99 protein-coding genes and 7 tRNA genes (1 of these 106 cut by a window edge) are annotated in these 111,586 nt (G+C 70.4%); 40 read left to right on the top strand and 66 right to left on the bottom strand.

The genetic code is table 11. The annotated features are described in order from the left end of the window. From frr to rpsB, 4 genes are all read right to left on the bottom strand, one after another. Positions 1–404 carry the 5' portion of a ribosome recycling factor gene (gene frr, locus ACE3UN_RS03605; RefSeq protein ID WP_374673545.1) on the bottom strand. 157 nt of this gene lie to the left of the window's left edge, so only the first 404 of its 561 coding nucleotides appear in the window; the start codon lies at positions 402–404; its stop codon lies beyond the left edge, outside the window. A gap of 16 nt (positions 405–420) precedes the next feature. Further along, positions 421–1,131 carry a UMP kinase gene (gene pyrH, locus ACE3UN_RS03600; RefSeq protein WP_374673544.1) on the bottom strand — a complete coding sequence of 237 codons (711 nt, stop codon included), beginning with the start codon at positions 1,129–1,131 and terminating at the stop codon, positions 421–423. 96 nt (positions 1,132–1,227) lie between these two features. Further along, positions 1,228–2,124, bottom strand: a complete 897-nt coding sequence (tsf, locus tag ACE3UN_RS03595; RefSeq protein ID WP_374673543.1) for a translation elongation factor Ts — start codon at positions 2,122–2,124, stop codon at positions 1,228–1,230. A 172-nt stretch (positions 2,125–2,296) separates the two neighbouring features. Continuing rightward, positions 2,297–3,043 (bottom strand): 30S ribosomal protein S2, encoded by a 747-nt coding sequence (rpsB, locus tag ACE3UN_RS03590; protein ID WP_374673542.1) that lies wholly within the window; start codon positions 3,041–3,043, stop codon positions 2,297–2,299. A gap of 279 nt (positions 3,044–3,322) precedes the next feature. Between rpsB and ACE3UN_RS03585 the strand changes: the two genes are divergently transcribed. Together ACE3UN_RS03585 and ACE3UN_RS03580 are read left to right on the top strand one after the other, a co-directional pair. Next, entirely contained in the window at positions 3,323–4,624 is a 1,302-nt protein-coding gene (locus ACE3UN_RS03585) for an NAD(P)/FAD-dependent oxidoreductase (RefSeq protein ID WP_374673541.1), read from the top strand. 39 nt (positions 4,625–4,663) lie between these two features. After that, positions 4,664–6,217: an NAD(P)H-hydrate dehydratase gene (locus tag ACE3UN_RS03580; protein ID WP_374673540.1), complete on the top strand. Its 1,554-nt coding sequence runs from the start codon at positions 4,664–4,666 to the stop codon at positions 6,215–6,217. Positions 6,218–6,272: 55 nt separating this feature from the next. Here the strand turns inward: ACE3UN_RS03580 and rnr are convergent, their stop codons facing one another. Beyond that, positions 6,273–8,546: a ribonuclease R gene (rnr, locus tag ACE3UN_RS03575; protein ID WP_374673685.1), complete on the bottom strand. Its 2,274-nt coding sequence runs from the start codon at positions 8,544–8,546 to the stop codon at positions 6,273–6,275. 109 nt (positions 8,547–8,655) lie between these two features. Between rnr and ACE3UN_RS03570 the strand changes: the two genes are divergently transcribed. Continuing rightward, positions 8,656–8,740: transfer RNA gene (locus ACE3UN_RS03570), tRNA-Leu, on the top strand. Positions 8,741–8,937: 197 nt separating this feature from the next. On the opposite strand, the gene ACE3UN_RS03565 is transcribed toward ACE3UN_RS03570, so the two are convergent. The 20 genes from ACE3UN_RS03565 to ACE3UN_RS03470 all read right to left on the bottom strand — a co-directional run bounded on the left by ACE3UN_RS03565 (position 8,938) and on the right by ACE3UN_RS03470 (position 29,867). Then, positions 8,938–9,462 (bottom strand): phosphoribosyltransferase, encoded by a 525-nt coding sequence (locus ACE3UN_RS03565; protein ID WP_374673539.1) that lies wholly within the window; start codon positions 9,460–9,462, stop codon positions 8,938–8,940. A gap of 15 nt (positions 9,463–9,477) precedes the next feature. Beyond that, a complete protein-coding gene (locus tag ACE3UN_RS03560; RefSeq protein ID WP_374673538.1) occupies positions 9,478–10,827 on the bottom strand; it encodes an adenylosuccinate synthase in 1,350 nt (449 codons plus the stop codon). Positions 10,828–10,865: 38 nt separating this feature from the next. Next, positions 10,866–12,032 carry an ATP phosphoribosyltransferase regulatory subunit gene (locus tag ACE3UN_RS03555; RefSeq protein ID WP_374673537.1) on the bottom strand — a complete coding sequence of 389 codons (1,167 nt, stop codon included), beginning with the start codon at positions 12,030–12,032 and terminating at the stop codon, positions 10,866–10,868. Between the two features lie 61 nt (positions 12,033–12,093). After that, entirely contained in the window at positions 12,094–12,285 is a 192-nt protein-coding gene (locus ACE3UN_RS03550) for a DUF2065 domain-containing protein (RefSeq protein ID WP_374673536.1), read from the bottom strand. A gap of 51 nt (positions 12,286–12,336) precedes the next feature. Next, a complete protein-coding gene (hflC, locus tag ACE3UN_RS03545; protein WP_374673535.1) occupies positions 12,337–13,215 on the bottom strand; it encodes a protease modulator HflC in 879 nt (292 codons plus the stop codon). Between the two features lie 24 nt (positions 13,216–13,239). Then, a complete protein-coding gene (hflK, locus tag ACE3UN_RS03540; protein WP_374673684.1) occupies positions 13,240–14,418 on the bottom strand; it encodes an FtsH protease activity modulator HflK in 1,179 nt (392 codons plus the stop codon). 123 nt (positions 14,419–14,541) lie between these two features. Next, positions 14,542–15,750: a GTPase HflX gene (hflX, locus tag ACE3UN_RS03535; RefSeq protein ID WP_374673534.1), complete on the bottom strand. Its 1,209-nt coding sequence runs from the start codon at positions 15,748–15,750 to the stop codon at positions 14,542–14,544. Positions 15,751–15,796: 46 nt separating this feature from the next. Further along, a complete protein-coding gene (hfq, locus tag ACE3UN_RS03530; RefSeq protein WP_374673533.1) occupies positions 15,797–16,039 on the bottom strand; it encodes an RNA chaperone Hfq in 243 nt (80 codons plus the stop codon). A gap of 73 nt (positions 16,040–16,112) precedes the next feature. Then, positions 16,113–17,450: a ribosome biogenesis GTPase Der gene (gene der / locus ACE3UN_RS03525; RefSeq protein WP_374673532.1), complete on the bottom strand. Its 1,338-nt coding sequence runs from the start codon at positions 17,448–17,450 to the stop codon at positions 16,113–16,115. A gap of 1 nt (position 17,451) precedes the next feature. Continuing rightward, complete coding sequence (bamB, locus tag ACE3UN_RS03520; protein WP_374673531.1) at positions 17,452–18,579, bottom strand: outer membrane protein assembly factor BamB; 1,128 nt, start codon at positions 18,577–18,579, stop codon at positions 17,452–17,454. After that, positions 18,576–19,262 (bottom strand): YfgM family protein, encoded by a 687-nt coding sequence (locus ACE3UN_RS03515; protein ID WP_374673530.1) that lies wholly within the window; start codon positions 19,260–19,262, stop codon positions 18,576–18,578. The genes bamB and ACE3UN_RS03515 overlap by 4 nt, the downstream gene beginning before the upstream one ends. Positions 19,263–19,345: 83 nt before the next feature. Further along, positions 19,346–20,668: a histidine--tRNA ligase gene (hisS, locus tag ACE3UN_RS03510; RefSeq protein WP_374673529.1), complete on the bottom strand. Its 1,323-nt coding sequence runs from the start codon at positions 20,666–20,668 to the stop codon at positions 19,346–19,348. 106 nt (positions 20,669–20,774) lie between these two features. Then, entirely contained in the window at positions 20,775–22,073 is a 1,299-nt protein-coding gene (gene ispG / locus ACE3UN_RS03505) for a flavodoxin-dependent (E)-4-hydroxy-3-methylbut-2-enyl-diphosphate synthase (RefSeq protein WP_374673528.1), read from the bottom strand. Positions 22,074–22,080: 7 nt separating this feature from the next. After that, the gene (locus ACE3UN_RS03500) at positions 22,081–23,013 is read right to left on the bottom strand and encodes a helix-turn-helix domain-containing protein (protein WP_374673527.1); all 933 of its coding nucleotides are present in this window, start codon (positions 23,011–23,013) and stop codon (positions 22,081–22,083) included. Next, positions 23,010–23,828, bottom strand: a complete 819-nt coding sequence (gene pilW, locus ACE3UN_RS03495) for a type IV pilus biogenesis/stability protein PilW (RefSeq protein WP_374673526.1) — start codon at positions 23,826–23,828, stop codon at positions 23,010–23,012. The genes ACE3UN_RS03500 and pilW overlap by 4 nt, the downstream gene beginning before the upstream one ends. A gap of 40 nt (positions 23,829–23,868) precedes the next feature. Continuing rightward, positions 23,869–25,029 carry a 23S rRNA (adenine(2503)-C(2))-methyltransferase RlmN gene (gene rlmN, locus ACE3UN_RS03490; RefSeq protein WP_374673525.1) on the bottom strand — a complete coding sequence of 387 codons (1,161 nt, stop codon included), beginning with the start codon at positions 25,027–25,029 and terminating at the stop codon, positions 23,869–23,871. A gap of 33 nt (positions 25,030–25,062) precedes the next feature. Beyond that, positions 25,063–25,488 (bottom strand): nucleoside-diphosphate kinase, encoded by a 426-nt coding sequence (gene ndk, locus ACE3UN_RS03485; RefSeq protein WP_374673524.1) that lies wholly within the window; start codon positions 25,486–25,488, stop codon positions 25,063–25,065. Positions 25,489–25,581: 93 nt separating this feature from the next. Beyond that, positions 25,582–27,648, bottom strand: coding sequence for a pseudouridine synthase (locus ACE3UN_RS03480; RefSeq protein ID WP_374673523.1), 2,067 nt, complete (start codon positions 27,646–27,648; stop codon positions 25,582–25,584). Beyond that, a complete protein-coding gene (gene scpB / locus ACE3UN_RS03475; RefSeq protein WP_374673522.1) occupies positions 27,645–28,490 on the bottom strand; it encodes an SMC-Scp complex subunit ScpB in 846 nt (281 codons plus the stop codon). Before scpB ends, ACE3UN_RS03480 begins: the two co-directional genes overlap by 4 nt. A gap of 363 nt (positions 28,491–28,853) precedes the next feature. Further along, entirely contained in the window at positions 28,854–29,867 is a 1,014-nt protein-coding gene (locus ACE3UN_RS03470) for an RluA family pseudouridine synthase (RefSeq protein WP_374673521.1), read from the bottom strand. A gap of 73 nt (positions 29,868–29,940) precedes the next feature. Between ACE3UN_RS03470 and ACE3UN_RS03465 the strand changes: the two genes are divergently transcribed. Continuing rightward, positions 29,941–30,765 carry an outer membrane protein assembly factor BamD gene (locus tag ACE3UN_RS03465; protein WP_374673520.1) on the top strand — a complete coding sequence of 275 codons (825 nt, stop codon included), beginning with the start codon at positions 29,941–29,943 and terminating at the stop codon, positions 30,763–30,765. A gap of 45 nt (positions 30,766–30,810) precedes the next feature. On the opposite strand, the gene ACE3UN_RS03460 is transcribed toward ACE3UN_RS03465, so the two are convergent. Together ACE3UN_RS03460 and ACE3UN_RS03455 are read right to left on the bottom strand one after the other, a co-directional pair. Continuing rightward, a complete protein-coding gene (locus ACE3UN_RS03460) occupies positions 30,811–32,781 on the bottom strand; it encodes an ATP-dependent DNA helicase (protein ID WP_374673519.1) in 1,971 nt (656 codons plus the stop codon). Next, positions 32,781–33,029, bottom strand: a complete 249-nt coding sequence (locus ACE3UN_RS03455) for a YdcH family protein (RefSeq protein ID WP_374673518.1) — start codon at positions 33,027–33,029, stop codon at positions 32,781–32,783. The genes ACE3UN_RS03460 and ACE3UN_RS03455 overlap by 1 nt, the downstream gene beginning before the upstream one ends. A gap of 1 nt (position 33,030) precedes the next feature. Between ACE3UN_RS03455 and ACE3UN_RS03450 the strand changes: the two genes are divergently transcribed. Continuing rightward, positions 33,031–33,798, top strand: a complete 768-nt coding sequence (locus ACE3UN_RS03450) for a PP2C family serine/threonine-protein phosphatase (protein WP_374673517.1) — start codon at positions 33,031–33,033, stop codon at positions 33,796–33,798. 10 nt (positions 33,799–33,808) lie between these two features. On the opposite strand, the gene zapE is transcribed toward ACE3UN_RS03450, so the two are convergent. From zapE to ACE3UN_RS03430, 4 genes are read right to left on the bottom strand one after another with little or no spacing between them, the layout of a single operon-like run. After that, the gene (gene zapE / locus ACE3UN_RS03445) at positions 33,809–34,906 is read right to left on the bottom strand and encodes a cell division protein ZapE (RefSeq protein ID WP_374673516.1); all 1,098 of its coding nucleotides are present in this window, start codon (positions 34,904–34,906) and stop codon (positions 33,809–33,811) included. Between the two features lie 7 nt (positions 34,907–34,913). Then, a complete protein-coding gene (gene lpdA, locus ACE3UN_RS03440; RefSeq protein WP_374673515.1) occupies positions 34,914–36,344 on the bottom strand; it encodes a dihydrolipoyl dehydrogenase in 1,431 nt (476 codons plus the stop codon). Positions 36,345–36,359: 15 nt separating this feature from the next. Next, positions 36,360–37,613 carry a 2-oxoglutarate dehydrogenase complex dihydrolipoyllysine-residue succinyltransferase gene (gene odhB, locus ACE3UN_RS03435; RefSeq protein WP_374673514.1) on the bottom strand — a complete coding sequence of 418 codons (1,254 nt, stop codon included), beginning with the start codon at positions 37,611–37,613 and terminating at the stop codon, positions 36,360–36,362. A gap of 19 nt (positions 37,614–37,632) precedes the next feature. Next, positions 37,633–40,491, bottom strand: coding sequence for a 2-oxoglutarate dehydrogenase E1 component (locus tag ACE3UN_RS03430; protein ID WP_374673513.1), 2,859 nt, complete (start codon positions 40,489–40,491; stop codon positions 37,633–37,635). A 253-nt stretch (positions 40,492–40,744) separates the two neighbouring features. Between ACE3UN_RS03430 and ACE3UN_RS03425 the strand changes: the two genes are divergently transcribed. Further along, on the top strand, positions 40,745–41,080 hold the full coding sequence (locus ACE3UN_RS03425) for a hypothetical protein (RefSeq protein ID WP_374673512.1): 336 nt from the start codon (positions 40,745–40,747) through the stop codon (positions 41,078–41,080). A 13-nt stretch (positions 41,081–41,093) separates the two neighbouring features. On the opposite strand, the gene ACE3UN_RS03420 is transcribed toward ACE3UN_RS03425, so the two are convergent. The 4 genes from ACE3UN_RS03420 to ACE3UN_RS03405 all read right to left on the bottom strand — a co-directional run bounded on the left by ACE3UN_RS03420 (position 41,094) and on the right by ACE3UN_RS03405 (position 45,615). Further along, positions 41,094–42,044 carry an NAD(P)H-dependent flavin oxidoreductase gene (locus tag ACE3UN_RS03420; protein ID WP_374673511.1) on the bottom strand — a complete coding sequence of 317 codons (951 nt, stop codon included), beginning with the start codon at positions 42,042–42,044 and terminating at the stop codon, positions 41,094–41,096. Continuing rightward, positions 42,044–43,834, bottom strand: a complete 1,791-nt coding sequence (locus tag ACE3UN_RS03415; RefSeq protein ID WP_374673510.1) for an acyl-CoA dehydrogenase — start codon at positions 43,832–43,834, stop codon at positions 42,044–42,046. Before ACE3UN_RS03415 ends, ACE3UN_RS03420 begins: the two co-directional genes overlap by 1 nt. A gap of 91 nt (positions 43,835–43,925) precedes the next feature. Beyond that, the gene (locus ACE3UN_RS03410; RefSeq protein WP_374673509.1) at positions 43,926–44,858 is read right to left on the bottom strand and encodes an electron transfer flavoprotein subunit alpha/FixB family protein; all 933 of its coding nucleotides are present in this window, start codon (positions 44,856–44,858) and stop codon (positions 43,926–43,928) included. A 1-nt stretch (position 44,859) separates the two neighbouring features. Next, positions 44,860–45,615 carry an electron transfer flavoprotein subunit beta/FixA family protein gene (locus ACE3UN_RS03405; RefSeq protein ID WP_374673508.1) on the bottom strand — a complete coding sequence of 252 codons (756 nt, stop codon included), beginning with the start codon at positions 45,613–45,615 and terminating at the stop codon, positions 44,860–44,862. A gap of 247 nt (positions 45,616–45,862) precedes the next feature. On the opposite strand from ACE3UN_RS03405, the gene murI reads away from it, so the two are divergent. Further along, on the top strand, positions 45,863–46,732 hold the full coding sequence (murI, locus tag ACE3UN_RS03400; RefSeq protein WP_374673507.1) for a glutamate racemase: 870 nt from the start codon (positions 45,863–45,865) through the stop codon (positions 46,730–46,732). Positions 46,733–46,767: 35 nt separating this feature from the next. On the opposite strand, the gene ACE3UN_RS03395 is transcribed toward murI, so the two are convergent. The 11 genes from ACE3UN_RS03395 to ACE3UN_RS03345 form a co-directional block, all read right to left on the bottom strand. Beyond that, a tRNA-Leu gene (locus tag ACE3UN_RS03395) sits at positions 46,768–46,856 on the bottom strand. Between the two features lie 102 nt (positions 46,857–46,958). Continuing rightward, positions 46,959–47,034 (bottom strand) — tRNA-Gly (locus ACE3UN_RS03390). Positions 47,035–47,060: 26 nt separating this feature from the next. Next, positions 47,061–47,134, bottom strand: a tRNA-Cys gene (locus ACE3UN_RS03385). Positions 47,135–47,263: 129 nt separating this feature from the next. Then, a tRNA-Gly gene (locus ACE3UN_RS03380) sits at positions 47,264–47,339 on the bottom strand. Positions 47,340–47,505: 166 nt separating this feature from the next. Beyond that, entirely contained in the window at positions 47,506–49,947 is a 2,442-nt protein-coding gene (gene lon, locus ACE3UN_RS03375) for an endopeptidase La (protein WP_374673506.1), read from the bottom strand. Positions 49,948–50,061: 114 nt separating this feature from the next. Further along, positions 50,062–51,330, bottom strand: a complete 1,269-nt coding sequence (clpX, locus tag ACE3UN_RS03370) for an ATP-dependent Clp protease ATP-binding subunit ClpX (protein ID WP_374673505.1) — start codon at positions 51,328–51,330, stop codon at positions 50,062–50,064. Positions 51,331–51,428: 98 nt separating this feature from the next. Beyond that, positions 51,429–52,037, bottom strand: a complete 609-nt coding sequence (gene clpP, locus ACE3UN_RS03365) for an ATP-dependent Clp endopeptidase proteolytic subunit ClpP (RefSeq protein WP_374673504.1) — start codon at positions 52,035–52,037, stop codon at positions 51,429–51,431. 130 nt (positions 52,038–52,167) lie between these two features. Further along, positions 52,168–53,475 carry a trigger factor gene (gene tig, locus ACE3UN_RS03360; RefSeq protein WP_374673503.1) on the bottom strand — a complete coding sequence of 436 codons (1,308 nt, stop codon included), beginning with the start codon at positions 53,473–53,475 and terminating at the stop codon, positions 52,168–52,170. 31 nt (positions 53,476–53,506) lie between these two features. After that, positions 53,507–53,593: transfer RNA gene (locus ACE3UN_RS03355), tRNA-Leu, on the bottom strand. 240 nt (positions 53,594–53,833) lie between these two features. Further along, positions 53,834–56,947 (bottom strand): efflux RND transporter permease subunit, encoded by a 3,114-nt coding sequence (locus ACE3UN_RS03350; RefSeq protein ID WP_374673502.1) that lies wholly within the window; start codon positions 56,945–56,947, stop codon positions 53,834–53,836. 37 nt (positions 56,948–56,984) lie between these two features. Beyond that, positions 56,985–58,121 carry an efflux RND transporter periplasmic adaptor subunit gene (locus tag ACE3UN_RS03345; RefSeq protein WP_374673501.1) on the bottom strand — a complete coding sequence of 379 codons (1,137 nt, stop codon included), beginning with the start codon at positions 58,119–58,121 and terminating at the stop codon, positions 56,985–56,987. Between the two features lie 159 nt (positions 58,122–58,280). On the opposite strand from ACE3UN_RS03345, the gene hpnC reads away from it, so the two are divergent. The 4 genes from hpnC (at position 58,281) to ACE3UN_RS03325 (ending at position 62,103) form a co-directional block, all read left to right on the top strand. Next, positions 58,281–59,126 carry a squalene synthase HpnC gene (gene hpnC, locus ACE3UN_RS03340; protein ID WP_374673500.1) on the top strand — a complete coding sequence of 282 codons (846 nt, stop codon included), beginning with the start codon at positions 58,281–58,283 and terminating at the stop codon, positions 59,124–59,126. After that, positions 59,123–59,992: a presqualene diphosphate synthase HpnD gene (gene hpnD / locus ACE3UN_RS03335; protein ID WP_374673499.1), complete on the top strand. Its 870-nt coding sequence runs from the start codon at positions 59,123–59,125 to the stop codon at positions 59,990–59,992. The genes hpnC and hpnD overlap by 4 nt, the downstream gene beginning before the upstream one ends. Further along, positions 59,976–61,274 carry a hydroxysqualene dehydroxylase HpnE gene (gene hpnE, locus ACE3UN_RS03330; RefSeq protein ID WP_374673498.1) on the top strand — a complete coding sequence of 433 codons (1,299 nt, stop codon included), beginning with the start codon at positions 59,976–59,978 and terminating at the stop codon, positions 61,272–61,274. The genes hpnD and hpnE overlap by 17 nt, the downstream gene beginning before the upstream one ends. Positions 61,275–61,335: 61 nt before the next feature. Then, positions 61,336–62,103 (top strand): IclR family transcriptional regulator, encoded by a 768-nt coding sequence (locus ACE3UN_RS03325; protein ID WP_374673497.1) that lies wholly within the window; start codon positions 61,336–61,338, stop codon positions 62,101–62,103. A 72-nt stretch (positions 62,104–62,175) separates the two neighbouring features. Here the strand turns inward: ACE3UN_RS03325 and pbpG are convergent, their stop codons facing one another. The 6 genes from pbpG to ACE3UN_RS03295 all read right to left on the bottom strand — a co-directional run bounded on the left by pbpG (position 62,176) and on the right by ACE3UN_RS03295 (position 69,689). Continuing rightward, a complete protein-coding gene (pbpG, locus tag ACE3UN_RS03320) occupies positions 62,176–63,354 on the bottom strand; it encodes a D-alanyl-D-alanine endopeptidase (RefSeq protein ID WP_374673496.1) in 1,179 nt (392 codons plus the stop codon). A 115-nt stretch (positions 63,355–63,469) separates the two neighbouring features. Next, a complete protein-coding gene (locus ACE3UN_RS03315) occupies positions 63,470–65,011 on the bottom strand; it encodes a 2-isopropylmalate synthase (protein WP_374673495.1) in 1,542 nt (513 codons plus the stop codon). A gap of 222 nt (positions 65,012–65,233) precedes the next feature. Then, a complete protein-coding gene (pssA, locus tag ACE3UN_RS03310; protein ID WP_374673494.1) occupies positions 65,234–66,079 on the bottom strand; it encodes a CDP-diacylglycerol--serine O-phosphatidyltransferase in 846 nt (281 codons plus the stop codon). 96 nt (positions 66,080–66,175) lie between these two features. Next, complete coding sequence (gene ilvC, locus ACE3UN_RS03305) at positions 66,176–67,192, bottom strand: ketol-acid reductoisomerase (protein WP_374673493.1); 1,017 nt, start codon at positions 67,190–67,192, stop codon at positions 66,176–66,178. A gap of 54 nt (positions 67,193–67,246) precedes the next feature. Then, positions 67,247–67,738 carry an acetolactate synthase small subunit gene (ilvN, locus tag ACE3UN_RS03300; protein WP_374673492.1) on the bottom strand — a complete coding sequence of 164 codons (492 nt, stop codon included), beginning with the start codon at positions 67,736–67,738 and terminating at the stop codon, positions 67,247–67,249. 163 nt (positions 67,739–67,901) lie between these two features. Further along, positions 67,902–69,689 carry an acetolactate synthase 3 catalytic subunit gene (locus tag ACE3UN_RS03295; RefSeq protein WP_374673491.1) on the bottom strand — a complete coding sequence of 596 codons (1,788 nt, stop codon included), beginning with the start codon at positions 69,687–69,689 and terminating at the stop codon, positions 67,902–67,904. 258 nt (positions 69,690–69,947) lie between these two features. On the opposite strand from ACE3UN_RS03295, the gene ACE3UN_RS03290 reads away from it, so the two are divergent. Genes ACE3UN_RS03290 through ACE3UN_RS03270 form a run of 5 tightly spaced genes read left to right on the top strand, consistent with a single transcriptional unit; the run spans position 69,948 to position 72,904 of the window. Next, positions 69,948–70,514, top strand: a complete 567-nt coding sequence (locus ACE3UN_RS03290) for an RNA polymerase sigma factor (RefSeq protein WP_374673490.1) — start codon at positions 69,948–69,950, stop codon at positions 70,512–70,514. Then, entirely contained in the window at positions 70,511–70,951 is a 441-nt protein-coding gene (locus ACE3UN_RS03285; RefSeq protein WP_374673489.1) for a DUF3619 family protein, read from the top strand. Before ACE3UN_RS03290 ends, ACE3UN_RS03285 begins: the two co-directional genes overlap by 4 nt. A 38-nt stretch (positions 70,952–70,989) precedes the next feature. Continuing rightward, the gene (locus tag ACE3UN_RS03280) at positions 70,990–71,754 is read left to right on the top strand and encodes a DUF3106 domain-containing protein (protein ID WP_374673488.1); all 765 of its coding nucleotides are present in this window, start codon (positions 70,990–70,992) and stop codon (positions 71,752–71,754) included. Next, positions 71,751–72,314, top strand: a complete 564-nt coding sequence (locus ACE3UN_RS03275; protein WP_374673487.1) for an RDD family protein — start codon at positions 71,751–71,753, stop codon at positions 72,312–72,314. Before ACE3UN_RS03280 ends, ACE3UN_RS03275 begins: the two co-directional genes overlap by 4 nt. Beyond that, positions 72,311–72,904 carry a TIGR00730 family Rossman fold protein gene (locus ACE3UN_RS03270; RefSeq protein WP_374673486.1) on the top strand — a complete coding sequence of 198 codons (594 nt, stop codon included), beginning with the start codon at positions 72,311–72,313 and terminating at the stop codon, positions 72,902–72,904. The genes ACE3UN_RS03275 and ACE3UN_RS03270 overlap by 4 nt, the downstream gene beginning before the upstream one ends. Positions 72,905–72,939: 35 nt before the next feature. On the opposite strand, the gene ACE3UN_RS03265 is transcribed toward ACE3UN_RS03270, so the two are convergent. Further along, complete coding sequence (locus ACE3UN_RS03265; protein ID WP_374564339.1) at positions 72,940–73,278, bottom strand: P-II family nitrogen regulator; 339 nt, start codon at positions 73,276–73,278, stop codon at positions 72,940–72,942. A gap of 42 nt (positions 73,279–73,320) precedes the next feature. Then, the gene (locus ACE3UN_RS03260) at positions 73,321–75,000 is read right to left on the bottom strand and encodes an NAD+ synthase (RefSeq protein WP_374673485.1); all 1,680 of its coding nucleotides are present in this window, start codon (positions 74,998–75,000) and stop codon (positions 73,321–73,323) included. 31 nt (positions 75,001–75,031) lie between these two features. Here ACE3UN_RS03260 and ACE3UN_RS03255 point away from each other — a divergent pair, with 31 nt between their 5' ends. Beyond that, positions 75,032–76,237, top strand: coding sequence for a GNAT family N-acetyltransferase (locus ACE3UN_RS03255; RefSeq protein WP_374673484.1), 1,206 nt, complete (start codon positions 75,032–75,034; stop codon positions 76,235–76,237). Here the strand turns inward: ACE3UN_RS03255 and ACE3UN_RS03250 are convergent. Together ACE3UN_RS03250 and ppa are read right to left on the bottom strand one after the other, a co-directional pair. Then, entirely contained in the window at positions 76,224–79,016 is a 2,793-nt protein-coding gene (locus tag ACE3UN_RS03250) for a M16 family metallopeptidase (RefSeq protein WP_374673483.1), read from the bottom strand. The genes ACE3UN_RS03255 and ACE3UN_RS03250 overlap by 14 nt on opposite strands. 161 nt (positions 79,017–79,177) lie before the next feature. Further along, on the bottom strand, positions 79,178–79,714 hold the full coding sequence (gene ppa / locus ACE3UN_RS03245) for an inorganic diphosphatase (protein ID WP_374673482.1): 537 nt from the start codon (positions 79,712–79,714) through the stop codon (positions 79,178–79,180). A gap of 232 nt (positions 79,715–79,946) precedes the next feature. On the opposite strand from ppa, the gene ACE3UN_RS03240 reads away from it, so the two are divergent. The 5 genes from ACE3UN_RS03240 to ACE3UN_RS03220 all read left to right on the top strand — a co-directional run bounded on the left by ACE3UN_RS03240 (position 79,947) and on the right by ACE3UN_RS03220 (position 85,650). Further along, a complete protein-coding gene (locus ACE3UN_RS03240; protein WP_374673481.1) occupies positions 79,947–82,151 on the top strand; it encodes a sodium-translocating pyrophosphatase in 2,205 nt (734 codons plus the stop codon). Between the two features lie 112 nt (positions 82,152–82,263). After that, entirely contained in the window at positions 82,264–83,034 is a 771-nt protein-coding gene (gene aat, locus ACE3UN_RS03235) for a leucyl/phenylalanyl-tRNA--protein transferase (protein ID WP_374673480.1), read from the top strand. Then, positions 83,031–83,789, top strand: a complete 759-nt coding sequence (locus ACE3UN_RS03230) for an arginyltransferase (protein WP_374673479.1) — start codon at positions 83,031–83,033, stop codon at positions 83,787–83,789. Before aat ends, ACE3UN_RS03230 begins: the two co-directional genes overlap by 4 nt. A gap of 141 nt (positions 83,790–83,930) precedes the next feature. Continuing rightward, the gene (locus tag ACE3UN_RS03225; RefSeq protein ID WP_374673478.1) at positions 83,931–84,722 is read left to right on the top strand and encodes a head GIN domain-containing protein; all 792 of its coding nucleotides are present in this window, start codon (positions 83,931–83,933) and stop codon (positions 84,720–84,722) included. Positions 84,723–84,807: 85 nt separating this feature from the next. After that, the gene (locus ACE3UN_RS03220; protein WP_374673477.1) at positions 84,808–85,650 is read left to right on the top strand and encodes an HDOD domain-containing protein; all 843 of its coding nucleotides are present in this window, start codon (positions 84,808–84,810) and stop codon (positions 85,648–85,650) included. A 111-nt stretch (positions 85,651–85,761) separates the two neighbouring features. Here ACE3UN_RS03220 and ACE3UN_RS03215 read toward each other — a convergent pair. The 3 genes from ACE3UN_RS03215 to lgt form a co-directional block, all read right to left on the bottom strand. Further along, a tRNA-Val gene (locus tag ACE3UN_RS03215) sits at positions 85,762–85,836 on the bottom strand. A gap of 53 nt (positions 85,837–85,889) precedes the next feature. Beyond that, positions 85,890–86,594 (bottom strand): DNA polymerase III subunit epsilon, encoded by a 705-nt coding sequence (dnaQ, locus tag ACE3UN_RS03210; protein WP_374673476.1) that lies wholly within the window; start codon positions 86,592–86,594, stop codon positions 85,890–85,892. After that, the gene (gene lgt, locus ACE3UN_RS03205) at positions 86,591–87,424 is read right to left on the bottom strand and encodes a prolipoprotein diacylglyceryl transferase (protein ID WP_374673475.1); all 834 of its coding nucleotides are present in this window, start codon (positions 87,422–87,424) and stop codon (positions 86,591–86,593) included. Before lgt ends, dnaQ begins: the two co-directional genes overlap by 4 nt. A gap of 89 nt (positions 87,425–87,513) precedes the next feature. Between lgt and ilvD the strand changes: the two genes are divergently transcribed. Then, positions 87,514–89,196 carry a dihydroxy-acid dehydratase gene (ilvD, locus tag ACE3UN_RS03200; RefSeq protein WP_374673474.1) on the top strand — a complete coding sequence of 561 codons (1,683 nt, stop codon included), beginning with the start codon at positions 87,514–87,516 and terminating at the stop codon, positions 89,194–89,196. Between the two features lie 39 nt (positions 89,197–89,235). Here ilvD and ACE3UN_RS03195 read toward each other — a convergent pair whose 3' ends face one another. Further along, entirely contained in the window at positions 89,236–89,517 is a 282-nt protein-coding gene (locus tag ACE3UN_RS03195) for a TIGR04438 family Trp-rich protein (RefSeq protein ID WP_374673473.1), read from the bottom strand. A 143-nt stretch (positions 89,518–89,660) separates the two neighbouring features. Here ACE3UN_RS03195 and ACE3UN_RS03190 point away from each other — a divergent pair, with 143 nt between their 5' ends. Then, positions 89,661–89,957, top strand: a complete 297-nt coding sequence (locus ACE3UN_RS03190) for a c-type cytochrome (RefSeq protein ID WP_374673472.1) — start codon at positions 89,661–89,663, stop codon at positions 89,955–89,957. A 92-nt stretch (positions 89,958–90,049) separates the two neighbouring features. Here the strand turns inward: ACE3UN_RS03190 and acs are convergent, their stop codons facing one another. Further along, the gene (gene acs, locus ACE3UN_RS03185; RefSeq protein WP_374673471.1) at positions 90,050–92,014 is read right to left on the bottom strand and encodes an acetate--CoA ligase; all 1,965 of its coding nucleotides are present in this window, start codon (positions 92,012–92,014) and stop codon (positions 90,050–90,052) included. A 169-nt stretch (positions 92,015–92,183) separates the two neighbouring features. Here acs and ACE3UN_RS03180 point away from each other — a divergent pair, with 169 nt between their 5' ends. Then, positions 92,184–92,822 carry a TIGR00645 family protein gene (locus tag ACE3UN_RS03180; RefSeq protein WP_374673470.1) on the top strand — a complete coding sequence of 213 codons (639 nt, stop codon included), beginning with the start codon at positions 92,184–92,186 and terminating at the stop codon, positions 92,820–92,822. Between the two features lie 48 nt (positions 92,823–92,870). Here the strand turns inward: ACE3UN_RS03180 and ACE3UN_RS03175 are convergent, their stop codons facing one another. Continuing rightward, entirely contained in the window at positions 92,871–93,410 is a 540-nt protein-coding gene (locus ACE3UN_RS03175; protein ID WP_374673469.1) for a hypothetical protein, read from the bottom strand. Between the two features lie 199 nt (positions 93,411–93,609). On the opposite strand from ACE3UN_RS03175, the gene ACE3UN_RS03170 reads away from it, so the two are divergent. Next, positions 93,610–95,133: a fumarate hydratase gene (locus tag ACE3UN_RS03170; protein ID WP_374673468.1), complete on the top strand. Its 1,524-nt coding sequence runs from the start codon at positions 93,610–93,612 to the stop codon at positions 95,131–95,133. Between the two features lie 16 nt (positions 95,134–95,149). On the opposite strand, the gene ACE3UN_RS03165 is transcribed toward ACE3UN_RS03170, so the two are convergent. Next, positions 95,150–96,415: a mechanosensitive ion channel family protein gene (locus ACE3UN_RS03165; RefSeq protein WP_374673467.1), complete on the bottom strand. Its 1,266-nt coding sequence runs from the start codon at positions 96,413–96,415 to the stop codon at positions 95,150–95,152. A gap of 38 nt (positions 96,416–96,453) precedes the next feature. Continuing rightward, positions 96,454–97,389, bottom strand: coding sequence for a histone deacetylase family protein (locus ACE3UN_RS03160; protein WP_374673466.1), 936 nt, complete (start codon positions 97,387–97,389; stop codon positions 96,454–96,456). A gap of 54 nt (positions 97,390–97,443) precedes the next feature. On the opposite strand from ACE3UN_RS03160, the gene ACE3UN_RS03155 reads away from it, so the two are divergent. The 4 genes from ACE3UN_RS03155 to mltB are packed head-to-tail and all read left to right on the top strand — an operon-like array spanning position 97,444 to position 102,572. Beyond that, a complete protein-coding gene (locus tag ACE3UN_RS03155; RefSeq protein WP_374673465.1) occupies positions 97,444–98,370 on the top strand; it encodes an AAA family ATPase in 927 nt (308 codons plus the stop codon). A 13-nt stretch (positions 98,371–98,383) separates the two neighbouring features. Next, positions 98,384–99,349 carry a DUF58 domain-containing protein gene (locus ACE3UN_RS03150; RefSeq protein WP_374673464.1) on the top strand — a complete coding sequence of 322 codons (966 nt, stop codon included), beginning with the start codon at positions 98,384–98,386 and terminating at the stop codon, positions 99,347–99,349. A 2-nt stretch (positions 99,350–99,351) separates the two neighbouring features. Then, a complete protein-coding gene (locus ACE3UN_RS03145) occupies positions 99,352–101,409 on the top strand; it encodes a transglutaminaseTgpA domain-containing protein (protein ID WP_374673463.1) in 2,058 nt (685 codons plus the stop codon). Continuing rightward, positions 101,406–102,572 carry a lytic murein transglycosylase B gene (gene mltB / locus ACE3UN_RS03140; protein WP_374673462.1) on the top strand — a complete coding sequence of 389 codons (1,167 nt, stop codon included), beginning with the start codon at positions 101,406–101,408 and terminating at the stop codon, positions 102,570–102,572. Before ACE3UN_RS03145 ends, mltB begins: the two co-directional genes overlap by 4 nt. Here mltB and ACE3UN_RS03135 read toward each other — a convergent pair. After that, positions 102,524–103,273, bottom strand: coding sequence for an ABC transporter ATP-binding protein (locus tag ACE3UN_RS03135; RefSeq protein WP_374673461.1), 750 nt, complete (start codon positions 103,271–103,273; stop codon positions 102,524–102,526). The genes mltB and ACE3UN_RS03135 overlap by 49 nt on opposite strands. Continuing rightward, positions 103,270–104,214, bottom strand: coding sequence for a FecCD family ABC transporter permease (locus ACE3UN_RS03130; protein WP_374673460.1), 945 nt, complete (start codon positions 104,212–104,214; stop codon positions 103,270–103,272). The genes ACE3UN_RS03135 and ACE3UN_RS03130 overlap by 4 nt, the downstream gene beginning before the upstream one ends. 94 nt (positions 104,215–104,308) lie before the next feature. On the opposite strand from ACE3UN_RS03130, the gene ACE3UN_RS03125 reads away from it, so the two are divergent. The 10 genes from ACE3UN_RS03125 to ACE3UN_RS03080 all read left to right on the top strand — a co-directional run bounded on the left by ACE3UN_RS03125 (position 104,309) and on the right by ACE3UN_RS03080 (position 111,511). Beyond that, complete coding sequence (locus ACE3UN_RS03125; RefSeq protein WP_374673459.1) at positions 104,309–104,527, top strand: DUF904 domain-containing protein; 219 nt, start codon at positions 104,309–104,311, stop codon at positions 104,525–104,527. Next, positions 104,524–104,868: a cell division protein ZapA gene (locus ACE3UN_RS03120; protein ID WP_374673458.1), complete on the top strand. Its 345-nt coding sequence runs from the start codon at positions 104,524–104,526 to the stop codon at positions 104,866–104,868. Before ACE3UN_RS03125 ends, ACE3UN_RS03120 begins: the two co-directional genes overlap by 4 nt. Positions 104,869–105,183: 315 nt before the next feature. Then, a complete protein-coding gene (locus tag ACE3UN_RS03115) occupies positions 105,184–105,651 on the top strand; it encodes an EVE domain-containing protein (protein ID WP_374673457.1) in 468 nt (155 codons plus the stop codon). A 10-nt stretch (positions 105,652–105,661) separates the two neighbouring features. Continuing rightward, positions 105,662–106,489 carry a sulfite exporter TauE/SafE family protein gene (locus ACE3UN_RS03110; protein WP_374673456.1) on the top strand — a complete coding sequence of 276 codons (828 nt, stop codon included), beginning with the start codon at positions 105,662–105,664 and terminating at the stop codon, positions 106,487–106,489. 13 nt (positions 106,490–106,502) lie between these two features. Beyond that, complete coding sequence (locus ACE3UN_RS03105) at positions 106,503–107,756, top strand: NAD(P)/FAD-dependent oxidoreductase (RefSeq protein WP_374673455.1); 1,254 nt, start codon at positions 106,503–106,505, stop codon at positions 107,754–107,756. Positions 107,757–107,889: 133 nt separating this feature from the next. Beyond that, complete coding sequence (gene rpsU, locus ACE3UN_RS03100; RefSeq protein ID WP_009551973.1) at positions 107,890–108,102, top strand: 30S ribosomal protein S21; 213 nt, start codon at positions 107,890–107,892, stop codon at positions 108,100–108,102. Between the two features lie 124 nt (positions 108,103–108,226). Then, complete coding sequence (locus ACE3UN_RS03095; protein WP_374673454.1) at positions 108,227–108,673, top strand: GatB/YqeY domain-containing protein; 447 nt, start codon at positions 108,227–108,229, stop codon at positions 108,671–108,673. Positions 108,674–108,678: 5 nt separating this feature from the next. After that, the gene (locus ACE3UN_RS03090) at positions 108,679–109,026 is read left to right on the top strand and encodes a TIGR01244 family sulfur transferase (protein ID WP_374673453.1); all 348 of its coding nucleotides are present in this window, start codon (positions 108,679–108,681) and stop codon (positions 109,024–109,026) included. A 116-nt stretch (positions 109,027–109,142) separates the two neighbouring features. Continuing rightward, positions 109,143–109,757: a TRAP transporter small permease subunit gene (locus ACE3UN_RS03085; protein ID WP_374673452.1), complete on the top strand. Its 615-nt coding sequence runs from the start codon at positions 109,143–109,145 to the stop codon at positions 109,755–109,757. Continuing rightward, positions 109,754–111,511 (top strand): TRAP transporter large permease subunit, encoded by a 1,758-nt coding sequence (locus ACE3UN_RS03080; protein ID WP_374673451.1) that lies wholly within the window; start codon positions 109,754–109,756, stop codon positions 111,509–111,511. The genes ACE3UN_RS03085 and ACE3UN_RS03080 overlap by 4 nt, the downstream gene beginning before the upstream one ends. Positions 111,512–111,586 lie beyond the last annotated feature (75 nt).

Below are 111,586 nucleotides of genomic sequence, written 5' to 3'. Positions count from 1 at the left end.
TCACGGCGCAGGTTGCGCACGGCGACCTTGGCGTTCTCGCCTTCGTGCCGCACCACCTTGGTCAGCTCCTTGCGGCGCTCCTCGGTGAGCGCGGGCATGGGCACGCGGATCAGGTCGCCCTGCGACGAGGGGTTCAGGCCGAGGTCCGACTCGCGGATGGCCTTCTCGATCTTGCCGCCCATGCCCTTTTCCCAGGGCTGCACGCTGATCGTGCGAGCGTCGAGCAGGCTCACGTTGGCCACCTGGCTGATGGGCACCATCGATCCGTAGTACTCCACGTGCACCTGGTCCAGGATGCCCGGGTGCGCGCGGCCGGTGCGCACCTTCTGCAGGTCGTTCTTCAGTGCCTCGATGGACTTGGCCATCTTGGCCTCGGCCGTCTTCTTGATGTCTGCAATCGTCATGATGGGTCCACTCTCCTCACACATGCACCAGGGTGCCCTCGTCTTCGCCCTGGACCACCCGCTTCAGGGCGCCCGGCTTGAAGATCGAGAACACCTTGATGGGCAGCTTCTGGTCGCGGCACAGCGCGAACGCGGTCGCATCCATCACCTGCAGGTTGCGGGCGATGGCCTCGTCGAAGGTGATGTTGGCGTAGCGCGTGGCGGTCGGGTCCTTGGCCGGATCGGCCGTGTAGACGCCATCCACCTTGGTGGCCTTGAGCACCACCTCGGCACCGATCTCGGCACCACGCAATGCCGCGGCCGTGTCGGTGGTGAAGAAGGGGTTGCCCGTGCCGGCCGCGAAGACCACGACCTTGCCTTCTTCCATGTACTGCAGCGCCTTGGGCCGCACATACGGCTCGACCACCTGCTCGATGCTGATGGCGGACATGACACGCGCGGTCATGCCCTCCTGGCGCATGGTGTCGGCCAGCGCCAGCGAGTTCATCACGGTGGCCAGCATGCCCATGTAGTCGGCCGTGGCACGGTCCATGCCTACGGAGCCGCCCGCCACGCCGCGGAAGATGTTGCCGCCTCCGATGACCACGGCGACCTCGCAGCCCAGCTGCGTCACTTCCTGGATCTCCCGGACCATGCGCACGATGGTGGCGCGGTTGATGCCGTAGGCATCGTCGCCCATGAGGGCTTCACCGGACAGTTTCAACAGGATGCGTCGGTACGCCGGCATGCAGGGCTCTCCCACGGTCTGGCAGTGATCTCGTGAATCGTTCAAGTGTACGCGGCAGCCTGGATCACAGGCCGCCGCGCACAGGGGGGCGGGGGCTTACTGGCCCTTCGCGGCGGCGACCTGGGCGGCCACCTCGGCAGCGAAGTCGTCCACCTTCTTCTCGATGCCTTCGCCGACCACGTACAGGGTGAAGCCCTTCAAGGTGGTGGCCTTGTCCTTCAGCATCTGGCCGACGGTCTGCTTGCCGTCGGCAGCCTTCACGAAGACCTGGTCCAGCAGGGAGACTTCCTTCAGGAACTTCTGCACCGAGCCCTCGACCATCTTGGCGACGATCTCGGCCGGCTTGCCGGATTCGGCCGCCTTCTCGGCAGCGATCTTGCGCTCCTTCTCCACCAGCTCGGCGGGCACGTCGGCACCCGACAGCGCAGCCGGCTTCATGGCGGCGATGTGCATGGCCACGTCCTTGGCCGCGACATCGTCACCGTCGTACTCCACGACCACGCCGATGCGGGTGCCGTGCAGGTAGCTGGCGAGCTTGCCGCCGCCGGCGTAGCGCTTGAACCGGCGAATCGCCATGTTCTCGCCGATCTTGCCGATCAGGCCCTTGCGCACGTCCTCGACGGTGGGGCCGAAGCCGTCCTGCGACAGCGGCAGGGCGGACAGCGCGGCGATGTCGGCCGGGTTCTGCTCGGCCACCAGCTGCGCGCAGGACTTGGTGAAAGCCAGGAAGGAGTCGTTCTTGGAGACGAAATCGGTCTCGCAGTTGACCTCCAGCAGCGCGCCGGTGGCGCCGGCCACCGAGGCGGACACCACACCCTCGGCCGTGACGCGCGAAGCGGCCTTGCCCGCCTTGCTGCCCAGCTTGACGCGCAGGATCTCCTCCGCGCGGGCCATGTCGCCGTCGGCTTCGGTCAGCGCCTTCTTGCACTCCATCATCGGGGCGTCGGTCTTGGCGCGCAGTTCGGCCACCATGCTGGCGGTAATAGCAGGCATCTTGATCTCTCCGTTGCTGTGGGCGTCAGGCCGGGCCCGACGCCGGAAGTTCCCCTGCGGGCAGGCGCCCGGGGCATGAAAGGGGCGAATGAAGGGGGTACGAAAAAAGGGGCTGTGACAGCCCCTCCTGGTCGCCGGCGCGTGAGTGACACGCGCCCGGGCGTGGGGCCCGTCAGGCGTTCTCGTTGACCTCGACGAACTCGTCGCCGTCGGCCGTCACGGCCTGCACCAGGTCGCTGGCGGCGTTGGCCTTGCCTTCGAGGACGGCATCGGCCATCGCACGGGCGTACAGCGCCACGGCCTTGGCCGAGTCGTCGTTGCCGGGGATGACGTAGTCCACGCCGTCAGGCGAGTGGTTCGTGTCCACGACGCCGATCACCGGGATGCCCAGCTTCTGGGCTTCGGCCACGGCGATCTTGTGGAAGCCCACGTCGATCACGAACAGGGCATCGGGCAGCGCGTTCATGTCCTGGATGCCGCCGATGTCCTTCTCCAGCTTGGCCAGTTCGCGGTCGAACAGCAGCGCTTCCTTCTTGATGCGCATCTCGGCGCCGGAGTCCTTCTGCGCCTGCATGTCCTTCAGCTTCTTCAGCGAGCCCTTGACCGTCTTGAAGTTGGTCAGCATGCCGCCGAGCCAGCGCTGGTCGACGAAGGGCATGCCGGCGCGCTGGGCTTCCATGGCCACGACTTCACGCGCCTGGCGCTTGGTGCCCACGAAGAGGATGTTGCCGCGCTTGGACGACAGCTGGCGCGCGAACTTGAGCGCTTCCTCGAACTTGGGAAGCGTCTTCTCCAGGTTGATGATGTGGATCTTGTTGCGATGGCCGTAGATGAAGGGGGCCATCTTGGGATTCCAGAAGCGGGTCTGGTGTCCGAAATGGACGCCGGCTTCCAGCATTTCACGCATCGACACGGGCATGGGGAACTCCAAAGGTTGGATCTAGAATCCCGGCACACATCGCAGCACCGGTTGCCACTGGCAACATAGCCTGCAGCAACCGCGAGCCGCGACACCTTGTATTGCCGGGTTCGCGAGCTTCAGAGGGTGTCCCCGAGAACCCGACAGACGCCGAAAAGCCGGGTCTGGCGGGACGGTCACGGTGGTTCACCCCCCGGTCTGCCCCGGCCTCCGCAAAAGGTGGCCAAGAGCAAAACCCAAGGAGTATAGCAGGGCCGCCGCGCCGGCCCTGTGTCCCCGATGCGCATCGCAGTGATCGGCGCCGGCCTGACCGGCGTCACGACGGCCTTCGAGCTGTCCAACCGCGGCCATGAGGTCGTGGTCTTCGAACGCCGCAGCGGCATCGCTGCCGAAGGCAGCCACGCCCTGCCAGGAGTGGCCGCCCGGGGGCTCTGGCTGGCGCATGCGGCGGTGGGGTCCCCCACCGGGCTGCCCGCCCCCGTCGGTCGGGGCCAGTGGCTGTGGCAGTGGCGCCGTCGCCGGGCCGCGCAGCACCCGGCCCTGGCGCAGCGTCTGGCCGCGCAGGAAGCGCTGGACACCGTCGGTGCGGCGCGGCGTGCCACCTGGCAGGCTGCCTGTGAGCTGACCTACGACCGCCACACCGGCGTCGTGGCCGTGCTGCGGCGGCCGGCCGATGCCGAGCGTGCGCGCGCGCTGCTCGACGCGCACGGGGATCGGCTGCGGGGGGCCCGCTGGGTCGACGCCGCCGCTCTGGCCACGGCGGACCCGGGCCTGGCGCCTGCGGTCGACGTCCAGGGCGCCCTGCACTGGCCCGCAGGCGAGGCAGCCAATGGCCGGCAGTTCGCCCATGCCGTCAAGTCCGCGGCACAGGGCCTGGGGGCGCGATTCGCCTGCCAGATGGACGTCACCGCCCTGGCGCCCACGGGCACCGGTGGCTGGCGCGTGACGCGCCAGCGCCTGGCAGACGAGGCGGACAGCGGCCTGGCGTCGCGCCAGCCGCTGACGGCACTGCCCGACGAGGACGAGGACGACTCCCTGCCTTTTGACGCCGTGGTGCTGTGCAGCCGAGCCGCCGTGTCCCGCCTCGTGCCGGGCGGTCGCGCCAGCGGAGCATGGGCGGCCGCCAGCCAGGCCACCGTCACCGTGCCGCTGCGTGACGTACAGCATGCATCGGAGGCGGTCGGCCCCCACGGGGCGTGGATGGACCCGCTGACCCGCGTCACCCTGCACCGCATGGGCGACCGCGTGCGTGCGGCGGGGCCCTGGCAGCTCGGTGCCACGCGCGGCGCCCGCCCCGATGCGGACGCCGTGCAGCCCTTGTTCGCTGCCCTCGAGCAGGCGTACCCCGGCGCCACGCGCACCGCGCGTGCGCAGCTCTGGCTGGGGTCGACCATGCTGCCGGTGGACGGCCTGCCGGTGGTCGGTCCTGGCCCCCAGGCGGGCCTGTGGCTGCACCACGGCCTCGGGGAGCGCGCCTGGTCGTGGTCGCCTGCCACCAGTGCCGCCATGGCCGATCTGCTCGAGGGGCGCCCGGCCGACGGCATCGACGTGGCGCTGCTCGCGCCGGAACGACTGCGCTAAGCTGACGGTCATTGCCTGCCCGGCGCACCGCGGCCCGCCATGCCGAACTCGCCATCCGGCCCCGTCCCCCTGCTGCAGAACGACGCTGCCACCTGGCTGCATGACAGCGAGGCCAGCCGTGCCATCGAGGCCCAGGCGCTCGCGTGCCGGCCCGCCCATGCGCTCATCGAGGCGGCTGGCCTGGCGGTGGCCCGCTGGGCCCTGGCCCAGGCACCTCATGCGCGACACATGTGGGTGGCCGCCGGCCCCGGCAACAACGGTGGCGACGGGCTGGTCGCTGCGCGATGGCTCGCCGAGCACGGGCGCCAGGTCCACGTGACCTGGCATGGCCAGCCGGACGCCGCGCCGGCCGATGCGGCCCATGCCCGGGCCGCCGCCCTGGCCGCCGGCATCGTGCTGCACCCGCCAGGTGCCCCGCCGCCCACCCCCCCTGACCTCGTGATCGATGCGCTGCTGGGCCTCGGACAGCGCCGGCCGCTTGGTGGGGCGCTGGCCGCCGCGGTGAACGACATGGCAGCCTGCGCCCGGCGTGGCAGCCGCGTGCTCGCGGTGGACGTGCCCACGGGCCTGTGCGCCGACACCGGGCGGCGCCTGGGTGAGCCGTGCGTGCAGGCACACGCCACGCTCTGCCTGTTGACCGCCAAGCCGGGCCTGTTCACGGCCCACGGCCGCGACGCCGCGGGCGACATCTGGTTCGACGATCTGGGTGTCGCTGCGGCGGGCGGCAGCGCCCGGCTGGCCTGCGCGGCCGACGCACGCGCCGCACTCGCCGGCCGGCGGCTGGCCGCCCATGCCAGCCACAAGGGCCGTTTCGGTGATGTGCTGGTGGTGGGCGGCGCCCCGGGCATGGAAGGCGCAGCGCAGCTGGCGGCCACCGCGGCGCTGCGCGCCGGCGCCGGCCGGGTCTATGTCTGTGCCGTCGCAGGCGCGGCGGTGCCGCCGCACGCCGCCTGGCCTGAACTCATGCACCGCCCATGGTCCGCCGTGCAGGCCAGCGCCCTGCCCGGCTCGGCCACGGTGGTGTGCGGCTGCGGCGGCGGCGATGCGCTGGGCGAGTCGCTGCCGTGTCTGCTGGCCCAGGCACCCCGTCTGGTCCTCGACGCGGACGGACTCAACGCCGTGGCGGCGGACGCAGCCCTCGCCCGCGCGCTGGCCGGCCGCGCCGCCCGGGGCCACACCACCGTGCTGACTCCCCACCCGCTGGAGGCCGCTCGCCTGCTGGGGGTGGCGAGCACCGAGGTACAGGACGACCGGTGGGCCGCGGCCCGGGAACTGGCGCGGCGCTTCGCAGCGGTGGTGGTGCTCAAGGGCGCTGGCACCGTGATCGCCAGCCCGGATGCCACCGCTGTCGTCAACCGCACCGGCAGCGCCCGCCTGGCAAGCGCCGGCACCGGGGACGTGCTGGCCGGTTGGATAGGCGGTTGCTGGAGCGCGCAGGGCACGGCGGTGTCCGGGGCCCTTTCTGCGGCCACAGGCAGTGTGTGGCTGCATGGCCGCGCGGTCGCCGCCGACGCCGGCTTGCCACTGCCCGCCAGCCGCCTCGCCGAGGCCATGGCTGTCCGGGCCGAGGCCCTCGGCACGCCCGACGGCTGACGCGTGCGGCGCGACGGCCAGGCGCCCGGGCCGTCGGCGGCGGGCGGGCCGGGTGTCAGCCCGACCGCCGCGTCCGCGACGACTTCGCCGCCGAGGACGTGCGCCCCCCCGTCGACGACTGGCGTGCCGTGCCCCCCGGCTCCGCCGCTGACGCCTTGCGGGGTTTCGTCGCCTTGCCCCCCCGGGACGTGGAGGCCTTGGCGGCCTTCGCGGCACGCTTGTGCCCGCGGTCCTCTGCCTGCACCGCCGCCAGGGCGTCGCTGGCGGAAGGGGAAGTGCCTTCGCGCCTGCCGGCGCGGCCTCGCGCCAGCAGACGCTCGCCTTCGCCTTCCCTGACCATGCGGAAATCGATGCGTCGGCCATCCAGGTCGACCCGACTGACCTGCACCCGCACGCGCGCCCCGATGGTGTAGCGGATGCCGGTGCGTTCCCCGCGCAGTTCCTGGCGGGCTTCGTCGAAGCGGTAGTACTCGCCGCCCAGTTCGGTGATGTGCACCAGGCCCTCGACGTAGAGCGCATCGAGCGTCACGAAAAGGCCGAAGCTCGTCACGGCGCTGACCGTGCCACTGAACTCCTCGCCCAGGTGCTCGCGCATGTAGCGGCACTTGAGCCACGCCTCCACGTCGCGCGAGGCTTCGTCGGCGCGCCGCTCGTTGGTGCTGCAGTGGACGCCGGCCGCGTCCCAGTGCTCCTGCTCCTGCACCTGCGACTTGGCCAGGCGGCCGCCCTTGCGCACGCGCGCCACGGGCTCCGCCAGCTCGCCGCTGGCCAGGTGGAAGCGCTTGCGCCCGAGGATCGCCTTGATGACCCGGTGCACCAGCAGGTCGGGGTAGCGGCGGATGGGGCTCGTGAAGTGGGTGTACGCCGCATAGGCCAGGCCGAAGTGGCCCGAGTTCTGAGGCGTGTAGATCGCCTGCTGCATGGAGCGCAGCAGCATCATGTGGATCTGCGCCGCGTCCGGACGGTCCTTCGTGGTCTCCGCGAGCGCCTGGAACTCTCCCGGGGTCGGCTCGTCGCTGACCGACTGCGCCACGCCGAGGCTGCGCAGGTAGTTCTGCAGCGTGGTGCGTTTTTCCGGCGTGGGGCCTTCATGCACGCGGTAGAGCGACGGGTGTTCCGCCTGGGCGATGAACTCGGCGGCACACACGTTGGCCGCCAGCATCGCCTCCTCGATCAGCCGGTGCGCGTCGGTGCGGACCCGGGGCACGATCTTCTCGATACGGCCGTTCTCGTCGCACACGATCTGGGTTTCGGTGGTCTCGAAGTCGATGGCGCCACGCCGCTGCCTGGCCTTCAGCAGGGCGCGGTACGCCTCGTGCAGGTGCAGCAGGTGCGGCATCACCGCCTCGCGCCGCGCCGCTTCCGGCCCGCGCGTGTTGGACAGCGCGGCCGCCACCTCGGTGTAGGTGAGTCGCGCATGGGAGCAGATCACGGCCGGGTAGAACTGGTAGGCCTGCACCTCGCCGTCACTGGCGACGAGCATGTCGCACACCAGCGTGAGGCGGTCGACATCGGGGTTCAGCGAGCACAGGCCGTTGGACAGCTTCTCCGGCAGCATCGGAATGACGCGGCGCGGGAAGTACACCGACGTGGCGCGCTCGTAGGCATCCTGGTCGAGTGGCTCGCCCGGCTTGACGTAGTGGCTGACGTCCGCGATGGCCACCAGCAGCCGCCACCCGACGAACGCGGACTTGCCACGGCCGCTCCTGTGCGGCTCGCAGTACACCGCATCGTCGAAGTCGCGGGCATCTTCGCCGTCGATCGTCACCAGCGGCACGTCGCGCAGGTCGATGCGGTGCTTGAGGTCGGCCGAGCGAAGCTTGTCGGGCAGGGCCGCGGCTTGGGCCAGCGTGTCCGGGGAGAAGCGGTGTGGCACCTCGTACTTGCGCACCGCGATCTCGATCTCCATGCCGGGGTCGTCGATGTCGCCCAGCACCTCCGTCACACGACCGACCGGCTGCGAGTACATCGAGGGCGGCTCCGTGAGCTCCACGGCGACCACCTGGCCCGCGGCGGCGCTCGCCGTGGCGTTCTTGGGCACCAGGATGTCCTGCCCGTAGCGGCGGTCCTCCGGGGCCACCAGCCACATGCCGTTCTCGTGGAGCAGGCGCCCGATGATCGGCGCCTTGCGACGCTCCAGGATCTCGATGACGCGGCCCTCGGGCCGCCCCTTGCGGTCGTAGCGGATGATGCGCACCCGCACGCGATCCCGGTGCAGCACGGCCCGCATCTCCTGCGGCGACAGGTACACGTCGGGCTCGCCGTCGCTGCGCTGAACGAAGCCGTGGCCGTCGCGGTGGCCCAGCACGATGCCCTCGAGTTCGCTCAGCAGTGCACTGTGCGCGACGGGGGGGCTTGCAATCTGTTTTGTTTTGATGGTATAGTCCTATCTTTCGTTGACGAGCTCAAGCTTAACAACGAAAACAAAATCCTGAAATGCCCAGGTGGCGGAATTGGTAGACGCACTAGTTTCAGGTACTAGCGGGTAACTCCGTGGAGGTTCGAGTCCTCTCCTGGGCACCATCTTAGAAGGGCCGTCACGCAAGTGACGGCCCTTTTGCTTTTCCGGCGCGACTCTTCGCCACTTCAGTTCTTCCCGGTTCTTCGGGCTGTCATTCACGCTGTCCTTCGGGCTGTCGCGCGACAGCGACCACCAGCGATGGGCAATCGGCAATCGCCCTGCCCGCGCGCCGCGCGCGCCGGCAGGGCCGCGCAGCCCCTCAGGGGCCGGCCAGCTTGCGCGCCAGCGCCTCGGGACGCAGCTGGTCGTAGTCCTCGAACGGCTGGTGGATCCACGGGCTGGTCGCCAGCATGTCCACGTAGTAGTCGGGCGTGTAGCTGGAAGCGGCCTTTGTCCAGATGACGGCAGAGCGCAGTTCGGCGATCGAAGGCAGCCCGCGCAGCCGGTCCACCACGGCGTGCAGCGTCACGCCGGAGTCCGCCAGGTCATCCACCAGCAGCACCCGCCCGGCGAGCTCACCCTTGGGCATGGTGATGTACTTGGCCATGTCCAGCCGGCCCTGGATGGTGCCGGCCTCGGCGCGGTAGGAGCTGGTGGACATGATGGCCAGCGGCTTGTCGAAGATGCGCGACAGCACATCGCCCGGCCGCATGCCGCCGCGCGCCAGGCAAAGGATCTGGTCGAACTGCCAGCCGGACTCGTGCACCTTGAGCGCCAGCCGCTCGATGAGCAGGTGGTACTCGTCCCAGGAAACATAGAGATGTTTGCCGTCGTCGGTGAGCATCGTGTCTTCCTCTCGTCAGGCCGACTGGTAGGGGTGGCGCAGCAGGATGGTGTGGTCGCGGTCGGGGCCGGTCGAGACCATGTCGATCGGCGCGCCGATGAAGGCCTGCAGCCGCTCCAGGTAGCGGCGCGCGTTCAGCGGCAGCTGGTCCCACTCGGTCAGGCCGGCGGTCGAGCCTTCCCAGCCCGGCACGGTCTCGTACACCGGCTCGCACGCGGCGATCTCGTCGGCGTCCAGCGGCAGGATGTCGAGCGACTGGCCGCCCAGCTTGTAGCCCACGCCCAGGCGGATCTCCTTCAGGCCGTCGAGCACGTCGAGCTTGGTGATGCACAGGCCCGACACGCCGTTGATGATCATCGAGCGCTTCAGGGCGGCCGCATCGAGCCAGCCGCAGCGACGCGCCCGGCCGGTCACGGTGCCGCGCTCCTGGCCCACCGTCGACAGGTGGTGGCCCACGGTGCCCGCCTGGTCGATGGGCAGCTCGGTGGGGAATGGGCCGGAGCCCACGCGCGTCGTGTACGCCTTGGTGATGCCCAGGATGTAGTGCAACATCTCGGGGCCCACGCCGGCGCCCGCCGCGGCATTGCCCGCCACGCAGTTGCTGGAGGTGACGTACGGGTAGGTGCCGTGGTCGATGTCCAGCAGGGTACCCTGCGCCCCTTCGAAGAGGTGGTTGTCCCCGGCGCGGCTGGCCTGGTGGATGCGGTAGCCGACATCGGCCATCATCGGTCGAAGCGCCTCGGCCATCTTCATGGCCTGGTCGAAGATCGGTCCGTACTCCAGCGGCTGGCTCTTCAGGTAGCCGCCCAGGGCGAAGTTGTGCAGCTCCAGCAGCTCGCGCAGCCGGTCGCCGAAGCGCTGGGGATGCTTCAGGTCCTGCACGCGCAGGGCGCGGCGCGCGACCTTGTCCTCGTAGGCCGGCCCGATACCCTTGCCGGTGGTGCCGATCTTGCCCGCGCCACTGGTTTCCCGCAGTGCCTCGCGCGCCTTGTCCACCTCCACGTGGAAGGGCAGGATCAGCGGGCAGGACTCGCTCAGGAACAGGCGCGAGCGCACGTCGAGGCCGATCTTCTCGAGCCGCTCGATCTCGAGCAGCAGGTGGGACGGGTCCACGACCACGCCGTTGCCGATGTAGCAGGCGACGCCATCGCGCATGATGCCCGACGGGATCAGCTGCAGCGCCGTCTTGACGCCCTTGATCACCAGCGTGTGGCCGGCGTTGTGGCCCCCCTGGAAGCGCACCACGCCTTGCGCGTGGTCCGTCAGCCAGTCGACGACCTTGCCCTTGCCCTCGTCACCCCATTGGGTGCCGACGACGACGACGTTGCGGCCACGCAGGGCGGCCTTCGGGTTGCTCTGTTGCATGAGATGACTCGTGTCAGTGTTGGGCGACGCGCCGGCCGTCAGGCCAGCGCGCGCACGACCCACAGGCCGTCGACGGCGACCAGCTCGCGGTCACAGTCGAATTCCTGCGTCTGGTGTTCATGGCCTGGCAGGATGCAGACCACCGTGTCGCCGGCGTCGCGCAGGCGCCGGATGGCCGTGCGCAGCCCGGCGTCCTCGGCCCAGGGGGCACGGATGGCGGGCCGCGGCGCGGCCACCGGGGCCACGGCCGCCAGGCTCTTGAGGTCGAGGCTGCAGCCGACGGCGGGGCGGTTGCGGCCGAACACCGCCCCCACCTCGTCGTACCGGCCGCCCCGCACCAGGGCGTTGGACGAGCCCAGGCCGTAGACGGCAAAGCGCACGCCACTGTAGTAGGCGTAGCCGGACATGTCGGACAGATCGAAGCCCACCCGCACCTCGGGGTTCGACTGCGCCAGGTGGCCGGTCAGCCAGGCGAGGTCGTCCAGGGCCGCGGCGATGGAGGCGCGGGCCGGCAGCCGGCGCCGCGCCTCGGCCAGCACCTCCTGCCCGCCATACAGATCCAGGAGCGCCGCCAGGCCGTCGCGCGTGTCCACCGGGCAGCGGCGGGCCAGGTCCTGCACGGCGCTGGCGTCCTTGGCCGTCAGGGCCGCCACCAGTTCCGTCAACGCATCGGCATCCAGCGGCACGCCCGCCAGCACCGACCGCACCAGGCGCGCATCGCCCAGGTCGATGGTGAGCTCGCGCGCACCGATGGCGGACAGGCCGTCGAGTGCCAGCTCCTGCACCTCCAGGTCGGCCTCCAGGCCGGCGTGGCCGAAGATCTCGGCACCGAACTGCAGCTGCTCCCGGCTGGTATGCAGGCCGCTCGGCCGCGTGTGCAGCACCGGCCCGCAGTAGCACAGGCGGGTCACGCCTTCACGGTTGAGCAGGTGCGCATCGACGCGCGCCACCTGGGGGGTGGTGTCGGCCCGCAGGCCCAGCGTGCGGCCCGAGAGCTGGTCCACCAGCTTGAAAGTCTTCAGGTCCAGCTCACGTCCGGTGCCCGACAGCAGCGAATCGAGGTACTCGAGCAGCGGCGGCATGACGAGTTCGAAGCCGTAGCCGCGCGCCCGGTCCAGCCATTGCCGCCGCAGTTCCTCGATGCGCCTGGCCTCGGCGGGCAGGACATCGGCAATGTGCTCTGGCAGCAGCCAAGCAGAGGACATGAAAACGCACCGGGGTTAAAACCGGCATTGTACAGGCCACCCCCCTGGCGGGAGGCTGACGTCAGGACCCGCCGAAGAGCACCAGCAGCCCCATGCCGATGAGCATGCTGGTCAGCCCGATGAAGCGGATCTGGCCGTCGCTCATCTGGGTGGCGCGCAGGAACACCTCGCGCCACTGGCGCGGGCTGATGAAGGGCAACAGGCCCTCGATGACGAGCATCAGGGCCAGGGCGGGCCACAGCCAGTCGCTCATCCGGGCGCCCTCACCGCCACCGCGCGGGGCGGGTGCCGAGTGCGATCGGCCTCACTTGCCGCCGGCCCCGCTGCCGCGCATGGCCTTGAAGAAGTCGGACGACGGGTCGACGACCATCACGTCGGACTTGTTCCGGAAGCTCGAGCGGTAGGCCTCCAGGCTCCGGTAGAACTGGGCAAACTGGGCGTCGCGGCCGAAGGCCGATGCGTACAGCGCGGAGGCCTTGGCGTCGCCCTCGCCCTTGATCTTCTGTGCGTCCCGGTACGCCTCGGCCACGATCACCTCACGCTGGCGGTCGGCATCGGCGCGGATGCGCTCGCCTTCGGCCTGGCCCGTGGAGCGCAGCGCGTTGGCCACCTGCTGGCGTTCCGACTGCATGCGCCGGTAGACGGAGTCGGTGATGCTGGCCACGAAGTCCACCCGCTTGATGCGCACGTCGATGATCTCGACACCGAAGGACTTCGCCGTATCGGCCAGCCGGGCACGCACGTCGTTCATGACCTTCTCTCGCTCGCTGGCGAGCACGGCGCCGACCGTCCGCTTGGTGATCTCTTCGTTGAACGCGGCCTGCACCACGGGGCTCAGGCGGTTCTCCAGGTTGCGGATGTCCACCCCGTTGTTGCGGATGAACTGACGCGGGTCGGTGATGCGCCACTTCACCAGCCAGTCAATGGCCAGCGTCTTCTTCTCGGCGGTGAAGATGGGGCGGGCCTCCGGGCTGTCCAGCGTCTGGATGCGGCGGTCGAGGAACACCACGTTCTGCAGCGGCGGCGGCAGCTTGACCTTCAGGCCCGGCTCGGTGACCACCTCCTTGATCTCGCCCAGGGCATAGACCACGGCCACCTGGCGTTGGTCGACGACGAACAGCGTCGAGGCGGCGACGACCAGCAGCACCAGCACGCTGCCAACGATGACGGCAAATCGGTTCATGGAAAGCTCTCTTCGTCAGGCAGGTCAGCGGGCCTCGCGCTCGCGGCTGCGCAGGTCGCGCGTGCCGCGGTCGGTCGAGGCGGCGTCCGTGGGAGGCGTCGGTGTGTTCACCGGCACGGTGCCGGAAGCAGGGGCGGGCGCGCCCGCCTGCTGCATCAGCTTGTCCAGAGGCAGGTACAGCAGGTTGGACCCGTTGCGACTGTCCACCATCACCTTGCTGACGTTCGTGTACACCTCGCGCATCGTGTCCGTGTAGAGACGGTCGCGGGTGACGCCGGGCGCCTTCTGGTACTCCGCATACACCGCATTGAACCGCTCCGCATCACCTTCGGCGGTGGCAACGATGCGCGACTTGTAGCCCTCGGCCTCGGCACGCAGGCGGGAGGCGGTGCCTTGCGCCTTGGGGATGACGTCGCTGGCGTAGGCCTGGCCTTCGTTCTTGAAGCGATCGCGGTCGGCACCTGCCTTCACCGCGTCGTCGAAGGCGGCCTGCACCTGTTCGGGCACCTGCACGTTCTGCAGGTTGACGTTCTGGATCGTCACCCCGGCATTGAGACGATCGAGCTGGGCCTGGATGGAGCGCGCCAGGTCGGCGGCAATGGCGTCCCGCCGCTCATACAGCACGGAGTCCACGTTGCTGCGTCCCACGATCTCGCGCACCGCCGACTCGCTGGCCTGCACAACCGCCTGGTCGGTGTCCCGGTTCTCGAAGAGAAAGGCACGTGCATCCTTCAGCACGTACTGCACGATGAACCGGATGTCGACGATGTTCTCGTCCTGCGTGAGCATGGAGGAGTCTCGCAGGGCCGTCGCCTGGCTGACCGTGTTGCGACCGACCTCGACCGAGCGCAGCTGCGTCACGGGAACGGTCTCGTGCGCCTGGAACGGGTACGGCAGCCGGTACTGCATGCCGGCCGAGACCGTGCTGCTGTACTTGCCGAAGGTGGTCACCACGGCCTGATGGCCTTCCTGCACGATGAACAGGCCGCTGCCCAGCCAGACCAGCAGCACCAGGCCACCGATGAGGCCGGCGCCAATGCCCGCGCCCTTCAGGTTGGGCGGCTGGAAGCCGGCGTCGTCACCGCCATTGCGGGGCGGCTGGCCACCGCCGCCCTTGCCGCCGAACAGCCCGGACAGCTTGCGGTTGAAGTCGCGCCACAGCTCGTCCAGGTCGGGCGGGCCGTCGTTGCGGCCGTTGTGCATCACCAGGGCGCGGGCCGCGCGGGCCAGCGCGCCCAAGCGGGCACGAAGGCGCAGGGGCGTCGTGCCGGCGGAGAGGTCGGGTTGCATGCTCATGCCGTGGGGGGCGATGGGTTGAAGGGGGGATCAGCCGGCCGCCGGGGGCGCGGTGCTGCCGTCAGGCAAGATGGTGGCAGAAGGTCCGGAACTCAAGGCCTGGACCACCGCCTGTTCGGCGATCAAGGCACGCAGCTCGGGCAGGCCCTCGCCGCTCAGGGCACTGACGAACACGCGGGGCACGCGGTCGCCGGGGCCCCGCTCGATGTCGTCCCGCAGCTGGCGCGGCCGCGCGGCCGGATCCAGGCGGTCCAGCTTGTTGTAGACGAGGATCTGCGGAATGCGTTCCGCGCCGATCTCGGCCAGCACGCGCTCCACCTCCTCCTGCTGTTCCAGCAGCAGCGGGCTGCTCGCGTCCACCACATGCAGCAGCAGGTCGGCGTCGGCCGCCTCCTGCAAGGTGGCCTGGAACGCCTCGACCAGCTTGTGCGGCAGGTCGCGGATGAAGCCGACGGTGTCCGAGAGCGAGACCGAGCGACCCGCCTCGCCGAGATAGAGCGAGCGCGTGGTGGTGTCGAGCGTGGCGAAGAGCTGGTCGGCCGCGTAGGTGCGCGCCTTGACCAGGGCGTTGAACAGCGTCGACTTGCCGGCGTTGGTGTAGCCCACCAGCGAAACCCGGAAGGTGCCACTGCGTTCGCGCGCCCGGCGCTGGGTGCCGCGCTGGCGCTTGACCTTCTCCAGACGTTCCTTCACCGCCTTGATGCGGTCGCCGATCATGCGGCGGTCCAGTTCGATTTGCGCCTCGCCGGGCCCGCCGCGCGTGCCGATGCCGCCGCGCTGCCGCTCCAGGTGGCTCCAGCGACGCACCAGGCGGGTCGACAGATACTGCAGCCTGGCCAGTTCGACCTGGAGCTTGCCTTCGTGGCTCTTGGCGCGCGCGGCGAAGATCTCGAGGATCAGCGCCGTGCGGTCGGCCACGGGCACGCCGAGGTGGCGTTCGAGGTTGCGTTGCTGGGCAGGCGACAGGGCCTGGTCGAAGATCACGCCGTGCGCCTGGTGCGCCTGCACCAGCAGCTTGATCTCGTCGGCCTTGCCGGAGCCGACGAACAGCGCGGGGTCGGGCGACTTGCGCTTGGCCAGCACCCGGGCGACGGGTTCATCACCGGCGGATTCCGCCAGCAGGGCCAGTTCGTCCAGCGACGGGTCGAAGGAGGACCCGGGGCCGAGGTCCACCCCGACCAGCACGGCCCGCGCGGTGTCGTGGTCCGCGGGGTCGGGCGGCGGGGTGTGTGGGTTCAAGGTGGGAGCGACCCGGTCGCCGGTGAGGGCGACGCGGGATGCAGGATCAGGCCTGGTCGGCCGGATCGTTGACGTGGAAGTTCACCGCCCGGCCAGGAACGACCGTGGAGATGGCGTGCTTGTAGACCATCTGGGTGACGGTGTTGCGCAGCAGCACGACGTACTGGTCGAAGGACTCGATGTGGCCCTGGAGCTTGATGCCGTTGACCAGGTAGATGGAAACCGGAACGTGCTCCTTGCGCAGCAGGTTCAGGAAGGGGTCTTGTAGGAGTTGCCCTTTGTTGCTCACGATATGCTCCGTGTTGGAAGTGTGTTGGAGCGGGCACGTTAACACAGGCCCACCCCCGCCACCGCGTAGGGATTCAGCGTTCGCCGTCGGTGAACGGGTTGCGGGACGACTTGGTGTCGATGCGCAGCGGTGTGCCCACCAGCTTGAAGTGCTGGCGGAAGCGTCCTTCCAGGTAGCGCTTGTACGAATCGGTCAGGTGCTCGAGCGAGTTGCCGTGGATCACGATGATGGGCGGGTTCATGCCGCCCTGGTGGGCATAGCGCAGCTTGGGACGGAAGGCCCCGGCGCGCTTGGGCGCCTGGTGCTCCACCGCCTCGTGGAGCAGGCGGGTCAGCACCGGCGTGGGCAGCTTGGCGGTGGCCGAGGCATGCGCGTCGGCGATCGCTTGCCACAGCGGGCCCAGGCCCTGGCGCTTGAGCGCCGAGATGTGCACGAGCGGCGCGAACTTCAGGAACGCGAGGCGCTGCTCGATCGATCGCTCCAGCATCTCCCGCTGGTAGCTGTCGATCGCGTCCCACTTGTTCACGGCGATCACCACCGCCCGGCCGGAGTCCAGGATGTAGCCCGCGATGTGGGCGTCCTGGTCGCTCACGCCCTGCGTCGCGTCGATCATCAGCACGACGACGTGGGCGTCGGCGATGGCCTGCAGCGTCTTCACGACCGAGAACTTCTCGATCGCCTCGAAGACACGCCCCTTGCGACGCAGGCCGGCCGTGTCGATCAGCTCGTAGCGGCGGCCAGCCCGCTCCAGCGGCACGCGGATCGCGTCGCGGGTGGTGCCGGGCATGTCGAAGGCGATCAGGCGCTCCTCGCCCAGCCAGGTGTTGATGAGCGTCGACTTGCCCACGTTGGGGCGGCCTGCCACGGCCAGCCGCACCGGCGTGTCGGCGCCCTCTTCCTCCGCGGCGGCCTCCTCCTCGGGGAAATCGGCCAGCGCAGCCTCGATCAGGCTGCGGATGCCCTGGCCGTGGGCGGCAGAGACGGGATGGGGCTCACCCATGCCGAGTTCGTGGAACTCGGCCAGCAAGGGGGATTCGCTCATCCCCTCGGCCTTGTTCACGGCCAGCAGCACGCGCTTGTTGGCCTGGCGCAGGTACCGGGCGATGTCCTGGTCCTGGCCGGACAGGCCCGTGCGCACGTCGGTCACGAACACGACGACGTCGGCCTCGGCCACGGCCTGCCGCGTCTGGCGGGCCATCTCCTTGACGATGCCGGTGGAGCTGTCGGGCTCGAAGCCCCCCGTGTCGATGACGATGAACTCGCGTTGCCCCAGCCGGCCATCGCCGTAGTGGCGGTCGCGCGTCAAGCCGGCGAAATCCGCCACGATGGCGTCGCGGCTCTTCGTCATGCGGTTGAACAGCGTGGACTTGCCCACGTTGGGGCGGCCCACCAGGGCGATGACAGGTTTCACCTTACTCCGGGCGGAAAGCGTAGAGGCCGCCGCCGCGCGTGGCGACCAGCAGCGTGTTGTTGTCGGCCAGCACAGGCGGCGCGGCGATGCGGGAGCCGTCGGTGGGCAGCCGCAGCACCGGCTTGCCGGTGGTCTGGTCCAGGAAGTGCAAGTGGCCCTCGAAATCGCCGAAGACGACGGCCGTGCCCACGGCGGCAGGTGCGCTCAGCGCCCGGTTGAGCAGCAGTTCGCTGGTCCAGGCGAGCTCGCCGCTGCCCCGGCGGCGGGCGCTGATCCGGTCGCTGCCATCGGCGGCGAACAGCAGCTGCTCGCTGCCGCCGACAGCCTCGGTGCCCCCGAGGTTCTGCACCCACTTCAGGGTGCCGCGCTCGGCATCGATGCAGCCGACCGCACTCTGGAAGGCGCGCATGCAGAACACGCTGCCCTGGCGCACCGGCGGGCCGACGAGATCGGCCAGGCGCTCGACTTCGTTGGTGCCGCGCGGCGTGGTCAGGGCGGTGTCCCAGCGGACCGTGCCGCGCAGAGGGTCCAGACCGACCAGCCGCGTGCCCTGCCCCACCAGCAGTGTGTCCTGGTGGGCGGCGAGCACCCCCGACTGGGCCAGCGTGAGGGCGTCGCCCGGCCGCTTGAAGACCCAGAGGTAGCGGCCGTCCAGCACGTCGTAGGCATGGACGACCCGGTCCACGCCGAGCACGAACACGCGCTCGCCGGCCACGAGCGGCGCCGTCGCCACCGGGGCATCGAGCTTCTTGCGCCACACCACCTTGCCGGCGTCCATGACCACCAGTTCCTGGGCGCGCGTCACCACGGCGGCGTAGCGCCCGTCGCTGCCCACGCCGGCGGCCAGGCGGCCACCGGCGTCGCCCCGCCAGGCTTCGCGGCCGGACGCGACGTCGAGCGCGAGCACCGTGCCGTCGTCGCCGGCCACATGCACCCGGCCCTGGCGCACCGCCAGGCTCAAGGGGAAGGTGACGCCACCGACACGTGCGCTCCACACCTGGCGGCCGGCGATGGGCGATTCCACCACCGGCAGCGGCGCGGGCTTTGGCCGGTCGCTGGCGCAGCCAACCAGTGCCGCCACGCACACGGCGGCCAGCAGCGGGCGCGTCAGGCGGGTCCGGCGCGTCATCGGGCCACCCCGCTGGCCGCCGAGGCCGCAGCCGCCGACTCGTCGGGCGCCGCACCCAGCGCGGTGAGCTTCGCCTCCACGACGCGACGGTAGTCGCTGGTGGCCGGCAGCGCCTGCCACGACGAGCGGAACGCCTGGACCGCGTCGGCCGTCTTGCCCGCCGCCAACAGCACATCGCCGCGCCGGTCACTGGCCAGCGCGGCGAACTCGGGCGCCTTGATGGCGTCGAGCTGCTTGAGGGCCTCGTCGTGGGATTTCTTGTCCAGCAGCAGGCCCGCCAGCTGCAGCTGCGCGAGTGCGCGCACCTCGTCCTCGCCGGCACGTTCCGCGACCCAGCCCAGCGTGGCCTGGGCAGCGTCGGCCTGCCCCTTGTCGGCCTGGAGGTTGGCCGTGAGCAGGCCGGCCTGCGCCGCGTAGGCGGTGCGGCCATGGCGCTCCTTCAGGTCGCCGAACACCCGCGCCGCCTGCTCCACGTTGCCCGCCTGCACGGCACGGTCGAGCTCGTCGTACATGGCGGCCGCTTTGGCGCCCTGTTCACGCTGCCACCAGTTCCAGCCATTGAAAGCGGCCAGGCCGGCCAGCGCGAGCGTGAGCGTCCAGGTGATGAGGTTGCCGTATTGCTTCCAGAACGCTTTCAGCTCGTCGAGCTGTTCCTGTTCCTGCAGGTCGAGATTGCTTGCCATGGGCCAGATGGCCCGCCACTCTCATGGCGGGCCGAAGAGGTCGGTGAACCCGCGGGCACAGGCCGCGCGGGCGAAAACGGCGATTATGCGTCGGGGCCGCGGCGGCGCAGCGATGGGGCCCACGCGGCCACGTCAGCCAGCGGTCGCTCGCTTTGCTCGGCGGCCGGGTCGCGCAGCGACTTGACCCCCACGACGCCGCGGGCCAGCTCGTCGCCACCAAAGACCAGGGCGAACCGCGCACCGCTGGCGTCGGCCTTCTTGAACTGCGACTTCATGCTGCCGCCGCCCGCATGCATCTGCACCGCCACGCCAGCGGCGCGCAGCCCCTCGAGCACGGCCATCGCCTGCGGCAGACCGGCCGGCTCCGCGATGATCGCGTAAGCGTCGGGAGCGGCGTCCGGCACCGGCAGGCCCAGCTCCTGGATGAGCAGCAACAGGCGTTCGATACCCAGGCCGAAGCCGACCGCCGGCGTGGGGCGCCCGCCCAGCTGGGCAAACAGGCCGTCGTAGCGGCCGCCGCCACACACCGTGCCCTGCGAGCCGAGCTGGTCGGTCACCCACTCGAACACGGTGAGGTTGTAGTAGTCCATGCCGCGCACCAGGCGCGTGTTCACGCGGTAGGGCAGCCCGGCGGCGTCCAGCATGGCCCGCAGGGCGTCGAAGTGCGCCAGCGACTCCGGCCCGAGGAAATCGATCAGCCTGGGCGCCGCTTCCACCAGCGACTGCATCGCCGGGTTCTTGGTGTCCAGGATGCGCAGCGGGTTGCTGTGCAGCCGCCGGCGGGCGTCCTCGTCGAGCTCGGCGACATGGTCCTGGAAGTGCGCCACCAGGGCCGCCCGGTGGGCCGCGCGCTCGGCCGGCTGGCCCAGGCTGTTGATCTCCAGGCGCACATGCTCGCCCTCGACCAGCCCCAGCTCCTTCCACAGCCGGCGCACCATGAGGATCAACTCCGCATCGACGTCGGGACCGGCGAAGCCCAGCGCTTCCACGTCGAGCTGGTGGAACTGCCGGTAGCGGCCCTTCTGTGGCCGCTCGTGGCGGAACATGGGCCCCATCGTCCACAGGCGCAGGGGACCGTTGTAGAGGGCGTTGTGCTCCACCATGGCGCGCACGATGCCGGCGGTCGCTTCCGGACGCAGCGTGAGGTGATCGCCGTTCATGGCGTCGTGCCAGGAGTACATCTCCTTCTCGACGATGTCGGTGACCTCGCCCAGTCCCCGCACGAACAGCGCCGTGGGCTCGACGATGGGCGTCAGCAGGTACTGGTAGCCGTAACGGCCGAGCACGGAACGCACCGTGGTCTCGAACCACTGCCACAGCGCGGAGTCGGGCAGCTTGTCCTTGCGCGGGACGCTGCCCGGCAGGATGTCGTTCATGCCCTTGATGGCTTTCAGGGTGTCACTCATGGGAAGGCAGGCGGGACGGATGCAGTGGCGCGCGCCGGCCGGTCGGCAGACGCACGAAGGGGTCAGGCCGCAGGTCGCGCGGCCAGGGGGCGAGTCGGCGCCGGCGTCAATGCGCCGCGTTCACCGTGCCGAAGCGCCGCTCGATGTACTGCTCGACGATGGTCTGGAACTCGCGGGCGATGCCCTCGCCGCGCAGCGTCATCGCCTTCTCGCCGTCGATGAACACGGGCGCGGCAGGCGCCTCGCCGGTGCCGGGCAGGCTGATGCCGATGTCGGCGTGCTTGCTTTCGCCGGGCCCGTTGACGATGCAGCCCATGACGGCCACCTTCATCTGCTCGACGCCGGGATAGCGGCTGCGCCAGACGGGCATCTGTGCGCGCAGGAAATCGTCGATCTGCTTGGCCAGCTCCTGGAAGGTGGTGCTGGTGGTGCGGCCGCAGCCCGGGCAGGCGGTGACGCTCGGGTTGAAGCTGCGCAGGCCCAGCGCCTGCAGGATCTCGAGCGCGACGACCACCTCCTGCGTGCGGGCTTCGCCGGGCTGGGGCGTGAGGGACACGCGGATGGTGTCGCCGATGCCTTCCTGCAGCAGCACGGACAGCGCCGCCGCCGAGGCCACCGTGCCCTTGGTGCCCATGCCGGCCTCGGTGAGCCCCAGGTGCAACGCGTAGTCGCACCGCTGGCTGAGGGCGCGGTAGACCGAGATCAGGTCCTGCACGCCGCTGACCTTGCAGCTGATGATGATCTGGTTGGGATCCAGGCCCACGTCACGGGCCGCCTCGGCCGACTGCAGGGCCGACTGCACCAGCGCCTGGTACATCACCTGCTTGGCATCCCAGGGCTGCGCACGAGAGGCGTTGGCGTCCATCAGCGACGCGAGCAGTTCCTGGTCGAGCGAGCCCCAGTTCACGCCGATCCGGATGGCCTTGCCGAGCCGGCAGGCGGCCTCGACCATCTGGGCGAACTGGCGGTCCCGCTTGTCGCCCTTGCCCACGTTGCCGGGGTTGATGCGGTACTTCGAGAGCGCCTCCGCGCACGCCGGGTGCTCGGCCAGCAGGCGGTGGCCGTTGTAGTGGAAGTCACCCACCAGCGGCACATCGATGCCCATGCGGTCGAGCTGGTCGCGGATGTGCGGCACCGCGGCGGCGGCCTCCGGGGTGTTCACCGTCAGCCGCACCATCTCGGAGCCGGCGATGGCGAGCTCCTTGACCTGGATCGCCGTCTCGATGACGTCCACCGTGTCGGTGTTCGTCATGGACTGCACCCGCACGGGGGCGTCACCGCCCACCGTGACGATGCGGCTGCCCCATGCGACACGGGCCTGGCGCGATCGGCGCGGCGCCGGCGCGGCGGCGGTGATGGGCAGCTCGTCCGAGGTGGAAGAGCACGGCAGGGGCAGGTCGCTCATGCGGCGGTCATTTCAGTTCGAGCCGGACGACGTTGTCACCGTTGTCGTCCACGAGGGCCACGGGTTGGCCGCGGAAGTGCATCTCGGTCCCCGCGGCATTGCCGATCTTCACACGCAGCGGCAAGACCCCGTCCAGGCCGGCGGTTTCACCCGCGGACAGCGTGCGGCCGAAGACCTGCTGGCCGCGGCCATCCACCACCTCGATCCACGAGGCCTGCCGCGCCCGCAGCTGCAGGGAGGCTGCACCGGTGCCGGTGGTTGCAGGTGAAGGCGCCGCGGTGGCGGATGCGCTGGGCGGGGTGGCGGCGGGCGACGGCGTCGGCACCGCCGGTGCGGCGGCCGGCACCCGCACTGCGCCTGCGCTGGCCGCGGCGCTTGGGGCCGACGCCGGGAGCGTCGGCGCGGCTCCGGGCAGGGCCGAAGGCGCCGGCCCGCCCGAGGCGAGCGGCGCCGGCAAGGACACGGGCTCCACCACGGTGGAGTCCGCGGGGCGGTCCGCGGACGAACCGCCCGCACGACCGCCTGGCCAGGGCTGCCAGCCGGCAGGCCACAGCAGGAACGCCAGCGCCCCCAGCAACAGCAGCAGCACGCCGCCCACAACCGGGTTCGCCCAGCGGCTGATCTCCGCGGTGTCGTGCGGCCCGTTGCGCTCACGGAACGGGGTGTTCAGGCCCCGCTCCAGCTGGCTGAGCGTGCCCGAGTCCTGCTCGGGCAGGCGTTCCAGCACGGGGCCGGGATCCACCTTCAGCGCCCGGCAGGCGGCCTGGGCCAGGGCCCTCACGAAGGTGGCGCCTTGCAGGTCGTCGTAGCGGTCGGCCTCGAGCGCCTCCAGCTTGCGCGGAGGCACCTTCAGCATGGTGGCCAGGGCGGCCACGTGCAGGCCCTGCTTCTCGCGCGCGGCCTTCAGCAGCGCGCCCGCCGTGGCGGCAGACTCGGTCATTCGAACTGGCCCTTTTCGTACAGCGTGGCTTCGGGCGACTGGGGGAAGCGGTTGAGCAGCTGGATGCCCAGCGCGCGCACCTGGGCGGTCTCGCCCAGCTTGTGTTCGATGCGGGCGGCCAGCCAGAGCGTCTGGGCGCTCACGAGCTGGTCGTTGTTGTTGACCCGCCGGATGTAGAAGCGCGCGCGCTCGGGCTCGCCACGGCGCAGCAGCACCTCCGAGAGGTTGACCGCCGTGGCCGCGTTGGCCGGGTCCAGCTCATACGAGCGCTGCAGGCTGCGCTCGGCTTCGGCCCACTGGTTGTTGCGCGCCTGGCACACCCCCTGCGCCAGCAGGGTGCGTGTCAGTTCCCGGTAGTTCGGCACCGCCAGCGCGGCATTGAACTGCGCTTCGGCCTCCGGGAACCGGCGCTGCTGGCAGAGGTACCAGCCGTAGTTGTGCATGGTGTCGGCGTCGCGCGGGCTCAGCTGCAGGGCCCGACGGAAGCTGTCTTCGGCCAGGCCGTGCTCGCCCATGCGGGCGTAGATCAGGCCACGCAGGTTGTGCGCCTCGGGCAGGTCCGGCTTGGCTTGCAGCGCCAGCTTCACCTCGTCCAGCGCCGTCGTGTTCTGTCCCCGCCCGAAATAGGCCGATGCGAGCTCCATGCGCACGCGGGCGCGGCGATCGGCGTCGGTCTGGTCGGACTCGGTGCGCAGGTCCTGGCTCGGCGGCGCCGCCGGGGCCACGCAGGCGGACAGCAGCACCGTGAGCGCGGCAACGCCGGCCGCCGCGCACCAGGCGCGCAGGGGGGCGGAATGCTTGGATGTCAACGCCATCTCTCCTTCAACCAGCCGGACCAGCCGATGGCCCGCATTGTCAGCGCGAGCGGGGCCCGGGCGGCGTCGGCGTGGCGGCCACGACACGCACGGGCAGCCTTTTCAGGCGTTCGGTCACGCGGGTGCGGTCCTGCACCTCGCCCGCCAGCTGGCCGCAGGCGGCGTCGATGTCGTCGCCGCGCGTCTTGCGCACGGTCGTGACCACGCCAGCGTCCTGGAGCACCTTGGCGAACGCCATCACGCGCGGCCGGGGAGAACGCAGCAGGCCGGAGGCAGGGAAAGGGTTGAACGGGATCAGGTTGAGCTTGCAGGGTACCCGCGGGATGCCGGGTACCCGGCCCTGGATCAGGTCGAGCAGCTGGCGGGCCTGTTCCTCGCTGTCGTTCACGCCGTCGAGCATGCAGTACTCGAAGGTGATGAAGTCGCGCGGGGCCCGGTCCAGATAGCGCAGGCAGGCCGCCATCAGCTCCGCCAGCGGGTACTTGCGGTTGAGCGGCACGAGCTCGTCGCGCAGGACGTCGGTGGGGGCGTGCAGTGACACCGCCAGGGCCACCGGGCAGTCGTCACGCAGGCGGTCCATCATCGGCACGACGCCGGACGTGGACACGGTCACCCGCCGGCGCGACAGGCCGTAGCCGTGGTCGTCCAGCATGACGCGCAGGGCGGGCACCAGCGCGGCGTAGTTCTGCAGCGGCTCGCCCATGCCCATCATCACCACGTTGGTGATGGCGCGTTCGCCCGCGTCCAGGCCCAGGCGCTGGCGCAGGTGGTGCTCGGCGTGCCACAGCTGGGCGAGGATCTCGCCGGTGGTCAGGTTGCGCGAGAACCCCTGGTGGCCGGTGGAGCAGAAGCGGCAACCCACCGCACAGCCCGCCTGCGACGAGACGCACAAGGTGCCCCGGTCGTCCTCGGGGATGAATACCGCCTCGACGGCATCGCCGTTGGCGACGTCGAACAGCCACTTCACCGTGCCGTCCGCCGAGGCCTGCTCGGTGATGACCGGCAGCGGGCGGATCTCGGCCGTCCCGGCGAGCTTGTCGCGCAGGGACTTGGCCAGGTCGGTCATGGCACCGAAATCGGCGGCGCCCTTCTGGTGGATCCAGCGGAAGAGCTGGGTGGCGCGGAAACGCTTTTCCCCCAGCCCTTCGCAGTGGGCGGCGAGGCCGTCCAGGTCGAAGTCGAGCAGATTGACCAACCCCATGACACGACCCTTGCCAGCCGCCCGAAGGCAGTGTCAGCGCGAATGGACCTGCATGCCCGGGAAGAAGAACGCCACTTCCACGGCGGCGGTCTCCGCGGCGTCCGAGCCGTGCACGGCGTTGGCGTCGATCGAGTCGGCGAAATCGGCGCGGATGGTGCCCTTGTCGGCCTTCTTCGGGTCGGTGGCGCCCATCAGCTCGCGGTTCTTCGCGATGGCGTTCTCGCCCTCGAGCACCTGCACCATCACCGGGCCGGAGATCATGAAGCCGACGAGGTCGTTGAAGAAGGGACGGGCCTTGTGCACGGCGTAGAAAGCCTCGGCGTCCGCACGCGACAGCTGCATCATGCGCGCAGCGATGACCTTCAGGCCGGCGCCTTCAAAGCGCGAGTAGATCTGGCCGATCACGTTCTTGGCGACCGCGTCGGGCTTGATGATCGAGAGGGTACGTTCGATGGCCATGGTGTTCTCCTGGGTGCTTGATGGAAGCAAAGCCTTGAATTCTATCGTGCGACAGGGGTGGACCGCCCGCCCGTGGGCGGGTTCCCCGCTGCCTCAGCGCCGGCCGCGGCGACCGCCCCCGCCCCCGCCCTTGCCGTGCACCTTGCGCACGAAGGCATCGGCGCCGATGTAGCCGACGGAGGTCTGCATCGGATCCGGCTCGCGCTGGGCGCCCCCTCCTCCCTTGCCACCCTTGGCCGGCTTGCCGCCGAAGCCCCGCTGCGGCTGCACGAAGCGCTTGTCGTAGGTCTGCTGCAGGGGGTTGGGGATGGGACCGTTCTCGTAGTCCTCGTCACGCCGCGGCTGCCGCTGGTTCTGCACGGCACGCCGGTCGTAGGTCTGCATCAGGGGATTGGGGATGCGGGTCGGGTCGCCCGGCTCACGCAGTTCACCCGGCAGGCGGTCGCCGTCCTCCCGGTCCCGCACGCGGTCGCGTTCCGGCCGGTCCCGGCGCACGTTCTCCGGGCCTTTCTTCTTGGCCTGTGCCTGGCCCTGGCGGTCCTGGCGGTCCTGGCGGTCCTGCCGATCCGGGCGGTCAGGACGATCCTGCCGGTCCGCTCGCCCGCCATCCGGGCCGCCGCGCTTGGCCGGCGCACCGCGCTCCGGACGGCCGCCGTCGCGGCGGGGCTCACCGCCCCGCGGGCCATCGGTCATCTGGCGCAGCGCGCGCACGTCCGCCTCGCCCAGGTCGACCCACACGCCGCGCTTCAGCCCCCGCGGCAGCACCACGCAGCCATAGCGGATACGGATCAGCCGGCTCACCGCCAGGCCCACGGCCTCGAACAGGCGGCGCACCTCACGGTTGCGGCCCTCGGTGATGACCACCCGGTACCAGTGGTTCACGCCCTCGCCGCCGCCGTCCTCGATGGACTTGAACGCAGCCGGCTGGCCCTCGATCTCCACCCCGGCCAGCAGGCGGTCCCGGGCGTCCTTCTCCAACGTGCCGAGGACGCGCACCGCGTACTCACGCTCCACGCCGAAGCGCGGGTGCATCAGCTTGTTGGCCATGTCACCGGAGTTGGTGAACAGCAGCAGGCCTTCGGTGTTGATGTCCAGGCGGCCTACCGACTGCCACTTGCCCTGCGGCAGGCGCGGCAGCTTGCGGAACACCGTCGGCCTCTGCTGAGGATCGTCGTGCGTGACGACCTCGCCCACCGGCTTGTGGTAGGCGATCACCCTGGCAGGCGGCGGTGCGATACGGAAGCGCACCGGCTTGCCGTCGAGCGTCACGCGGTCGCCAAAGGACACGCGCATGCCCGTGTGGGCCACCTCACCGTTCACCTGCACCCGGCCATCGATGATGGCCTGCTCCATGTCGCGCCGCGAGCCGATGCCGGACTGGGCCAGCACCTTGTGCAGCTTGGGGGCGTCGGCATCGGGCAGCAGCACGCGCTTGTCCGAGGCCTCCCCCGCATTCGCGGTACCGCCCTCGGAGGCCGCGTCCGTGGCGTCGGGCGCCAGCTCGACCTGGCTGCCAGCGGCCGCTTCGTCGCCCACCCCGGCATCCGCCATCGCCATGCCCTCTTCGCTCGCATCGAACTCGCCAGCGAGCACGGCGGCAAAGGCCTCGGCGGCATCGGGCACGACGCCCCCGCCGGCCGTCGCGGGCGCGCCGCCCTCGGCCACGGCCTGCCCTTCCGGGGCGCCGTCACGCTCGCCCTTGCCACGGCGACGCCGGCGGCGGTTGCGTCCGCGGCGGCCTTCGCCGTCCGCCTCTTCATCGTCGCCCCCGTCAGGCGCCAGAGCGTCCTCGGCGCCCGCGGTCGCCTCCGGGGCCGCCACGGCAGGCACCGGCGGCGCGGCGGTCACGGCCACCGCCTCGACGGCCACCCCGTCACCGCCCTGCCCGGCCTCCGCCATGCTGGCGCCCGCTTCGGCCACGGGCTCGGCGGGCTTGCGAGCCCGCGGGCGGGGTGTCTTGCGCGCCGGGGCCGTCGGGTCCGCCGCGGCCTCGCTGGCCGGCTCCCCCGTCGGCTCGCCGACCGTCGCGTCCGCCTCGGCCATGTCGGCCTTGCGCGCTCGCGTGCGGCGCCGCGGCGCGGGGGCCGCGCCGTTGTCGGTGCCCTCGGGCGCCGGGGCCGCGTCGGACGGCGGCATGTCGGGCTGGGAATCGTGGTTCATGCTGTGGGGGAACTGGAGGGAGGGGGGGTATCGGTGTCGGGGTCCGGGCCAGCCTCGGCGGCATGGCCGTCCGGGGTCCCGGTGTCGGTCTCGGCGTCGGTCTCGGCGTCGGTCTCGGCGTCGGTCTCGGAGCCGGTCTCGCTGGTGGCGACGGTCTGTGCCTCGCTTCGTGCGTCGGTCGGCGGGTGGGTCTCCGCGTCGGCCTGCCTGTCAGCCGGCTCGTCGGCTGCCTCGTCGGCCGGGGCCTCAGCCGGCTCCAGCGGCAGCTGCGCCTGGTCGACCAGCAGCGCCGACTGTGCCTCGCCCAGCGCCGCCAGCGCCTGGGCACCGGCCGGGCTGTCGAGCAGGGGCAGCTTGTCCAGGCTGTCCAGGCCCAGGTCATCCAGGAACTGGCGCGTGGTGGCATACAGGGCCGGCCGGCCCGGCGCGTCCCGGTGACCGATGGCTTCGATCCAGCCGCGGTCCTCGAGCTGCTTCATGATCTGGCTGGACACCACCACGCCGCGGATGTCCTCGATGTCGCCGCGCGTGACGGGCTGGCGGTACGCGATGATGGCCAGGGTCTCGAGCACCGCGCGCGAGTAGCGCGGCGGCTTCTCGGGGTTGAGCCGGTCGAGGAACTCGCGCATCTCCGGCCGGCTCTGGAACCGCCAGCCGCTGGACAGCGCGACGAGCTCCACGCCCCGCCCCGACCATTCGCGAGACAGCTCGTCGAGCATGGTCCGCAGCGTGTCGCTGCCCACCTGCTCGGCAAACAGCGCCCGCATGTCGCGCAGCGGCATGGGCTGGCTGGCGCAGATGAGCGCCGTCTCAAGCACGCGCTTGGCGTCCTGTGTGTTCATCGACCGGCATCAAGGCTGCAACAAGGAGGCAGCGACGTTGTCATCAACAGGCCCGCTCAGGGGCACGACCGGCCCGGCGACGCGGCGGCGCGAGCGCGCCAGGGTGACGTCGGGCTGGCAGGGCGCGCAGGGCGCCAGCGGGGCAATACGTTGGTTGGTGTGGCCGGCGGCTCCAGTGGCGGCCAGCGGGGGGCTCGATCGGCGCCTGCGCCGCATCGCGTTCGGCGACGTGCGGCTCTCCAGGGCGGGGCGGGCATGGCCAGGACTTCGACCACGGCACCTGCCGCTCGGAACGACGGTCGGCTTGGGGCCGCATTGTAGCCTGCCGAGGCGGCACCGTGCCGCCTCGCGTGCTGCCGTCTGTCAACCGGGCACCACAGCGGCCCAGGCCTGGGCGAAGTCCGGCGGCGGCTCGGCGCGGAACGCCAACGGCCGCCGCGTGAGCGGGTGGTCGAGCTCCAGCTCGACGGCGTGCAGGGCCTGACGCTGCATGCCGAGGGCCGGCGATCCCCCATACAAGGTGTCGGCGACCAAGGGGTGCCCGCGCGATGCGAGGTGAACACGGATCTGGTGCGTGCGGCCCGTGTGCAGCACGCACCGGACGGCGCTCACCGGCCCGGTCATGGCCGCCCCGCTGGCCACCGGCAGGACGTCCGTCCGCGCCGGCTTGCCCTGTGCGGTGACCGCCATGCGGACCCGGGAAACGGGATCGCGGCCCACCGGCGCTTCGACCGTGAAGGGATCCAGCCCGACGTCGCCATGGGCCAGTGCCAGGTACCGCCGGTGGATGTGGCGCGCGGCCAGGTCGCGCACCAGCGCGGTCATGGCTTCCAGGGTGCGCGCCACGACCATGAGGCCGGAGGTGTCCTTGTCCAGCCGGTGCACGATGCCCGCTCGCGGCAGGCGGGCCGCGCGGGCATCGTGCGCCAGCAGGCCGTTGAGCAGGGTCCCGGACCAGTGCCCCGGCGCCGGGTGCACCACCAGGCCGGCGGGCTTGTGCAGCACGAGCAGGTGCTCGTCCTGGTGCACGATGTCCAGCGGCATGGCCTGCGGGGTGAAGGCCAGCGCCTCGGCGGGCGGCACGAGATGGACCTCGACCTGCTGCCCTGCGCGCAGCTTGCGGGACGCCGTGGTCGCCGTCACGCCGTCCAGGCGCACTTCGCCCGCGGCGAGCAGGCCCTGCAGGTGGCTGCGCGAGAACTCCGGCACCCCCTGTGCGAGCACCTTGTCCAGGCGCTGGGCGTGGCCCCCGGCGTCCACCCGCCACGTGCGCCATTCGGCCTGCGGCCCGGCCCCCTCGTCCGGCACGCCATCGCCCAGCAGGTCACTGTCGGGCGTTTCCGGGACGGTGTCCCGGGACGGGCAAGCCCCCCCCATATAATCCTTCACTTTCCCGCCCGACCATTCCGGCACGGCGTTCGCTGATGCCGCTGCACCGATGATCCAAGCCTTGATGCGTCGCCCTCTGGCGCGCGCCGCGATGACGTCCCTGGCCGTGCTGCTGGCCGCCTGCAGCTCGACGCCGGACGACGGCGACATCCAGGGGTCTGCGGAGAAATTGTATGCAGATGCCAAGTCCGACATGTCGGCCGGCGGCTGGCTCAACGCGATCAAGCTGCTCGAACGTGTGGAAGGCCGCGCTGGCGGCACGCTGCTGGCCCAGCAGGCCCAGCTGGACCTGGCCTACGCCAACTGGAAGGCCGGCGAAAAGGCCGCGGCGCTGTCCACGCTCGACCGCTTCATCAAGCTGAATCCGTCCAGCCCCGGCCTGGACTACGCGCTGTACCTGCGCGGCCTGGTGAACTTCAACGACAACATCGGCGTGCTCGCGTCGCTGTCGCGGCAGAAGCTGTCCGAGCGCGACCAGCAGGCAGCGCGCGATGCCTACCAGGCCTTCAAGCAGCTGGTCGAGCAGTTCCCGGAGTCCAAGTACACGCCGGACGCCAAGCTGCGCATGGACTACATCGTCAATGCGCTGGCCGACTACGAGGTGCATGTCGCGCGCTACTACCTGCGGCGCGGCGCCTACGTGGCTGCGGCGAACCGCGCACAGCAGGCGATCGTCACCTACCCCCAGACGGCGGCCACCGAGGAAGCCCTCCACATCATGGCCCAGGCCTACGACAAGCTGGGCCTGGAGCAGCTGCGCGACGATGCCGGCCGGGTGCTCAAGGGCAACTACCCCAACAGCCGCTTCATCGCGGGCAACCCCGGCAGCGAGAAGCCGTGGTGGCAGTTCTGGGACGACGAGAAGGCCTGGTGGCAGCTCTGGTGACGGGCGAGCACGGCCCGGTGGGAACGCCCGCCGGGTCGGCCTGGTCTACCTGAGCGACCGCAACCAGCCCAGGGCCTCCTCACCCGAGGCCACCGGACGCATGGGCGGCAGCGCCGCCAGCAGGCGCGCCCCATAACGCTTCTCGCGCAGGCGCGTGTCGCAGATGACCAGCAGCCCCTTGTCCGTCTCGGTCCGGATCAGGCGCCCTGCCCCCTGCTTCAGCGCGATGGCCGCCTCGGCCACGAAGTAGTCGTTGAACGCGTCGCGGCCCTGCGACTTCAGCTGCCGCACCCGCGCCTCGACCAGCGGGTCGTTCGGCGGCGGGAACGGCAGCTTGTCGATCATGACGCATTGCAAGGCGTCGCCCGGCACGTCGATGCCCTCCCAGAAGCTCTGCGACCCCACCAGCACGCAACCGCCCTGCTGGAAGCGCGACAGCAGCGCCCGCTTGGCCGCCGTGCCCTGCACCAGCACCTCCAGCGGCTGGCCCAGGGCAGTGAGCTCGGCGCCCAGGGACTCCGCCACGATGCGCATCGCGCGCAAGGTGGTGGTGAGCACGAAGGTCCGTCCACCCAGCGCCGCGGCGCAATGCGCCGCCGCCCGACCGACCTGGGCGTAGTGGGCATCGTCCCCGGGCGGCGGGAACCGCGGCGGCACGTACACCCGGGCATGCGCCGGATAGTCGAAGGGGCTGCCCACGCGCAGGTGGCGTGCGTCCTCCAGCCCGGTGGACTCGCTGAACCAGCTCAGCGTCTCGTCGTCGCCCAGCGTCGCCGAGGTGAACACCCAGGCCCGGGGCGCGAGCGCACGCTGCTGCGTGAGCATGGCCCGGATGTCCAGGGGGCTGTCCACCAGCCGCGCCTGCGATGGCGTCAGGTCGACCCACCGCACATGGTCGTCCGCGCCGCGGCCCTGGAAGCGCACGGCCTGGGCGGCCAGGTCTTGTGCCCTGGCCTGCAGCCGGGCGAAGTCGGGCGCGGCCTCGGACACGGCCTGCGCCGCCTCGGCGGCCGCCTTGAGCGCCCCCTGCAGGCCGCCCAGCGCCTCGGCAAGGCCGGGGCCGGCCGCCTCCTCCCACCGCCGCTTGATGAGGGCACGCACGTCCGGCATGCCCTCGGCAGCGGCCAGGCGCAGGTCCCGGGCGGCCTTCTCCAGCGCCGCGCAGATCTCCGTCCACGGCTGCAGGCCGCGGGCATGCTGCAGCCCGGCGGCCAGCAGGTCCCGCGCGACGTCGATCGCCTGGCCCGTGCCCAGCGTTTGTCCGAGGAACTGCACGCCGGCCTCCACCATCTGGTGCGCCTCGTCGAACACCGCCACGTCCACCGTGGGCAGCAGTTCGGCGACACCGCTGTCACGCAGCGCCAGGTCCGCGAAGAACAGGTGGTGGTTCACCACCACGATGTCCGCGGCCATGGCGTCGCGCCGCGCCTTCATCACATGGCAGCTGGCGTATTCGGGGCACTCGCTGCCCAGGCAGTTGTCGCGGGTGGAGGTGACCAGCGGGATGACGTCCGACCGCTCGTCCAGGCCCTCCAGCTCGCCGATGTCGCCCGTCACCGTGGCATGCGCCCAGGTCTCGATGCGCGCCAGCGCACGCACCGCCGTGCGATCCGGCAGCATCGCGCCCTCGCGCGCCTGGGCCAGGCGATGGCGGCACAGGTAGCTGCCGCGACCCTTGAGCAAGGCGACCGTGGCCGGCACACCCAGCGCATCGCGCAGGCGCGGCAGGTCGCGGAAGAACAGCTGGTCCTGCAGGCTCTTGGTGGCGGTGCTCACCAGGGTGCGACGAGCCGACAGCAGCACGGGCACGAGGTAGGCGAAGGTCTTGCCGACACCGGTGCCCGCCTCGACGACCAGGGCCTGCCGGTCCTCGATGGCCCGTGCCACGGCATCGGCCATCTGCAGCTGCGCCTCGCGCGGGCGGTAGCCGGCATCCGTGCGGCCCAGGGGGCCATCGGCCAGGAAACTGCGCTCCACGGCGGGCCGCAGCCCGTCGAGGGCGATCGCATCGGTCATCAGGCGAGTTCGGGGGGTTCGAGCGCCGCTTCCAGCCGCGCGATCTCGTCGCGCAGCGCCAGCCGGCGCTTCTTCAGCCGGCGCAGGGAGAGCTCGTCGGCGCCCGCCTGGGTGCCTGCGCGGTCGATCAGACCGTCCAGGTCGGCGTGCTCCATGCGCAGCTCGATCAACCGGCGGTGCGGAGAATGCAGGCTATCGGGGTTCGCTGGCGCGTCGCTCACAGCCGGCCAGTTTATATTGCCGGGCATGATGAGTACGCCGACCCAGGGCTTCCGCCTGTCCGCTGCCACCGGCCTGCACCGTGGCGACCGCGCCTACCAGCAGGACCAGGTGGAGATCCTCGCCCACACCCGTGTGCCCGGCTGCGCCCTGGCCCTGGTGGCCGACGGCATGGGCGGCAAGAGCGGGGGCCGCACCGCCGCCGACCAAGTGGTGATGATCGCCCGCCAGGTATTCGACCGCTACTCGCCCGGCACGGACGACACGGCCGCCATGCTGCGGCAGCTGATCGTCGAGTCGCACCTCATGATCAAGCTCACGGCCATCACCGCCGACGAGGAGCCGCACAGCACACTGGCCGCCTTCCTGGTGCGGCCGGACCTCTCCGCCTGGACGGTGCACGCGGGTGATTCGCGGGTCTACCACTTCCGCGGCCCGGACATGGTGCGACGCACCATCGACCACTCCTATGTGCAGCGGCTGATCGACGAAGGCAAGATCACCGAGGCGCAGGCCAACACGCACCCGCAATCCAACCTACTCACCGGCTGCCTGGGCACCCAGCAGGACCCGCCGGTGGAGGTGGCCGAGATCGGCCCGCTGCAGGTGGGCGACACGCTGCTGGCCTGCTCGGACGGCCTGTGGCACTACCTGTCGCCCAAGGAACTGGGCGCCATCGTGAACGCGCTGTCCCCGCGCGAGGCCAGCGAGATGCTCATCAGCAAGGCCCGCCAACGGGCGCGGGGCACGGGCGACAACCTGTCGCTGGCCCTCATTCGCGTCGAAGCGCTGAAGTAGCGCGCGCCGGCTAGGTCAGGGACGTGTCCACGTCCCGGTGGCCGAGCGCCAGGAACTCGGCCGACTGCATCTCGACCAGGCGCGAGACGGTGCGCGGAAACTCGTGCGCCAGCGGGCCCTCGGTGTACAGCTGCTCGGGCGGCACCGCGGCCGAGACGATCAGCTTCACGCGCCGGTCGTAGAGCACATCGACCAGCCAGGTGAAGCGACGCGCCTCGGAGGCCAGCCGTGGCGGCATCTGCGGCACGTCCGACAGCAGCACCGTGTGGAACTGCGTGGCCAGCTCCAGGTAGTCGTTCTGTGAGCGCGGGCCACCGCACAAGGTGGCGAAGTCGAACCACACCACGCCGCCGGCGCGCCGCCGCGCGCGGATCTCGCGCTGCTCGATGTGCAGCACGGGCGACTCGTCGCGCGCCTCGGCCAGCTCGTCGAAGGCGCGCGCCATGGCGGCGTCGGCATCGCCACCCAGCGGCGTGTGGTACAGCTGCACGTGCTCCAGCGTGCGCCGCCGGTAGTCGGTGCCAGCATCGACGTTGATCACCTCGAGCTTGTCCTTCAGCAGCGCGATGGCGGGCAGGATGCGGTCGCGGTGCAGGCCGTTCGGGTACAGGCCGTCGGGATGGAAGTTGGAGGTCGTGACGATGGACACGCGGTGCGCGAACAACGATTCCAGCAGCCGGTGCAGGATCATCGCGTCCGTCACGTCGGCCACGTGGAACTCGTCGAAGCAGATCAGGCGGTAGCGCCGGGCGATGCGTGCGCCGAGCTCCTCCAGCGGGTTCTGCCGGCCTTTCAGGTCCTGCAGCTCGCGGTGCACCTCGCGCATGAACTCATGGAAGTGCAGACGGGTCTTGCGGGTGAGCGGCACGGACTGGAAGAAGCAGTCCATGAGGAAGCTCTTGCCGCGCCCGACGCCGCCGTACATGTAGACGCCGCGCGGGATGGGCGGCCGCACCAGCAGCTTGGCCACGACGTTGCCGCGGCGGGCCTTGTAGGCCAGCCACTCGTTCTCGCAGCGCTCGAGCGCGTCGATGGCGCGCAGCTGAGCGGGGTCAGCCGTGTAACCCCGCTCAGCCAGCGTCTGCTGGTACAGCGCCCGGACGCTCACTGCCAGGTCAGAAGTTCAGCGTGCGCTTGTCCACCGCGAGCGCCGCTTCCTTGGTCGCCTCGGACAGCGACGGGTGGGCGTGGCAGATGCGCGCGATGTCCTCGGACGAGGCCTTGAACTCCATGGCCACCACGGCCTCGGCGATCAGTTCGGACGCGAACGGGCCGATGATGTGCACGCCGAGGATCTCGTCGGTCTGCGCGTCCGCCAGCATCTTGACGAAGCCGGTCGTGTCGCCCAGCGCGCGCGCCCGGCCATTGGCCAGGAACGGGAACTGGCCGGCCTTGTAGGCGCGGCCTTCGGCCTTGAGCTGCTGTTCCGTCTTGCCCACCCAGGCGATCTCGGGGCTGGTGTAGATGACCCACGGGATGGTGTCGAAGTTGACATGCCCGTGCTGGCCGGCGATGCGCTCGGCCACGGCCACACCCTCCTCCTCCGCCTTGTGCGCCAGCATGGGGCCACGGACCACGTCACCCACTGCCCACACGCCGGGCAGGTTGGTGCGGCACTCCGCGTCCACGACGATGGCGCCGCGCTCGTCGAGCTTCAGGCCCACGGCCTCGGCGTTCAGGCCGGTGGTGTTGGGCACGCGGCCGATCGAGACGATCAGGCGGTCACAGGCCAGCACCTGCTCGGCGCCCTTGGCGTCGGCGTACTTCACGGTGACGCCGTCGGCCGTCTTCTCCACGCCCGAGATCTTCACGCCGAGCTGGATGTCCAGGCCCTGCTTCTTGAAGACCTTGGCCGCTTCCTTGGCCACCGCCTCGTCGGCCGCGCCCAGGAAGGCCGGCATGGCCTCGAGGATGGTGACCTGCGCGCCCAGGCGCCGCCACACCGAGCCCATCTCCAGGCCGATCACGCCGGAGCCGATCACGCCCAGCTTCTGGGGCACCGACGGGATGCGCAGGGCACCGTCGTTCGACAGGATGTGCTCCTCGTCGAACGGCGCGCCAGGCAGCGCGCGGGCGCTGGAGCCCGTGGCCACGATCACCTGCTTGGCAACGAGCGTCTCGTTCGCCGCACCGGCCACCGCGACTTCGTAGCCGCCGTCCTTGGCCGCCACGAACGAACCGCGGCCGTGGAAGAAGCTCACCTTGTTCTTCTTGAACAGGTAGAGGATGCCGTCGTTGTTCTGCTTCACGACGGCGTCCTTGCGGCCCACCATCTTGGCCACGTCGATCTTCAGGTCGGCCAGGCTGATGCCGTGGTCGCCGAAGTGGTGCGCGGCGTGGTCGAAGTGCTCGCTGGACTGCAGCAGGGCCTTGGACGGGATGCAGCCGACGTTGGTGCAGGTGCCGCCGGGGGCGGGCCCGCCGGCAGCGTTCTTCCACTCGTCGATGCACGCCGTGTTGAAGCCGAGCTGCGCCGCGCGGATGGCAGCGATGTAGCCGCCGGGGCCGCCGCCGATGACGACGACGTCGAATTGCTTGCTGGACATCGATGGCCTTTCGCGTCAGATGTCGAACAGCAGGCGCGCGGGGTCTTCCAGCGCTTCCTTCATGGCGACCAGGCCCAGCACGGCTTCGCGGCCGTCGATGATGCGGTGGTCGTAGCTCATCGCCAGGTAGTTGATGGGGCGCACCACGACCTGGCCGTTCTCCACCACCGCGCGGTCCTTGGTGGCGTGCACGCCCAGGATGGCCGACTGCGGCGGGTTGATGATGGGCGTGGACAGCATCGAGCCGAACACGCCGCCATTGGAGATGGAGAAGGTGCCGCCGGTGAGCTCCTCGATGCCCAGCTTGCCGTCCTTGGCCTTCTGGCCGAACTCGGCGATCTTCTTCTCGATGTCGGCGAAGTTCATCTGGTCCGCATTGCGGATGATGGGCACGACCAGGCCGCGCGGCGAGCCCACCGCGATGCCGATGTCGAAGAAGCCGTGGTAGACGATGTCGTTGCCGTCGACCGACGCGTTCAGGACCGGGTACTTCTTGAGGGCGTGCACGGCCGCCTTCACGAAGAAGCTCATGAAGCCCAGCTTCACGCCGTGCTCCTTCTCGAACTTGTCCTGGAAGCGCTTGCGCATCTCCATCACCGGGGCCATGTTGACCTCGTTGAAGGTGGTGAGGATGGCGTTGGTGGACTGGGACTGCAGCAGGCGCTCGGCCACGCGCGCACGCAGGCGCGTCATGGGCACGCGCTGCTCCGGGCGGTCGCCCAGGTTCTGCGCCACCGGCGCGGCCACGGGAGGCAGCGGCTTGGCCACGGCCGGCGCGGCAGGGGCCGACACGGGCGCCGGCGCGGCCGGCTTGGCGCCGGCGGCCAGCACGTCGCCCTTGGTCACGCGGCCGTCGCGGCCGGTGCCGGCCACGCCGCTCGCAGCCAGGCCCTTCTCGGCCAGCAGCTTGGCCGCGGCGGGCATCGCCACGTCGCCCTTGCCACCGCCCGTGGCGGCCGCAGCCGGCGCGGCCGGCGCCGGGGCATCGGCCACCTGCTTGACCTGCAGCGGGCTGACCTGCGCGCTGGCGTCGGTGTCGATGCGGGCGATGACCTCCTCGCTGACGACGGTCTCGCCGTCGTTCTTGATGATCTGCGCCAGCACGCCGGCCGACGGCGCCGGCACTTCGAGCACGACCTTGTCGGTCTCGATCTCGATCAGCGTCTCGTCCACGGCGATGGCGTCGCCGGGCTTCTTCTTCCAGGTGATGAGGGTGCCCTCCGAGACGGATTCGGAGAACTGGGGAACCTTGACGTCGATGATGGCCATGATGTGTATTGCGTGTGCCTTACTTCGAAAGGACGAAGCCCTTGAGCTTGCCGAAGGCCTGGTCGAGCAGTGCCTTCTGCTGGTCCTGGTGCAGGTGGGCATAACCCACGGCGGGCGACGCCGACGCGGGGCGCCCGGCGTAGCCGAGCTTCTGGCCGTCCTGCATGTTGTCGTGGATCTGGTGCTGCACGAAGAACCAGGCGCCCTGGTTCTGCGGCTCGTCCTGGCACCACACGATCTCGGTGGCCGCGGCGTACTTCTTCATCTCCGCGGCGAAGGCCTTGTGGGGGAAGGGGTACAGCTGCTCGACGCGCAGGATCGCCACGTCGAAGGCCTTCTTCTCCTCGCGCTTCTTGACCAGGTCGTAGTACACCTTGCCGGAGCAGGCGATCACGCGCTTGACCTTCGCGGCATCGATCTCGGCGTTGAGTTCCGGGATCACGGTGCGGAACTCACCCTTGGTGAACTCCGACATCGGCGAGGTGGCGTCCTTGTTCCGCAGCAGCGACTTCGGGGTCATGATGACCAGCGGCTTGCGGAACATGCGCACCATCTGCCGGCGCAGCAGGTGGAAGATCTGGCTGGCCGTGGTGGGCTGCACGATCTGCATGTTGTTGTCCGCGGCCAGCTGCATGAAGCGCTCGAGGCGCGCCGAGCTGTGCTCTGGGCCCTGGCCTTCGTAGCCGTGCGGCAGCATCATGACCAGGCCGTTGGCACGGCCCCACTTCACCTCGCCCGAGGCGATGAACTGGTCGATGACGACCTGCGCGCCGTTGACGAAGTCGCCGAACTGGGCTTCCCAGATGGTCAGCGTGTTGGGGTCGGCACTGGCGTAGCCGTACTCGAAGCCCAGCACCGCCTCTTCCGACAGGATGGAGTCGATGACGACGAACGGCGCCTGGTTGTCCGCCACGTGCTGCAGCGGGATGTAGGTGCCTTCGTCGAACTTCTCGCGGTTCTGGTCGTGCAGCACGGCATGGCGGTGCACGAAGGTGCCGCGGCCGCAGTCCTCGCCGGACAGGCGCACCGGGTAGCCCGAGGCCACCAGCGAGGCGTAGGCCAGGTGCTCGCCCATGCCCCAGTCCATGTTGATCTCGCCGCGGCCCATGGCGGCGCGGTCGGCGATCACCTTCTCGACCAGCGGGTGCACCTTGAAGTTGGCCGGGATGGTGGTGATGCGCTCGGCCAGGCGCTTCACCTCGGCCAGCGGCAGCGCGGTGTCGGCCGCGTCGGTCCATTTCTTGCCGAGGAACGGCGTCCAGTCCACCGCGTACTTGCTCTTGTAGTTGGTCAGGACCAGGTCGCGGGTGTGCTTGCCCGCGTCCATGGCGGCGCGGAAGGCCTTGACCATCTCGTCAGGCCCCTCGGCCGGCAGCACGCCCTGGGCGACCAGCTTCTCGCCGAACAGCTTGCGCGTGCCCGGGTGCTGGCCGATCTTCTTGTACATCAGGGGCTGCGTCAGCGCGGGCGTGTCCTGCTCGTTGTGGCCGAGCTTGCGGAAGCAGACGATGTCCACCACCACGTCCTTGTTGAACTGCTGGCGGTAGTCGAGCGCGAGCTGGGTGCACCACACCACGGCGTCGGGGTCGTCGCCGTTCACGTGCAGCACCGGCGCCTCGATCATCTTCACCACGTCCGAGCAGTACAGCGTGGAGCGGGTGTCGCGCGGGTCGCTGGTGGTGAAGCCGATCTGGTTGTTGATGACGATGTGCAGCGTGCCACCGGTGTAGTAGCCGCGCGTCTGGGCCAGCGCCAGCGTCTCCATCACCACGCCCTGGCCGGCGAAGGCGGCATCGCCGTGCACCAGCACCGGCAGCACCTGGGTGCCGTCGGCATCGCCGCGGCGGTCCATGCGGGCCTTGACGGAGCCCTCGACCACCGGGTTCACGATCTCCAGGTGCGAGGGGTTGAACGCCAGGCTCAGGTGCACCGGGCCACCGGCGGTGGACACGTCGCTGGAGAAGCCCTGGTGGTACTTCACGTCACCGGCGGGCAGGTCCTCGGGCGCGGTGTGCTCGAACTCGCTGAACAGGTCCTTGGGCGCCTTGCCCAGCGTGTTGACCAGCACGTTCAGGCGGCCGCGGTGGGCCATGCCGATCACGATCTCCTGCACGCCCTTTTCGCCGGCACGCTGGACCACCTCATCCATCGAGGCGATGAAGCTCTCGCCGCCCTCGAGCGAGAAGCGCTTCTGGCCGACGTACTTGGTGTGCAGGTAGCGCTCCAGGCCCTCGGCCGCCGTCAGGCGGTCGAGGATGTGGCGGCGCTTCTCGGGCGAGAACTGCGGCTTGCTGCGCGCGCTTTCCAGGCGCTCCTGCCACCAGCGCTTCTCGGCCGGGTCGGTGCAGTGCATGAACTCGGCGCCGATGGTGCCGCAGTAGGTCTCACGCAGCGCCTGCATGATCTCGCGCAGCGTCATGTTCTCGGCGCGCGAGAAGTAGGTGTTCGCGGCGCTGAACGAGATGTCCATGTCGGACTCGCTCAGGTCGTAGAACGCCGGCTCCAGCTCGGGGATCTTGGGGCGCTCGGTGCGCTTGAGCGGGTCCAGGTCGGCCCAACGGCTGCCGAGGAAGCGGTAGGCGGCGATCAGCGACTGGACGTGCACCTGCTTGCGGGCCACGGCCAGGTCGGCCGAGCTGGCCTTCACGGTGAGCGCATTCGACTTCGCCCGCTGGGCAAAGGATTCGATCACCGGGGCATGCGCCACGTCGCGGCTGTCGGAGCCGTCGACCGCCGGCACGTTCTGCAGCGCGTCGAAGTAGGCGCGCCAGTTGTCGGGCACGGCGCCGGGATTGTCGAGGTAGGCCTCGTACATCTCTTCGACGTACGGTGCGTTACCGCCGAACAGGTACGAGTTCGACCTGTACTGCTGCATCATCTTTCGCTCACCTTTCGCCCCGGTTTCCAGGGCTACGATGGGTTGGACAACCTTCCGCGGCCCGGCTCGACCGGTTGGCGGATAAGCGACCCGCCTTGCTGTTGTCTCAGCCAGCAAGGGGCACAGAAGGGACTAGGGATTCACGCCCGGCACTGTAACACCGTCGGTCGCGTGCCGGGCCGCCCCGAATTACGCAACGGGGACCCTGCTACTTTCCTGACAGGCGGCCAGGGATGCGCGCACAGTGGCGGCGATGACACAGGTGATCTGGCTGCAGCCCGAGGCGCCGCGCCAGCCGGCGCTGGGGCAGCCCTGCAATGGCTGTGGCGTGTGCTGTGCGGCCGAGCCGTGCCCGGTGGGCATGCTGCTCAGCCGGCGCCGCCGGGGCGCCTGCCGGGCATTGGTGTGGTCGGCCGCGGACGGCTGCTACCGCTGTGCCCTGGTACAGGCGCCCGGGCGCGTGCTGCCGTGGCTGCCGGTCGCGGCCGCGCCCTGGGTGGCCCGGGCAGCCCGGCGGTGGATCGCCGCCGCCACCGGCTGCGACGCGACCCTGGTGGCGGAGCCGAGCGCGCCGGATCGCGCGGGCTGAGCCCCTCGGCGCCTCAGAGCTTCAGGCGCGCACGGGCCTCGGCGTACTCACGCGCCAAGCGCGCCACCAGCTCGCGGGCGGGCACCACCTGCTTGACGGGCCCGATGCCCTGCCCGCAGCCCCAGATGTCCTTCCAGGCCTTCTTGGCGTCGCCACCGAAGTTCATGGCGGAGGGGTCGCTCTCGGGCAGCTTGTCCGGGTCCAGCCCGGCCGCGCGGATGGACGGCTTCAGGTAGTTGCCGTGCACGCCAGTGAACAGGCTGGAGTAGACGATGTCGTCGCTCGAGCACTCCACGATCGCCTGCTTGTACGCGTCCACCGCCCTCGCCTCCTCGGTGGCGATGAAGGCCGAGCCGATGTAGGCGAAGTCGGCGCCCATGGCCTGGGCAGCCAGCACCGCGCCGCCCGTGGCGATGGCGCCCGACAGGGCGAGCGGGCCATCGAACCACTCGCGGATCTCCTGCACGAGCGCGAACGGGCTCTTGGTGCCGGCGTGTCCGCCGGCCCCTGCGGCCACCGCGATGAGGCCGTCGGCGCCCTTCTCGATCGCCTTCTTCGCGAAGGTGTTGTTGATGACGTCGTGCAGCACCACGCCGCCCCAGCTGTGCACCGCGTCGTTCACGTCGGTGCGCGCGCCCAGGGAGGTGATGACGATGGGCACCTTGTACTTGGCGCACACCTGCAGGTCGTGCTCCAGGCGGTCGTTGCTCTTGTGCACGATCTGGTTGATCGCGAAGGGCGCGGCCGGCCGGTCCGGGTGCTCGCGGTTGTGGGCGGCCAGCGTCTCCGTGATCTCGGCGAGCCACTCGTCGAGCTGCTGGGCGGGGCGGGCGTTGAGCGCGGGCATGGAGCCCACCACGCCCGCCTTGCACTGCTCGATGACCAGCTTGGGGTTGGAAATGATGAACAGCGGCGAACCGATGATGGGCAGCGGCAGGTTCGCCAGGACGGCGGGCATCGTCATCAGAAGGCCTCCAGAGCCATGTCGTTGATCGGGGCGGCGCCGTCCACGATCGCGTCGCGCAGGCCGGGGGCCTGGGTGAGGATGTGGTCGGCGTAGAAGCGGGCGGTGGCGATCTTGGCGCGCATGAAGTCGGCGTCGCTGCCCTCGGCGAGACGCTTTTCCGCGGCCAGCAGCGCACGACCCATCTGCCAGCCGGCCACCAGGTTGCCGGCCAGCATCAGGTACTTCACGCTGCCGCCGTACACGGCGTTGGGCTGGCCCTTCGCCCCAGCGACCACGAACTCCACCACGTCGAGGAAGGCCAGGCGGGCGGCGCCGAGGCGGCGGGACATCGCCTGCGCCGCGTCGTTGCCGCTGGCCGCGAGCGCCTGCTCCGTCTGCTCGATCTGCGCGGCGATGGCCCGGGCCGTGCGGCCGCCGTCGCGCGCGGTCTTGCGCCCCACCAGGTCGTTGGCCTGGATCGCCGTGGTCCCTTCGTAGATGGTCAGGATCTTCGCGTCGCGGTAGTGCTGCGCGGCCCCCGTCTCCTCGATGAAACCCATGCCGCCATGCACCTGCACGCCCAGCGAGGCGACGTCGATGCTCATCTCGGTGGAATAGCCCTTGATCAGCGGCACCAGGAACTCGTAGACCGCCTGGTTCTGGGCACGGGCCTCGGGGTCGGGGTGGTGGTGGGCCGCGTCGTACGCGGCCGCCCCCACCAGCGCCATGGCGCGGCAGCCCTCGGTGTACGCACGCATCGTCATGAGCATGCGACGCACGTCCGGGTGGTGGATGATGGGCGCGGCCGTGTTCATGGAGCCGTCCACCGGCCGCGACTGCACGCGGTCGCGCGCATAGGCCACGGCGCGCTGGTAGGCGCGGTCGGCCACAGCGATGCCCTGCACGCCCACCCCGAAGCGGGCGGCGTTCATCATCACGAACATGTACTCGAGGCCGCGGTTCTCCTCGCCCACCAGGTAGCCGACGGCCCCGCCGTGGTCGCCGTACTGCAGCACGGCGGTGGGGCTGGCCTTGATGCCCATCTTGTGCTCGATGCTCACGCAGTGCACGTCGTTGCGCGCGCCCGGCGTGCCGTCGGCATTGAGCAGGAACTTCGGGCAGATGAACAGCGAGATGCCCTTCACGCCCTCGGGTGCCCCGGCCACGCGCGCCAGCACGAGATGGACGATGTTCTCGGCCATGTCGTGCTCACCCCAGGTGATGAAGATCTTCGTGCCGAAGAGCTTGTAGCTGCCGTCGGGTTGCGGCTCCGCGCGCGTGCGCACCAGCGACAGGTCCGAGCCCGCCTGCGGCTCGGTCAGGTTCATGGTGCCGGTCCAGGTGCCGTCGATGAGCTTGGGCAGGTAGGTGGCCTGCTGCTCGGGCGTGCCGGCCGTCAGCAGCGCCTCGATCGCGCCGTCCGTCAGCAGCGGGCACAGCGCGAAGCTCATGTTGGCCGCGTTGACCATTTCCTGGCAGGCCGCATGGATCAGCTTGGGCAGGCCCTGGCCGCCGAAGTCGGCCGGGTGGTGCAGGCCCTGCCAGCCGCCCTGCACGTACTGGTCGAAGGCGGCCTTGAAGCCCGGCGTGGCGCGCACCTCGCCAGCCTGGAAGGACGAGGGGTTCACGTCACCGTCCCAGTTCAGCGGGGCGACCACGTCCTCGTTCAGCTTGGCGCATTCCTCCAGCACGGCCTGGGCGGTGTCCAGGCCGGCCTCCTCGAAGCCGGGCAGGCGCGAGACGGCGTCGATGCCGGCCAGCTCCTGCATCACGAACAGCATGTCCTTGACGGGCGCGCGGTAGGTCATGGGGTCTCCTGAAGTCATGAAAAAGGGCGCCACGGCGGGCGCCCTTCGGATGCATCGGTGCGCGTCGCCATGGGCGCGCGCCAGTGGGGCGTCAGAGGGCGTTGATGAGCTCGGGCACGGCGGCGAACAGGTCCGCCTCCAGGCCGTAATCCGCCACGCTGAAGATCGGCGCTTCCGGATCCTTGTTGATCGCCACGATCACCTTGGAATCCTTCATGCCGGCCAGGTGCTGGATGGCGCCCGAGATGCCGACGGCCACGTACAGCTGCGGGGCGACGATCTTGCCCGTCTGGCCCACCTGCCAGTCGTTGGGGGCGTAGCCCGCATCGACCGCGGCGCGGCTCGCGCCGAGCGCGGCGCCCAGCTTGTCGGCCAGGGGCGTGAGCACCTCGGTGAACTTCTCCGAGGAACCCAGCGCGCGGCCGCCGGAGACGATGATCTTGGCGCCGGTGAGTTCCGGGCGGTCGCTCTTCGTGACCTCGCGGCCGACGAAGCTGGCCTTGCCGTTGCCGGCCGCCGCCGCGATGGATTCCACTGAGGCAGAGCCGCCGGTCGCCGCGGCGGGATCGAAGGCCGTGGTACGCACCGTGATCACCTTCACCGCGTCCGCGCTCTGCACGGTCGCGATCGCGTTGCCGGCGTAGATGGGGCGCTCGAAGGTGTCAGCGGCCACCACCTTGGTGATGTCGCTGATCTGAGCCACGTCCAGCCTGGCGGCCACGCGCGGGGCGGCGTTCTTGCCGTTGGCCGTGGCCGGGAACAGGATGTGGCTGTAGCCCGAGGCCAGCGCCAGCACCTGGGCGGCCACGTCCTCGGCCAGCAGCTCGGCGAAGCGCGCGTCGTCGGCATGCAGCACCTTGGCCACACCGGCCACCTGCGCCGCCGCCTGGGCGGCCGCGCCGGCGCCGGAGCCGGCCACCAGCACGTGCACGTCGCCGCCGCATTGGGCCGCAGCGCTCACGGTGTTGAGGGTCGCGCCCTTGAGCGCGGCGTTGTCGTGTTCGGCAATGACGAGGACAGCCATCTCAGATCACCTTCGCTTCGGTCTTCAGCTTGGCCACCAGCGTGGCGACATCGGGCACCTTCACGCCGGCGCCGCGCTTGGCGGGCTCGGCCACCTTCAGCGTCTTCAGACGCGGGGCGATGTCCACGCCCAGGTCGGCCGGCTTGAGCGTGTCCAGCGGCTTCTTCTTGGCCTTCATGATGTTGGGCAGCGTCACGTAGCGCGGCTCGTTCAGGCGCAGGTCGGTGGTCACCACCGCCGGCAGCGCCAGCTTGAGCGTCTCCAGGCCGCCGTCGACCTCACGCGTGACGGACGCAGCGCCGTCGGCCAGCTCCACCTTCGACGCAAACGTGGCCTGGGGCCAGTCGGCGAGCGCGGCGAACATCTGGCCCACCTGGTTGCAGTCATCGTCGATGGCCTGCTTGCCCAGGATCACCAGCTGCGGCTGCTCCTTGTCGGCCACGGCCTTGAGCAGCTTGGCCACGGCCAGCGGCTGCAGGTCCACGTCGGCCGGGGTCTCCACCAGGATCGCGCGGTCCGCGCCGATGGCCATGGCGGTGCGCAGCGTTTCCTGGCACTGGGCCACGCCGCAGGAGACGACCACCACCTCGGTGGCGGTCCCCTTCTCCTTCAGCCGCACGGCCTCCTCGACGGCGATCTCGTCGAAGGGGTTCATGCTCATCTTCACGTTGGCGATGTCCACCCCCGTGCCGTCTGACTTCACGCGTACCTTGACGTTGTAGTCGACGACGCGCTTGACGGCTACCAGTACCTTCATGTCGCGTTGCTCCTGTCGGATCGTGTCTGAATTGACGTTTACGTTAACTGCGGGATTCTAGTGGCAGCACCGCTGCAACGCCGCGCGGTAGCGGGCGGGTGCGCGAGCCGGGTCGACGGCGCCGTGGGTGAAGCGCCATCAAGGATAGAACGAACGATCGTGCTATTTTAAGGCGAACTCTCCAGAATGTCCGCGTCACCGCCCTCCGGGAATGCACCGAGGACCCCGGGTAGACTGGCCGTCCGCCATGTCATCCCGCCCGGCCGGCACGCCGCACGTGCCTCCCCGCACCGACACCCCCGTGCCCCCGCTCATCGGCATCTTCGATTCCGGCGTGGGCGGGCTGTCGGTACTGCGTGCCCTGCACGGCCGGCTGCCGGGGGCACGGCTGCTCTATGTGGCCGACAGCGCCTTTGCTCCCTATGGCGACCGCGACCCCGGTTATGTGCTGGACCGCGCCACCCGCGTGGCCGACCATCTCGCCCGTCAGGGAGCACGAATGGTCGTGGTGGCGTGCAACACCGCCACTGCCTGGGCGATCGACGCCTTGCGGGTGCGCCATCCCGAGCTGGCGTGGGTGGGTGTGGAGCCGGGCGTGAAGCCGGCCGCGCTGGGCAGCCCGCGCGGCCGCATCGCCGTGATGGCCACGCCGGCCACCCTCGCCAGCGCCCGGTATGCCGACCTGGTGGCGCGGCACGCGCCGTCGTGCGAGGTGCATGCCGTGCCCTGCGGAGGCCTGGCGGCCGCCATCGAGCGCGGGCCGGCCGGCACCGACGAGGTGGAACGCCTCCTGGACCGGTACTGCCTGCCACTTGCGGCCATGGACCTGGACAGCGTGGTGCTGGGCTGCACGCACTACCCCTTTGTCGCGGATCGCATCCGCGAACGGCTGGGACCGGAGGTGCCGCTGCTCGACACGGCCGACGCCATCGCACGGCGCGCCGCCCAACTGCTGCCCATGGCGGCCCTGGCGCCGGGAGGCGCCACGATGGGTGCGCCTGGTGCAGCCAGCCTGCCAGGCATCGAACTGCAGTCCACGGGGCACCCCGAGCGCCTGGCCGCCATGGCGCGGCATGGGCTGGGCAGCGACTGGCCGGTGGCGGTGGTGGATCTCTGAAGCGCAGGCCCCGGCGCGCACGGCGGCCACATCGCTGGTGCCCGGAACCGGGTTCGAACCGGTACGCCCTGTGAGGGGCGGCGGATTTTAAGTCCGCTGCGTCTGCCTGTTTCGCCATCCGGGCGCAGGCTGCCGCGGCGCATTATCCGGGCGAGCCACGGTCACCCGGCGCGGCGATGCACCAATGAAAAAGGGAAGCTGCACAGGCAGCTTCCCTTCGGGCATATGGAGCGGGAAACGAGGCTCGAACTCGCGACCTCAACCTTGGCAAGGTTGCGCTCTACCAACTGAGCTATTCCCGCAAAGAGCGTGTGGGCCGGCAAGGTGCTGGAGGCGCGGCCCGGAGTCGAACCGGGCTAGACGGATTTGCAATCCGTTGCATAACCGCTTTGCTACCGCGCCGCCGATTCCATCCTTGGCCGTGCCGCCGGATCGCCACCAGACCCCGACAAAAAAGGGAAGCTGGTCAGCTTCCCCGTCCTGCCGTGAAGTGGTGCATCACCCGGAGGCCGACATCACTTCACCAGAATCTGGAGCGGGAAACGAGGCTCGAACTCGCGACCTCAACCTTGGCAAGGTTGCGCTCTACCAACTGAGCTATTCCCGCATGGCGTTCCTGACGGAACACGCTTCTTTCACTGACGTTCGCGCTTGGTGTCGCTCGCCTTTCAGCGCGTCAGCGAAGCTCGCATTATAGGAGCACTTTTTCGCGGTGTGCAAGCCCCGTCGCGCACTTTCATGCGGACGGGGCGCGCACCCCTCACGACACCCGTTCAGTGCGGCAGCGCGTCGTTGGTGCCGGTGGCCGTGCCGGCACCCTGCCCCTTGTCACCCTGCTTGCCGCCCGGCACGTCGGCCGCCGGCTCGTCGTCCGGCAAGGGCTTCGGGGCCGACTCCAGCGCCACCTCCAGCACCTTGTCGATCCAGCGCACGGGCACGATCTCCAGGCGGCTCTTGACGTTGTCGGGGATGTCCTGCAGATCCTTGACGTTCTCCTCCGGGATCATCACCAGCTTGATGCCGCCGCGGTGGGCCGCCAGGAGCTTCTCCTTCAGGCCGCCGATGGCCGTGACCTCGCCGCGCAGCGTGATCTCGCCCGTCATGGCGACGTCCGCGCGCACCGGGATGCCCGTGAGCGCCGAGACGAAGGCGGTGGTCATGGCAATGCCGGCGCTCGGGCCGTCCTTCGGCGTCGCGCCATCGGGCACGTGGATGTGCACGTCGCGCTTCTCGAACAGCTCGTCCTTGATGCCCAGGCGCCGGGCGCGGCTGCGCACCACCGTGCGCGCGGCCTCGACCGACTCCTTCATCACGTCGCCCAGCGAGCCGGTGCGGATGATGTTGCCCTTGCCGGGCATGGCGGTGGCCTCGATCGTGAGCAGGTCGCCGCCGACTTCCGTCCACGCCAGGCCCACGACCTGACCGACCTGGTTGGTCTTCTCGGCCCGGCCGAAGTCGTACTTGCGCACGCCCAGGAAGTCGTGCAGGTTCTCGTCGGTGACGACGACCTTGCCCTCGTAGCTCTTGAGCTGGATGCCCTTGACCACCTTGCGGCAGATCTTGGAGATCTCGCGCTCGAGCGAGCGCACGCCCGCCTCGCGGGTGTAGTAGCGGATGATCCCGCGGATGGCGGCCTCGGTGACCTCCATCTCGTCGTCCTTCACGCCGTTGTTCTTCTGCTGCTTGGGCAGCAGGTAGCGCTGGGCGATGTTGAGCTTCTCGTCCTCGGTGTAGCCCGACAGGCGGATCACCTCCATCCGGTCCAGCAGGGCCGGCGGGATGTTCATCGAGTTCGAGGTTGCCACGAACATGACGTCCGACAGGTCGAAGTCGACTTCGATGTAGTGGTCGCTGAAGGTGTGGTTCTGCTCGGGGTCGAGCACCTCCAGCAGCGCGGACGACGGGTCGCCGCGGAAGTCCATGCCCAGCTTGTCGATCTCGTCGAGCAGGAAAAGCGGGTTGCGCGTGCCCACCTTGCTCAGGCTCTGCAGCACCTTGCCCGGCATGGAGCCGATGTAGGTGCGGCGGTGCCCACGGATCTCGGCCTCGTCGCGCACGCCGCCCAGCGCCATGCGGACGAACTTGCGGCCCGTGGCGCGCGCCACCGACTGCCCGAGCGAGGTCTTGCCCACGCCGGGGGGGCCGACCAGGCACAGGATCGGGGCCTTCACCTTGTCGACGCGCTGCTGCACCGCGAGGTACTCGAGGATGCGGTCCTTGACCTTCTCCAGGCCGTAGTGGTCCTCGTTGAGCACCTCCTCGGCCAGGGCCAGGTCGTGCTTGATCTTGGTCTTGCGCGACCACGGGAGGTTGATCAGCGTGTCCAGGTAGTTGCGCACCACCGTGGCCTCGGCCGACATCGGGGACATCAGCTTGAGCTTCTTCAGCTCGGCGTCGGCCTTCTTGCGCGCCTCCTTGGGCATGCGGGCGGCCTTGATCTTCTTCTCCAGCTCTTCCAGGTCGGCACCTTCCTCGCCGTCACCCAGCTCCTTCTGGATCGCCTTGACCTGCTCGTTCAGGTAGTACTCGCGCTGGCTCTTCTCCATCTGCCGCTTCACGCGGCCGCGGATGCGCTTCTCCACCTGCAGGATGTCGACCTCGTGCTCGAGCTGCTCCAGCAGCTTCTCCAGCCGCTTGGCCACGTCGAACAGGTCGAGCACCGACTGCTTGGCTTCCAGCTTCAGCGGCAGGTGCGCCGCGATCGTGTCCGCCAGGCGGCCCGGATCGTCGATGCCCGCGATGGAGGTGAGGATCTCGGGCGGGATCTTCTTGTTGAGCTTGACGTACTGGTCGAACTGCTGGGTCACCGCACGGCGCAGCGCCTCCACCTCGGGCGAGGTCTCGGCCGCCGGCTCGATGGGCATCACCTCGGCGACGAAATGCTCGCCGTTGTCGGTGATCTCGCGGGTGGACGCACGCTGCACGCCCTCCACCAGCACCTTCACCGTGCCGTCGGGCAGCTTCAGCATCTGCAGGATGCTCGAGACGCAGCCGACCTCGAACATGTCGTCGGCCTTGGGTTCGTCCTTGCCGGCGGCCTTCTGGGCCACCAGCATGATCTGGCGGCCGGCCTCCATGGCCGCCTCCAGCGCCTTGATGGATTTCGGCCGGCCCACGAACAGCGGGATGACCATGTGGGGAAAGACCACCACGTCACGCAGCGGCAGCAGCGGCAGCGTGATGGGCTCGGCGGGGAGGATGGGATGTCCGGACATGAGAGTGGCCTCACTTTCTCAGGCCCACATGGGGCCCGAGGCGGGGATTGCAAGGAGCCTGGGCCATCAGGGTAGCCGGCCGGCGGGCAAGTGAAACCCGGAAAAGGGGACGGGTCAGGCGCTCGCCTTGGCCTGTTCCCGATACACCAGCAGGGGCTTGCCGCCCTCTTCGATGATGTGCTCGTCCACCACCACCTTGGCCACGCCGTCGAGCGTGGGCAGGTCGAACATGGTGTCGATGAGGGCCTGTTCCATGATGGACCGCAGGCCGCGCGCGCCGGTCTTGCGGGCCAGCGCCTTGCGGGCAATGGCCTGCAGGGCGGACGGACGGATCTCGAGTTCGACCCCGTCCATGGCGAACAGCTTCTGGTACTGCTTCAGCAGCGCATTGCGCGGCTCGACGAGGATCTGCACCAGCGCCTCCTCGGTGAGCTCACCGAGCGTGGCGACCACCGGCAGGCGGCCGACCAGTTCGGGGATCAGGCCGAACCGCACGAGGTCCTCGGGCTCCACCTGGCGGAACACCTCGGACACGCGGTTCTCGGACTTGCTGTGCACCGTCGCACCGAAGCCGATGCCCGACTTCTCGGTGCGGTTCTGGATGACCTTCTCGAGGCCGTCGAAGGCGCCGCCGCAGATGAACAGGATGTTCGTCGTGTCGATCTGCAGGAAGTCCTGGTTCGGGTGCTTGCGGCCGCCCTGCGGCGGCACGCTGGCCATGGTGCCCTCGACCAGCTTCAGCAGGGCCTGCTGCACGCCCTCGCCCGACACGTCGCGGGTGATGCTGGGGTTGTCGGCCTTGCGCGAGATCTTGTCGATCTCGTCGATGTAGACGATGCCGCGCTGCGCCCGCTCGACGTCGTAGTTGCAGTTCTGCAGCAGCTTCTGGATGATGTTCTCGACGTCCTCGCCCACGTAACCCGCCTCGGTCAGCGTGGTGGCGTCGGCGATGACGAACGGCACATTCAGCAGGCGCGCCAGCGTCTGGGCCAGCAGGGTCTTGCCGGAGCCGGTGGGGCCGATGAGCAGGATGTTGCTCTTGGCCAGTTCCACCTCGTCCTTGCTGGCGCCCAGGTGCTTCAGGCGCTTGTAGTGGTTGTACACCGCCACGGCCAGGATGCGCTTGGCCACGTCCTGGCCGATCACGTACTGGTCGAGACTGGCCTTGATCTCGCTGGGCACCGGCAGGTCGGACTTGCCGGCCTTGGCCGTGGCGCCCTCGGCGGGCACCTCGTCACGGATGATGTCGTTGCAGAGTTCGATGCACTCGTCGCAGATGAACACGGACGGCCCGGCAATGAGCTTCTTGACCTCGTGCTGGCTCTTCCCGCAGAAGGAGCAGTAGAGGACCTTTTCGCCGGAGGCGCCTTTCTTGTCGGGCATGGGGAGTGCGTGGCAGGGCTGCGGGGGTTCGCGCCGGATGGAAACAATGATAGATCAAGGGGCGGACAGGCGCCGTCGGACGGCTGCCCGCCGGCGCGTCAGGCGCGCTTCTCGAGCACCTGGTCGATCAGGCCGTAGTCCTTGGACTCGGCGGCGCTCATGTAGTAGTCACGCTCGGTGTCGGCCTGGATCTTGTCCAGCGGCTGGCCGGTGCGCTCGGCCAGGATGCGGTTGAGCTGCTCGCGCGTCTTGAGGATCTCGCGCGCGTGGATCTCGATGTCGGTGGCCTGGCCCTGCGCGCCACCCAGGGGCTGGTGGATCATGATCTTGCTGTTCGGCAGCGCGAAGCGCTTGCCCTTGGTGCCCGCGGCCAGCAGGAAGGCGCCCATGCTGGCGGCCATGCCGATGCACAGCGTGGACACGTCCGGCTTGATGAACTGCATGGTGTCGAAGATCGACAGGCCGGCGCTCACGCTGCCGCCCGGCGAGTTGATGTAGAACGAAATGTCCTTGTCGGGGTTCTCGCTCTCCAGGAACAGCAGCTGGGCGACCACCAGGTTGGCGCTCTGGTCGTTCACCGGCCCCACCAGGAAGACGATGCGCTCGCGCAGCAGGCGGGAATAGATGTCATAGGCCCGCTCGCCGCGGCCCGACTGCTCGATCACCATCGGGACCATGCCCAGGGCTTGGGTTTCCAGTGCACTCATCAGGGTTGCCTCTCGTCTCGCGCTAGGGTGTCGATGTGGGGATTATCTCGCCGCCGTCAAGCCGGCCGATCGGGCGAAAAAAAGCCCGGCCGGCGGCCGGGCGCTTGGCGGGCAGCAGGCCCGGCGGCCGTCAGGCCGTCATCAGTTCGTCGAAGGGCAGCACCTTGTCGGTGACCTTGGCCTGCGCCAGGACGAAATCGGTGACGTTGTTCTCGATCACCACCGCCTCGACCTCGGCCATGCGCTGGCGGTCCGACAGGTACCAGCGCACCACCTCGGCGGGCTTCTCGTAGCTCTGGGCCATTTCCTCGATGTGGGCCTGCAGCTGCTCGGGCTTGGCCTGCAGGCTGTTCTGGCGCACCAGCTCGGATACGACCAGGCCCAGGCGCACGCGGCGCTCGGCCTGCGGCGTGAAGATCTCGGCCGGGATCGGCGTCTTGTCGGCATCCTTGACGCCGCGCTGCTTCAGGTCGGCGCGGGCCGACTCGGTCATGCGCTCCACCTCGGCCTGGATCAGCGCCTTGGGCAGGTCCAGCTCGGCGGTCTTGACCAGGGCGTCCATCACGGCCGCCTTGTTGCGCGCCAGGACGCGGAACTTCACCTCGCGCTCGAGGTTCTTCTTCACGTCGGCCCGCAGGGCCTCCACGGTGCCGCCAGCGATGCCCAGCGACTTGGCAAAGCCCTCGTCCACCGTGGGCAGGTGCTGCGCCTCGACCTTCTTCATGGTCACCAGGAAGTCGGCCTCCTTGCCGGCCACGTCCTTGCCGTGGTAGTCCTCGGGGAACTGCAGCGGGAAGGTCTTGCTCTCGCCGACCTTCATGCCGCGCACGGCCTGGTCGAACTGCTCCAGCATCTGGCCTTCGCCGATGAGGAACTGGAAGGCCTCGGCCTTGCCGCCGGCGAAAGGCTCGCCGTCGATCTTGCCTTCGAAGTCGATCGTGACGCGGTCGCCGGCTTCGGCGCCCTCGGCGGCCGGGCGCTGGGCGAAGGTGCGTCGCTGCTTGCGAAGGATCTCGACGGTCTTGTCGATCGCGGCCTCGTCCACCTCGGCGGTGACGCGATCCACCTCGGCCGCGGACAGGTCGCCCAGCTTCACCTCGGGATACACCTCGAAGGTGGCGTCAAAGGCCATCTGGCCTTCCGGCGCCTCTTCCTTCTGGGTGATGTTGGGCGTGCCGGCGACGCGCAGCTTGGCCTCGTTGGCCGCCTGGGCGAACGCCTGGCCCAGCTTGTCGTTCATGACCTCGTACTGCACCGAGTAGCCATAACGCTGGGCGACCACCGACATGGGCACCTTGCCGGGGCGGAAGCCATCGGCCTTGACGGTGCGGGCCAGCTTCTTCAGCCGGGATTCGACCTCGGTGTTGATGTCGTCGGCCGGCAGCGTCAGGGTGATGCGGCGTTCGAGCTTGTCGAGGGTTTCAACGTTGACTGCCATGATGCGAACTCTGGTTGCGTTGCTTGTCTGCTGGTGCGCGGGGCCGGACTCGAACCGGCACGCCCGTGAAGGCGTCAGGACCTAAACCTGGTGCGTCTACCAATTTCGCCACCCGCGCGGGTGAAGGCCTGGCCGACCGGACCGCGTGCGCTGCAGCAGGCAGCGCACCTCGGCTGTGGCCGGAACTTCGGGGAAGCTGGCGGGCCGCCCGCCAGCCGCGCACGCGGTGTGCCCGGTTGGCCGGCACCCCCTGGGCGAACCGGTAAACCGCGCATTGTATCGGCATGCAGGGGTGCTTCCGCCCCGGGATCGGCCCCGGGGCGCGCCCCGCGCGCCCGACCCACGCGCCGGCCGGCCCTCAGGGCGTGTCGCGGCGCACGCGGAACCAGGCGGCGTACATCGCCGGCAGGGCCAGCAGGGTGAGTGCGGTGGCCACGATGAGGCCGCCCATGATGGCCACGGCCATCGGCCCCCAGAACACGCTGCGTGACAGCGGGATCATCGCCAGCACCGCCGCCGCGGCCGTCAGCACGATCGGCCGGAAACGCCGCACGGCGGATTCCACGATCGCATTCCAGGTGGGCACCCCGCGCTGGCGGTCCTGCTCGATCTGGTCGATGAGGATCACCGAGTTGCGCATGATCATGCCGGCCAGGGCGATGAACCCGAGCAGCGCCACGAAGCCGAACGGCCGGTTCAGCAGCAGCAGCGCGCCCGCCACGCCGGCGATGCCCAGCGGCGCCGTCAGGACGACCAGCATGGTCCGCGAGAAGCTCTGCAGCTGCAGCATGAGCAGCGTGAGCATGATGAACACCATCATCGGCACGCCCGCCGCGATGGACGACTGCCCCTTCGAGCTCTCGGCGACGGCGCCGGCGATCTCGATGTCCATGCCCGCCGGCATGCGGCTGCGCAGCTCCTGCATCTTCGGCCACAGCTCCTTGGTGACCGTGGCGCCCTGGACGCCGTCGACCACGTCGGCCTGCACTGTGGCGGCGTACTTGCGGCCCTCGCGCCACAGCACACCCGGCTCCCAGCCGAAGCCCACCTGGGCGATCTGCGTCAGCGGGATGCTGCGCCCGGTGCTCGTCGGCACGTACGCGTTGCCGATGTCGGTGATGGCATCACGCTCGTCGATCGGCTGGCGCAGCACGATGTCGATCAGGCGGTCGTTCTCCCGGAACTGGCCAATCGTGCTGCCCGACAGCATCACCCGCGACGCCTGGGCGATGGACTGGCTGGTGACGCCCAGCGCCCGGGCCTTGTCCTGGTCGATCTCCAGGCGCAGCGACTTGATCTGCTCGTTCCAGTTGTCGTTCACGTTGCGCAGGGCGGCGTGGCCGCGCAGGATCTCCTTTGCCTGGTCGGCCCACTGGCGCACGGCCTTCACGTCCGTGCCCACCACCCGGAACTGGACGGGGTAAGGGACCGGCGGGCCGTTGGGCAGCAGCTTGACCCGGCCGCGTGCCTCGGGGAACTCGGCCGCCAGGATCTCGGGCACCCGCTGGCGCAGCGCCTCGCGCTCGGCCAGGCCGGCCGGCATGAGGATGAACTGGGTCACGTTGGCCTGCGGGAACACCTGGTCCAGCGGCAGGTAGAAGCGCGGCACGCCGCTGCCCACCCAGGCGGTGACGGACTGGATGCCCGCCTCCTTGGCGATGCGCTGCTCGAACCGGCGCGCCAGCTCATCGCTGGCCTGGATGGTGGAGCCCTCCGGCAGCCACAGGTCGACCAGCAGTTCGGGCCGGTTGGAGTCGGGGAAGAACTGCTGCTGCACGCGCCCCATGCCCACCAGGCCGAGCGCGAAGATCAGCAGCGTCATGCCGATGGTCTTCCAGCGGTGCTCCACGCACCAGTTCACCACCGCGCGAAAGCGGGTGTAGAACGGCGTGTCGAACAGCTCGTGTGCTTCGCCGTCGTGCGTCTTGCGGGTGCGCAGCAGGCGCGCGCCCAGGTAGGGCACGAAGTACACGGACACGAACCACGAGATCACCAGCGCGGCGGTGGTGACGGCAAAGATGGCGAAGGTGTACTCGCCCACCGCGGACTTGGCCATGCCGATCGGCAGGAAGCCGGCGGCAGTGATCAGCGTGCCCGTGAGCATGGGCATGGAGGTGACCTCGTAGGCGTGCGTCGCCGCGGTCATGCGGTCTTCGCCCTCCTCCAGCTTGCGGACCATCATCTCCACCGCAATGATGGCGTCGTCCACCAGCAGGCCCAGCGCGATGATGAGCGAGCCGAGCGAGATCTTGTGCAGGCCCACGCCCCAGTACAGCATGGTGATGAACGTGATGGCCAGCACCAGCGGAATGGTGATGCCCACGACCATGCCCGGCCAGATGTCCACCCGCAGCGGCCGGGTGTGCAGCCCGAGGCTGAGGAAACTGACGGCCAGCACGATCACCACGGCCTCGATCAGCACCTTCACGAACTCGCCCACCGAGCGCGAGACCGCCTGCGGCTGGTCCTGCACCTGACGCAGCTCGATGCCCACCGGCAGCCCGCCCCGGATCTGCTGCGCCTGGGCCTGCAGCGCCTTGCCGAGCCGGACGATGTCGCCGCCCTTGGCCATGGACACGCCCAGGGCCACGACCTGCTCGCCCTGGTGACGCACCATCACGGCGGGCGGGTCCACGTAGGCGCGGCGGATCTCGGCGATGTCGCCCAGGCGCAGCTGGCTGGCGACACCGGTGGACGGGTTGACGCCGCGGATGGGCAGCTGGCGCAGGTCCTCCACCGAGGTGAAGGCGCCGGCCACCCGCACCTGCAGGTTCTGCGAGGTCGCGTTCAGCGTGCCGGCCCCCTCGACCGCGTTCTGCGCGTTCAGCTGGGCGATCACCTGGTTCATGTCCAGCCCGAGCTGCGCCAGGCGCTTCTGCGAGATCTCGACGAAGAGCTTCTCCGCCTGCACGCCGAACAGCTCCACCTTGGCCACGTCCGGCACGCGCAGCATCTGCGAACGCACGTCCTCGGCGTAGCGGCGCAGTTCCTCGGGCGTGAAGCCGTCGGCGGACAGCGCGTAGATGGACCCGTACACATCGCCGAACTCGTCGTTGAAGAACGGCCCGACCACGCCGGACGGCAGCGTGCCGCGCATGTCGCCCACCTTCTTGCGCACCTGGTACCAGATGTCCTGCACCTCCTTCGGCGGCGAGGAGTCCTTCAGCTGCAGGATGGTCAGCGATTCACCGGGCTTGGTGTAGCTTCGGATGATGTCGGCATGGGGCACCTCCTGCAGCGTGCGCTCGAGCTTGTCGGTGACCTGCTCGGCCACCTGCTGGGCGGACGCCCCGGGCCAGTACACCTGCACCACCATGGCGCGGAACGTGAACGGAGGGTCCTCGTCCTGGCCCAGCTGGAAGTAGGCCGCCAGGCCCAGCACCATCAGCACCACCATCAGGTAGCGGGTCAGTGGCGCGTGCTCCAGCGCCCACCGGGAAATGTTGAAGCTCGAGGCGGTGCTCGGGTACATGGCGATCCTGCGGATGTCTGGGGTCCGGCGTGCCGCGTCAGCGGGCCGCCACGGATGCGGAAGGCGCGGAGGCCGCCGGCGCACCGCCGGCCAGGGCCGTGAAGGGCTTCACCTTCTGGCCCGCGGTCAGCACGTGCGTGCCTGCCGTTACCACCTCGTCACCCGGCTTGAGGCCCTGGGCAATCAGCACCTGGTTGCCATCGGCACCGGCCACGGTCACCGGCTGCTGGCGCACCGTCATCGACGCCCGGTCGAACAGCCAGACCATCGAGCGGCCCTGGGACTCCACCACCGCCGCCAGCGGCAGCCGGATGGCCCCGTCGACCGGCGGCGCGTCCACGCGCACCGAGGCGGTCTGCCCCAGTCGCACCGGGGCCTTGCCGGTGTCGGCCTTGACCAGGAAGGTGCGCGTGGCGGGGTCGGCGGCGGCCGCCACCTCCCGCACGGTGGCGGGAACAGCCTCCTGGCTGCCCCAGGGCAGCAGGCGCACGCCGCCGGCCTTGCCCAGCAGCGCGCGGATCGCGCCCACGCGGTCCTCCGGCACCGAGAACACCGCGTCGCGCGGGCCGTCGTGCGCCAGGCGCACGACCGGCGCACCCGCGGCCACCACCTGCCCGGGCTCGGCCTCGACGCCGGTCACCACGCCGGCCGCATCGGCCACGAGGCTGGCGTACGACGCCTGGTTACCCTGCACCGCCAGCTGGGCCCGGGCCTGCTCCCACTGCGCCCGCGCCGCCTTGACCGCCGTCTCGCGCCGCTCCAGCTCGGCAGCGCCGATGAACCCCTGGTCCCGCAGCTCCTTGAACCGCTTGAAATCCGCGCTCGCCTGGTCCAGCTGGGTCTGCGCCGCCGACAGCGCCGCCCGCGCAGCATCCTGGCCCAGCCGCAGGTCCTGGCCGTCCAGCTGCGCCAGCACCTGGCCCGGCCGGACCGGGTCGCCCAGGTTCACGGCACGGCTCTGCAGCTTGCCGCCGACGCGGAAGCCGAGCCGCGATTCCGTGCGCGCCCGGATCTCCGCGGCGTACTCGTGCGAGGCCACCTGGGTGCCGTCGGCCACCACCTGCGTGCGCACGGCGCGCACCGGGTCGGCGGGCGCCTCCGGGCGGCTGCAGCCGGCCAGGGCCAGCGACAGGACAAGCGGAACGAGGGCAGAAGCGGCAAGGCGGTGGTTCATGGCGGCGTACGGAGTCGTCGACGGACAAGGCCGTCAGGAGAGACGTTACTGACTGACCGGTCAGTAATGTACGTGCGGCTGTTGCGCTGCGTCAATGCCTCGGGCGGGAACTTTGTCGCACGCGCCGGCTCGCGCCGCGCGGGCACAATCGCGCCGCCCATGAGCGTCGAGCACTACGAGAACTTCCCCGTGGCGTCGTGGCTGTGTCCACCCCGGCTGCGGCCCGCCGTGACGGCCATCTACTGGTTCGCGCGCGTGGCGGACGACATCGCCGACGAAGGGGACGCCACCGCGGCGGCCCGGCAGGCCGACCTGGCGGCCTACCGGGAAGAGCTGCGCCGCGTGGTGGCGGGCCAGCCGCCCGGCCCCCGCTGGTCGCACGTGTTCGGCCCGCTCGCACACGCCATCACCGCCCACGCCCTGCCGTGGCAGCCCCTGGACGACCTGCTCGATGCCTTCGTCCAGGACACCCACCAGCCGCGCTACGCCGACCGTGCGGAGCTGCTCGATTACTGCCGCCGCTCCGCCAACCCCGTGGGTCGGCTGCTGCTGCACCTGTATGGCATCACCGATTCCACCGCCCTGGCGCGCAGCGACGACATCTGCACGGCACTGCAGCTGATCAACTTCTGGCAGGACCTCAGCCGTGACCTGCCCCGCGGCCGCCACTACCTGCCCCTGGCGGACCGCCGCCGCCACGGCCTGACCGACACGCTGCTCGACGCCGCCGTGGCGGGCCGCACCGGCCCCGAGGGCCGCGCCCTGGTGGCCGACCTCTGCGCCTGGACCGAGGCCCTGATGCGCCGCGGGGCGCCGCTGGCCACGGCCGTGCCCGGCCGCGCCGGCTGGGAGCTTCGGCTGGTCGTGCTGGGGGGGCTGCGCATTGTTGAGAGAATCCGAGCCATGGACCACGACACCTTCCACCGGCGCCCTGCCCTGGCCCGCCGTGACGCCCCGGTGCTGCTGTGGCGCGCCGTGCGCTGGCCCTTCGCGGAGGCGCCGTGACCGCGCTGCCCCCGCCGGGTACGCCGGCGCGTTACGTCCATGACAAGGCGGCCTCCAGCGGCTCGTCGTTCTACTACGCGTTCATGTTCCTGCCGCCGCCCCGGCGTGAGGCGATCACGGCGTTCTATGCCTTCTGCCGCGAGGTGGACGACGTGGTCGATGAGGTCCACGAGCCGCAGGTCGCGCGCACCAAGCTCGCGTGGTGGCGCAACCAGGTGGCCGAGGCGTTTGCCGGGCGGCCGGCCCACCCGGCGATGCAGGCGTTGATGCCCCATGCCGGCACCTACGGCATCGAAGCCGGGCACCTGCTGGCCGTCATCGAGGGCTGCGAAACGGACCTGGCCCAGAACCGCTTCCTCGACTTTGCCGCGCTCGAGCGCTATGCCCACCTGGTGGCCGGCGTGGTGGGCGAAGTCGCGTGCAACATCTTCGGACGCACGCAGACCCAGACCGTGGCCTATGCCCACCGGCTGGGCCTGGCCATGCAGCTCACCAACATCATCCGCGACGTGGGCGAGGACGCCCGCCGCGGGCGCATCTACCTGCCGATCGACGAGCTGCAGCGCTTCGACGTGAAGGCGCACGAGTTGCTGCGGCGGGAAGCCCCGTGGGGCTACAGCGACCGCTTCACCGCCCTCATGCGCTTCCAGGCCGAGCGCGCCCAGCGCTGCTACGACGAGGCGCTGGCGCTCCTGCCGCCGGAGGACCGCGCCACGCAGAAGCCCGGCCTGATGATGGCCAACATCTACCGCACCCTGCTGGGCGAAATCGAGCGCGCCGGCTTCCAGGTGCTGCACCAGCGCACCTCGCTCACGCCCCTGCGCAAGCTCTGGATCGCGGCCCGCACGCATGTCCGCGGTCGTTGAGCCGGGCGACGCCCGCCTCGCCGTGGTGGGCGGCGGGTGGGCAGGGCTGGCTGCCGCCGTCACGGCACGGCAGCGGGGCTGGCGCGTCAGCCTCTGCGAGATGGCGCCCCACCTGGGCGGACGTGCCCGAACCGTGTCGCACGGTGGCCTGCAGCTGGACAACGGCCAGCACATCCTGGTGGGCGCGTACGCCGACACGCTGGCGTTGATGCGCACCGTCGGCGTGGACCCCGAGACCGTGCTGCTTCGCCTGCCGCTCACCCTGCGCACGCCGGACGGCGCGGGCCTGCAGTTGCCCACGGGCCCGGCGGTGCCGGCCTTCGTGCGGGGCGTGCTCGCTTGGCGGGACCTGCCCTGGCTCGACCGGCTGGGCTTGCTCGCCGTCGCGGCCCGCTGGCGGCTGTCGGGCTTCCGCTGCGCGCCAGGGACCACCGTGGCCCAGCTGGCGCGCCACTGCCCGCGTTCGGCCTACACGCGGCTGATCGAGCCGCTGTGCGTGGCCGCGCTGAACACGCCGGCCGACCAAGCCAGCGCACAGGTGCTGCTCAACGTGCTGAGGGACGCGCTGTTCGGCGCCCCAGGCGCGTCGGACCTGCTGCTGCCGCGCGCACCGCTGGATGCGCTGCTGCCCGAGGCCGCCGGGCGCTGGCTGCATGCCCATGGGGTGGAGGTGCGCCTGGGACACCGGGTCAGCCGGCTGGAACCGGACGGCCCCCGATGGCGGGTGGACGGCGAACTGCACGACGCGGTGGTGCTCGCCTGCCCGCCCGGCGAGGCCGGCCGGCTGTGCGACACCGTGGCCCCGGCGTGGGCGGCCCGTGCACGCGCCCTGGCCTACCAGCCCATCGTGACTACGTGGCTGCGCGCACCGGGCGCCCGATGGCCGTGCCCCATGCTCGCGCTGCACAGCGACGCCACATCACCGGCACAGTTCGGCTTCGACCTGGGCGCACTGGGCGGGCCGGCCGGTCTGTACGCGCTGGTGTCCAGCGGCGCGGCTGCGTGGGTGGACGCCGGAGCCGATGCCACCCGGCGGGCCATGCTCGCCCAATGGCAGCGCGAATTCCCGTCGGCGGCCCACGCCCCTGTCGAGTGGGTGGCACAACGCACCGAGAAGCGGGCCACCTTCGCCTGCACGCCCGGCCTGGACCGCCCGCCAGCGCAGGTGGCGCCCCACCTGTGGGCCGCGGGCGACCACGTCGCGGGGCCCTACCCGGCCACACTGGAAGGCGCGGTGCGCGCGGGCATGGAAGCGGCGCGTCAGGCCGTCAGCGGCGCCTGATCGCATCGCGGATGGACGCATCCGGTTTCGCCATGCAAAATCCGGGGCGGAAGGATCCCCGATGACCAAGAAGGACAGCGTCACCCCCAGCATCCAGGTGCTTGCCCGCGCCTTCTCCCTGCTGGACGTGCTCGCCTCCCACCAGGACCCCGTGTCGCTGAAAGAACTCAGCGAGACCACGGGCCTGCACCCCTCGACCGCGCACCGCATCCTCAACGACCTGGCCGCGGGCCGCTTCGTGGACCGGCCGGAGGCCGGCACCTACCGCCTGGGGATGCGCTTGCTCGAGCTGGGCAATCTCGTGAAGGCCCGCCTGGATGTGCGCGACGCCGCGATCGGCCCCATGCGGGAGCTGCACAAGTTCACCCACCAGCCGGTGAACCTGTCGGTTCGCCAGGGCGACGAGATCGTCTACATCGAACGCACCTACAGCGAACGCTCCGGCATGCAGGTGGTGCGCGCGGTGGGCGGCCGCGCGCCGCTGCACCTCACCTCGGTGGGCAAGCTGTTCCTGGCCTACGATGAGCCGCCGCGGGTGCGGGCCTACGCCACCCGCACGGGGCTGGCCGGCCACACGCGCAACAGCATCACGGACCTGCCCGCCCTGGAGCGCGAGCTGGCCGCCGTGCGCCGCCATGCCGCCGCGCGCGACGACGAGGAACTGGAGCTCGGCGTGCGCTGCATGGCAGCCGGCATCTTCGACGACCAGGGCAAGCTCGTGGCGGGCCTGTCCATCAGTGCGCCGGCCGATCGGCTGGAGGAATCCTGGCTGGAGAAGGTGAAGGCCACGGCGGGCCAGATCTCCGCGGCGCTGGGCCACCGCGGCTAGCCGCCCGGCGAGCGGGCGCATCGCCTACCGGGCGATCGCCCACGCTTGCGAGGTGAATCCGTGCGAGGCGGTTCAGTGCGCGGCGACGGGGCGCACGGCCAGCGCCGGGGCCACCGGAGCCGTCGCCACCGGTGCCGACGGCATCGGCGGCGTCGGGTGGCTCGCGAGCCACTTGCGGATGCGCTCGGCATCGCCGATGCGCGAGTACTTGCCGGCGGAATCCAGCAGCACCATGATCAGCTTGCGGCCGGCCAACTGCGCCTGCATGACTAGGCACTGCCCTGCCTCGGAGATGTAGCCGGTCTTCTGCAGGCCGATCTCCCAGCTGGGGTTCAGCACCAGGCGGTTCGTGGTGCGGTACTGCAGATGGCGCGACCCCACGGCGATCTGGTGCTCCGGCGAGGTGCTCAGTTCGCGGATCAGCGGCACATCATGGGCCGTGCGAACGAGCAGGGCCAGGTCACGCGCGCTCGACTGGTTCTTGCTCGACAGGCCCGTGGGCTCGGCGTAGCGGGTGTCCTGCATGCCGAGCAGCTGTGCCTTGGCGTTCATGGCCGCCACGAAGGCGGGCCGGCCGCCCGGGTAGTGCCGGCCCAGGGCGCTGGCCGCCCGGTTCTCCGACGACATGAGCGCCAGATGGAGCATCTCGCCGCGGGTCAGGCGGGTGCCCACCGCCAGGCGAGACGAGCTGCCCTTCTCGGTGTCCACGTCCTCGTCGGTGATGGTGAGCACCTCGTCCAGCGGCAGCTTGGCCTCCGTCACCACCAGGGCCGTCATGAGCTTGGTGATGGACGCGATGGGCAGCACCGCCGTGTCGTTCTTGCTCAGCAGCACCTCGTTGGTGTCCTGGTCGAGCACGAAGGCCACGCTGGACTTGAGGTCGAGCGGGTCGTCGGCGGCATGCAGGCCGGCCAGCTGGCCGAAGGACTGGCGCGCAGGCACCGCCGGCGCCTTGACGGCCGCCCGCCGGGACGCCACCGCGCGCGTGCTGCGCACGCTGCTGCGGGAGGACGCCGCGGCTGTGCGGCTGCGTGTGGCGGGCTTGCGGGCGGTGCCGGACTTCTTCTTGGTGGCGGACGAGCCCTTGGCCGCCTTGGCGGCGGAGGACGTCTTCGCCTTGGCCTGCTGGCTGGCGGCACGCCGCGAGGCGGCAGAGGACGACGCCGCCTCGGCCGCGGGAATGGCCAGCACCAGGCCGACCACCATGCCCAGCAGGCCCAGCCAACGACGCGAATTCTTCAATGTGAGCATGCTCTGGAGCCTTTGCCACCCAGGGTGTCGGCGAGTCTATGTGAAACAAAAAAGACACGCAAGATCAAAAACTTGCATGTCTTTCCTAAAGTGCCCGCCGACGGGCCGGGATGGCTCAGCCCTGGGCAGCGACGCGCTCTGTCTTGGCGTGCAGCTTGTTCAGCGCCGCCAGGTAGGCCTTGGCGGACGCCACCACGATGTCCGGGTCGTTGCCCACGCCGTTGACGACCCGCCCGCCGTGCTGCAGGCGCACGGTGACCTCTCCCTGCGATTCTGTGCTTCCCGAGGTGATGGCGTTCACCGAATAGAGCACCATCTCCGCGCCACTTTCCACGCGGGACTCGATGGCCTTGAGCGTGGCGTCCACCGGGCCGTTGCCGTCGCTGTCGGCGACCTGCTCCTGGCCATCCATCATGAAGACCACCCGAGCGTGCGGGCGCTCGCCCGTTTCCGAGCGCTGCGCCAGCGACAGCAGGCGGAAATGCTCGTCGTCCTGGGTGACGCTGTCGTCGCTGACCAGGGCGATGATGTCCTCGTCGAAGATCTCGCTCTTGCGGTCGGCCAGGTCCTTGAACCGCGCGAAGGCCGCATTCACCTCGGCCTCGGAATCGAGCGCGACGCCCAGCTCCTGCAGGCGCTGCTTGAAGGCATTGCGCCCCGAGAGCTTGCCCAGCACGATCTTGTTGGCCGACCAGCCCACGTCCTCCGCGCGCATGATCTCGTAGGTGTCGCGCGCCTTGAGCACGCCGTCCTGGTGGATCCCGCTGGCATGCGCGAAGGCGTTGGCGCCCACGACCGCCTTGTTGGGCTGCACCACGAAGCCGGTGGTCTGGCTCACCATGCGCGAGGCCGGGACGATCTGCGACGTGTCGATGCCCACGTCCAGGCCGAAATAGTCACGACGGGTCTTCACCGCCATCACCACCTCTTCCAGCGAGCAGTTGCCGGCGCGCTCGCCCAGCCCGTTGATGGTGCACTCCACCTGGCGGGCGCCGCCGATCTTGACCCCGGCCAGCGAATTCGCCACGGCCATGCCCAGGTCGTTGTGGCAGTGGACGGACCAGACGGCCTTGTCGGAGTTGGGAATGCGTTCGCGCAGGGTGCGGATGAAGTTGCCGTACAGCTCCGGCACGGCGTAGCCCACGGTGTCCGGGATGTTGATGGTGGTGGCGCCCTCGGCGATCACCGCCTCCAGCACCCGGCAGAGGAAGTCCACCTCGGAGCGGTAACCGTCCTCGGGGGAGAACTCGATGTCACCGCACAGGTTGCGCGCGAAGCGCACGGCCAGCTTCGCTTGCTCCAGCACCTGCTCGGGCGTCATCCGCAGCTTTTTCTCCATGTGCAGCGGGCTGGTGGCGATGAAGGTGTGGATGCGTCCGCGCGCCGCCCCGGCCAGCGCCTCGGCGGAGCGGGCGATGTCGCGGTCGTTGGCCCGCGCCAGCGAGCAGACCGTGGAGTCCTTGATGTGGTCGGCAATGGTCTTGACCGCCCCGAAGTCCCCGTTGGACGACGCGGCGAAACCGGCTTCGATCACGTCCACGCGCAGGCGCTCGAGCTGGCGGGCGATGCGCAGCTTCTCGTCGCGGGTCATGGAAGCGCCGGGCGACTGCTCGCCGTCGCGCAAGGTGGTGTCGAAGATGATGAGCTTGTCGGCCATGGTGCGGGGGAAACGGAGGGTGGAAACAAGAACGGCCCGCATGCGTGGGCATGGCGGGCCGTTGATCGGAGGGAAAACCTGGTGCGGTGACGAGGACGGACGTGTTCGATCAGCGTGCCCGGGGCACACCTAGTAGCAGCAGCGTGGAAGCGAACGTCTGGCAGGTCATTGCGCAGCCAATATAACACCGCCGGCTGGCGCCGCGCTGACGCGATGCGGCGCTCAATGCAGGCCGCGCTCGTCCGGTTCGTCGGTGGACGTGGCGATCACGCTCACCGGCTTGCCCTTCATCTTCCGGTACACGTACACGACATAGCCGGAGACGCCGTAGGCGCAGAACACCGCGAACAGCACGCGCGGCGGATCCACGTTGATCAGCGCGATGCCCAGCGCGATGGCGACGATCACGGCGAAGGGCACGCTGCGCTTGAAGCTGACGTCCTTGAAGCTGTAGAAGGGAATGTTGGTCACCATCGTCAGCCCGGCGTACAGCGTGAGGGCGAAGGCGCCCCAGGGCAGGCCCACGTACTCGGCCGCCATGCGGTAGCCAGCGTCGTCCATCACCCAGATGAAGCCGATGACCAGCGCCGCCGCGGCCGGGCTGGGCAGACCCTGGAAGAAGCGCTTGTCCACCACGCCGATGTTGGTGTTGAAGCGGGCCAGCCGCAATGCCGCACAGGCGCAGTAGACGAACGCGGCGATCCAGCCGGCCTTGCCCAGGCTGTCCAGCGCCCACTCGTAGACGATGAGCGCCGGCGCCGCGCCGAAGCTCACCATGTCGGACAGGCTGTCCATCTGTTCACCGAAGGCGCTCTGGGTGTTCGTCATCCGCGCCACCCGGCCGTCCAGGCTGTCCAGCAGCGCGGCAATGAAGATGCCGTAGGCCGCCTGGTCGAACCGGTCGTTCATGGCCATCACGATGGCGAAGAAACCACCGAACAGCGCCGCGAGCGTGAACAGGTTGGGCAGGATGTAGATGCCGCGGCGGCGGCGGCGCGGCGGCTCCACGAGCTCGGCGTCGTCGTCCACCAGGGGATCGTGTTCGCGGGAGAGGTCCGGATCAGGCATGGGCGGGGAGCATAACCCAGGGGCTGCACGAAAAAGGCCGCCCGAAGGCGGCCTCGTCTGGCAAGCCAGGTGCCCGGCGCGGGCCCCCGGCGCGGATCAGTTGCGCGACTTGTCGACCAGCTTGTTGGCCTTGATCCAGGGCATCATGGCGCGCAGCTTCTCGCCGACCACCTCGATCTGGTGCTCCTCGGTCAGGCGGCGGCGGCTGATCAGCGTGGGCGCGCCGGCCTTGTTCTCCAGGATGAAGCTCTTGGCGTACTCGCCCGTCTGGATGTCCTTCAGGCACTGCTGCATGGCCTTCTTGGTCTCGGCCGTCACCACCTTGGGGCCGGTGACGTACTCGCCGTACTCGGCGTTGTTCGAGATCGAGTAGTTCATGTTGGCGATGCCGCCTTCGTAGATCAGGTCCACGATCAGCTTCAGCTCGTGCAGGCACTCGAAATAGGCCATCTCGGGCGCATAACCCGCTTCCACCAGCGTCTCGAAGCCAGCCTTGATCAGCTCGACGGTGCCGCCGCACAGCACGGCCTGCTCACCGAACAGGTCGGTCTCGGTCTCCTCGCGGAAGTTGGTCTCGATGATGCCGGCCTTGCCGCCGCCATTGGCCGCGGCGTAGCTCAGGGCCAGGTCACGGGCCTTGCCGGACTTGTCCTGGTGCACGGCGATCAGGTGCGGCACGCCGCCGCCCTGGGTGTAGGTGTTGCGCACGGTGTGGCCGGGCGCCTTGGGAGCCACCATCCACACGTCCAGGTCGGCACGCGGCTGCACCTGGCCGTAGTGCACGTTGAAGCCGTGGGCGAAGGCGAGCGATGCGCCTTCGCGGATGTTCGGCTCCACGTCCTTCTTGTACACCTCGGCGATCTGCTCGTCGGGCAACAGGATCATGACGACGTCGGCGCCCTTGACCGCCTCGGCCACCTCGGCCACCTTCAGGCCGGCCTTCTCGACCTTGGCCCAGGAGGCGCCGCCGCGGCGCAGGCCGACAGTGACCTTGACGCCGCTGTCGTTGAGGTTCTGGGCGTGTGCATGGCCTTGTGAGCCGTAGCCGATGATCGTGACGTTCTTGCCCTTGATGAGGCTGAGATCGGCGTCCTTGTCGTAATAGACCTTCATGGTGGTTCTCTCTTCGCTGGCGGGGAAAGGGGGATGGGGGGCGGTGGCGGGCCGTCAGACCCGCAGGATGCGTTCACCGCGGCCGATGCCGCTGGTGCCGGTGCGCACGGTCTCGAGGATGGCCGCGCGGTCGATGGCCTCGATGAACGCGTCGAGCTTGCCGGCGTCGCCGGTCAGCTCGATGGTGTAGCTCTTCTCCGTCACGTCGATGATGCGGCCGCGGAAGATGTCGGCCATGCGCTTCATCTCCTCGCGCTCCTTGCCAACGGCGCGCACCTTGATGAGCATCAGTTCGCGTTCGGTGTACTGGCCTTCGGTGAGGTCGACGACCTTCACCACGTCGACCAGCCGGTTCAGGTGCTTGGTGATCTGCTCGATCACCTCGTCGGAGCCGGTGGTCACGATGGTCATGCGCGACAGCGACGCGTCCTCGGTGGGCGCGACGGTCAGGCTCTCGATGTTGTAGCCGCGGGCGGAGAACAGGGCGACCACGCGCGACAGGGCACCGGGCTCGTTCTCGAGCAGCACGGCGATGATGTGTTTCATGGGAAGACTCCAGCAGCGGGCTCTTCACGGCCGGCGGCGGTAACCGCCGGCGCTTGGCGCGCCGTCAAGTGGACAGGAAGGAACGCGGTCCGGTCGTTCCGGCGATCCGGCTGCCGGCCCGCGCCGGGCGGTAACCCGACGTGCGCCGCCAGCCTTCAGGCCGTCACAGGTCCTCGGACCCCAGCAGCATCTCGGAGATGCCCTTGCCCGCCTGGACCATCGGCCAGACGTTCTCCGTCGGGTCCGTCCGCACGTCGAGGAACACCGTGCGGTCCTTCAACCGGATCAGCTCCTTGAGCGCGGGCTCCACCTCGGAGGGCTTCTCGATCTTCAGGCCCACGTGGCCATAGGCCTCGGCCAGCTTCACGAAATCGGGCAGCGCATCCATGTAGCTGTGCGAGTAGCGCCCTTCGTAGTCCAGCTCCTGCCACTGCCGCACCATGCCCAGGTAGCGGTTGTTCAGCGAGATGATCTTGACCGGCGTCTTGTACTGCTGGCAGGTCGACAGCTCCTGGATGCACATCTGGATGGAGCCCTCGCCGGTGATGCAGAAGACATCCGACTCGGGCTTCGCCAGCTTGATGCCCATCGCATACGGCAGGCCCACGCCCATCGTGCCCAGGCCACCGGAGTTGATCCAGCGGCGTGGCTCGGTGAAGCCGTAGAACTGGGCGGCCCACATCTGGTGCTGGCCGACGTCGCTGGTGATGTAGGTGTCGCGGCCCCGCGTCAGCTTCCAGAGCGTCTCGATGACGAACTGCGGCTTGATGACCTCGTCGCTGCGGCGGTAGGCCAGGCATTCCTTCTTGCGCCAGTCGTTGATCTGCGACCACCAGCCGTTGATCGCCTCCTTGTCGGAGCGCACGGTGGCCTCCTTCAGATGGGCGATCAGCTCCTGCAGCACGTCCTTGACGTCACCGACGATGGGAATGTCGACCTTCACCCGCTTGGAGATGGATGACGGGTCGATGTCGATGTGGATGATCTTGCGCTCGACCGACGCGAAGTGCTTCGGGTTGCCGATGACACGGTCGTCGAAACGCGCGCCCACCGCCAGCAGCACGTCGCAGTGCTGCATGGTCATGTTGGCCTCGTAGGTGCCATGCATGCCCAGCATGCCCAGGAACTTCGGGTCGCTCGCCGAGATGGAACCCAGGCCCATCAGCGTGTTGGTGCAGGGGTAGCCGAGCAGGTCGGCCAGCTCCCGCAGCTCGGCCGTGGCGTTGCCCAGGATCACGCCGCCGCCGGTGTAGATATAGGGCCGCTTGGCGCTCAGCAGCAGCTGCGCGGCCTTGCGGATCTGGCCGCCGTGGCCCTTCTTCACCGGGTTGTACGAGCGCATCTCCACCCGCTCGGGGTAGTGGAACGGCGCCGTCTTGAGCGACACGTCCTTGGGGATGTCCACCACCACGGGACCGGGACGCCCGGTGCGGGCGATGTGGAACGCCTTCTTCAGCGTCGTCGCCAGGTCGCGCACGTCCTTCACGAGGAAGTTGTGCTTCACGATCGGCCGGGTAATGCCCACGGTGTCGCATTCCTGGAAGGCGTCCAGGCCGATCGCCGGCGTGGGCACCTGCCCCGTGATGATCACCATCGGGATGGAGTCCATGTAGGCCGTGGCAATGCCGGTGATGGCATTGGTGACGCCCGGGCCCGACGTGACGAGGGCAACGCCCACCTCGCCCGTGGCGCGGGCGTAGCCGTCGGCTGCATGGATGGCCGCCTGCTCATGGCGCACCAGCACGTGCTGGATGCTGTCCTGCTTGTACAGCGCGTCGTAGATGTAGAGCACCGCACCGCCGGGGTAGCCCCAGAGGTACTTGACACCCTCGGCCTGCAATGAGCGCACGAGGATCTCGGATCCGTTCGGATCCGCGGCGGGAAAGGAGGAAGGGGAGGAATGCGGCTGAGCCGTGGCGGCACGCCTGACTTCCGCGGCAGACAAGTCCATGTCGAACCTCTGTGAATTTCTCTGACGAAAAACCATCGGTGCCCCTCTTCGCGCCCTTGTGAGGCGGATGTGGAGCCTGCGCGGTCAACACAGCCGGCACCCGCGGTCGGGGCGGCCTGGTAACCAGATCGCAATTGTGCGAAGCAGCATTATTGCATCCTCCGCGTCATCGGGCCGCTTCATCCGACGGCCGCCGGGGGTGAATGACATAATCCAGCGCGATTTCGCGTGGCCCGAGCCCGGCCGCGTCACACAGCCTTGGCCACCGACAAAGAACTCACCGACTTCCTCAAGAGTGTCGAGAAGCGCGCCTTCAAGCGCACGGTCTATGCCGTGCGCGACGACGATGCCGCCCTCGACATCGTCCAGGACGCGATGATCCGGCTGGCCGAAAAGTACGCCGACCGACCGGCCGCGGAACTGCCGCTGGTGTTCCAGCGCATCCTGTCCAACGCCACGATGGACTGGTTTCGGCGCCAGAAGGTGCGCAACGCCGTCATGCAGAACCTGTCGGATTTCGACGGGGCCGACGACGATGGCGACTTCGACCTCCTGGAACTGCTGTCGACCGTGGAAGGGTCGCTGGGTGCCGAAAGCGCCGCCGACACCGTCGGGCGAGAACAGATCCTGCTTCTCATCGAAAAGGAGATCGGCCAGCTCCCGGGCCGTCAACGCGAGGCCTTCCTGCTTCGTTACTGGGAGGAACTGGACGTCGCCGAGACGGCCGCCGTCATGGGCTGTTCCGAGGGCAGTGTGAAAACGCACTGCTCCCGGGCCGTCCATGCGCTGGCCAGATCGCTCAAAGCCAAGGGAATCGCGCCATGAACCGCCCTGTCGACCCTGCCGCCGTCGGCCGCCTCGACGCCGAGCGGCTGGAAGCCCGCTTCGGCCTGCGCGTGGGTGCGCTGCTCAGCGAGCAGGCGCAGCACACGCCGCACGACATCTCCGAGCGCTTGCGCATCGCGCGCGAGCAGGCCCTGTCGCGCGCCCGCGCCGCCCGCGCCCTCGGCGCCGCCGCCGACACCGTGGTCGGCCGGGGCCACTCCGCTGCCCTGGCGCGCCGTCCCACCTGGTGGTTCCGGGTGGCGTCGGTGCTGCCGCTGGTGCTGCTGGTGGCGGGCCTGGTGCTGATCGACGAATGGCACGACCGGGCCCAGATCGAGGCCGCGGCCGACGTGGACGTGTCGCTGCTGGCCGACGACCTGCCGCCGGACGCCTACCGCGACCCGGGCTTCGTCGAGTTCCTCCAGGAGGCCCAGTGACGCGCCAGCCGCCTGGCCGTGTCCGCGCACTGGCGGCCGTGGCCCCCTTTCTGGCGGGCGCCATGCTGGCATGGGCCCTCGCCGGGCCCGCGCACGCCCAGTCGGCGCCCCCCGGCGGGCCCGCCTGGACCCAGCTGAATCCCGCCCAGCAGCGCGCGCTGGAGCCCTTGCAGGGCGAATGGGATCGCCTGGACGCGCCGCGCAAGCAGAAGTGGCTGGAGGTCGCCTCGCGGTTCGACCGCATGTCGCCCCAGCGCCAGCAGCGGGTGCGGGAACGCATGGACGAGTGGGCGCGCATGTCGCCGTCGCAGCGCACGGAAGCGCGCCTGAACTACCAGCAGAGCAAGCGCCTGCCGGCCGAAGACCGCCAGGCGCGGTGGGAGGCCTACCAGGCCCTCAGCCCCGAAGAGCGGGCGGCCCTGGCCGAGCGCGCCACGCGCAAGCCGGCGCCGGTGGCGGGCGGCTCGGCCGCCCCGGCGCAGTCCCTGCGGCGTGCGCCGGTGGATGCGCAGGCGCCCAAGTCGAACGTCGTGGCTCCGGCGCAGGGCCGGCTGCCGCCGCCCACTGCCGTGTCGCCGTCGGTCGTGCAGGGCAGCCGCGGCGCCACCACCTCGCTGGTGACGGCCACCCCCCGCGCTCCGCAGCACCAGCCGCCGGGCCAGCCCAAGATCGCCGCCTCGCCCAAGCTGGTGGACCGCACGACCCTGTTGCCCAAGGCCGGCCCGCAGGCCGCGGGCGCCCAGGCGCCCCAGGCCTCGCGGCCGCAGAAGCAGAACGGCCCGTCCGGGCAGGGCGGCCGGTGAGCGGTGTCGCGCCCGGCGCGGGCGCCGCCGGCCCGGCGCCCACGTCCTCCCGCTGGCCCGCCCCGTCCCTCGCCCGCCGCCTGGCCGCCTTCCTGTATGAAGGGGTGCTGCTGTTCGGTGTGCTCATGGTCGCCGGGGGGCTGTATTCCGTGACGACCGGCATGCGGCACGCCCTGCAGGGGCAGGCCGGCCTGCAGGCCTTCCTCTTTGCCGTGCTCGGGCTGTACTTCGTGTGGTTCTGGACGCACGGCGGCCAGACCGTGGCCATGAAGGCCTGGCACGTGCGCCTGGTGGACGCCCACGGGAGGGCCGTCGGCCGGGGGCGTGCGTTGGTGCGCTACCTGCTCGCCTGGCTGTGGTTCGTTCCCGCCCTCGCAGCGGCCCACCTCGCCGGCCTGCAGGGGGGCGGCAGTGTCTACGGGCTGCTCGCGGTGGGCGTGCTCGTCTACGCCGCCTTGTCGCTGCTGCATCCCGAGCGCCAGTTCTGGCACGACGTCGCCTGCGGCACGCGCCTGGTCGATGCGCGCCAGCATCCGGTCCCCCGCCCGGCCCCCCGGTGACACCCGCCGCCGGCTTCACCGTCTGCGTCTACTGCGGCTCCCGGCCGGGCGCCTTGCCGGCGTTCGCGCAGGCGGCCGCCCAGCTGGGCACCGACATCGGCCGCAGGGGATGGTCGCTGGTGTACGGCGGCGGCCGCGCCGGCCTGATGGGCACGGTGGCCGACGCTGCCCTCGCCGCGGGTGCCCACGTGACCGGCGTGATTCCCGACCGGCTCATGCAGCGCGAACTCGGGCACACCGGCGTGCAGGACCTGCGGGTGGTGTCCAGCATGCACGAACGCAAGCAGCACATGGCCGAGCGCGCGGACGTGTTCGTCGCGCTGCCGGGCGGCATCGGCACGCTGGAAGAGCTGTTCGAGGTATGGACCTGGCGCCACCTGGGCTACCACGACCAGCCCATCGGGCTGCTGAACGTGGGCGGCTTCTACGACGGCCTGCTGGCGTTCCTGGCCCGCACGCAGGCAGACGGCTTCATCGACGCACACCAGCAGGCCATGCTGGAGCTCGATGCGGACCCGACCCGCCTGCTGGACCGGCTGGCCCAACGCGCCACCCGCGCGGGCGGGCCCGACGACTACACCGCGATCTGAACGCAAGCCCGCGCCAGGCGCGGGCCCCGGGGCAATCAGACGGCGGACTCGTCCGTCTCGCCGGTGCGGATGCGCACCACCTGCTCCACGGCGGTGACGAAGATCTTGCCGTCGCCGATCTTGCCGGTCTTGGCGGCCTTCACGATGGATTCGATCGCGCGGTCCACGTCGGCGTCGCGCACGACCACTTCCACCTTCACCTTGGGCAGGAAGTCCACGACGTACTCCGCGCCGCGGTACAGCTCGGTGTGGCCCTTCTGGCGGCCGAAGCCCTTCACTTCCGTGACGGTCAGGCCGGACACGCCCACCTCGGCCAGCGCCTCGCGCACTTCCTCGAGCTTGAAGGGCTTGATGATGGCGGTGATCTGCTTCATGAAGGGCTCCGACGGGCGTGGGGGACGTTGATTCGGCTCGATTTAAGCACGGAACTTCGAGGTGATCGGGTAGCGCCAGTCGCGCCCGAAGGCACGGTGGGTGATGCGGATGCCCACCGGCGCCTGGCGGCGCTTGTACTCGTTGATCTTGATGAGTCGGGTGACCTTCTCGACGTCGGCGGGCTCATAGCCGGCCGCCACGATCTCCTCGATGGACTGGTCGCCCTCCATGTAGCGCGCCAGGACCGCGTCGAGCACCTCGTACGGAGGCAGGCTGTCCTGGTCGGTCTGGTCCGGTCGCAGTTCGGCCGACGGCGGGCGCGTGATGATGCGCTGCGGAATGACGGGGCCCTCGGTGCCATCGGCCCGCGCGGTGGGCTGCTGGTTGCGCCACTCGGCCAGCCGGTACACCAGCGTCTTGGCCACGTCCTTGATGACGGCGAAGCCGCCCGCCATGTCGCCATAGAGCGTGCAGTAGCCGGTCGCCATCTCGCTCTTGTTGCCCGTGGTCAGCACGATGTCGCCGGTCTTGTTGGACAGGGCCATCAGCAGCGTGCCACGCACCCGCGCCTGGATGTTCTCCTCGGTGGCATCCTCCGGCAGGCCGGCGAACTGCGGCGACAGCGCCTCGCGGAACGCATCGAACATCGGGGCGATGGGGATCTCGTCATAGCGGACGCCCAGGCGCTCGGCCATGTCGCGCGCGTCGATCCAGGAGATGTCCGCCGTGTAGCGCGAGGGCATCATCACGCAACGCACACGCTCGGGCCCGAGCGCATCCACCGCAATGGCCAGCACCAGGGCCGAATCGATGCCACCCGACAGGCCGATGATGGCACCCGGGAAGCCGTTCTTGCCGAGGTAGTCGCGCACGCCGACCACCAGGGCCGACCAGGCCTGCCGGGCCTGTTCGGGCACCGGCGTCACGGGGCCGCTCACCTCGCCGTCGGCCGCCACGGACAGCAGCAGCGTCTCCGCCTCGAAACTGGCGGCCCGCGCCTGCACCCGCCCCAGGGCATCCATGGCGAACGACGCGCCGTCGAACACCACCTCGTCCTGGCCGCCCACCAGGTGGGCGTACAGCAGGGGCCGCCCGCAGGCGCGTGCCCGCTCGGCCATGCGCTGCTCACGCTCGTCCTGCTTGTCCAGGTGGAACGGCGAGGCGTTGATCACGCACAGCAACTCGGCGCCCGCCTCGCAGGCGGCCCGCGCCGGCTCCTCGAACCAGGCGTCCTCGCAGATCAGCACGCCGATGCGCCGGCCCTCCACCTCGAACACCAGCGGGCCGAGGCCGGCGTCGCGGCCGGACGCGAAATACCGTCGCTCGTCGAACACCTGGTAGTTGGGCAACTCACGCTTGGCGTAGGTGCCGGCCACCTGCCCCCCCGCCAGCACCGAGGCTGCATTGAAGCAGCCCGGCAGCGAATGCGACTTCGACCTAACATCGTCCGCCTGCCCCCACGCCGCCGGATGCCCCACCACCACATGCAGCCCCTCGCAATCGGCCAGTTCCTCCGCCAAGGCGCGCAGCTGGGCATCGCAGGCCTGCAGGAACGCGGGGCGCAGCAGCAGGTCCTCGGGCGGGTAGCCGGTGAGTGCCAGCTCGGGGGCCACCACCAGGCGGGCGCCCTGGGCGTGGGCGGCCCTCGCCGCCTGCGCCACCTGGCGGGCGTTGCCGGGCAGGTCACCTACCGTCGTGTTGATCTGGGCCAGGGCCACCATGAGGGGGCCTGAAGCAGGAGCCGGGGTGGGCATGGGCAAAGGGCAGGACGGAGCGAAAGATTATGTCATCCGGGTCCATGCCGACCCGGCCGAGATTCCGGCGGCAGCGTGGAACGGGCTGCTGGACGCGCAGGCCCAGCAACCACCGTTCCTGCGGCACGAGTTCCTGGCCGCCTTGCACGACACGGGCTGCGCGGCGCCGCGCAGCGGCTGGTCGCCCGCCTTCCTGGCCGCGTGGAAGGGCGACGCGCTGGTCGGCGTCGTGGCGGCCTACCTGAAGGCGCACTCCTACGGCGAATACGTGTTCGACTGGGCCTGGGCGGACGCCTACGAGCGCCATGGCTTGGCCTACTATCCCAAGCTCGTCGCCGCCTTGCCCTTCACGCCGGTACCCGGCCCGCGGCTGCTCGCCCGCGACGCAGGCGCCCGCCGGGCGCTGGTGCAGGGCCTGCGCGCGCTGGCCCGGCAGGCCGGCCTGTCCTCGGCCCATCTGCTCTTTGCGGACGAGGCGGACATCGCGGCCGCCGAGGCGGACGGCTGGATGGTGCGCCACGGCGTGCAGTTCCATTGGCGCAACCGGGCGGGCCAGCCCTACGCCGATTTCCCTGACTTCCTCGCCGCACTGCAGCGTGAGAAGCGCAAGAAGATCCAGCAGGAGCGCCGTCGCGTCGCGGACGCCGGGATCCACTTCGAGGTGCTGGAGGGCGCCGCCATCGACGCGGACGCGTGGCGCTTCTTCCACCGCTGCTACACGCTCACCTACCGGGCGCACCACTCCACGCCCTACCTCAATCTGGCGTTCTTCGAGGCCGTGGGGGCCGCGCTGCCGGCTCACTGGCTCATGTTCATCGCCCGGCGCGGTGGCGAACGCATCGCCGCCTCCCTGGTGGCCGTGGACCGGGCCAGTGGCTGGGCCTGGGGCCGCTACTGGGGCGCCACCCAAGCCGTGGACTGCCTGCATTTCGAGGCCTGCTACTACCAGCCGCTGCAGTGGTGCATCGAACAGCGGTTCTCCTGCTTCGAGGGTGGTGCCCAGGGCGAACACAAGATGGCGCGCGGGCTGACGCCGCAGCCCACGCGCTCGGCCCACTGGCTGGCACATCCCGAGTTCGCGCGGGCCGTGGAGGACTTCCTCGCCCAGGAGGGCCAGGGCGTGGCGGCCTACCTGAACGAGCTGCGCGAGCGCAACCCGTTCAAGGCGGGATCCACCCCGCCCACCTCCGTCACTGGCCCTTGAAGTCGCCCGCCACGGCGCTGACGAACCGGTCCGGGTCGATGTACTTGCGCCAGGCCGCGCTGGCCTGCTCGGGCGTCACGGCCGCGATGGCGTCGTCGAGCTGCTGGGCCACGGTGAAGCGGCGCCCGAGGTAGTCGTTGTGGGCCAGGCCGCCGGCGAGCGCGGCATCCTGCGCGCGCTGCAGCCGCCGGTAGTTCAGCAGGCCGGTCTTCGCCTGGGCGATCTCGTCCGCCGTGAAGCCCTGCTTCAGCGCCCGATCGGCCTCCTCGCGGAACGCCTTCTCCACCTTCGTGCGGTTGGAGGGAGCGAAGATGGCGCTGGCCTGCCAGGTGCTGTGCACGTCGATGGGGCTCCACATCACGCCGCTGCGCACGTCGTAGCTCAGGCCTTCCGTCTCGCGGATGCGCTTCCACAGGCGCGAGTTGCCTCCCGAGCCGAAGGCGAAGTTCGCCACCATCAGCGGCGCCTGGTCGGGGTCGAGCTCCTTGATCGCCAGCGGCTGCCGCACCACCAGGGTGGCGTTCTGCTTGTCCGGCGTCTCGAACGACAGGCGTGCGGGCGCCAGCGCCACCAGCGGGCGAGGCACGCGCTGGAACGTGGCTGGCTGCGACCACCCCGCGAAGGCCTTGTCGAGCGCTGCGCGCACCGCCGCCGCGTCCATGGCACCCACGGCGGCGAACTGGGCCTGCCGCACGCCGACGAAACGCTGGTGGAAGGCCTTCAGCTGCTCCACCGTGACGCCGGCCACCTCGGCCGCGAGCTCGTCGAACGTGCGGGCGTGGCGCACATCGCCGGCAGGGTACGGGTTGCCATGGCGGTCCAGCGCATCGTCCACGATGGCCTCCGGCTCCTTGCGCGCCTGCTCGATGGACGACAGGGTTTGGCGGCGCACCTCCTCGAGCCCCTCGGCGGGCAGGCTGGGTTCGCGCAGCATCTGGCCCACCAGCTCGATGACCGCCGGCAGATGGTCCCGTGTGGTCATGAGGGTCACCGACAGCTGCTCGGCCGAGCCCCCCAGCTGGATGTCCGCCTTCAGCGCCGTCATGCGGTCCTGCAGCTGCTGGCGGCTCAGGCGCGCCGTGCCCTTGTCCAGCATGCCCGGCAGCATGTCACCCACGGTCGCCAGGCCCTTGAGGCTGTCCGCGTCACCCAGGCGCAGCACCAGCTGGGCCTGCACCACGTCACCGCGGGTGCCCTTGGGCAGCAGCGACACCTTGAGCCCGGGCGCCAGCTCGAAGCGCTGGGTGCGGGCCTCGATGTTCGCCGGGGTGGCGTCGAAGGCCTCGGCCTTGGCCACGGTCTCGACCGGCCGGAAGTCCTTGAGTTGGGCGGCCGGGTCCACCTGCTGGGGCCGTGGCGCGCGGGTGGGCTTCTCGGTGGGCACGTAGGTGGCCAAGGTGCGGTTGTCGCGCAGCAGATGGGCCTGCGCGACGCGGTTGAGGTCGGCCGCCGTGGCGGCCTTGACGCGGTCGCGCAGCAGGAAGAACAGGCGCCAGTCGCCCTGCGCCACGGTCTCCGACAGCGCCACGCCCACGGTTTCCGGGTCGGAGAAGCGCAGCTCCCACTCCTTCAGCCACTTGGCCTTGGCGCGCGCCACCTCCTCCTCCGTCACGGGCTGGGCGGCCAGCGACTCCAGCGTGGCCAGCATGGCCTCGCGCGCCTTGTCCGCGTCCTGCCCCGGTGCCAGCTGCGCACCGTAGAGTGCGAAGCCCGGGTCGGCCAGCGTCGCGTTCCAGGAGAACACGCTGGCCGCCAGCTGCCCGTCGACCAGGCGCTTGTGCAGGCGGCCGGCCGGCACGTCGCTCATCACCAGGCCCAGCAGCTCCACCGCCGCCGTGTCCGGGTGGGCGCCGGGCGGCACGTGGTAGCCGGCGAACAGCAAGGGCACCCCACCCTGGCGGCGCAGGGTGATGGCGCGCTCGCCGTCTTGCACCGGGTCGATGGTGTAGAGCGTGGGCAGCTTGCGCCTGGGCGCGGGCAGCTTGCCGAACTCGGCCTGCACCCAGGCCAGCACCTTGGCCGGGTCGAACTTGCCGCTGACGATGAGGGTGGCGTTGTCCGGCTGGTAGTACTGGCGGTAGAACGCCTGCAGGCGCTGGATGTCGACGTTCTCCACGTCGGCCCGGGCGCCGATCGTGTCCTTGCCGTAGTTGTGCCACTGGTACATGGTGGCCAGCGTCTTCTCGAACAGGATGCGCGAGGGGTTGTTCTCGCCCATCTCCATCTCGTTGCGCACCACCGTCATCTCGGTGTCCAGGTCGCGCTTGGCGATGAAGCTGTTCACCATGGCGTCCGCCTGCCAGGCCAGGTACCAGCGCAGGTTGTCCTCGTTGGCCGTGAAGCTGGCGAAGTAGTTCGTGCGGTCCAGCCAGGTGCTGCCGTTGGCGCGCAGGCCGCGCTTGGTGAATTCGGACCAGGCCTTGGGGTACTTCGGCGAGCCCTTGAAGAGCAGGTGCTCCAGCAGGTGGGCCATGCCGGTCTCGCCATAGTTCTCGTGCCGCGAGCCCACGCGGTAGGTGAGGTTCACCGTCGTCGTGGGCTTGGCGTCGTCCTGCGCCAGCAGCACCTGCAGGCCGTTGGGCAGGCGGTACTCGGTGATCCCCTCCACCGCACGCACGGGCGCCAGCGGCGCGACCGCAGCCGCCGTGGCTGCCTTGGCGGTGGCAGCGGGCTTGCGCGCCGGGGGCTTGGCCTTGCCCTTGCGGGCGGGGGCGGCCTGGGCGGTGGCCACGAGCAGGGCACTGGCGACGATCAGCCAGCGGGCGGGGTAGGTGCGCATGGGCAGGGCAACTCCTGGTCAGGACATGAGACGCTGCCCATTCCGCGCCGCCGCGAGGAAGCGAACACGCCGCCCGAGGGCGGCGTGGAATGTGGCACCGCGGCCGCCGCGGATGGCGGCGCGCCGGCGCCAAAGATACCGCATGCGCTGCGGTGGGCGGGTCAGCCGTGCTTGGCCTTCCAGTTGGCCTGGCCGGTCACGACCTCCTGGCGGGCCGCATCCGGGCCTTCCCAGCCCAGCACCTTCACCCACTTGCCGGGCTCCAGGTCCTTGTAGTGCTCGAAGAAGTGCTGGATCGACTTCAGGCGGATCGGATTGAGGTCCTCCGGCGTCTGCCACTGGCTGTAGAGCGACAGGATCTTCGTGGTCGGCACGGCGATCAGCTTGTTGTCGCCACCGGCCTCGTCGTCCATGCGCAGCATGCCGATCGGCCGGCAGGTCACGACCACACCGGGGATCAGCGGCACCGGCGTGATGACCAGCACGTCCACGGGGTCCCCGTCATCGGCCAGCGTCTGCGGGATGTAGCCGTAGTTGGTGGGGTAGTGCATGGCGGTGGCCATGAAGCGGTCCACGAACAAGGCACCGGTCTCCTCGTCGACCTCGTACTTGATGGGGTCGGCGTTCATCGGGATCTCGATGATCACGTTGAACTCATCGGGCGCCTTGGGGCCGGGGGTGACGTTGTGCAGGCTCATGCTGGTGCGATGTTGGGAGGTGGCAAGAAGCGGGGAAACCCCGATTCTACGAAGGGCGCTTGCCCTGCCCTGACGGACGACGGTCTTTGATGCACCGCAGGAAAACACCATCCCGAGCGGGTGGGCCTTCACTTAGGATGGCCCGGCGCCCTGCAACAGGGCCATGCAACGACAGCCCCGTGCACGGGGCGCCCAACACAAATGTGTCAGTGAGCGGAAGGAGAACCCTTTGATGTCGACCACCATGGCGCTGTATGTGGCGCTGGCGTGCGGCCTCGTGGCCGTGCTGTACGGATTCATCCAGCGCAGCTGGATCCTCAAGCAGGACGCAGGCAATGCCCGCATGCAGGAGATCGCCGGCGCGATCCAGCAGGGCGCGGCGGCCTACCTGGCACGGCAGTACAAAACCATCGCCATCGTCGGCGTGGTGCTGGCGGTGCTGATCTTCTTCTTCCTCGGCGGCCAAACGGCCGCCGGGTTCGTTCTGGGGGCCGTGTTGTCCGGCGCCTGCGGGTTCATCGGCATGAACGTGTCCGTGCGCGCGAACGTGCGCACCACCCAGGCGGCCACCCGCGGCATCGGGCCGGCCCTCGACGTCGCCTTCAAGGGCGGTGCCATCACCGGCATGCTGGTCGTCGGCCTGGGCCTGCTGGGCGTCGGCCTGTTCTTCTGGTACCTCACCGGTGGCGCCAAGGCGGACTCGGCCACGCTCAAGCCGCTGCTGGGTCTGGCCTTCGGCTCCAGCCTGATCTCCATCTTCGCCCGCCTGGGCGGCGGCATCTTCACCAAGGGCGCGGATGTGGGTGCCGACCTGGTGGGCAAGGTCGAGGCCGGCATCCCCGAGGACGACCCGCGCAACCCGGCCGTGATCGCCGACAACGTGGGCGACAACGTGGGCGACTGCGCCGGCATGGCCGCCGACCTGTTCGAGACCTACGCCGTCACCCTGATCGCCACCATGGCGCTGGGGGCACTCATGGTCAGCACCGCGGGCAGCGTGGCCGCGGCGGTGTACCCGCTGCTGCTGGGCGGCGTGTCCATCATCGCCTCCATCATCGGCTGCAGCTTCGTCAAGGCCAGCCCCGGCATGAAGAACGTGATGCCGGCCCTGTACCGCGGCCTGATCATCGCGGGCGTCATCTCGCTGGTGGCCTTCTACGGCGTCACCGTGGCGCTGTTCCCCAACGGGCTGGAGCTCGCCGCCGGCGGCACCGTCTCGTCCATGGCGCTGTTCGGCGCCTGCGTGGTCGGCCTGCTGCTGACGGCGGCCATGGTGTGGATCACCGAGTACTACACCGGCACGCAGTTCGCCCCGGTCAAGCATGTGGCACAGGCCTCCACCACCGGCCACGGCACCAACGTCATTGCCGGCCTGGGCGTCAGCATGAAGTCCACCGCCTGGCCGGTGATCTTCGTGTGCATCGCCATCGTCACCGCCTACTGGCTGGGTGGCCTGTACGGCATCGCCATCGGGGCCACCGCCATGCTGAGCATGGCCGGCATCATCGTGGCGCTGGACGCGTACGGCCCGATCACCGACAACGGCGGCGGCATCGCCGAGATGGCCGAGCTGCCCGACAGCGTGCGTGACGTGACCGACCCGCTGGACGCGGTGGGCAACACCACCAAGGCCGTCACCAAGGGCTATGCCATCGGCTCGGCCGGCCTGGCGGCGCTGGTGCTGTTCGCGGACTACACGCACGCGCTCGAAGCACGCGGCATGCACGTCACCTTCGACCTGTCCAACCACATGGTCATCGTGGGGTTGTTCATCGGCGGCCTGATCCCCTACCTCTTCGGCGCCATGGCGATGGAGGCCGTGGGCCGGGCCGCCGGCTCGGTGGTGGTCGAAGTGCGCCGCCAGTTCCAGGGTGGCGAGATCATGGCCGGCCGCAAGAAGCCCGACTACAGCGCGGCGGTGGACATGCTCACCACCGCGGCCATCAAGGAAATGATCGTACCCTCGCTGCTGCCGGTGGCCGTGCCCATCCTGGTGGGCATGCTGCTCGGCCCGGCCGCCCTCGGCGGCCTGCTTATGGGCACCATCGTCACCGGCCTGTTCGTCGCCATCAGCATGTGCACGGGCGGTGGCGCCTGGGACAACGCCAAGAAGCTGATCGAGGAGGGCTTCACCGACAGCAACGGCGTCCTGCACAAGAAGGGCTCCGATGCGCACAAGAGCGCCGTCACCGGCGACACGGTGGGCGACCCCTACAAGGACACCGCCGGCCCGGCCGTGAACCCCCTCATCAAGATCATCAACATCGTCGCCCTGCTGATCGTGCCGCTGCTGCCCGCGGGCACCGGTGCCAGCTCCGCCGCGGCTGCGCACGCATCGCCCCCGCCCGCCGTGGTGGCGCCGGCGGACACGACGGCCCCGGCTGCCGCGCCTGCGGCAGAAGCGGCCCCGCCCGCCGCGTCGGCCGCCTCGAGCTGACCATCGCCGCGGCCGGCGTGCCGCGGCCGATGCCACACATTGCCGACGGGCCCGCCTTGCGTGGGCCCGTCGCCTTTCCGGCGGGCCGCACGCACCGCTATGCTGGCGGGCCATGCAACTGACCTGGCTCGCCGCCGACGATCCGTTCCCGTCCAGCGCCCTGGCGCTGGGCCCCGATTCGGACGCGCCCGGCCTGCTGGCCGCGGGTGGCGACCTGTCCCCCGCTCGCCTGCTGGCCGCCTATCGGCAGGGCGTGTTCCCCTGGTACGGCCCGGGACAGCCGGTGCTGTGGTGGACGACCGACCCGCGCATGGTGCTGCCGGTGGATGGGTTTCGCCTGCACCGGTCGCTGCGCAAGACGCTGCAGCGGTTCATCCGCACGGCCGGCTGCGAGGTGCGCATCGACGCGGACACGCCGGCGGTGATCCGCGCCTGCGCCGCGTCGCCCCGCGAGGGACAGCCGGGCACCTGGATCGTGCCGGACATGGTGCTGGCCTATGAGCGGCTGCACCGACTGGGCCATGTCCACAGCGTCGAGACCTGGGTGGACGGCGCGTTGGCCGGCGGCCTGTACGGGGTGAACATCGGCCGCATGTTCTACGGCGAGTCGATGTTTGCCCGGCGCACCGACGCCTCGAAGATCGCCCTGGCGGCCCTCGTGGCGTTCTGCCGGGCGAACGGCATCCCGCTGGTCGATTGCCAGCAGCAGACCAGCCACCTGGCCAGCCTGGGGGCGCGCCCCATCCCCCGCGATGCGTTCGAGGCCCACCTCGACCGGGTGGTCGACCTGCCGGCGCCGGCGCGCTGGGCCTATGATCCGACGTATTGGGCGCACCTGGGCTTGGCCGAGTCGGGCGCGCCACTTGCCCAACCCGCGCCGTGACCCACCCGAAAGAGCTACCGTTCGCGTCGCTCCAGTTCTACGCGACGGCGCCCTACCCGTGCAGTTACCTGCCGGACCGGTTCGCCCGCTCGCAGGTGGCCACTCCCGGGCACCTGATCCACGCGGAGGCGTACTCCGCGCTGGTCGCCAGCGGCTTCCGGCGCAGCGGCATGTTCACCTACCGGCCCTATTGCGACAGCTGCCGCGCCTGCCAGCCGCTGCGCATCCCGGTGAAGGAGTTCGAGCCCAACCGCAGCCAGCGCCGCGCGTGGGCCGCCCACGCGCACCTGAAGACGCGGGTGATGCGACTCGGATTCGTGCCCGAGCACTACCAGCTCTACCTGCGCTACCAGGCCGGGCGTCACGCCGGTGGCGGCATGGACCACGACAGCGTCGACCAGTACACCCAGTTCCTGCTGCAGAGCAGGGTCAACTCGCGCCTGGTGGAGTTCCGCGAGCCACCCGCCGCCGGTCAGGCCGGGCCGGGCGCGCTGCGCATGGTGTCCATCGTGGACATCCTCAATGACGGCCTCTCCGCGGTCTACACCTTCTACGACCCCGACGTGAAGGGCAGCCTGGGCACCTACTGCGTGCTCTGGCAGATCGAACAGACGCGTTCGCTGAAGCTGCCGCACCTGTACCTCGGCTACTGGATCGCCCAGAGCCCGAAGATGGCCTACAAGCAGCAGTTCCGGCCACACGAGCTGCTGGTCGATGGCCGTTGGCAACGGGCGGCCCCCCCGTCGCCGACCTGAACCCCCGGCGCGCGGGCGTCTCGCCTGGTCCGCGCCCACTGCAGTTCGTCGGCGCCAACCGGCGGTGCGTCGCGCGGCGGTGGCGGTCCCGGCCGCCCCTGCCTAGCATCCGGGCCATAGAGATCACCCCCGGAGCCCGCCATGACCATCCAACGCCGCCTCCACTCCGTTGCCCTGATGGCCGCGCCGCTGCTGACCGCGCTGGCCGCGACGGCGGCCCTGGTCCTGCCGACAGCCGCCGACGCCTTCACCATCGACATCTCCACCGGCCTGGGCGGCACCCGTGTCGTCGGTTCGGGCAAGGTCGTGGAAGAGCGCCGCCCCGCCGCCGCCTTCCAGCGGCTGCGCCTGGACAGCGCCATCACGGTCCATGCCCGCCCCGCGAGCGCGCCGGGCATCACCGTGCGCGCGGACGACAACATCGCCCCGCTGATCCTGACCGCCGTGGAAGGTGACACCCTGGTCATCAAGGTGAAGCCCAACACGTCGATCCGCACGGACTCCGTGCTGCAGGTGCAGGTGGATTTCACGGCCCTGACCCAGGCGGACCTGCGCGGGAGCGGCGACCTGAACATCAGCGCGATCAAGGCCGACCAGTTCGAGTTGTCCCTGGCCGGCTCCGGTGACGTGCGCTTCGACAAGGCCGAGTTCGGGCGCCTGTCCACCCGGCTGGCCGGTTCGGGCGACATCTGGATGAAGGGCCGCGCCGAGGACGCGAGCTTCAACCTCGCCGGCTCGGGGGACATCCATGCCGCCGAGTTGGTGGCCCGCCGCGTCAACGTGGACATCGCGGGCTCCGGCGACGTGCGCGTACACGCCGGCGAAGCGCTGGCCGTGCAGATCGCCGGTTCGGGTGACGTGGTGTACAGCGGCGCGCCCACCAAGCTCACGAGCCGCGTGGTCGGCTCGGGAGACATCCGCGCCGCCCGCTGAACCGGACCGCCTCGGGTGTGAGCCTGCTCACGCCTGAGCGACCGTGCGGCTGGCGCGGCAGGCCCGGCTGGGCCATCATCGCTGCATGAGCACACGCATCGACCCCGTCCTGAAGCAACTCGACGTCGAACTGCCCGCCAGCCCCGCCGCCACGCTGCGCCTGACGGAACTGCTGGCACAAGAGGACACCTCCGTGCCCGAGGTGGCCGAGGTCATCGAGGGCGACCTGGCCCTCGCCTCGGCGGTGGTGCGCACGGTCAACTCCGCCATGTTCGGCATCCTGCGGCGGGTGGAAACGGTGGCCGAGGCGGTGATGTACCTCGGCATGCGCGAGGTGGCCGCCATCACGCTCGAGCTGGGCCTGCGCACGCGTTTCCCGCCCTCGCCCACCATGACGCGGCTGTGGGACCAGGCGCGGCTGCGCGGGCTGCTGATGGGACGCACCGCGGTGACGCTGGGGCTGCACGCCTGGCGCGCGCAGTCGGCCGGGTTGTTCGCGCAGAGCGGGCAGGCGGTGCTGTGCCTGCATGCGCCGAACGCCTACCCCGCCCTGCTGGCCCGGGAAGGCGGCCAGATCGCCGACCTGCTGGCTGCCGAAGCGGCCGCCTTCGGCGTGAGCCACGAGGTGCTGGGCGCCTCGCTGTGCCGGGCCTGGGGCCTGGCGGCCGAGGTGGCGGACTTCGTCCACGACCGGCCGCTGCCGCCCGAGCGCTGGGCCGGCCGCCAGCAGCCGGTGCGCGCCATGCTGGCCCTGGGGGCCGTGGCCGACACGCTCATTGCCGTGGAGGACGGTGCGCCCACGCAGGAGGTGGTGCAGGCGACGGCGCAGCAGGTGGCGCCGGTCGCGGGCATCGATGCCGAGGATCTCGCCCAGGCCGCCTGGCAGCACTGGGAGCGGGTCGGCACGGCCGCCGCCGCAGGCGACTGACCGGGCCCAGGGCCTGGGCCCGGCTGGGCAGCCCGTCCGCGAGCGCGGCGGGTTCGCCCCCTTGGGGCAAAGAAAAAGGCCCTGCCGGCGATGCCTGCAGGGCCTTGGTCTTGGTGGGCGGTGCAGGGTTCGAACCTGCGACCCCTGCCGTGTGAAGGCAGTGCTCTACCGCTGAGCTAACCGCCCGGAATCTATGCCGCAGCGCTTCAATGAATTGCTGCATCCGGGAAAGCCTTGGATTATGCCACAAGTTTTCGCCACTGTGTCTTCCCCCCGCTCACTTTGTCGAGATCGGCCAACACCGCCTCGTGCGCGGCGGCTTCTTCCGGCGACGGCGACACCACGATCAGCTCGAACGACGACAGGTCGATGTCGGCCACCTGCAGCACCTGGCCCGTGCCCTCGGACGTGTCGATCACCAGGGCGTCCTGGCCCCGCGTGAGGCGGATGTACACCTCGGCCAGCAGGCCGGCGTCCAGCAAGGCGCCGTGCAGGGTGCGGCTCGAGTTGTCCACCTCCAGCCGCTTGCACAGCGCGTCCAGCGAGTTGCTCTTGCCCGGGAACATCTCCCGCGCCATGAGCAGGGTGTCCTTCACGCCGGACACGCACTGGGCGAATGGCGGGCGCCCCAGCCGGCGCAGCTCCGCGTCCAGGAAGGCGACGTCGAACGCCGCGTTGTGGATCACCACCTCCGCGCCCGCCAGGTAGTCCATGAGTTCGTCGGCCACGGCCGCGAACACCGGCTTGTCCGCCAGGAACTCGTCGGTGAGGCCGTGCACGCGCACCGCGTCCTCGGAGTTCTTGCGCTCGGGATTGAGGTAGAAGTGCTTGTTCTGCCCGGTCAGGCGCCGGTTGACCATCTCGATGCAGCCGATCTCGATCACCCGGTCACCGCTGTCGGGGGACAGGCCGGTGGTTTCGGTATCCAGGAAGATCTGCCTCATGCGCGCGCTCCGGCGGCAGCGGCCGGCGCCGACGCACGGCCGCGCAGCCACAGCCATGCGCCCAGCGCCACCATGGGCACGCACAGCCACTGGCCCATGCTCATGTTCAGCGCCAGCAGCCCCAGGAAGCTGTCCGGCTCCCGGAAGTACTCCGCGACGAAGCGGAACACCCCATAGCCCACGAGGAAGGCGCCCGACACCTGGCCCCTGCCGCGCGGCCGCCGGGCATACCACCACAGCAGGACGAACAGCAGCAGGCCCTCCAGCAGGAACTGGTAGACCTGGGACGGATGCCGGGGCAGCGTCGAGCCGGACTGGGGGAACACCATGGCCCACGGCAGTGCCGGGTCGGCGAACCGGCCCCACAGTTCACCGTTGATGAAGTTGCCCACCCGGCCGCTGGCCAGGCCGGTGGGCACGCACGGGGCGATGAGGTCCGTCACCTGCCAGAAGGGACGCTGCCGCACCCTGGCGAACAGGGCCATGGCCAGCACCACGCCGATCAGCCCGCCATGGAAGGACATGCCGCCCTTCCAGACCGCCAGGATCTCCAGCGGGTGGCTGGCGTAGTAGCCGGGCTTGTAGAACAACGCATAGCCCAGGCGGCCGCCCAGCACCACGCCGACGACGCCGTAGAACAGCAGGTCCTCCACATCTCGCCGGCTCCAGCCCGCCTGCGCGAACCAGGGCAGGCGCACTCGGCGCGCCGCCAGGAAGAGGAACAGGCCGAAGGCCACCAGGTAGGTCAGGCCGTACCAGTGGATCTGCAGCGGCAACCCCAGGCTGGAGAGGTCCAGTGCCACGGGGTCGAATTGAGGGTGCACGAGCATGGGGCGGCATGATACGGCGCAGGCTTCACGCAAGCCCCGGCGTCTATAGTGCCGGGGTTTGCCTTTGCTCACCGTTTGACGCAGCCGCCATGTCCGAACTGAACCGCCGCTCCAAGAACATCACCGAGGGCGTCGCCCGCGCCCCCAACCGCTCCATGTACTACGGCATGGGCTACCAGGAGGGCGACTTCGGCAAGCCCATGGTGGGGGTGGCCAACGGCCACTCCACCATCACGCCCTGCAACGCGGGCCTGCAGAAGCTGGCGGATGCGGCGGTGCAGGGCCTGGTCGAGGCGGGCGCCAATCCCCAGATCTTCGGCACCCCGACCATCTCCGACGGCATGGCCATGGGCACCGAGGGCATGAAGTACTCGCTGGTGTCGCGCGAGGTCATCGCCGACTGCGTCGAGACCTGCGTGGGCGGGCAGTGGATGGATGGCGTCATCGTCATCGGCGGCTGCGACAAGAACATGCCCGGCGGCATGATGGGCATGCTGCGCGCCAACGTGCCGTCCATCTACGTCTATGGCGGCACCATCCTGCCCGGCCACTACAAGGGCCAGGACCTGAACATCGTGAGCGTGTTCGAGGCCGTGGGCCAGTTCTCAGCCGGCAAGATGAGCGAGGAGGACTTCTGCCAGATCGAGCGCCGGGCGATCCCGGGCACCGGCTCTTGCGGCGGCATGTACACGGCCAACACCATGAGCTCGGCCTTCGAGGCGCTGGGCATGAGCCTGCCCTACGCGTCCACCATGGCGAACGTGGAGGAGGAGATCGTCGCCAGCGTGAAGCGCTGCGCCGGCGTGCTGGTGGAGGCCATCCGGCGCGACCTGAAGCCGCGCGACATCGTCACGCGGGAATCGATCGAGAACGCCGTGGCGGTGATCATGGCCACCGGCGGCTCCACCAACGCGGTGCTGCACTTCCTGGCGATCGCCCACGCGGCCGGCGTGGAATGGACCATCGACGACTTCGAGCGGGTGCGCCGCAAGGTGCCGGTCATCTGCGACCTCAAGCCCAGCGGCCGCTTCCTCGCCATCGACCTGCACCGGGCGGGCGGCATCCCCCAGGTCATGAAGCTGCTGCTCAATGCCGGCCTGCTGCACGGCGACTGCATGACGATCACCGGCAAGACCGTGGCCGAGAACCTCGCCGACGTGCCGGACGCGCCGCCCGCGGGGCAGGAGGTGATCCGCCCGATCGACCAGCCGATGTACGCCGAGGGTCACCTGGCCATCCTCAAGGGCAACCTGTCGCCCGAGGGCTGCGTGGCGAAGATCACCGGCCTGAAGAACCCCGTCATCACCGGGCCGGCACGCGTGTTCGACGACGAGCAGTCGGCCCTGGCCGCCATCATGGGCGGCCGCATCCAGGCGGGCGACGTGATGGTCCTGCGCTACCTGGGCCCGAAGGGTGGCCCGGGCATGCCGGAGATGCTCGCCCCCACCGGGGCGCTGATCGGCCAGGGCCTGGGCGAATCGGTGGGCCTGATCACCGACGGGCGCTTCTCCGGTGGCACCTGGGGCATGGTGGTCGGCCACGTGGCGCCCGAGGCCCACGAGGGGGGCGCCATCGCCCTGGTGCAGGAGGGCGACTCCATCACCATCGACGCGCACCGCCTCGTGCTGCAGCTGCATGTGGCCGACGACGAGCTGGCGCGCCGCCGCGCGGCCTGGGTGCGCCCGGCGCCTCGCTACACGCGGGGGGTGCTGGCCAAGTTCGCGTTCAATGCCAGCAGCGCCAGCAGCGGCGCGGTGCTCGACAAGTTCTGATCGGCAGCGCGGGCGGCACGGCGCGCCCTGCCCGCCCGCTCAGCGACGGCGGCCCTGGCCGCCCTTGCCGTCCTTGGGGCCCAGCCCCATGTTGGCGATGTTGCGGGCACGACGCTCGGCCTTGCGCTGGTCGTCGCGTTCCATCTCGCGCCGCCTGGTCCAGCCGCTGGCATCCGACCACGCCCACCAGATCAGTGCAGCGACGAAGGGCCACACCATCTTCCACAGGTCGCCGGTGAGCTCGTAGTTCCATTCCGCCATGGGGTTGACGCCCAACAGCTTCAGGGCGATGAGCGCGACACCGATGATGATGAAGATCATGGAGCAGGTTTCTTGAGGCGTGACAACAAGCCGGCACAGCGCAAGCACGGCGTCAACGGGAATCCGTACACTCGCGTTTCTCCACTGTAACCCGCCTGCCGGCTTGCGTGCCGGGGCATGATTGCACCACCGCAAAGGACCTCATGAAAGCTCTGATCGCCCTGCTCGCCGTTGCCGCCGTGTCGCCGGCTTTCGCCAGCGCCGAACTGGCCGGCAAGAAGAACTGCCTGGCCTGCCACGCCACCGACAAGAAGCTGGTGGGCCCGTCCTACAAGGACGTCGCCGCCAAGTACAAGGGCCAGAAGGACGCCGTGGCCATGCTGGCCACCAAGATCCAGAAGGGCAGCGTCGGCGTGTGGGGCCAGGTGCCCATGCCCGCCAACAATGTCACCGCGGACGAGGCCAAGCAGCTCGCCACCTGGGTGCTGTCGGTCAAGTGACGCCCCGCCGGCCGCGCGCCGGCCGCGGGCCCCGGGCCCGCCGCGCATGAAAAAAGCCCCGCGATGCGGGGCTTTTTGCTGGGCGCGGCCGGTCAGTTGTTCTCGGACAGCTGGTCCAGGATGGCCGGGTTCTCCAGCGTGGAGGTGTCCTGCGTGATGGCCTCGCCCTTGGCGATGGCGCGCAGCAGGCGCCGCATGATCTTGCCCGAACGGGTCTTGGGCAGGTTGTCGCCGAAGCGGATGTCCCTGGGCTTGGCGATCGGCCCGATCTCCTTGCCCACATGGTCGCGCAGCTGCTTGGCGATCGCCTTGGCTTCCTCGCCCGTGGGACGCGGGCGCTTGAGCACCACGAAGGCGCAGATGGCCTCGCCGGTGGTGTCGTCCGGACGCCCGACCACCGCGGCCTCGGCCACCAGCTCCGTGCAGCTCACCAGGGCCGACTCGATTTCCATCGTGCCCATGCGGTGGCCCGACACGTTCAGCACGTCGTCGATGCGGCCGGTGATGGTGAAGTACCCCGTCCTGGCGTCGCGGATGGCGCCATCGCCGGCCAGGTAGTAGCCCTTCAGCTCCGAGGGGTAGTAGCTCTTCTTGAAACGCTCGGGGTCGCCCCAGATGGTGCGGATCATGCTGGGCCATGGCTTCTTCACCACCAGGATGCCGCCCTGGCCGTTCGGCACGTCGTTGCCGGTCTCGTCCACGATGGCCGCCTGGATGCCGGGGAACGGCAGCGTGCAGGAGCCAGGCACCAGCGTCGTGGCACCGGGCAGCGGGGTGATCATGTGCCCGCCGGTCTCCGTCTGCCAGAAGGTGTCCACGATGGGGCAGCGGCCGCCGCCCACATGCTGGTGGTACCACTCCCAGGCGGCCGGGTTGATCGGTTCGCCCACCGAGCCCAGGATGCGCAGGCTGGACAGGTCGTAGCTCTTCGGGTGCACGGCCAGGTTGGCCTCCGCCGCCTTGATGAGCGAGCGGATCGCGGTGGGCGCCGTGTAGAAGATCGACACCTTGTGGTCCTGGATCATCTTCCAGAAGCGGCCGGCGTCCGGGAAGGTGGGCACGCCCTCGAAGACGATCTCGGTGGCGCCCAGCGCCAGCGGGCCGTAGGTGATGTACGTGTGGCCCGTGACCCAGCCGATGTCGGCCGTGCACCAGAAGACGTCGTCGGCCTTCAGGTCGAAGGTCCACTTGGTGGTCAGCGCCGCGTGCAGCAGGTAGCCGCCGGTGGCGTGCTGCACGCCCTTGGGCTTGCCGGTGGAACCCGAGGTGTACAGCAGGAACAGCGGGTGCTCCGCCTCCACCCATTCCGGCTCGCAGGTGGTGGGCTGCTGGGCCACCACGTCGGCCATCCAGAGGTCGCGGCCGGCGGTCATGGCCACGTCGGCGCCGCTGCGCTTGACCACGAGCACGTTCTGCACGGATTCGCAGCCACCCAGGCCGAGGGCCTCGTCGACGATCGCCTTGAGCGGCAGCTGCTTGCCGCCACGCACCTGGTGGTCGGCCGTGATGATGGCCTTGGCACCGGTGTCCTCGATGCGGTCGCGCAGCGACTGGGCCGAGAAGCCGCCGAAGACCACCGAGTGCGTCGCCCCGATGCGGGCGCAGGCCTGCATCGCCGCCACGCCGTCGATGGACATGGCGATGTAGATGACCACGCGGTCGCCCTTGCGGATGCCCAGCGACTTCAGGCCGTTGGCGATCTGGCAGGTGCGGGCCAGCAGCTCGGCATACGTGACCTTGGTGACTTCGCCGCCGTCGGCTTCGAAGATGAGCGCCGTCTTGTCGCCCAGGCCGCGTTCGACGTTGCGGTCCAGGCAGTTGTAGGACGCGTTGAGCGTGCCGTCCTCGAACCACTTGAAGAACGGCGCCTCGCTGTCATTGAGCACCGAGGTGAACGGCTTCTTCCAGCTGATGAGCTCGCGCGCCAGGCGGGCCCAGTACCCCGTGTAGTCGGCGTCCGCCTCCTGGCACAGGGCCTCGTAGGCGGCCATGCCCGACACGGTGGCCTGTGCAGCCAGGGCAGCGGGTGGGGCGTAGGTCTTCAGCTCGTCGGTCATCGCTTGTCTCCTCGGTGCTTCAAAGGCGCATGCCGGCCACCCATCGGCACCGGCGATGGGGTGACTGTCGTGCGGGCGTCTGACGAACGGCTTACTCCAGGTGACAGCGGCTGTCAAACGCCCGGCGTGGCCCCGCTCCTACAATGCCGCGCTGCTTAACCGGACGACCATGACCCCAACCACCCCTGCCCGCACGGACCCCGCCCTGCGCCCCCTGCCGCGCCTGATCTTCGCCAGCCGCTGGCTGCAGATGCCGCTGTACCTGGGCCTGATCCTGGCCCAGGCGGTGTATGTCTTCCAGTTCTGGGGCGAGCTGATCCACCTCATCGAGGCGGTGTTCGGCAGCAAGGACGCGCTGAACAGCCTGGTGACCAGCCTCGGCTACAAGGGCACGCCCATCCTGGACGCCGCCGGCAGGGTGACCGGCTACGAGCCGATCGCGCGCCTGTCCGAGACCATCATCATGCTGGTGGTGCTCGGGCTGATCGACGTGGTGATGATCTCCAACCTGCTCATCATGGTGATCGTGGGCGGCTACGAGACCTTCGTCTCGCGGCTCGACCTGGAGGGCCACCCGGACCAGCCGGAATGGCTGAGCCACGTGAACGCCTCGGTGCTGAAGGTGAAGCTGGCCACCGCCATCATCGGCATCAGCTCGATCCACCTGCTCAAGACCTTCATCAACGCGGCCAACTACACCGAGCAGGTGCTGATGTGGCAGACCATCATCCACGTCGCCTTCCTGCTGTCGGCGCTGGCCATCGCCGCAGCCGACCGGGTGATGGGCGCCACCCATCCCAAGCACTGACGGGATCCGGCGCCGCTCTCCCGAGCGGCGGCGCCGGTCAGGCGTCCGTCAGAGCGTGACGGCCACGGTGCGCGAGGTGGTCTGGCCGTTGGCCGGCACGGCGATCGGCGCCAGCGTGCCGTACACGTCGATGTTCTCCAGCACGCTCGAATCGCCCAGGGTGAGCACGCTGTAGGTGGTGTGGACCTGCGCGTTCGTGTTGTTGATCAGCCAGGCGTAGTTGATGTTGACGGTGCAGGTGGCGGTGCTGCCGCTGCGCGTGGCCTTGACCGTCTTCTGGTTGACGACCGTGGTGCCGGTCATGTCCAGCACGGTGGCCGACTGGGTGCAATGGATCGGCCAGTCCGCCGGCACCGACGACTTGAGCGTGATGTTGATGCGCAGGCTCAGCGTGCCGCCGTAGGTGCCCACGGCCAGCGGGTCCAGGTCGGTCTGGGCGGCCACTTGCGGCTTGGCGACGAACTGGCCGGTGCGGGCGTCCAGGTAGCCGGGGATCTGGGCCTTCTGGGGGCCGGCCGCCCACGCCGATGTGCTGGCGATCGTCGCCAGCGCCAGGACGGCACGCAGGGAGGTGGATCGAACGTTCATGGAATCTCCGAAAGGCAGGTGATGGAATGTTCGGCGCCCGGCTCGATGGCCGGCACTGCCGGCCACCCGGGCGCGCGCCTGGGTAGCAGCCGCATCATGGCAAAGCGCCCGGTGGCCGCCGTGGCGCCCCCCATGCTGTAGGGATGCGGACAGGCACGTTGGGTAAACTTTCCGCCCACCCAAGACACGCCCCGCCGCCATGACCACGATCCGCCAGGCCGACCTGATCGAGTCGGTCGCTGCTGCCCTGCAGTACATCAGCTACTACCACCCCGCCGACTACATCGCCCACCTGGCGCGTGCCTACGAGCGGGAGGAGTCCGCCGCCGCCAAGGACGCCATTGCCCAGATCCTGACCAACTCGCGCATGTGCGCCGAGGGCCGCCGGCCCATCTGCCAGGACACCGGCATCGTGAACGTGTTCCTGAAGATCGGCATGGACGTGAAGTGGGAAGGCTTCACCGGCTCCATCCAGGACGCCATCGACGAGGGCGTGCGCCGGGGCTACAACCACCCGGACAACCGGCTGCGTGCGTCGGTGCTGTCCGATCCCATCTTCGAGCGCAAGAACACCCGCGACAACACGCCCGCCGTCGTGTTCATGGAGGTGGTGCCGGGCGACAAGCTGGACGTCACGGTCGCCGCCAAGGGTGGCGGCTCGGAGAACAAGTCCAAGGTCTACATGCTCAACCCGTCCGACAACATCGTCGACTGGGTGCTCAAGACCGTGCCCACCATGGGCGCCGGCTGGTGCCCGCCCGGCATGCTGGGCATCGGCGTGGGCGGCACGGCGGAGAAGGCCGCCCTGCTGGCCAAGGAAGCGCTGATGGACGACATCGACATGTACGAGCTGCTGCAGCGCGGCCCGCAGAACAAGCTCGAGGAACTGCGCATCGAGCTCTACGAGAAGGTCAATGCGCTGGGCATCGGCGCGCAGGGCCTGGGCGGCCTGACCACCGTGCTGGACGTCAAGATCAAGACCTATCCCACGCACGCCGCCTCCAAGCCGATCGCCATGATCCCGAACTGCGCGGCCACCCGGCATGCGCACTTCGTGATGGACGGCTCCGGGCCGGTGTACCTGGATCCGCCCAGCCTGGACCTCTGGCCCAACGTGAACTGGGCGCCGGACTACAACAAGTCCAAGCGGGTGGACCTCAACACGCTGACGAAGGAGGAAGTGGCCAGCTGGACCCCCGGCCAGACGCTGCTGCTCAACGGCCGCATGCTCACCGGCCGCGACGCCGCCCACAAGCGCATCCAGGACATGCTGGCGGCCGGGCAGCCGCTGCCGGTGGACTTCACCAACCGCGTCATCTACTACGTGGGCCCGGTCGATCCGGTGCGCGACGAGGTGGTCGGCCCGGCCGGCCCCACCACGGCCACGCGCATGGACAAGTTCACGCGCATGATGCTGGACAAGACCGGCCTCATCGCCATGGTCGGCAAGGCCGAGCGCGGCCCGGAGGCCATCGCCGCCATCAAGGACGCCAGGAGCGCCTACCTGATGGCCGTGGGCGGCTCGGCCTACCTGGTCTCGAAGGCCATCAAGGCCGCCAAGGTGGTGGGCTTCGAGGACCTGGGCATGGAGGCCATCTACGAATTCGACGTGGTGGACATGCCCGTGACCGTCGCCGTGGACGCCGGTGGCACCAGCGCCCATGTCGAGGGCCCGAAGACCTGGCAGGCGAAGATCGGCAAGATCCCGGTGGCGGTGGCCTGAACCGGTGCGCCGGGCCTCAGGCCCGGCGCAGCACCCGCTGCGGGAACGGGATCTCCACGCCCGCGGCCTCGAGGCAGCGCAGCACCGCCAGGTTCACCTCCGAGCGGGCGTTGCCCGTGCCGTTCTCCGGGTCGCCGATCCAGAAGTTCAGCGTCAGCTCCAGGCCGTCGGCGGCAAACGCCGACAGCTGCACGCCAGGGCCCGGGTCCTGCAGCACGCGCGGCACCTGGGCGATGGCCTCCACCAGGCGCGGGAACAGCGTCTCCAGCGCCGTGCCATAGGCGACCTGCACGGTGGACTGCAGCAGCACCTTCGGGTCCGCCAGCGACGAGTTCTCCACCCGCTGGGTGATCAGCAGCTCGTTGGGCACGATGGACTCGCGGCCGTTGAGCGCCCGGATCACCGTGTACCGGGTGGCAATGTCCGTGATGCGGCCCTCGAAGCCGTCCACGCGCACCATGTCGCCGATGCGCAGCGAGCGCTCCGCCAGGATCACGAAGCCGCTGACGTAGTTGGCCGCCAGCTTCTGCAGGCCGAAGCCGAGGCCCACGCCGATGGCGCCGCCCAGCACCGACAGGGCCGTGAGGTCGATGCCCACCGCCGTGAGCGCGAGCAGCAGGCCGATGAAGGTGAGCAGGGCGCGCACGGCATTGGCCGCCGCCTTGCGCAGCGACAGCTGCTCGCCGAAGGCGCCCTTGAGCAGCCGCGCCTCGATGGCGGCGGACACCCACAGCACCAGCACCAGGACGAAGCCGGCGACCAGCGCCCCTTCGATGAGGCTGCGCACGGACACCGTGGCGCCGCCCATCTTCCAGTGGATGGCGTCGAGCTCCTCCAGCACGACGGGCAGCAGGCCGGTGATCCAGCCCACCACGGCCAGCCAGGCCAGCCAGGAGATGGTGCGCTCGGCGACGCGCACGAGGCGCGAGCTCGGGAAGGCGGCCGACAGCACGCGCACCGACAGGCGGATGACGGCGAACGACAGCAGCACCGGCAGCGCCACCTTGAACACCGCCAGCGGCACCTCGAGCGCGCGCAGCGCCACCTGGGCGGCGTAGGCAGACGCCAGCGCGAGCGCCGGGAACAGCACCCCATCGACGATGCGCCGGCCGAACCAGACCGACTGCGCCGGCACCTGCGGCCCGCGCACCAGCCGCACCGCCAGCCAGGCGAGCGTGAGGCAGCCGGCGACCGCGGCGAGTTCGACCCAGGCGCTGCGGTGGGTCAGCGCCGCGAACAGTTCATCCAGGGTGACGGCAGGCAGGGGAGACGGTCGGGACATGGCCCGATTGTCTCAGCGCCGCCGCGAGCGCCGCCGGGTCAGACGCCGGCCAGCGCCCGCAGGTGCGCCGCCACGCTGCGCGCCAGCGCGCTCAGCGCATAACCGCCTTCCAGGCAGGACACGATGCGGCCGCCCGCATGGCGCCGGGCCACGTCCATCAGGCGCAGCGTGATCCACTCGTAATCCGCTTCGACCAGCCCCAGCTGGCCGAGGTCGTCCTCGCGGTGCGCATCGAAGCCGGCCGAGATGAAGATCATCTGCGGCCGGAAGTCGTCCAGGCGGGGCATCCAGTTGGCCTCGATCAGCTCGCGGATCTCGCCACCGCGCGTGTAGGCGGGGATCGGCAGGTTGACCATGTTCGTGCCCAGCGGCACGCCGCCCGAGTACGGGTAGATCTGGTCCTGGAAGAAGCTGACCATCAGCACGCGGTCATCGCCGGCGATGATGTCCTCGGTGCCGTTGCCGTGGTGCACGTCGAAGTCGATGATCGCCACGCGGTCGAGCCCGCGCACGTCCAGCGCATGGCGCGCCGCCACGGCCACGTTGTTGAAGAAGCAGAAGCCCATCGCGGCCGCCCGCGTGGCGTGGTGGCCCGGCGGGCGCACGGCGCAGAAGGCGTTCTCCGCCCGCCCGTCGATCACCGCGTCGGTGGCGGCCACGGCCGCGCCGGCCGCGCGCAGCGCCGCCTGCCAGGTGGCCGGGCACACCGTGGTGTCGGGGTCGAGCGCACGGTGTTCACCCGTGGCCTCGGCCTGCTGCATGAACTCGGCGAGCTCCAGCAGGTAACCCTCGGCATGGGCCAGCATCAGGTCCTCGTGGCGCGCCAGCGGCGCGTCCACCCGCTGCAGCGCGATGTCCAGGCCGGTGGCCAGCAGGTGGTCCTCGATCGCGTCCAGCCGGGCGGGACATTCGGGGTGGCCGCGGCCCATGTCGTGGGCGCGGCAGTCGGCATGCGTGAAGTAGGCAGTGGTCATGGCAGGAGCCCAGGGCGAGGGGGTCTCGTTCCGGGTTATCGTCTTGACACCATGATGAGCGCCGAACTCCAGTCGCGATTGATCGCCCTCAAGGATCAGATTAACACGGTGATCGTGGGCAAGGCCGCGCAGGTGGACGACAGCATCGCCTGCCTGCTGGCGGGCGGCCACCTGCTCGTGGAAGACGTGCCCGGCGTCGGCAAGACCACCCTGGCGCATGCCCTGGCCCTGTCGCTGGGGCTGCAGTTCGCGCGCGCCCAGTTCACCGCGGATCTCCTGCCCAGCGACCTGGTCGGCGTGAGCGTGTACGAGCGGGCCAAGGAAGAGTTCGTGTTCCACCCCGGCCCGGTGTTCTCGCAGGTGCTGCTGGCCGACGAGATCAACCGCGCGGGCCCCAAGACGCAGAGCGCGCTGCTGGAAGCCATGGAGGAGCACCAGGTCAGCGTGGACGGCCGCACCCTGCCGCTGCCCGCGCCGTTCTTCGTCATCGCCACCCAGAACCCCACCGACCAGCTGGGCACCTACCCGCTGCCGGAAAGCCAGCTCGACCGCTTCCTGCTGTGCATCACGCTGGGCTACCCCGACCAGCGGGCCGAGCGCGCGCTGCTGAGCGGGGAGGACCGGCGCGACACCCTGGCACGCCTGCAGCCGGTGATGCGCGTGGACGATCTGCTGGCGCTGATGGCGGCGGTGCCGCAGGTGCACGCGTCGGCCGCCTTGCTGGACTACCTGCAGGCGCTGATCGCGGCCACACGCTCGGGCCGCTGGTTCATCGACGGCATGTCGCCGCGCGCCGGCCTGGGCGTGCTGCGCGTGGCACGGGCCCGGGCCCTGATGGCCGGGCGCGACCATGTGATCCCGGACGACCTGCAGGCCATCCTGCCGCAGGCCATCGGCCACCGCCTGCTCCCGGTGCCGGGCGCCGGGCGGGGCCGCCGTGAGCAGGTGCGGGCCATGGTCGAGGCGGTGCCCCTCCCCTGAGGCGGTGGGTCGCATGGCCAGTCCCCGCTCGCCTTGGCGCGCCCGCTGGCAGGCCTGGTGGGAGGCCCGGCACCGCCCCACCGACCGCTGGCAGCTGGGCCAGCGCAACATCTACATCCTGCCCACGCGCGCCGGGCTGGCGTTCGGCCTCACCCTGCTGCTGCTGCTGGTGGCGTCCATCAACTACCAGCTCAGCCTGGGCTACGCGCTCACCTTCCTGCTCTCCGGCAGCGCACTGGTGTCCATGCACCTCACGCACGCGAGCCTGCGAGGGCTGACGCTGCATGTGCGTCCCCCGGCGCCCGCCTTCGCGGGGGATGCGGTGGCACTGGAGATCGTCGCCACCAATCCTGGCACGGTGCGCCATGGCGTGGCCGTGGGCGTGCATGCGCGGGGCGCCGAAGGCCTGGCCTGGGGCGAGCTGGCCGCGATGGGGCAGACGACCATCGCCATCGCCGTCGCGCCGCTGGCGCGCGGGCTGCATGCCCTGCCGCTGATGCGGGTGGAGACCCGCTTTCCCTTCGGGCTGTTTCGCGCCTGGTCCACCTGGCGGCCGACGGGGCAGCTGTGCGTCTACCCGCGTCCCGAGGCCCCGTGGCCCGCCCTCCCTGTGGCCGGCCCGGCACACGACGGACCGGCGGCCGGCGGGCGGCGACAGGGCGGTGGCGAGTTCGACGGCCTGCGCCCATGGCGCCGTGGCGACACCCTGCGGCAGCTCGCCTGGAAGGCCTATGCACGCAGCGGCGAGCTGGTCAGCCGGGACAGCCGGCTGCCCGCGCGGCGCGACCTGTGGCTCGACTGGGCCCAGTGTGGCCTGCCTGACACCGAGTCACGCCTGTCGCGCCTGGCGGCCTGGGTGATGCGGGCCGAGCGCGAGGGTGTCAGCTACGGCCTGCGCCTGCCGGGCCAGGAGCTGCCCAGCGGAGCCGGCCCCGCGCATCGCCAGGCGGCGCTCACGGCCCTGGCGGCCTGGCACTGACCATGGCGAGCGCCCACCCCGCCGTCGGCCTGCCCGCCTGGCGCGCCGCCCTCGCCGGGACCAGCCGCGACACCCGCGACACGCTCTTCATGCTGGCCGTCATCGGCTGGACCATCCTGCCGCACCTGCTGCGCCTCGCGCCGTGGGTGGCGGTGCTGTGCACCAGCGTGCTGGCCTGGCGCGCCCGACTCGCGTGGCGGCAGGCCGCCCTGCCGGGCCGCGGCTGGCTGGTGCTCACGCTGGCGGTGGCGGTCGGCCTCACGCTGCTCACCGAACGCACGCTGTTCGGCCGCCAGGCCGGCGTGACGCTGCTGGTCGTGCTGATGGCCTTGAAGACCCTGGAGCTGCGCGCCCGGCGCGACGCGCTGGTCGTGTTCTTCCTGGGCTTCTTCCTGGTGCTCACCCAGTTCCTCTATTCCCAGTCCGCCCTCACGGCCGTCGCCATGGGCCTGTCCGTGTGGGGCTGGCTCACCGCCCTGACGCTGGCGCACATGCCCACCGGGCGACCCGCGCTGCGCACGGCCGCCGCGGTGGCGGGCCGCGCGGCGCTGCTGGGCACGCCCATCATGGTGGCCCTGTTCCTGCTCTTCCCGCGCATCGGGCCGCTCTGGGCCATGCCCGGCGCGGGGGCGCGCACCGGCCTGTCCGACACCCTCCAGCTGGGCGATGTGGCGCAGCTGGCCAACGACGACAGCATCGCACTGCGGCTGCGGTTCACGGGCCGCCCGCCGGCGGCGGAGGCGCTGTACTTCCGCGGCCCTGTGCTGAGCGAGTACGACGGTGTGCGCTGGCGCGTGGACCCGTTCGCGCCGCTGCGGGCCGGCTCCGGGCCCTCGCCCGCGGAAAGCCAGGCGCCCCGGTATGCCTACGACATGGTGCTGGAGCCGCTGCGCGTGCCCTGGCTGCCGCTGCTGGACGGCACGCGGGCGCTGCCGGCCTCCTCCTCGCCGCTGGCCCTGCTGCCCGGCCAGCCCGATGCCGAGGGCCAGTGGCGGCTGGCCCGGCCGCTCGGGGAGCGGGTGCAGGTCTCGGCGCAGGCGGACCTGCAGCCGCCGGCCACCGCCGCGCTGCGGCCGGCCGAACGCCGCGCCCTGGTGGCCTTGCCGGCCGGCCGACACCCCCGCCTGCAGGCCTGGGCCCGGACGGTGCAGGCGCGCCTGGGCGCCTCGGCGGACAGCGGCGCGCGCGTCGCCGCGCTGCTGGCCTACATCCGGCGCCAGCCCTTCGTGTACACCCTCGCGCCGGGCAGCTACGGCGACGACCCGGTGGACGAGTTCTGGTTCGACCGCCGCGCCGGCTTCTGCGAGCACTACGCCTCCGCGGTCGCCATCGGCCTGCGGGCCATGGGTGTGCCGGCACGCATCGTCACCGGCTACCAGGGCACCGACCAGCTGGCCGTGGACGGCTGGTACGCCGTGCGCCAGAGCCACGCGCACGCCTGGGTCGAGTACTGGGACGACGCGCGCGGCTGGGCGCGGGCCGATCCGACCGCCGCCGTCGCCCCCGAGCGCATCCTGCGCAGCGAGGCGCTGGAGCCGCCACCCGGGCTGTTCGGCGGCGCCATGGAGGCCGTGACGCCCGGCCTGCGCCAGCAGCTGCGGCGCTGGGCCGAGGGACTGGACCAGCGCTGGTCGCAGTGGGTGCTCGGCTACGGCAAGCGCGAGCAGTTCCAGCTGCTGGGGCGGCTGGGCGTGGAATCGCCCGACCCCGCCACGGTGGCCCGGGTGCTGGTGGGCCTGCTGGCCGCCGCCGGCCTGGCCGGGGCGGTGTGGGCCTGGCTGGACGGCCGGCGGCGCAGTCCCTGGCAGCGCCTGCGCAGCCGCATCGCCCGCCGACTGGCCGTGCACGGCGTGCCCCTGGCCCCATCGGACAGCCTGCGCACCCTGGCCGGGCGCCTGCAGGCCCGGCACGGCGGCGTCGCGCAGGCCGCGGCCGACGCACTGCTGGCGCTCGAAGGGCACCGCTACGGCCGCTCGGCGCAGGAAGGCCTGCCCGCCGGGTGGTGGGCCGGCTTCGATGCGGCGCTGTCCCGGGTGCCCCGGGATAATCGCGCCCGATGAAGTTCCGAGTCTCTCGCCTGGTGGCCGCAGCGCCGCTGCTGGCCGGCCTGGCTGCGCCCACCACCGCCTCCGCGGCCCCTGCCCGCCCGGCCGCACCCGCGGTGCGCCACGACAGCGCCCCCGACATCGTGCAGTACGGCCGGCGCGACGATGTGGTCGCCTTCGCCCGCCACGCCGCGGAGCAGCGCGGGTTCGATGCCGACTGGGCCATCGCGCAGCTGGCGCAGGCGCGCTACCAGCCCAGCGTCGCTCGGCTGGTGATGCCGGCGGCCACGCCGTCCGCCAAGAACTGGTCCGCCTACCGCGAGCGCTTCATCGAGCCGCAGCGCATCCAGGCCGGCCTGCGCTGGTGGCAGGCCAACGAGGCGCCCTTGCAGCGCGCCCAGGAACGCTGGGGCGTGCCGGCCGAGATGGTGGTGGCCATCGTCGGCGTGGAGACCTTCTACGGCCGCATTCGCGGCCACTACAAGGTGATCGACGCCCTGGCCACGCTGTCCTTCGATTTCCCCACCGGCCGGTCCGACCGCAGCGGCTTCTACCGGGCAGAGCTCGAGGCCTTCCTGCACTGGTGCGCCACCGAGGGCCGCGATCCGCAGTCGGTCAAGGGCTCGTACGCCGGTGCCATGGGCCTGCCGCAGTTCATGCCCAGCACCCTGCTGCGCTATGCGGTGGATTTCGACGACGACGGCCGCATCGACCTCGAGCAGAGCGCGGCGGACACCGTCGGCAGCATCGCCCACTACTTCGCCCAGTTCGGCTGGCAGCAGGGCATGCCCACCCACTACGGCGTGCGCCCCCCCGAGGAGGCGGACGACCGCGCCGTGCTGCTGGCACCCGACATCGTGCCGAGCTTCACCACGGCCCAGTTCGCCGAGCGCGGCGCCCTGCTCGACGAGGCGGGTCGTCGCCACGAGGGGCCGCTGGCCCTGGTGCAGCTGTTCAACGGCGACGCACCGCCCAGCTATGTGGCCGGCACGCGCAACTTCTACGTCGTCACGCGCTACAACTGGTCCAGCTACTACGCGCTGGCGGTGATCGAGCTGGCCCGGGCGCTCAAGCAGATGCGACCGCCGGCCGAGGCGCCGGCCGCGGCCGGCCTGGCGCCCGTGCCCGCTCAGGCCGGCAGCCAGCTGCCCCCGGCCGCCAGCCAGTCGCAGCCGTAGACCGACTGCAGCGTCGGCGCGTCCAGCATCTGCGCCACCGGGCCGGCGCGCCAGCGGCCGTCGCCCCAGAGCGCCAGCACATGGGTGGCGGCGCGCCCCACCCAATGGATGTCGTGGCTGCTGGCTACCCATGCGCGCCCGGCGCGCTCGCCGGCCCAGCCCGCCAGCCAGCGGGCCACCACGCCCTGGTGGGTGGGGTCCTGGAAGGCAATGGGCTCGTCCAGCAGCATGAGCGCGGCGCCCTGGGCCGCCGTCTGGGCCAGCGCCACGCGCTGCCGCTCGCCGCCGGACAGCTGGGTCACCGCCCGGTCGGCCAGCTCGGCCACGTCGAGGGCCGCCAGCACGGCCAGCGGGTCCGCGTCCGCGCCGGGCTGCACCACGGACAGCTCCATCAGCCGCCGCACCGGCAGCGCGAAACGGTCCGCGGCCTGCTGCGGCATCCACGCGCGCCAGGCGGCGGCCTCCGCCGCCGACCAGTCCGCCTGCGGCCGGCCCGCCCAGCGCACCTCGCCGGCGCGGCCCGGCACGCCCAGGCCGGCCAGCGCGCGCAGCAGGCTGCTCTTGCCCGCGGCATTGCGGCCGATCAGGCACCAGCGCTCGCCCGCGTGCACCCGCCAATTCAGGCCCTGCAGCAGGCAGCGCCCGCCCGCACGCAGCGTCAGGCCGCGGGTCTCCAGCAGCGGGCCGGCGCCGGCGCTCACCGTGGCCCCCGCAGCAGCAGGGCGATGAAGCACGGGGCGCCCACCAGCGCCATCACGGCGCCCACCGGCAACTCCATCGGGGCCACCGCCGTGCGCGACAACAGGTCGGCCGCCACCAGCAGCGTGGCCCCGCCCACGGCCGACAGGCCGGCCAGCTCGCGCGTGTCGTGCACGCCCAGCAGCCGCCAGGCCTGCGGCACCACCAGGCCGACGAAGCCGATGGCCCCGGCCGTCGAGACGGCGAGTCCCACCGCGAGCGAGGCCGCCACCAGCAGCTCCAGACGCAGCCGGCGCACGGGCTCGCCCAGCAGGCCCGCCGCCTCGGCACCCAGCATCAGCCGGTCCACCGAGCGGCCGCGGGCGGCCAGCCACCCGAGCAGGGCCAGGGCCCCGGCCAGCGCCATGCCGCGGTCCTGCGCGGCAGACAGGTCGCCCACCAGCCAGAAGATGGCGCCGCGCAGGCGCTCGTCCGGCGTGAGCATGAGCAGCAAGGTGGCCACGGCCCCGAACAGGGCCGCGAGCATGGCCCCCACCAGGATCAACCGTGGCGAAGCGTCGTCGGTGGTGGCCAGCGCCGAACGCGCCAGCAGCAGCAGCAGCGCGCCGGCCGCCAGCGCGCCCCCGCCGGCACCCGCCCACAGGGGCAGGCCCGCCAGCAGCGCCGCCAGCGCGCCCACCGAGGCGCCGCCCGAGGTGCCCAGCACGTAGGGGTCGGCCAGGGGGTTGCGCAGCAGCACCTGCATCACCAGGCCGGCCAGCGCCAGCAGTGCGCCCACGCCGGCCGCGGCCAGCACCCGCGGGCCGCGCAGCAGGCGCACGAGCTCCGGGTCCCAGCCACCGCTGCCGGCCAGCACCGCCGCCAGCACCACGCCGGTGGCGGCACCGAGGGCCAGGCTCCAGCGCAGGACAGGGGGCAGCAGGGGCACGGCAGGGGGGCGCAAGGCAGGGCGGGGCAAGGCGGCGGGCATGCTAGCACCGGCCCCTCGCGACCGCCCCTCTACAATGGCCGCTCCTCCCACCGCCACGCCCTGGCCCATGTCTCGCCTGCCGGAACTTGCCGAGCGCATCGACCGCCTCGTGCTGCGCCACGAGGAGCTCGCACGCACCAACGCGCTGCTCGCCGAACAGCTGCAGGCCATGACCGCGGAGCGCGACAGCCTGCGCTCCCGGCTGGCCGCCGCCCGGGCGCGCATCGACGCCTTGCTGGACCGCCTGCCCACCGAACGCAGCCCGCAGGCCGGAGCCGGCGAATGAAGCAGATCGAAGTCACCATCCTCGGCCAGAGCTACCTGCTCGGCTGCCCCGAAGGCGGCGAGGCCCTGCTGCACGCGGCCGTGGCCACGGTGGACCAGGAGATGAGCGCCATCCGCGACGCGGGCAAGGTGAAGGCGCGTGAGCGCATGGCGGTGCTGGCCGCGCTGAACCTGGCGTACCGGCTGGCCGAGCGGCCGGCCCCGGCGCCGTCCGTGGCATCCCGGGCCGCGCCCGCGGCGAGCGAGGGGACCCCCACCGACGGCGAGCCGTCCGAGGCCCTCATCGCGTCGCTGATCATGCGCGTGGACGGCATCCTTGGCAACGACGGCCAACTCCTCTGACGCCGCGGCGTGGTTTCCTACGCCAGGGTCACCCGGCTCGGCCTAGAATGGACCCGTCCATCGCATCCGCGTGGGTTTTATATTTCCTTGAACCGATGCTCATATGAGCCGGGGCTTGGAACATTGCCCGGTTGGTGTGATCGTCTCGCGTCAGATGAACCCGACGCCGGTGCTGACCTCGCCCACCTGAATCCCCTGGGTTCAGGAATGCGGCCCACGGTTTGCGGTGGACACCCCTCCCCCTGATCCCCTCCTGCTTCCCGCCTGGCCGCCGGTGTGCACGCCGTGCCCGGCCACGGCGCCCTGCCCTGCGCGATGACACAGTTCTGGCTGATGAAGAGCGAGCCCGACGAGGCGTCGATCGACCACCTCGCCGCCGCCCCTGGCCAGACACTGCCGTGGACAGGCGTGCGCAACTACCAGGCCCGCAACTTCATGCGCGACACCATGCGCGTGGGCGATGGCGTGCTGTTCTACCACTCGTCCTGCGCCGAGCCGGGCGTGGCCGGGCTGGCGCGTGTCGCCAGCGCCGCCTACCCGGACGCCACCCAGTTCGACCCGGCGAGCCCCTGGTTCGATGCGAAGTCCACGCGTGAGCGGCCGCGCTGGCTGCACGTGGACGTGACGCTGGTGCGCAAGACCCGGCTGCTCAGCCTGCGCGAGATGCGCCAGGCGCCCGCGCTGGCCACCATGCAGCTGCTCAAGCCGGGCAACCGGCTGTCGATCACGCCGGTCACGGCCCCCGAATGGCAGGCCGTCCTGGCGCTGCTCGACGCTTCCTGACGCCTTTCCGATGGACCTCCTCGCCCTCTTCCCCCCGCTGCTCGTCGTCGAGCTGCTCGCGCTCGGCCTGGCCGCCGGCTTCCTGGCTGGCCTGTTCGGCATCGGCGGCGGCATGCTGATGGTGCCCTTTCTCACCTTCATCCTCAGCCACCGCGGCGTGGCACCCGGCATGGCGGTGAAGATGGCCATCGCCACCTCCATGGCCACCATCGTGTTCACGTCGTTGTCCAGCGTGCGCGCCCACCACCGGCGCGGCGCCGTGCGCTGGGACATCGTGCGCGGCATGGCCCCCGGGATCTTCGCCGGCGGGCTGCTGGCCGGTGCCGGCGCGTTCGCGTTGCTCAAGGGCCAGGCGCTGGCGCTGGTGTTCGGCCTGTTCGTCGCCTTCTCCGCCACGCAGATGCTGCGCGGCAAGAAACCCGCGGCCAGCCGCCAGATGCCCGGCTGGCCGGGCCAGACGGCCGCCGGCACCGGCATCGGCTTCGTGTCCGGGCTGGTGGGCGCGGGCGGCGGTTTCCTCAGCGTGCCTTTCATGACCTGGTGCAACGTGCCCATCCACAACGCGGTGGCCACCAGCGCGGCGCTGGGGCTGCCCATCGCCCTGGCCAGCACCGCCGGCTACGTGGTGGGCGGCTGGGCCTTGCCGCCCGCCCTGCCGGGCGCCGCCGGCTACCTGTTCCTGCCGGCCCTGGCGGTGATCGCCGTCGCGAGCGTGTCCATGGCGCCGCTGGGCGCGCGCGCCGCCCATGCGCTGAACGTCGCGCAGCTCAAGCGCGCGTTCGCCGTGCTGCTCTACGGCCTGGCCGCCTACATGCTGGCCAAGGCCTTCACGGCCTGACACGGCGCAGCGCATGGCGGACCATCGATTCGACGCCGTCGTCGTCGGCGCCGGCGCGGCGGGCCTGTTCTGCGCCGCCCAGGCGGGCCAGCGCGGGCTGCGCGTGCTGCTGGTCGACCACGCCGCCAAGGTGGCGGAGAAGATCCGCATCTCCGGCGGCGGCCGCTGCAACTTCACCAACCGCGACGCCTCCCCGGCGCAGTTCCTTTCCGGCAACCCGCACTTCTGCCGCTCCGCCCTGGCGCGCTACGGCGCGGCCGATTTCATCGCCCTGGTGCAGCGCCATGGCATCGCCTTCCACGAGAAGCACAAGGGCCAGCTGTTCTGCGACCACTCGGCCGAGGACATCATCGCCATGCTGCTGCGCGAATGCGAGGCGGGCGGGGTCACGCGCTGGCAGCCGTGCCGGGTGCACGAGGTGCAGCCCGCCGATGGCGGGTGGACCGTGGCCACCGAACGCGGTGGGGTGGCGGCGCCCTCGGTGGTGGTGGCCACCGGCGGCCTGCCGGTGCCGAAGATCGGCGCCACCGACTTCGGCCTGCGGCTGGCCAGCCGGCTGGGACACCGCCTCGTGGAGCCGCGCCCCGCGCTGGTGCCGCTCACCTTCGACGCGGCGGCCTGGGCGCCCTTCGTGCCGATGGCCGGCATCGCCCTGCCGGTGGCCATCTCCACCGACCTGCCCGCCCGCCGCGGCAGCGTGCGCACCACCTTCCACGAGGACCTGCTCTTCACCCACCGCGGCCTCTCGGGCCCGGCGGTGCTGCAGATCTCCAGCTTCTGGCGCCCCGGCCAGGCCATCGAAGTGGACCTGGCACCGGGCCACGACGTGGCGGCCGAGCTGGCCCGGGCCAAGGCCCGCTCGCGCCGCCAGCTCGGCAACGAGCTGGCCACCTGGCTGCCCGGCCGGCTGGCCGACGCCTGGCTGGCCCTGCACGGGCCGGCCGCCGACACCGCCATGCCGCAGCTGCCCGACGCTGCACTGCGCGCGCTGGCCGGCGGGCTGCAGGCCTGGACGCTGCAACCCACCGGCACCGAGGGCTGGCGCAAGGCCGAGGTCATGGCGGGCGGCGTGGACACGCGCGACCTCAGCTCCCAGACCTTGGAAAGCCGCCTGCACGCGGGCCTGCACTTCATTGGCGAGGTGGTCGACGTGACCGGCTGGCTGGGCGGCTACAACTTCCAGTGGGCCTGGTCCAGCGCACACGCCTGCGCCGAGGCCCTGGCCGAGCGCCACGCCGCCCGCGAGGCCAGCATGGCGGACGCCTGAAAAACAGGCTAGAATGCCCGACTTTGCTAGCAAACCGCGTGTCGATCTTGCGTCCACTCGAGTGCGGCTGGCGTGTTCCACGACAGCCGGCGCAAGGCACCGAGCGCATCTTCCCCGAAGGATCCTTCCCCTCATGACGACCATCCGTGTCAAGGAAAACGAGCCGTTCGACGTGGCCCTGCGCCGCTTCAAGCGCACCATCGAAAAGCTGGGTCTGCTGACCGAACTGCGCGCCCGCGAGTTCTACGAGAAGCCCACTTCCGAGCGCAAGCGCAAGAAGGCCGCCGCCGTCAAGCGCCACTACAAGCGCGTGCGCAGCATGCAGCTGCCCAAGAAGCTGTACTGAGCCCGAGCGCTCGTGGCCAGGCTGCCCTGCGGCAGCCACCGCCTTGACCGAAAGCCCGCGCGGGACGCCGTTGCGGGCTTTTGTCGTTTTCAGCCCCTTCCGCCCGCCTGCCCGAAAGACCCCCATGAGCCTGAAAGACCGCATCACCGACGACATGAAGGCCGCCATGCGCGCCAAGGAAGCCGACCGGCTGTCCACCATCCGCATGCTGCTGGCCGCGTGCAAGCAGAAGGAAGTGGACGAACGCATCGAGCTGGACGACGCCGCGGTGGTGGGTATCGTGGACAAGCTCATCAAGCAGCGCAAGGACTCCATCGCCGCCTTCCAGCAGGCCGGCCGCACCGACCTGGCCGACAAGGAGACCGCCGAGGTCGCCGTGCTGTCGGCCTACCTGCCCCAGCGCCTGGGCGCCGAGGAGATCGCCGCGGAAGTGCGTGCGCTCGTGGCCGAGCTGGGCGCCGCCGGCCCCGGCGACATGGGCAAGGTGATGGGCGCGGCCAAGGCCCGCCTGGCCGGCAAGGCCGACATGGCCCTCGTCTCCGCCGCGGTCAAGCAGGCCCTGGCACAGTGAGCGGCATGGACACCTCCCTGCCCCTGCGCCCCGTCGCCGACGACGTGTTCGTCGCCCCCCAGCTCGATGCGGCCGCCATGGCCGAGGTGGCCCGCCTGGGCTTCCGCAGCGTCGTCAACAACCGGCCCGATTTCGAAGGCGGGCCGGACCAGCCCACCAGCGCCGACGTGGAAGCCGCCGCCCTGGCCGCTGGCCTCGCCTACCGCTTCCTGCCGGTCAACGGCGCCTGGCAGTCGCCCGAGCAGATCGCCGCCTTCGGCGCCCTGCTGGCCGAGCTGCCCCGGCCGCTGCTGTGCTTCTGCCGCTCCGGCGCCCGCTCCACCCGCCTGTACCTGAGCGCCACGCAGGGCTGACCGGCGCGGCGTGCAGCGCCCCCCGTTTCAGAGTTCTTTCAGGGCCTGTCTTCTACAGTGCGGTCCAGCTGGGCACGGCTGCCCGTGCCCGGCGATGAGATCCACAGGAGACAACCTTGGCCCCCTTGCTTCGACTTTCCGCCTGGATAGACTCGTTCGACGAGCTGCTGGGCAAGATGATCCGCTGGCTGGTGCTGGCGGCCGTGCTCATCAGCGCCGGCAACGCCATCGTTCGCAAGCTGTTCAACTACAGCTCGAACGGCCTGCTGGAGATCCAGTGGTATCTCTTCGCCGGCGTGTTCATGCTCGGCGTGGGCTACGTGTTCCTGCACAACGCCCATGTGCGCATCGACTTCATCTCCGCCCGGCTCTCGTCGCGCACCAATGCGGTGATCGACGCGCTGGGCATGGTGGTGTTCACCATCCCGCTGTCGATCATCATGATCGCCCTGGGCTGGCCGCTGTTCGAGAACGCCTGGGTCAGCGGTGAGATGAGCCAGAACGCCGGTGGCCTGATCCGCTGGCCGGTGCTGCTGCTCATCCCCGTGGGCTTCGCCCTGCTGCTGCTGCAGTCGGTGTCCGAGCTGATCAAGCGCGTGGCCTACCTCACCGGCCACCGCGACCAGCCATTCAGCGTCATCCATGCCAAGTCGGCCGAGGAAGAGCTCGCCGAGGAACTGGCCGCCGCCGCGGCCGCCGACAAGAACAACACCGCCGGGAGCCGCGCATGAGCCAGTTCGTCGCCGAGAACTTCGTGCCGCTGATGTTCAGCGGCCTGCTGGTCTTCCTGCTCACCGGCATTCCGGTGGCCTTCGGCCTGGCCGCCACCGGCCTGCTGTTCGGTTTCATCGGCATGGAAGTGGGCCTGTTCGGCTCCAACCTGTTCCAGGCACTGCCGCTACGGGTGTTCGGCATCATGCAGAACGACACCCTGCTGGCGATCCCCTTCTTCACCTTCATGGGGATCATCCTGGAGCGCTCCGGGATGGCGGAGGACCTGCTGGAAACCGTGGGCCAGGTGTTCGGCCCGGTGCGCGGCGGCCTGGCCATCGCGGTGATCCTGGTGGGCGCGCTGCTGGCAGCCACCACCGGCGTGGTGGCCGCGGCCGTGATCTCGATGGGCCTGATCTCCCTGCCCATCATGCTGCGCTACGGCTACAACCGCACCATCGCCACCGGCACCATCACGGCGTCGGGCACGCTGGCGCAGGCCATCCCGCCGTCGCTGGTGCTCATCGTGCTGGCCGACCAGCTCGGCCGCTCGGTGGGTGACATGTACGCCGGCGCGCTGGTGCCGGGCGTGGCGCTCGTGGGCCTGTACCTGGCCTTCATCGCCGTGGTGGCCATCGTCAAGCCCTCGTGGGTGCCGGCGCTGCCGCCGGAAGCCCGCATCTACCGCGAGCCCACCGGCGCCAGCGGGCACCGCTCGCTGCTGGTGCTGCTGGCCGTGTGCGGTGCGGCCGGCTGGGCCTGGTCGCAGGTGCACGGGCAGTGGGTCAACGCCTGGATCGAGCGGGCCACGCCCGCCCCCGGCGACGAGGTGCTGATCATGTCGATGACGGTCGCCTCGCTGCTGGCCCTGGCACTCGCGGGCCTGAACCGCCTGCTCAGGCTCGGCCTGCTGTCGCGCCTGGCCGAACGGGTGACCTTCGTGCTCATTCCGCCGCTGGTGCTGATCTTCCTCGTGCTCGGCACCATCTTCCTGGGGATCGCGACGCCGACCGAAGGCGGTGCGATGGGCGCGCTGGGTGCGCTGCTGATGGCAATCGGGCGCCGCCAGCTGTCGTTCAAGCTGCTCAACCAGGCACTGGAGAACACCGCCAAGCTCGCCACCTTCGTGCTGTTCATCCTGATCGGCTCGACCGTGTTCAGCTTCACCTTCAACGCGGCCGACGGCCACGTGTGGGTGGAACACCTGTTCGACAAGCTGCCGGGCGGTGCGCTGGGCTTCCTCATCATCGTCAACCTGCTGATCTTCATCCTCGGCTGCTTCATCGACTTCTTCGAGATCGCCTTCATCGTGATCCCGATGCTGGTGCCGGTGGCCGAGAAGCTGCTGCCGGAGATGCTGCCTGGCGTGCCGGTGGACGCGGTGATGGTGTGGTTCGGTGTGGTCATCGCCATGAACCTGCAGACCTCGTTCCTGACGCCGCCCTTCGGCTTTGCCCTGTTCTACCTGCGCAGCGTGGCGCCCAAGGCCGACTACAAGGACCGCATCACCGGCGAAGCCATCCCTGCGGTGACGACGCCGCAGATCTACAAGGGCTCCATCGCCTTCATCATCCTGCAGCTCATCATGGTGGGTCTCATCATCGCCATGCCAAGCCTGGTCGTGAGCGGCCTCAGCGAGCAGACGCAGGTGGACCCGAACCAGGCACTCGAGCAGCTGATGCAGAGCGACAGCGCCCCCAGCGGCGAGCCTGGCGCCAGCGAGCCGGCGTTCGACCCGATGCAGGGCCTCGGCGACACCCCGGCCAAGCCCTGATCGTCGGCCCGGGGGGGGGGGGCCCCCCCGCCCGCCCCCCCCCCCCCCCCCCCCCCCCCCGCCGCGGCGGCACCC

The sequence above is a fragment of the Ideonella sp. genome (genome assembly GCF_041918995.1).
In the GTDB taxonomy this organism is placed as follows: domain Bacteria; phylum Pseudomonadota; class Gammaproteobacteria; order Burkholderiales; family Burkholderiaceae_C; genus Ideonella.
Note: the sequence above shows the minus strand (reverse complement) of the source record. Positions and strands in the feature narration are given on the sequence as shown.

Excerpts from the sequence above, each read along its gene's own strand:
- pyrH (WP_374673544.1), bottom strand. The coding sequence starts at position 1,131 with ATGCCGGCGTACCGACGCATCCTGTTGAAACTGTCCGGTGAAGCCCTC.
- tsf (WP_374673543.1), bottom strand. The coding sequence starts at position 2,124 with ATGCCTGCTATTACCGCCAGCATGGTGGCCGAACTGCGCGCCAAGACC.
- rpsB (WP_374673542.1), bottom strand. The coding sequence starts at position 3,043 with ATGCCCGTGTCGATGCGTGAAATGCTGGAAGCCGGCGTCCATTTCGGA.
- ACE3UN_RS03585 (WP_374673541.1), top strand. The coding sequence starts at position 3,323 with ATGCGCATCGCAGTGATCGGCGCCGGCCTGACCGGCGTCACGACGGCC.
- ACE3UN_RS03580 (WP_374673540.1), top strand. The coding sequence starts at position 4,664 with ATGCCGAACTCGCCATCCGGCCCCGTCCCCCTGCTGCAGAACGACGCT.
- ACE3UN_RS03565 (WP_374673539.1), bottom strand. The coding sequence starts at position 9,462 with ATGCTCACCGACGACGGCAAACATCTCTATGTTTCCTGGGACGAGTAC.
- ACE3UN_RS03560 (WP_374673538.1), bottom strand. The coding sequence starts at position 10,827 with ATGCAACAGAGCAACCCGAAGGCCGCCCTGCGTGGCCGCAACGTCGTC.
- ACE3UN_RS03555 (WP_374673537.1), bottom strand. The coding sequence starts at position 12,032 with ATGTCCTCTGCTTGGCTGCTGCCAGAGCACATTGCCGATGTCCTGCCC.
- ACE3UN_RS03550 (WP_374673536.1), bottom strand. The coding sequence starts at position 12,285 with ATGAGCGACTGGCTGTGGCCCGCCCTGGCCCTGATGCTCGTCATCGAG.
- hflC (WP_374673535.1), bottom strand. The coding sequence starts at position 13,215 with ATGAACCGATTTGCCGTCATCGTTGGCAGCGTGCTGGTGCTGCTGGTC.
- hflK (WP_374673684.1), bottom strand. The coding sequence starts at position 14,418 with ATGCACAACGGCCGCAACGACGGCCCGCCCGACCTGGACGAGCTGTGG.
- bamB (WP_374673531.1), bottom strand. The coding sequence starts at position 18,579 with ATGACGCGCCGGACCCGCCTGACGCGCCCGCTGCTGGCCGCCGTGTGC.
- ACE3UN_RS03515 (WP_374673530.1), bottom strand. The coding sequence starts at position 19,262 with ATGGCAAGCAATCTCGACCTGCAGGAACAGGAACAGCTCGACGAGCTG.
- hisS (WP_374673529.1), bottom strand. The coding sequence starts at position 20,668 with ATGAGTGACACCCTGAAAGCCATCAAGGGCATGAACGACATCCTGCCG.
- ispG (WP_374673528.1), bottom strand. The coding sequence starts at position 22,073 with ATGAGCGACCTGCCCCTGCCGTGCTCTTCCACCTCGGACGAGCTGCCC.
- ACE3UN_RS03500 (WP_374673527.1), bottom strand. The coding sequence starts at position 23,013 with ATGACCGAGTCTGCCGCCACGGCGGGCGCGCTGCTGAAGGCCGCGCGC.
- pilW (WP_374673526.1), bottom strand. The coding sequence starts at position 23,828 with ATGGCGTTGACATCCAAGCATTCCGCCCCCCTGCGCGCCTGGTGCGCG.
- rlmN (WP_374673525.1), bottom strand. The coding sequence starts at position 25,029 with ATGGGGTTGGTCAATCTGCTCGACTTCGACCTGGACGGCCTCGCCGCC.
- ndk (WP_374673524.1), bottom strand. The coding sequence starts at position 25,488 with ATGGCCATCGAACGTACCCTCTCGATCATCAAGCCCGACGCGGTCGCC.
- ACE3UN_RS03480 (WP_374673523.1), bottom strand. The coding sequence starts at position 27,648 with ATGAACCACGATTCCCAGCCCGACATGCCGCCGTCCGACGCGGCCCCG.
- scpB (WP_374673522.1), bottom strand. The coding sequence starts at position 28,490 with ATGAACACACAGGACGCCAAGCGCGTGCTTGAGACGGCGCTCATCTGC.
- ACE3UN_RS03470 (WP_374673521.1), bottom strand. The coding sequence starts at position 29,867 with ATGGGGGGGGCTTGCCCGTCCCGGGACACCGTCCCGGAAACGCCCGAC.
- ACE3UN_RS03460 (WP_374673519.1), bottom strand. The coding sequence starts at position 32,781 with ATGACCGATGCGATCGCCCTCGACGGGCTGCGGCCCGCCGTGGAGCGC.
- ACE3UN_RS03455 (WP_374673518.1), bottom strand. The coding sequence starts at position 33,029 with ATGCCCGGCAATATAAACTGGCCGGCTGTGAGCGACGCGCCAGCGAAC.
- ACE3UN_RS03450 (WP_374673517.1), top strand. The coding sequence starts at position 33,031 with ATGAGTACGCCGACCCAGGGCTTCCGCCTGTCCGCTGCCACCGGCCTG.
- lpdA (WP_374673515.1), bottom strand. The coding sequence starts at position 36,344 with ATGTCCAGCAAGCAATTCGACGTCGTCGTCATCGGCGGCGGCCCCGGC.
- odhB (WP_374673514.1), bottom strand. The coding sequence starts at position 37,613 with ATGGCCATCATCGACGTCAAGGTTCCCCAGTTCTCCGAATCCGTCTCG.
- ACE3UN_RS03430 (WP_374673513.1), bottom strand. The coding sequence starts at position 40,491 with ATGATGCAGCAGTACAGGTCGAACTCGTACCTGTTCGGCGGTAACGCA.
- ACE3UN_RS03425 (WP_374673512.1), top strand. The coding sequence starts at position 40,745 with ATGACACAGGTGATCTGGCTGCAGCCCGAGGCGCCGCGCCAGCCGGCG.
- ACE3UN_RS03420 (WP_374673511.1), bottom strand. The coding sequence starts at position 42,044 with ATGACGATGCCCGCCGTCCTGGCGAACCTGCCGCTGCCCATCATCGGT.
- ACE3UN_RS03415 (WP_374673510.1), bottom strand. The coding sequence starts at position 43,834 with ATGACCTACCGCGCGCCCGTCAAGGACATGCTGTTCGTGATGCAGGAG.
- ACE3UN_RS03410 (WP_374673509.1), bottom strand. The coding sequence starts at position 44,858 with ATGGCTGTCCTCGTCATTGCCGAACACGACAACGCCGCGCTCAAGGGC.
- ACE3UN_RS03405 (WP_374673508.1), bottom strand. The coding sequence starts at position 45,615 with ATGAAGGTACTGGTAGCCGTCAAGCGCGTCGTCGACTACAACGTCAAG.
- murI (WP_374673507.1), top strand. The coding sequence starts at position 45,863 with ATGTCATCCCGCCCGGCCGGCACGCCGCACGTGCCTCCCCGCACCGAC.
- lon (WP_374673506.1), bottom strand. The coding sequence starts at position 49,947 with ATGTCCGGACATCCCATCCTCCCCGCCGAGCCCATCACGCTGCCGCTG.
- clpX (WP_374673505.1), bottom strand. The coding sequence starts at position 51,330 with ATGCCCGACAAGAAAGGCGCCTCCGGCGAAAAGGTCCTCTACTGCTCC.
- clpP (WP_374673504.1), bottom strand. The coding sequence starts at position 52,037 with ATGAGTGCACTGGAAACCCAAGCCCTGGGCATGGTCCCGATGGTGATC.
- tig (WP_374673503.1), bottom strand. The coding sequence starts at position 53,475 with ATGGCAGTCAACGTTGAAACCCTCGACAAGCTCGAACGCCGCATCACC.
- ACE3UN_RS03350 (WP_374673502.1), bottom strand. The coding sequence starts at position 56,947 with ATGTACCCGAGCACCGCCTCGAGCTTCAACATTTCCCGGTGGGCGCTG.
- ACE3UN_RS03345 (WP_374673501.1), bottom strand. The coding sequence starts at position 58,121 with ATGAACCACCGCCTTGCCGCTTCTGCCCTCGTTCCGCTTGTCCTGTCG.
- hpnC (WP_374673500.1), top strand. The coding sequence starts at position 58,281 with ATGAGCGTCGAGCACTACGAGAACTTCCCCGTGGCGTCGTGGCTGTGT.
- hpnE (WP_374673498.1), top strand. The coding sequence starts at position 59,976 with ATGTCCGCGGTCGTTGAGCCGGGCGACGCCCGCCTCGCCGTGGTGGGC.
- ACE3UN_RS03325 (WP_374673497.1), top strand. The coding sequence starts at position 61,336 with ATGACCAAGAAGGACAGCGTCACCCCCAGCATCCAGGTGCTTGCCCGC.
- pbpG (WP_374673496.1), bottom strand. The coding sequence starts at position 63,354 with ATGCTCACATTGAAGAATTCGCGTCGTTGGCTGGGCCTGCTGGGCATG.
- ACE3UN_RS03315 (WP_374673495.1), bottom strand. The coding sequence starts at position 65,011 with ATGGCCGACAAGCTCATCATCTTCGACACCACCTTGCGCGACGGCGAG.
- pssA (WP_374673494.1), bottom strand. The coding sequence starts at position 66,079 with ATGCCTGATCCGGACCTCTCCCGCGAACACGATCCCCTGGTGGACGAC.
- ilvC (WP_374673493.1), bottom strand. The coding sequence starts at position 67,192 with ATGAAGGTCTATTACGACAAGGACGCCGATCTCAGCCTCATCAAGGGC.
- ilvN (WP_374673492.1), bottom strand. The coding sequence starts at position 67,738 with ATGAAACACATCATCGCCGTGCTGCTCGAGAACGAGCCCGGTGCCCTG.
- ACE3UN_RS03295 (WP_374673491.1), bottom strand. The coding sequence starts at position 69,689 with ATGGACTTGTCTGCCGCGGAAGTCAGGCGTGCCGCCACGGCTCAGCCG.
- ACE3UN_RS03285 (WP_374673489.1), top strand. The coding sequence starts at position 70,511 with ATGAACCGCCCTGTCGACCCTGCCGCCGTCGGCCGCCTCGACGCCGAG.
- ACE3UN_RS03265 (WP_374564339.1), bottom strand. The coding sequence starts at position 73,278 with ATGAAGCAGATCACCGCCATCATCAAGCCCTTCAAGCTCGAGGAAGTG.
- ACE3UN_RS03260 (WP_374673485.1), bottom strand. The coding sequence starts at position 75,000 with ATGGTGGCCCTGGCCCAGATCAACACGACGGTAGGTGACCTGCCCGGC.
- ACE3UN_RS03255 (WP_374673484.1), top strand. The coding sequence starts at position 75,032 with ATGGGCAAAGGGCAGGACGGAGCGAAAGATTATGTCATCCGGGTCCAT.
- ACE3UN_RS03250 (WP_374673483.1), bottom strand. The coding sequence starts at position 79,016 with ATGCGCACCTACCCCGCCCGCTGGCTGATCGTCGCCAGTGCCCTGCTC.
- ppa (WP_374673482.1), bottom strand. The coding sequence starts at position 79,714 with ATGAGCCTGCACAACGTCACCCCCGGCCCCAAGGCGCCCGATGAGTTC.
- ACE3UN_RS03240 (WP_374673481.1), top strand. The coding sequence starts at position 79,947 with ATGTCGACCACCATGGCGCTGTATGTGGCGCTGGCGTGCGGCCTCGTG.
- aat (WP_374673480.1), top strand. The coding sequence starts at position 82,264 with ATGCAACTGACCTGGCTCGCCGCCGACGATCCGTTCCCGTCCAGCGCC.
- ACE3UN_RS03225 (WP_374673478.1), top strand. The coding sequence starts at position 83,931 with ATGACCATCCAACGCCGCCTCCACTCCGTTGCCCTGATGGCCGCGCCG.
- ACE3UN_RS03220 (WP_374673477.1), top strand. The coding sequence starts at position 84,808 with ATGAGCACACGCATCGACCCCGTCCTGAAGCAACTCGACGTCGAACTG.
- dnaQ (WP_374673476.1), bottom strand. The coding sequence starts at position 86,594 with ATGAGGCAGATCTTCCTGGATACCGAAACCACCGGCCTGTCCCCCGAC.
- lgt (WP_374673475.1), bottom strand. The coding sequence starts at position 87,424 with ATGCTCGTGCACCCTCAATTCGACCCCGTGGCACTGGACCTCTCCAGC.
- ilvD (WP_374673474.1), top strand. The coding sequence starts at position 87,514 with ATGTCCGAACTGAACCGCCGCTCCAAGAACATCACCGAGGGCGTCGCC.
- ACE3UN_RS03195 (WP_374673473.1), bottom strand. The coding sequence starts at position 89,517 with ATGATCTTCATCATCATCGGTGTCGCGCTCATCGCCCTGAAGCTGTTG.
- ACE3UN_RS03190 (WP_374673472.1), top strand. The coding sequence starts at position 89,661 with ATGAAAGCTCTGATCGCCCTGCTCGCCGTTGCCGCCGTGTCGCCGGCT.
- acs (WP_374673471.1), bottom strand. The coding sequence starts at position 92,014 with ATGACCGACGAGCTGAAGACCTACGCCCCACCCGCTGCCCTGGCTGCA.
- ACE3UN_RS03180 (WP_374673470.1), top strand. The coding sequence starts at position 92,184 with ATGACCCCAACCACCCCTGCCCGCACGGACCCCGCCCTGCGCCCCCTG.
- ACE3UN_RS03175 (WP_374673469.1), bottom strand. The coding sequence starts at position 93,410 with ATGAACGTTCGATCCACCTCCCTGCGTGCCGTCCTGGCGCTGGCGACG.
- ACE3UN_RS03170 (WP_374673468.1), top strand. The coding sequence starts at position 93,610 with ATGACCACGATCCGCCAGGCCGACCTGATCGAGTCGGTCGCTGCTGCC.
- ACE3UN_RS03165 (WP_374673467.1), bottom strand. The coding sequence starts at position 96,415 with ATGTCCCGACCGTCTCCCCTGCCTGCCGTCACCCTGGATGAACTGTTC.
- ACE3UN_RS03160 (WP_374673466.1), bottom strand. The coding sequence starts at position 97,389 with ATGACCACTGCCTACTTCACGCATGCCGACTGCCGCGCCCACGACATG.
- ACE3UN_RS03155 (WP_374673465.1), top strand. The coding sequence starts at position 97,444 with ATGAGCGCCGAACTCCAGTCGCGATTGATCGCCCTCAAGGATCAGATT.
- ACE3UN_RS03150 (WP_374673464.1), top strand. The coding sequence starts at position 98,384 with ATGGCCAGTCCCCGCTCGCCTTGGCGCGCCCGCTGGCAGGCCTGGTGG.
- ACE3UN_RS03145 (WP_374673463.1), top strand. The coding sequence starts at position 99,352 with ATGGCGAGCGCCCACCCCGCCGTCGGCCTGCCCGCCTGGCGCGCCGCC.
- mltB (WP_374673462.1), top strand. The coding sequence starts at position 101,406 with ATGAAGTTCCGAGTCTCTCGCCTGGTGGCCGCAGCGCCGCTGCTGGCC.
- ACE3UN_RS03125 (WP_374673459.1), top strand. The coding sequence starts at position 104,309 with ATGTCTCGCCTGCCGGAACTTGCCGAGCGCATCGACCGCCTCGTGCTG.
- ACE3UN_RS03120 (WP_374673458.1), top strand. The coding sequence starts at position 104,524 with ATGAAGCAGATCGAAGTCACCATCCTCGGCCAGAGCTACCTGCTCGGC.
- ACE3UN_RS03115 (WP_374673457.1), top strand. The coding sequence starts at position 105,184 with ATGACACAGTTCTGGCTGATGAAGAGCGAGCCCGACGAGGCGTCGATC.
- ACE3UN_RS03110 (WP_374673456.1), top strand. The coding sequence starts at position 105,662 with ATGGACCTCCTCGCCCTCTTCCCCCCGCTGCTCGTCGTCGAGCTGCTC.
- ACE3UN_RS03105 (WP_374673455.1), top strand. The coding sequence starts at position 106,503 with ATGGCGGACCATCGATTCGACGCCGTCGTCGTCGGCGCCGGCGCGGCG.
- rpsU (WP_009551973.1), top strand. The coding sequence starts at position 107,890 with ATGACGACCATCCGTGTCAAGGAAAACGAGCCGTTCGACGTGGCCCTG.
- ACE3UN_RS03095 (WP_374673454.1), top strand. The coding sequence starts at position 108,227 with ATGAGCCTGAAAGACCGCATCACCGACGACATGAAGGCCGCCATGCGC.
- ACE3UN_RS03090 (WP_374673453.1), top strand. The coding sequence starts at position 108,679 with ATGGACACCTCCCTGCCCCTGCGCCCCGTCGCCGACGACGTGTTCGTC.
- ACE3UN_RS03080 (WP_374673451.1), top strand. The coding sequence starts at position 109,754 with ATGAGCCAGTTCGTCGCCGAGAACTTCGTGCCGCTGATGTTCAGCGGC.